The following is a 115,343-nucleotide window of genomic DNA, read 5'->3' as shown; positions in this document are numbered from 1 at the left end:
TATACATCAGGATGAGGAACAGGAGCTTTTTCATAACGGTGGTTTGGGTGAAGGGTTAAAAACGAATTGCATCAAAATAGAAAAGTTTACCCTGGTAACTCGGGCGCCTTTTATAGGCGGAAGCCTATTTACAAGCCATCGAAAACGCCACCGTTTCAATAGGCTGCGGTAAGATTTGAGGCTGCTGTTTTATGGCTTCAACATTTGGTTTTGCCTGCGGCGCGTTTCTATTTTTTTACAAACGGCAAAGGCACCCATTGAGAACACGACCAACCGATGGTGCTAAGCCTCGCCTTTGTCCTGATTTGTCCGCTAGCCGCAACTATTTGCCGCCATTGGCTCCCCACCCTTTTCCCACATCTGCCCTTTTGGCGCAATTTGCACCCGAGCATGCTATTTGATACAGGCTAAACCATTAAATTGCCTTACCTATAATCAAGACGATATGAGTTTTTCCTCTGAATTTGAAAAATACGCCGTTAAAGACCGTGGCTTGTCCAGCAATACGCTCAACAGCTACAACAAATACCTGGTAACGGCCCTCACCCCAAATATCATTGAAGAGCGGCCCATGAACGTGGCTGTAATGGACGTGTACAGCCGCCTGATGATGGACCGCATCATTTTCCTGGGTTACCCCATCAACGATGAAGTGGCCAACATCATCACTGCGCAGTTGCTCTTCCTCGACTCTACCGACCGCACCCGCGACATCAATATGTACATCAACTCCCCCGGCGGATCGGTGTATGCAGGCCTGGGCATTTACGATACCATGCAGTTTGTATCGCCCGATGTAAGCACCATTTGCATTGGCATGGCGGCTTCCATGGGTTCGCTGTTGCTGTGCGCTGGCACTGCAGGCAAACGGGCAGCGCTCAAGCATGCCCGGGTAATGATGCACCAGCCCAGTGGCGCCATTGGCGGACAAGCTTCGGATATTGAGATCACTGTAGGCGAAATCAAAAAACTGAAGCGGGAGTTGTATGAAATTTACAGCCACCACTCCGGCGAAAAGGTGGAGAAAATCGAAGAAGATCTGAACCGCGATTACTGGATGACATCAACCCAGGCAAAAGAATACGGCCTGATAGATGAAGTGCTGTTGGTTAACCCAAGGAAAGAGAAAAAATAGTTGCGTGAATGGTGAGTGGTGAATGGTCAATTATTCACCACTCACCATTGACCATTTACGTTTCACGACAAAACTTAACCCCAAATGAACCTGAATAAATTATATCTGAATAAAGGCATTTTCAGCGAAGACGAACCGGAAGAAGAACCCGAACAGGACAAGGAACTGCGGGCTAAGACCGACACGGAAATGCTGTATAAAAGGCTGGAAAAATATTTCTTTAAAACCCGCTCCATTCACCTGTGGGGCGTGGTAGACGACCGCTCGGCAAAAGATGTGGTAACCAAATTGCTGCTGCTCGAAGCCGACAATCCCGGTGAAGAGATCAAGTTTTACATCAGCAGCCCCGGTGGCGCGGTTACATCCGGCATGGTCATTTACGATACCATGCAAATGATCAAATCGCCGGTGAGCACCATTTGCATGGGCCTGGCGGCCTCCATGGGTTCCATCCTGCTGAGTGGCGGCGCCAAAGGGCGGCGCTTTATTTACCCGCATGGCGAGGTAATGATTCACCAGCCTTCGCTGGGCGGCCATATCCAGGGCGTTAGTGCCGACATGGAGATCCATGCCGAGCAAATCAAGCGCACCAAGGAAATGGGCGCCCGCCTCTTGGCAGAGAACTGCGGCCAGACCTTTGAAAAAGTAATGAAAGATTTTAACCGCGATTATTGGATGGACGCCAAAGCTTCGATCGAATACGGCATCGTGGATGAAATTGTAACGAAGTTGGTGTAGGGAGTCGGAAGACCGAGGACGGAAGTCCGAAAACAGGAAAGTCGGAAAAGACTTTTTATAATGATAAAAGTCCTGCAGGTATAGAAGATATTTTCCTTACCGGCAGGACTTTCGCTTTATTTAAAACGGCAATTCCTCCGCCGACATCGGACTTCGGACTGCCGTCTTTCCTGTCTTCACCGTCTTTTCCGACTTTGCTGACTTATTTTAACCCTTTCTGCCCAACGGATTTTTTTACTTTTGTTCGTGGATGCAGCGTTAACCCCGTGAAGCAGCCTCTAAATAATACGCATCAACTGCATAGCAATGGCAAAAAACCTGTTACACTGTTCCTTTTGTGGCCGCAGCCGCGACGAAGTAAAGATCCTGATTGCCGGCCAGGAAGGGCATATCTGCGAAAACTGCGTGGATCATGCCCGGGAAATCATTGAGCAGGAGCTGATGGTGCGTGATGAAAAAGCCGCCTCTTCCTTCAAGCTCACGGTAAAAAAGCCGGTAGAGATCAAAAAGTTTCTCGACGAATATGTGATTGGCCAGGACGAGGCCAAGCGGGTAATGGCCGTGGCGGTGTACAACCACTACAAACGCCTGCAGTACAAATCCGGCGAACACGCCAACTCCGAGATCGAGATCGAAAAAAGCAACATCATCATGGTGGGCGAAACCGGCACCGGTAAAACCCTGTTGGCCAAAACCATCGCCAAGTTGCTCAATGTGCCTTTTGCCATTGTAGACGCCACGGTGTTTACCGAAGCCGGCTATGTGGGCGAAGATGTGGAAAGCATTTTAACCCGCCTGCTGCAGGTATGCAATTACGATGTAACCGCTGCAGAGCGGGGCATTGTGTACATCGATGAAATTGATAAAATTGCCCGCAAAGGCGACAATCCGTCCATCACCCGTGACGTAAGCGGTGAAGGTGTGCAACAGGGCATGCTGAAGTTGCTGGAAGGTACCGACGTGCTGGTGCCCCCACAGGGTGGCCGCAAGCACCCCGAGCAAAAGCTGATTAAAATAAACACGCAAAATATCCTCTTTATCTGCGGTGGCGCATTCGACGGCATTGACCGCATTATTGCCCGCCGGGTGCAAACCAATACCATCGGGTTCAACGTGGATAAAGGCCTGCAGGAAAGCATGAAGAAAAACCTGCTGCGTTATGTAAATGCGCAGGACCTGAAAGGCTTTGGCCTCATCCCCGAACTGTTGGGACGCCTGCCCGTGGTTACCCACCTCGATCCGTTGGATGTACCTACGCTGCGTGCCATTTTGACGGAGCCCAAAAATGCTTTATCAAAACAATACCACCGCCTGTTTGAGTTGGAAGGCATCCAGTTGCATATAGAGGACGATGTGCTGGATTTTATTGTGGAGAAAGCAATGGAATACAAGTTGGGTGCCCGTGGCCTGCGCAGCATTTGCGAGGGCATTCTTACCGATGCGATGTTTGAGCTGCCTTCTTCCAAAGAAAAGTTTTTTAACCTCGATATGGACTATGCCCGCCGTAAGTTTGATAAGAGCAAACTGAGCCTCTTGAAAGTAGCGTAAACGCGTAGGCAGTTATGGATTATTGATTATAAATTATTGGGTGTTCACAATTGTGTTTACATCATTGATCACAATTCATCATTCATAACTAATAAATCATCATTCACAATTCATCATTTAAATACGAAACCATGTTTGGAAATATGTTTGGCGGCATGAACAAGGACAATGCGCAAGGACAGGTAAACGAATTAGTAGAGCGCCTGAAAACAAGCGCTAACCTTTCGGATGAGCAGGCACAGCAGGTGCTGCACACGCTGAAGGATTTTGTGGTAGAAAAATACCCGATGCTGCAAGGTGCTGTGAGCAGCATTTTTGGCGGCGATAATAAATAGATCCGTTTTATTTATTGAGATGCGCAGTTGCTTAATGCAGGTGCGCATTTTTGTTTGTAGAAAAATCTTTCGCAATGCCCTTCCCGAAACTTTTTCTGCTCGGTTAAATGAAGCGCCTTATCGTCATTGCGAGGCGCAGCGGCGGCTTCCTTGCTACAGGCATCTTATGCGCCGAAGCAATCTCCAGTTATTGCAAAACATTTCCGAAACAATCATCTATAAGACTTCTGCCACCATGCAGGAGATTGCTTCGGCGCACTTAATAATTCATTACACACAACCCCTGCGGCGCCTCGCAATGACGGCCCGACCCGATTTTTTCCACAAAGCCGATGATATTCCACCCAACAAAAATGCCCTGCATCGCTGCAGGGCATTTGCTTATCATAACCCAGTAATTATAGCCTGTCGATTAATAATGCCTTTCTAAAAGTTGTTTCATTATGTACTTAGCTGCATCCCATGCTGTTACCGCAGTTCAAACACTTGTAGCAAGTGCCGCTACGTACCGTAATGTGACCACAGGTGTTACAGGCCGGTGCATCGCTTTGCATACTTTTAGCTGCTGCGTTTACGGCGTCCATTTTCACTTCGGCTTTGGCAGCTACCTTTTGCGCTATGGGCTTTGCAGCAGGTGCTGCGGCTGGTGCTACTACACGTACTTGCGACAGTTCCGGTGTTTTTACCGGCTCGTCCCAGGCATCGTTTCCGGTGTTCATTACCTCGGGCTTGTCCAGCACATGCACCAGGTCGGTGCGGCTCAGGTATTCGTAACCCAGCAAGCGGAAGATAAAGTCCACAATCGAAGTGGCCGATTTAATGTTCGGGTGTTCAACAAAACCAGCTGGGTCAAACTTGGTAAACACAAATTTTTCTACATATTCTTCCAGCGGCACACCGTACTGCAAGCCAAGCGAAACCGAAATGGCAAAACAGTTGAGCATGCTGCGCATGGTAGCACCTTCTTTGGCCATATCAATAAAGATCTCTCCCAGTGTGCCATCGGCATACTCACCGGTGCGTACAAACATGGCTTGTCCGTTGATCTTTGCTTTTTGTGTAAAACCACGGCGCTTGGCGGGCAGTGCACGGCGTTCAACAATGCGTGCCAACTGGCGCTTCAGCTGTGTATCGGGCGAAGCCTGCACCCGCTTTTGCACTTCATCCAACAGCTCCTCGATGGTCAGTTGACCCATGTCGATGATGTTGCTGTCGGCAGGCAAAGCATTTTCTGCAACCGCATTTTCTTCGGCTGCTTCGGTGCCTTCTTCTTTCTTTTTCTTGTCGCTTTTGTTGCTCAGCGGCTGGCTCATTTTCGAACCATCGCGGTAGAGGGCACAAGCCTTGAGGCCCAGTTGCCAGCTCAGCATGTACGAATCGGCGATTTCTTCCACCACTGCTTCATGCGGCAGGTTGATGGTTTTGGAAATAGCACCGGAAATGAACGGTTGCGCTGCAGCCATCATGCGGATGTGGCCATGAGCATGAATGTAGCGTTCGCCTTTTTTACCACATTTATTGGCGCAATCAAATACCGCCAGGTGGCTTTCTTTCAGGAAAGGCGCACCTTCCACCGTCATGGTGCCGCAAACGTAATCGTTGGCTGCATCGATCTGGCTGTCGGTAAATCCAAGCGCTTCCAGCAGGCTCCACTCGAAGTTGTAATAATCTTCGGGTTTGAAGCCCAGACGCTGGAGGCACTCTTCACCCAGATTGTATACGTTGAATACAAATCCAATTTCGAAGGCCGAGCCAACAGCTTTATCCAGCTTTTCAATTTCAGAAGCAATAAAGCCTTTTTCGCTCAGCGTTTGGTGGTTGATGTGGGGCGCTCCGGCAAATGTGCCTGCACCTACAGCGTATTTTACAATAGCATCTACCTCACGTGCACCATAACCCAGGTTGCGCAGCGCCACGGGCACCGACTGGTTGATGATTTTAAAGTAACCGCCACCGGAAAGTTTCTTGAATTTAACGAGGGCAAAATCAGGTTCTACACCGGTAGTATCGCAGTCCATTACCAGGCCGATGGTGCCGGTGGGCGCAATTACGGTTGCCTGCGCATTGCGGTAGCCGTATTGTTCGCCCAGTTCCACTGCATCGTCCCATGCCTTGCAGGCAGCAGCCAGCAGGTAATTGGGGCAATGTTCGGCCTTCAGGCCCTGTGGTTTTACGCTCAGTCCTTCGTAGCTGTCGGCATCGTAAGCCGCCAGGCGATGGTTGCGCATTACTCGGAGCATGTGCTCCTTGTTTTCTTCGTAACGGGGAAATGCACCGAGGAAAGAAGCCATTTCCGCCGAAGTTTTATAAGCCGTACCGGTCATGATAGCGGTGATAGCACCCGAGATAGCACGGGCCTTTTCACTGTCGTAAGGAATGCCGCTTACCATTAGCATGGTGCCCAGGTTGGCATAGCCCAAACCCAGTGTGCGGTACTCGTAGCTTAGTTGGGCCACTTCTTTCGAAGGGAACTGCGCCATCAGTACAGAGATTTCCAAAACGGTTGTCCATAACCGGCAGCAGTATGCAAACCCATGCACATCGAATTGTGCAGTGTCGGCATCAAAGAATTTCATCAGGTTGGCCGATGCCAGGTTACATGCGGTGTTGTCGAGGAACATGTATTCCGAGCAAGGGTTTGAAGCCCTGATGGGACCACCTTCGGGGCAGGTGTGCCACTCGTTGATGGTTGTATCGTATTGGGTGCCGGGGTCGGCGCAGCGCCATGCGGCGTAGTTGATCTGGTTCCACAGTTCGCGGGCCGGCACTTTCTTCATCGTGCGACCATCGGTGCGGGCTTTCAGTTCCCAGTCTTCGCCCCGCTCCAGCTTTTCAAAAAATGAGTTGGGGATGCGCACCGAGTTGTTCGAATTTTGGCCCGATACCGTGCGGTAAGCTTCGCCTTCGTAATCGGATGGGTAACCGGCAGCAATAAGCGCAGCTACTTTTTTCTCTTCTTCAACTTTCCAGTTTACAAACTCCACGATCTCGGGGTGATCCAAATCCAAGCACACCATTTTGGCTGCCCGGCGGGTGGTGCCGCCGCTTTTAATGGCACCGGCTGCGCGGTCGCCAATTTTCAAAAACGACATCAAACCCGAAGAAGTGCCGCCACCGGAAAGCTTTTCGCCTTCGCCGCGGATGTTGGAGTAGTTGGTACCTACACCGGAACCGTATTTGAAAATGCGGGCTTCGCGAACCCACAGGTCCATGATGCCGCCGTCGCCAACCAGGTCATCTTCCACATTCAGAATAAAGCAGGCATGTGGCTGCGGACGTTCGTAAGCCGACGTTGAATTTTTCAACTGGCCATCTTTTTGGTCTACAAAGTAGTGGCCCTGCGGCTTGCCGGTGATGCCGTAGCTTTCGTGCAGGCCGGTGTTGAACCACTGCGGGCTGTTGGGCACACACATTTGCGCCAGTATGCTGTACACCAGTTCTTCGTAAAAAACGGTGGCGTCTTTATCGGTGTTGAAATAGCCATAGCGCTCACCCCAAACCTTCCAGCAATTGGCCATGCGGTGCGCTACCTGCTTTACCGATGTTTCGCGACCCGAAGTGCCATCGGGCTGCGGCACGCCGGCTTTGCGAAAATATTTCTGGGCCAGGATGTCGGTTGCAATCTGGCTCCAGCCTTTCGGCACTTCCACATTGGTCATTTCAAAAACCACTTCCCCACTGGGGTTGCGGATCACCGAAGTGCGGTAGTCGTATTCGAACAGGTCGAACACGGGAACATCGTCGCGGGTAAACTTACGGGTAAACGTAAGGCCTTTGGCTGTTGGTTGTTGGGCGCTGGGCATATCAAAAGAGTTTATGTTGAAGAGATCCATATCCGTCCTGTTTTCCCGCCACAAAAAGTTAGGCGGGAGGACAAATCTATTTTGACTGGCGAAAAAAAGGCGCCAGAGATGTACACATCGGTGGATAACATTTGTGGACATTTTGGCTAATACAAGCCTGCGGCCCTTTACATGACTTATACACCGGAAATACACATTTTGTGGCAAACTTTTTTTGGCCCGGCGGCGCATTTTCCAAAGCCTAAAATGGGGAATAAAAAAATCGGGGAATTATTGCTGGGCTTGCATTACAAAATATTTTCACAACTGCTTCAATGCTTGCATTTTGCAAAAAACAATGCCCAAACCGGAAAATTCAAAACCGGGTGTGCCTGGCAGTTATGCACATTGTCGTGGCAATTTTTCTCCCCAAAAAAGGGCTTCAAAATAAAGGAGTAATGTATTAAAAAATACATCTACGGCTGGGCACACATGCAGCCATTTTTCCATGCAACTGGCCGCAAAATGCCGATAAAACAAACCGACTGAAATAAAAGAAGGGTGCCGGCATTTTAACCGGCACCCTTTGCACACTACAAATGAAACGGACACTTAATAATTGGCCTCGGCCAGTTGCTCCATGTCGGTGAGTTCTTCCTTCATCGTGTAAAAGCTCATGTCGCCGAGGGTTACATAAGTGGTGTTGCCCTGCGTGGCCAGCACCATCACCCTGAAATAACGCGAGGTGTAGTTTTTATCAAAAGGCAGCTTTTTTTCCTCGGTTACCGGCGTGGCTACCGACAGGCCCGCAGCCGATGTCCACACGCGGTTCCAGGTAATTCCATCGTCGCTGGTTTCCAAAGCAAATTGTGTGGGGCGGCCGTTTTGCGAAGCGTTGTTCCGGAAAAAATACCGGAGGGCGCCCATTGCCGTGGGTTCGGCAAAACTGATTTTAACCCAATGCGGCAGCGGCGCCACTCCGTTCGACCAGGCCGAATGCCAAAACGTATTGGGGTTGTTGTCTACCAGGTTCATCTTCGGCCCTTCCGAAACTTCCTGCGTGTAGGTTTCAATCATGGCATCGGTAACGGCCAGTTTGGTGAGTTGCTCGGGGTAATACTTGGTATCGATGGGGCGGCGCACAGGGCGTACCATGCCCGAGGTAAGCTTTGTACCGGCCACCACTTCTTTGCCATCAGCATTGAACGGCTGCACGTCAAAATTGTATTCGAGCTTGTTCAGCAGCCCCGACACCAAAACAGAGTCGGTATACTTGCTTACTTTTTGCACCACCCTCGCCCCTTTCTTTTCATAACTCAATTCGAGGTACAAAAAATTACTGTCGGCCGGCAGGGTCCACTTTACCAGCGCACCGCCTACCCGGGGCTCGGCCTGGATGTTGGAAATATCAGAAGGCTGAGGCAGGTCGGCTTCGTCTTTTTTGCAGGCAAAAAACGCCACTGCAAAAAGCAGAAAAATGTATTTGTTCATAATGCAATGCTTGGGCAATTAATAACCGGGGTTTTGAATGAGGTTTTCATTTTTGTTGATCTCCGCAATGGGAATGGGCATGAGGTAAAATGCAGGCGAACGAAAGCTGCGCGGATATACCACTTCCGAAACCCTGAAGAATTCTTCATCGGTGGCGCCCTGTATGTTCATGCCTTTTGCTTTTACATTCAAATATTCCGCTGCAGTCATCCAACGGCGCAGGTCCCAAAAGCGGTGGTTTTCGAGGTACAGCTCAATGGTGCGCTCCTGGCGTACAATGCTGCGCAGCGTAGCTTTATCGGCAGCGCCGCCAATGGGTGCCCATGCTTCGTCGATAGTGGGGATGCCCGCCCTGGTGCGTACCCGGTCGATATAGGTTTTGGCAGTGGCCAAATCATCGCCGTATTCAATGAGTGCTTCGGCATAATTGAGGTACAACTCGGCCAGCCGCACCACGGGCCAGGGGTAGTTTTGCGTAACGCTTAACTGGTCCTGCACCAACAGCGGGTGTACGCCTTTTTTGTTCAGGTAACCGGTAGGCGAATAGTTATTGCTGCGACCCTGTATGCCATGTGCATCGTTTTTCCGGAACTTCATCAGGAGCTGCTTTTGCGAGCCCCTGGTAATTTCATACATGCCATTGTGGTATCCAATCCATGCATTGAACCGGGGCTCACGGTTAAGGTTAAGCGCAAGTGTGTTGCCGTTGGCGCCTGCAGCAATTTCATAGCGGCCATTGTAGTTAAACTCCGGATCTTTTTCGATGGGCAACCCGTTTTTTGTATAAAACTGTTCCAGCATGGTCAGCGTTGGCGCTATGCCGTTCCACGATGTGCCTTGAATAAACGGCGTGCTTTTGTTTTGGAAATCATATAGGCCTTCGCGGCGTGTATCGGCAAAAATCACTTCCGGTGAATTGCGGTCGATGATGGTAAACCGCAGGTCCTTTTCAATTGGATTGGCAGGCAATTCGGAACCAACCGAAGCATTGTAGCGGTACAACTGGTAGCCATTGCTTTCTGCTAATGTAATGGCTTCCTTAGCCGCATCAGCGGCTTTTTTCCATTTCTCCCGGTCGTAGTTTACAGGTATCAGGTTCACGCCTTCTTTGGAGGTAAAGTTGGTGTAAAAGCTTGCCTCCTCGCCACCGCCGCCATTGAACAGGGGCGATGCTGCATACAACAGCACACGGGCTTTGATTGCTTTTGCAGCGATGCTCGTTGCACGGCCAAACTCGTTGGGCGAAATGGGCATCAGGGGTAATTCTGCAGCCGCTTCATCCAGTTTGTTTACAATAAACGAAATGCACTCATCGTAAGTAGACCGCGATGGATAACGGCCTGCATCCATTTCCACATCGGCAATACCATCCTGGATGATGATGGGCCCATACATGCGGGCCAGCAGAAAATGATAGTAACCGACGAGGAATTTTGCCTCGGCTTTGTACTGCACTTTGCGGGCCTGGTCAAGCCCCGGTGTGTTGTCAATATTTTGTATTAAAATATAACACTGCCGGATGCCTTTGTATAGCGTGCTCCAATAAGAGATCACCGGGTTGGATGCAGTGAATGTGCCTTTTGGAAATTGCGCAAAGGTTTCATGCTCGAATGCCGTTACCACTTCATCCGTAGTAAACAGGTCGATGGAACCCGTGCCCGCCCTGGGATTGGGCAGCGGCGCATAACAGGAATACAGGAAATTTTCAGCCGCATAAATGTCTTTGAATGCGTCTTTTTCGGTAGGCCGTTCGTCCGGTACAATGTCCAGGTACTTTTGACAACCCGATGCTGCAATGCCCACCAACAGCAACAGCATGATTATATTTTTTACATTCATTGTTTGTTTGTCTTTTGTGTTTACGTTCTTGTTGCTACAACAGGCAACATCACATTATAGCCCCAGTTGCACACCTACGTTTACAATGCGCTTTGTAGGATAGCCCAGGCCATTGCCACCACCCTGCTCCGGATCCCACAGCTTGAACTTGGAGAACGTGAGCAGATTGAAGCCGCTTAAATAAATGCGGGCAAACTTGTAGTTGTAGCCCACTTCAGCATTCCGGAGTTTGAGGAACGAGCCATCACGCAGCCAGTACGAAGAGTTGGCTGTGTTGTTTGGATTATCGAGTTTGCTCAGGCGCGGATATTGTGCAAAAATGTTTGGATTGCCGGGGCTCCAGCGGTTGTCGTCAATAAACTGCAGCACATTGCGCTGATCGCTGGTGCCAAATGGATGAAAGCCATTGATAAAAAATGAAGTGTTGGTTACACCCTGGAAAAAGAAAGAGAGGTCCAGCTTTTTATACCGGAACGAAGGCCCGAAACCATAAACAATTTCCGGGATGGTGGGATAGCCCATGTACACACGGTCGTCGCTGTTCACCATGTTCAGGCCATCAATGCCGTTCGTAATATCGCGGTATTTGATGTCGCCGGCCGTTACAAAGCCACCCAGTTGTTGCAACGGGCTTTTCACCACTTCGGCATCGTCAATAAACAGGCGTTCGGCCTGGTAGCCCAGCAGCGAGTTAATGGGATGCCCAACCAGCGACAGGTTTTTGTATTTGGTAAATGGCGGCTCATCGTTTTCCACCACTGTGTTGTGTGCATAGGTAAATGTGCCTTTCAGCGTTACCTGCAGATCGCGGGAAACGGCCTTTGTATAATCCAATGAAACATCAATGCCCTGGTTGCGCACCGCACCCAGGTTGCCATAAACCGTGGTGCCCAGCGTACCAAAAGATTCGGGGATTACCTGCCGCTGCAGGAAGATGCCTTTGCGGTTTTCCTTAAATATATCCACCACCAGGTTGATGCCGTTGGCCAGTGAAAGGTCCATGCCCACGTTGATTTTTTCTGCCACTTCCCAGGTAATGTTGGGGTTGGCAAAACGCAGGTAGCTGGGGCCATTGCGGGTATAATCCTGGTTTACGCCGCTGGTGTAGCCTTGCCCGCCCAGGTTGATATCGGAGAGGTAAACAAAGCGTGCCCCACCGATCTGGTCGTTGCCCACCAAACCCCAGGAGCCGCGCAGCTTTAATGTTTTAATGGAACGTTCAAGCGGCTCCCAAAACTTTTCGTTGCTCACCACATAGCCGCCCGCAACCGACGGGAAAAATCCAAAGCGCTTTCCTTCGGCAAAATTTTCCGAACCATTGTAGCCGAAGTTGGCTTCCAGCATATAGCGGTTGTCAAAGGCATAGGTTACCCTGCCTGCAAACCCCTGCGATCTTCTGGGCAGCGATGCAATCAAGCCATCGGGGTTGTTTACATTATACTCCTGCTGGTTGTATAGCAACAGGCCCGACACGTTGTGCACGCCGGCAAAAGTTCGGTTATAATCCAACGATGTTTGAAAATAAATGGTGCGGTCGCCACTATGCGCAGTGCTGGTGCCCAGTGTTTCATTCTGCACCGTGCCCACTCGTGTCAGGTCGTAGGATACTGTTCCGTCGGGATTTTTCACGATGTTGTCTACCAAAAACTGATTGTATCCCCTCGAGCGGTTGGTGTTGGTGTTACTCCAATTTTTAAACGAACCCAAAGCTTTAAATGCAAGGCCGGGCGTAATAAAATTCAGTTGCTGTTCGCCATCAACTGTGGCTACAATGGTGCTTTGAAAATTATCGGTATAGCCTCTTACCATTTCGGCAAATGGGTTGATGTACCCATCATTTACACGGCCACCGCTTTTACCACCATAACGAATATCGTTGCTGCCCGGCGCCGATGGAAACATCACGGGAAAATCAACACCGTTGGCATTCATCACATCGCCAAAAATGGCGTTGGCATCTTTAGCCGGTCCATGATAATCGCGGATCTGTGTGTTCAACCGCAATGCAAACTTGGTCGACGGGCTGAGTTGTGCATTCAGGTTGTTTTGAAACGAGTAGCGTTTCACCGAAATGTTATTGTCGTAGGTATGCAGGTTCGATTTTTTGAGAATGCCGTTGTCGTGGTTAAATGTGGCGCTCATAAAGTAGTCCACCTTTTGCCCGCCGCCCATTACGTTTACGTTGGCGCTCTGGTTCATTGCGGTCGACTTAAACAGTTCGTCGTACCAATTTACACTCGGGTACAGGTATGGATCCAGCCCCTGTCGTGTGCCTTCGATCTTGTCTGCGGAATATGGAATTTCGCCGGTGCTGCGGCCAATTACCGCTTCGTTGTACAACTCCATAAACCGCACACCATCTACAAATTTCGGAACGGAAGTAGGCGCAGCAACGGAGTTTTCAATGCGAATGTTGATGCGTGGCTTGTCCAGGTTTTTACCGCGTTTAGTTGTTACAATCATCACACCGTTTGCACCCCTCGACCCATATATTGCCGTAGCGGTAGCGTCTTTTAGAATGGAAAAGCTTTCGATCACTTCCGGCGCCAGTGCGTTAAGGTCGCCGGCTGATACAGCAACACCATCAAGAATGATCAGCGGGTTGGTAGCGCCACTGAAAGTAGAGATGCCGCGAATAAAAAAAGATGCACCATCTGCACCGGGTTGCCCCGAACGCTGCACGGCAATAACGCCAGCCAATTTACCTGCAAAAGAGTTGGAAAGGTTGCTGGTAGGTATGCGCAATTCTTCGGGCTTTACACTTTGAATGGCGCCCACAACACTGGCCCGTTTTTGTTTACCAAAACCCACCACCACTACTTCATCGCTGGCGCTGACCTGTTGCGCCAGTCGTATGTTTTGATGACCTGCATTTGTTACCGACACTTCAAAGGTTTGGTAGCCGATAAAGGAAACCTGCAGCGTGCCGCCTGCATCCGGCGCCTGTATGGTAAAAAAGCCCTCCGCGTTGGTGGATGTTTTGGCGCCATTTTCCTTGATGGTTACCGTTGCATTGGCAAGCCGCTGACCGGTACTATCGGTAACGGTGCCGGTTATGCGCATATCAAACAGGTGCCATGCAGTTCGTTCATCATACCGCGCAGCACCCGCAACGCCTGCAGGAGCTGCATGTACATCATTGCTAATTTGTATCAACAATAAGGTGAGTAAAACGCCAATATTACGCCAGCTTACCTGCCGGCCCCACTTTGGCTTTGTACAATTTTGTAACCAGCTAGCTTTGTTTTCGACCATGATTTTACGAGGGGTTTAAATAAATCAGACGATAGGTTTTCGTATCATTTAGTTGTGACAGAAGCAAACATTCCATGCTGGATTTCGAGCATACAAACAGCCGGTTATCAACAGCACACAGCTCCGCCCCATGCTGCAAAAAGCCTCATTCGGGGTAAGCGCTACCCGCGCAAAAAATCAAATGGTTACAGCAAATTGCAAAGGCACACTCCGGCCCAGCGGCGCATCAAGATCATCGCCGCTTTGTTCAGCATATTCTTCTAGAAAAATCCTTTTCTCATTTAGCAAAAACACAACTGCATTGCGGCAATTAGTCCAAACATTTCAATGGCGTCATCAGGTTTATCGTTCTGCAACAATCGTTAGTAACAGGATGCTTGAAGTCAACCGCTCTTTTAATCCCACACATAAGCATTCGGATAGTTGCAAGAGATTATGACTTTGTTAAATCCTATGCGATAATAAAATTTATTTTTCCGCTATTGAGTCGTGCTCAAGTTGTGTTGCTTGCGCAAACGTTTGCAATGGCAGCACAAACGTTTGCACAAATTTTCATTTACGCAGCACCGAAATGCATTAAAAAAATAGACAGCCGAATGGGAAAAGCGAAACCCTGTGGCTCCGCAAAAAACAGGAACAGAACAGGCCCCATTTGTATGCTTTGGCACTCCGCTTCAGCCTTTCGGCGTTCATTACCAAAACTTTTCGCATTTTTGCCGCACAACAACTCACGGGAAGCTGATGGCCGTTTATCCGAAACTTTTGGAACAAAAAACATGGGGCAGAAAGGCGCTGGCTGTACTCATTGACCCCGACAAAGCGGCACCAGCACATTTGGACAAACTTGTACAACTGTCGTTGGATGCTGCTGTTGACTATTTTTTTATCGGTGGCAGCCTGATGGTTTCCGATCAACTCGATGCCTGCATCCGGGGCGTTAAAGATCGTTGCTCCATTCCCGTTATCCTGTTTCCTGGCTCTCCTGCGCAGATCAGCCCTTCGGCCGATGCGCTGCTTTATCTTTCCCTTATTTCGGGGCGCAACCCCGAGTTGCTCATTGGCCAGCATGTGCTGTCGGCACCGGCCGTTAAACGCAGCGGCCTCGAGGTGTTGCCCACCGGCTATATGGTCATTGATGGCGGGGCGCCCACAACTGTTTCCTATATCAGCAATGCAGCCCCCATCCCCGCCGACAAAAGCGATATTGCGCTGTGCACCGCACTGGCCGGCGAAATGCTGGGACTGAAACTGATTTATCTGGATGCAGGCAGCGGCGCCAAAAAGCCGGTGTCGGAAGAAATGATTAGAGCAGTGGCCGAACAAATTTCGGTGCCCCTGATTGTGGGCGGCGGCATCCGCAGTGCAGAAAAAGCTTACCTCAATTGCAAGGCCGGCGCCGATGTAGTAGTGGTGGGCAATTCGCTGGAAAAAGACCCACTGCTGATTGGCGAGATGGCGGCTGCGGTGCACCAGGTTTCCAGGATTGTTGGTTAATCAACCGCGACAACTTTATTTGCTCGATCTTATCTGTTTAAAACGGTTTACAACGTTTCATATTTCGCATATACATCCCCGGTAAAGAACATTACCGCGGCACCGAGTACACCTTTGGCCGTTCGGTGCCATCAACCAACGTACGGGTGGCCTGAATAATCCCGTTGGTTACATTTAGCAGGTGTTCCTTGTTGATGGTGCGTACTTCATCGCAGGGGCGATGGTAACAGCCTTCGGTGTCATCGCTGCTCATAAAAGTATGGGCGGGAATGCCCAGTTGGGCAAAAGGATAATTATCGGAGCGGAGGAAAAGATCGCCGCCGCTGCTGTATTGTTCCCTCGCCAATTTTACTGATGAACCATTTAAATTGGCCCGTACAATTTCGGCAAGGCTGGAATAGTTGGAACCGGTGATGAAGAAACTGTTTTTGCCGGCAGCGGCAGTGCGCCCCAGCATTTCGAGGTTGATAACGGCCACTACTTTTTTTGCATCAATGGTTTGTACAAAATATTTGGAACCTAACAAACCGAGTTCCTCGCCGGCAAATGCACAAAAAATAATGGTGCGGCTGTTGCCTTTTTTTTGGGCAAAATAATGGGCCAGTGCAAGCATGGCCGCTGTGCCCGATGCATTGTCGTTGGCGCCGTTGTAAATCGAATCGCGGCCGCGGCGTTCGGCAACCAAATGATCGTAGTGCGCCGAAAAAATAATAAACTCCTCGGGCTTGTCGGTGCCGGGCAACATAGCTACCACGTTGGCCAGCCACCTTTTGGGATCATAATTTTCCAGGTTCAGTGCCTGCACCTGCCCACCCGAAAAAGCACCGTCTTTAAAAAACTGCAGCATGTCGCTGTCATCAAAATAAGACAGCAGCCCTGCAGCCTTGAACCTATTTACAATAAACGTTGCGGCTTTTTTCAATTCCGCCGTGTAGTTGCCCCGCCCTTTAAGCGAGTCGGATGCCAGCACTTCCAGTGCATGTTCGAGTTGGCCCGCAGCAACGCCGCTGGTATCGGGCTGGCCCTGCACGTTAGCATGCAGGCAAATCATCAGCAAAAGGGAAAAAAGCCGCAACATTATTTGCCCTTTATCTCAGCGACTTGGTATCTACCCTCGATGGTGTGTCTTTTCCCTCCACAATGCTGCGGCTGCTTTGGGCAATGGCGCGGATAATGGCGGCCATGTTTTCGAGGTCCAGGGTTTCAATTTCGTCGTCAACGGTGTGGTAATGTTTTTCGCTGTCCATTTTTGATGTGGAAATGGTATGCGCCGGCACACCCAGGCGGGCCAGTGTGGCATTATCGGAGCGGTAAAAAAGCTGTTGGTCGGGGTACGGATCGGGGTGAAACGTAAACCCAGTGCCCTGCAGGTTTTTTTGCAAAATTGCGCCCATGTCGGTTTTTTCAAAACCCGTGATGTACGCCGAGTTCTTGCCCCATTTGCTTTCGGTGCCGATCATTTCAATGTTGAACATCGCCGCAACTTTAGCCGGGTCAAATTGCTTGGAAAAATACTGTGCGCCAAAACCGCCCACTTCCTCAGCGGTAAATGCTGCAAACACCAGCGTACGCTGGTTGCCGCCCTGCTTTTTAAAATGATTGGCCAGCATGATCACCGCGGTAATGCCCGCAGCATCATCGTTAGCGCCATTGTAAATTGAGTCGCCATTCACCGGCTTGCCAATACCCAGGTGATCGTAATGGCCCGAAAAAATCACCTGCTCCGAAGCTTTGCTTTTGCCGGGCAAAATACCTACTACGTTGGCCATCGCCGTTTCATCGAATGTGTGCTGCACCGACACCTCGTAAGATTGTGGTTGCACCGCGGTCATAATGAATACGACATTGGACCCGCCGGCAAACAACTGGCGCTTGAATGCGGACAGGCGGGGAAATATGTTGGCGAACGAAGTATCGACAAATACCACGGTATTTTGATCCGCCTGCGCGGCGGCTGTTGCTTTTTCGGCAATGCTCTCGCCGGCTGCAATGGTTACGGTGTTGTAGCCCGATGTGTTGCTTACTTTCAGGTCGGGTTGGGTGGTAATGACCAGTAAATTTTTGGCCTCCAGCGCAGCGCCATTGAGTGTGGCCGTCAGCGCTGTTTGCTTGGGCCGCAATACTTTAAAGCTTTGCAGGTAGCTACCATTGGGCAGTGGCTGCAAACCCGCCTTTTTAAATTCTGAGGCAATAAAGGCAGCGGCCTTGTCACTGCCCGGTGTGCCGGCACGGCGGCCCTGCATACTGTCGTGCGACAGCACGGTTTCGATGCGGCGCACTTCGGCAATGTCGGCGTTACTTGGCTTGGTGTTTTGGGCACAGGCGGTGGTGGCGCAGGCCACCAGCAGGGGAACAAATATTCTTTTCATGTGTGGTAAAAAAAGCGGCCAACTGTTGGCTGGCCGCATGCAATATATTAATGATTATTAACCCAATAGGTACGAAGTAGCCTAAAGGAAAGTCAAAAGGCAAAATTAAAAAAGCAAAAAATGTCGCACTAAATTCATACTTGTCTTTTCCGTCTTTTCTGTCTTTCCGGGCTTTTCCGACTTCCGACCTCGTACTTCCCTACAACGACATCATCTCCTTAAACTTCACCGTTTGCCTACGGCTTACTTCCACCTTTTCGCCACCTTTCAGTTCCAGCAGCAGGCCTCCGTTGAAGTAAGGCTCAATCTTTTCAATCATGCGCAGGTTGACAATATGCTTGCGGTTGGCGCGGAAAAACACTTTTTCATCCAGCCGCTCTTCCAGCGCATTCAGCGATTTCAGGATCAGTGGCTTATTGTTGCCAAAAAATACCTTGGCGTAGTTGCCCACGCTTTCAAACAGGCGGATGTCGGCCAGCTTTACAAACCAGCAGCGTTCGCCGTCTTTTACAAACACTTGGTCGTGCTCGGTCAGCAGGCTGCGGTTTTCGGCAATGTTTTCGGCGGTGCCGTTGGTGGCGCTGCCGTTGCCGTTTTCGCCGGCGGTCAGTTTGTTCAGTGCATCGGCCAGGCGCTTGGGCTCAATGGGCTTCAGCAGGTAGTCCAGCGCATTTACCTCAAAAGCTTTCAGGGCATATTCGTCGTAGGCGGTGGTAAAAATTACCTGCGGGGCACGGTCCAGTTCCGACAGCAGGTCGAATCCGGTTTTGCCCGGCATTTGTATATCCAGGAAAATAAGATCGGGGTTGTGCGATTCGATGCGGGCCAGGCCTTCCTGTGCGTTGGCGGCTTCGTCCACCACCTCCACTTCCGGAAATTCCTGCAGCAGTTTGCGCAGTTCGGTGCGGGCCAGCCGTTCGTCGTCGATAATGATAGCTTTGATACTCATGTGCGGTTATTGGTTTGATAAGGGAATAAGCACTTTTGCTTCCACCAGTGTGGGCGATGCCTGTTTGATCTCGAACCGGGCCCGGTCGCCGTACAGCAGGCTCAGGCGGTCCTGCGTGCTGCTGAGGCCAAAGCCGCCGCTGGTGGCGCCGCCATTGAGGTGGCCGGTGTTTTGGATCACCAGTTCGTGGTAGGAGCCGCGGTTGCCCGAATGAATTTTGACCATGCCGCCCTGCATTTGCTTGCTGATGCCGTGTTTGATGGCATTTTCCACCAGCGTTTGCAGCATCATGGGCGGTACAGGCTGCGTTAGTGTTGCATCGTCCACTTCGTAGTCTACCTGCAGGCGGTCTTCAAAACGCATGTGTTCCAAAGCAAGATAATCTTTTACAATCTTTAATTCTTCCTGGAAACTTACGGTTTCGCCTTTTTCTGCCTGCAGCGAACTGCGCAGGATGTTGCTCAGTTCGGTCACCGCTTTGCGGGCCCGGCTCGGGTTTTCATCAATCAGCGCCCTGATGGAGTTGAGGGCGTTGAATATAAAATGCGGGTTGATGTGTGCCTTGATGGTTTTCAGTTCCAGCTCTTTTACCAGCGCCTCCAGCTTAATGGTATCCATTTGCTGCTTGCGGCTTTTTTCCACGTAGTGGTACATAAAGTAAATGAGGTTCCAGATAAAGAGCAGCGGCATGGAGGAGGTGAAATTGGTCAGGAACCGCCAATGTAAAGGTTCCTGCATTTTTTCTTTCGACAGCAGGCCGCAAATAAGCTCAAACGGTGTTTGCACGGCCACAAGGAACAGGTCGAACACCACGGCCAGGATAATGAATATAAAGATCTGCTGCTGCAGGCTTTTCATTACCAGCCCCATTTTGTGGATGGCTTCCCGCATCAGGTGGGTGAAGATGATTCCGATCTCGATGTAAAAGATCAGGCGGTACAAAAACCGTTCGCTAAACATGTTGAACAAAAAAGCGAAGAAAATATTGATGAGGGCAAAGGTGCCCCAGCCAATAATTTGGAAAGCCCAGTAGCGCTTCACGGAACGGTTCATAAGTCAAATCTAAACGTTAGTTGGCGCAAAGCACCGCCTTAAAGGTACCAGTGGGGCGTAGCTTATCCAAATGGAAAAAGGGCTGCCGTTCAAATGTATTTTGACAGCATACCTCCCATTTACCCGCCCGATTAAAAGTTATTCCCCTATCATTGGGTCAAATTTCAACCAAGCGGGGCCGCGGGTTGTTTTGCCAACGGGCAGGGAATAATTATTGATGCATTGCCATAGCTGCGTACGGACCGGATTTGTGATGCCCTCAGTAAGGCTTTGTAAATACTGCATTGAATACATTAGTCAACCAAACCCTTGTGTGCCCAAACAAGCACATCGCCTATAAATCGGAAACTGCTACTTTTACACCATCAAATTGTGCACATGCAAATTGAATCCGGAAACCTGCTTCGTACTATTGACAGCCCTGAAGACCTGAAAAAAGTGCCCAAGGAGAAACTTTTCCAGGTGTGTGATGAATTACGCCAGTACATTATTGATGTGGTAAGCGTGCATGGTGGCCATTTTGCGGCCTCCCTGGGCGTGGTGGAGCTTTCCGTAGCCCTCCATTATGTGTACAATACGCCGTACGACCAGTTGGTATGGGATGTAGGCCACCAGGCTTACGGCCACAAAATACTCACCGGCCGCCGCGACAATTTCAGCACCAACCGCAAATATGGCGGCCTTTCCGGTTTTCCCAAACGCAGCGAAAGCGAGTACGACACTTTTGGCGTAGGCCATTCGTCCACGTCTATTTCGGCGGCGCTGGGTATGGCCATTGCTTCAAAATACAAAGGCGAGGCCGACCGCAAATCGGTGGCGGTAATTGGCGATGGTTCCATGACGGCCGGTATGGCGTTCGAAGCCATGAACCACGCCGGCGTGGCCGATGCCGATGTGCTCATTATCCTCAACGACAACTGCATGAGCATCGACCCCAACGTGGGGGCGCTCAAAGAATACCTTACCGACATTGCCACCTCGCAGACGTACAACAAGCTGCGCGACGATGTTTGGAAAATGCTGGGCAAACTCCCTGTGGGCAAGCGTTTTACCCGCGATATGGCCTCTAAGCTGGAGCACAGTGTAAAAGGTATGGTATCGAAAAGCAGCAACCTGTTTGAAGCGCTGAACCTGCGCTATTTTGGTCCCATCGACGGGCACAACATTACCAAGTTGGTAGATACCCTTCAGGACTTGCGCAATATTCCCGGCCCCAAGATCCTGCACATTGTAACGGTAAAAGGTAAAGGCTACGCCCTGGCCGAAAAAGACCAAACCAAATGGCATGCGCCAGGCCTTTTTGATAAAATCACCGGGGAGATCTACAAAAAAACCTTCGACCTGCCGCAGCCGCCCAAATACCAGGATGTATTTGGCCATACCATGATAGAACTGGCTGAACAGAACAAAGCTATTTTCGGCGTTACGCCGGCCATGCCCAGTGGCTGTTCGCTCAAGTTTATGATGGATAAAATGCCAGACCGCGCCATCGACGTGGGCATTTGCGAACAACACGCCGTTACCGTTAGTGCTGGCATGGCCACACAAGGCCTGCGGGTATTTTGCAATATTTATTCGTCGTTCATGCAGCGGGCTTTTGACCAGGCCGTGCATGATGTGGCCATCCAAAAACTGCCGGTAGTGTTCTGCCTCGACCGGGCCGGACTGGTGGGCGAAGACGGACCTACACACCACGGCGCTTATGATATACCCTACTTCCGTTGCATCCCGAATATGATCATTTCGGCGCCGATGAATGAGCAGGAATTGCGCAACCTGATGTACACTTCGCAACTGGAAAGCAACAAAATGCCTTTTGTGATCCGCTATCCACGCGGCGAAGGCGTGATGGCCGACTGGCGTAAACCCTTCGAGGAAATAAAGATCGGTACGGGCCGCAAACTCCGCGACGGTAAGGACATTGCCATTCTTTCGTTTGGACACCCCGGCAATTTTGCCGCAGCCGCCATCCGCGACCTGCGGGTTGATGGCATTACACCGGCGCATTACGACATGCGTTTTGCAAAGCCCCTCGATGAAGCGCTGATGCACGAAGCACTTTCGCGTTACAGCCGCATTGTAACCGTTGAAGACGGGACTGTTGTAGGCGGCTTTGGCACCGCGGTGCTGGAGTTTATGCAGCAGCATGGTTATAAGGCCGATGTGCGGATTTTGGGCATCCCCGACCGCATTGTGGAGCACGGCACGCTGAAGGAGCTGCACCGCGAATGCGGCTACGACGCACAATCCATTGCCGATGCTATTCGGGAAACGGTAAAGGAACCCACACCGGCCACTGTGCCCGCATTTTAAAAAAACACATTCCCTTCAATAGAAAAAGCCGCTCCCCGAGCGGCTTTTTTTGATACATTTATCGAAACCAAACTCACTGCAATCCCACCCCAATGAAACGTGTCTTGCTTGTTGTAGCCCTTTTAATTTCTGTAGCAGCCCTATACTTTTATGTGCTCCGGTATGAGGGCAGTCCTTTTTCGGGCGGCGCTAAAAAAACAACCACCAACGCTGAGGCCGCATTGCTGGCCGGTTTGAAGATGCGGGCAAATGCCGCCACTTCGTTTATCCAGCAAAAAAAGCTGTCCAACAAATATTGTTTCCTCATTGACATGAGCATCCCCAGCGGACGCAACCGCTTTTTTGTGTACAATTTGCAAACGAACGAAATTGTAAAACGCGGGCTGGTGGCGCATGGCAGCTGCCACGAACTTTTAGGATTTAAAGAAGCGTCTTTTTCAAACGTGGTAAACTCGGGCTGCAGCTCCCTAGGGCGGTATAAAATAGGCTACAGCTACCGCGGCAATTTTGGCAAAGCCTATAAACTGCATGGGCTGGATGCCACCAACTCAAAAGCGTTCGAACGGTTTGTGGTGCTGCACTCTTACGGTTGTGTGCCCGATAGCGAAACGTACCCGATGCCTATTTGCACCAGCTTGGGCTGCCCGATGGTGTCGCCCGATTTTTTAGACAGCCTCAAACCGCTGATCGATGGCTCGCAAAAGCCCATCTTGTTGTGGATCTACAACTGATCATTACAATAGGTGCATGCGTTCTTCGTCGGTCTGGCCTTCTTCGGTTTCGTTGTATTCCAAAATAAAATTGTTGCGGCCCTCGCCTACCATCAGGCGCAGAAACTTTTGCTGCACCAACTCCAGCATCGATAAAAAAGTAAAAATGGCGTGCACCCTGTTTTCCACGCCTTCAAATATCTTTTCGAAAGAAAGGGTACGGTCGCGCTGCGCAATGGAGATCATGGTGGATTTGGTGGTTTCCATGCTGTAGTTGTACTGCACCACGGTGTGCACCGGCTTATTGAACCGTTCGTGATAGCGCAGCATGGCCCGCTCAAAGGCCTTCATTAACTTAAACATAGTGATGGCCTGTATCTCGGTGCCTTCGCCAGCCTCCTCGCCTACCTGCGACAGCTCTTTGTGAATGTTGCCCCGTTTTACCAGCAACATGCGCTCCGCTTCCATCAGGGCCATTTCGGCAGCGGCTTCTTTGTACTTTTTATACTCCAGAATTTTGTCCACCAGTTCCTGCCGCGGGTCAATTTCGTTGCCCTGCGCATCGAGCTCCTTGCGGGGCAGCAGCATTTTTGCTTTGATGCGCATGAGGGTGGAAATAAACAGGATGAACTCGCTGGAAAGCTCGATGTTCAATACCTCCTGCTGGTGGATGTAGGTCAGAAAATCGTTGATGATGCGGGTGATGGGTATGTTGTAAATATCCAGTTCATCCCGCTCAATAAAAAACAACAGCAGGTCGAACGGGCCTTCAAACTGGGGCAGTGATATCTGGTAGGTGGTGTTGCTCACAGGGCAAATTTAGTTAGGAAAGACCGGAATGACGGGAAAGACAGTAGAGACGGGAAAGAAAGTAGTGTTGAGCGCCGCGTTTTATTTACACACAAAAAAGTCCTTCAAGTAATGGACAACAGCGCCGCATACCCGAAGGACTTAAACTATTTACAAAATACAGAATGTATATTTCTTCTTTCCTGTCTTTTCCGTCTTTCCCGACTTTCCTGTCTCCGCTACACCCTCGTACTCTTCAGGTTGTCGCGGATTTCGGTGAGGAGTTTTTCAGAAAGCGTAAGCTCGGGCACAGGCGGGGCGGCCACTTCTGCGGCCTTTTTGCGGTGCAGCCTGTTAATGGCGCGAATGATCATGAACAACACAAAGGCAATGATCAGAAAGTTGAGCACTGCAGCCAGAAATTTACCATACTTGACAGCGCCCCAGGTAAGCGCCTCAAGGTCCTTAACCCGTGCGGCCTCCAGCGCTGGTGCCAGCACCAATGGGGTTACCACGTCTTCAACCAGCGAAGAAACAATGGACCCAAAAGCAGCACCCAAAATAACGGCAACCGCCAGGTCAATAACGTTGCCTTTGGCAATAAACTCCCTGAATTCTTTGATCATTCCCATATGAAATCTATTTAATGCACAAAAGATACGGGATGCAACTTTATTTTCAAAGGCGATGTGTGGGCAGCAGGGGATATTCCATCTTCAGACCGGTAAGCGTTTCGTGCAGTTTGGCGGCAATCAGGTGTTCTTTATACCAGTTTTGGTCCGAGGGTACAATGGTCCAGGGTATTTTATTGCAATGCTCAAAAATGTCTTCGTAGGCCTTGCGGTAATCATCCCAGCGTTCGGCTTCCTTAAAATCAGCATCGTTGTATTTCCACATTTTGCGCGGAATGTGCATGCGTTCTTCCAGGCGTTCGCGCTGTTCTTCCGGCGAAATGTGCAAGTAAAATTTCAGGATCTGCGTGTTGTTTTCCTCCCGTAACATTTGTTCAAAATGATTGATGGTTTTGAAGCGCCGATGCGCTGTTGCATCATCAATAAGGCCATGCACCCGGGTAATCAGCACATCCTCATAATGCGACCGGTTGAACACCTGGATCATGCCGCGCTGCGGTGCATGCTGGTGAATGCGCCATAAAAAATCATGCGCCAGCTCTTCTTCGGTGGGCTTTTTAAACGATTGCACCCGCACCCCCTGCGGGTTGATGCGGCCAAATACTTTGCGGATGGCGCCGTCCTTGCCGCCTGCATCGGGGGCCTGCAACACCACCAAAATGGAATGTTTGGCCTCGGCGTACAACAGGTTTTGCAGTTCATCCAGTTCGTCGAGCAATTTGGCAGTGGCTTCTTTTACATCATCTTTTTCCAGGTCCTTGGGTGCCCGGGTCGATATTTCGGAAAGTTGGTACATGGCAATGGGTTTAAAGCTGAGATTAAAATAATCGGTCCAAGCCGGTGTTGCAAAAATGTGCCACGCTAAGGCAAAGGTCATTTTTGTAAAAATGACAAAGGCGTGTGCTAAAATGCCCGCAATTTTGCACCACAATGATGCACAACCAAAGGCTGGTCAACTGGGTGCTGTTTATACTGTTATCACTGATCTGGGGCAGCTCTTTTATTTTAATGAAATGGAGCCGGCAAGGCCTGGACGGCATCCAGATCGGTGCCCTGCGTATTTTCTTCGCCGGCCTGATTTTCTTTCCCTTTGCCATTGCGCATATTGGTAAAATGCAGCGCCGCAAAATTCCGCTGGTGTTGCTATCGGGTTTGCTGGGCAACCTGTTGCCGGCCTTTTTATTTGCCATTGCGATTGATAATAAAATTGATTCGGCGCTGGCGGGCATCCTCAATTCGCTGACGCCGCTGCTGACCGTAATACTCGGTGCGCTATTTTTTAAAACAGGGCTGCAACAGCAAAAGCTGATTGGCGTGACCATTGGCTTTGCCGGTCTGCTGCTGCTCACGCTTGCCAAAGGCGGCATTTCGCTGCAAAATGGCGGTTATGCTTCCCTGATACTGCTCGCCACGCTGATGTACGCCATCAATGTGCACCTGGCTGCCCGTTACCTTAAAGACCTGAATCCATTGCGCATGGCTACTGTGTCCCTGGCGGGCATGGCCATCCCTGCAGCCATTGTAGCACTGCAGCAAAATGCGTTTGCGCCGCTGTGGCAAAGCGGCATCGGCCGCCAGTCCATTGGTGCTGTTGCGTTGCTGGGCATCATGGGCAGTGCGGTGGCTACGGTGCTGTTTTATGCCCTGATCAAAAGGGCCGGTGCCTTGTTTGCTTCGCTGGTTACGTATGGCATCCCGGTGGTGGCTCTTGGCTGGGGCGTGCTGGATAACGAACCTGTTTCGGGGATGCAGGTAGCCTGCCTGGTGCTAATCCTCACTGGGGTATGGGTGGCGAATAGGAAGAAAGGGGAAAAGTCGGAAGTCCGAGGTCCGAAGTCGGAAGAAAGGGCAGCGGGCTAAAAAGAAAAGTCCTACAGGCATGATGCATTTGGCTTCATACCTGTAGGACAATATTCTATTTGAGAAAACTCTTTCCGGTCTTTACTGTCTCTCCTGTCTGTCTTCGGACTTCCGTCTTCCAAATTCCCTACACCGCCATAATTTCTTTCTCTTTCTTCTCCAGGTGTTTATCCACCAGAGCAATGTATTTATTGGTTACCTCTTGGATGTCGGCTTCGGCGTCTTTGGCAGCGTCTTCGCTCAGGCCATTTTTCTGCATCTTTTTAATGCTTTCAATGGCATCGCGGCGCACATTGCGGATCGACACTTTGGAGTGTTCGCCTTCGCCCTGGCAACGCTTTACCAGTTCGCGGCGGCGCTCTTCGGTAAGCGGTGGCAAAAACAGGCGGATATAGTTACCGTCGTTCTGGGGGTTGATGCCAATATTGGAATTGATGATGGCCCGTTCGATGGGCTGCAGCATATTGCGTTCCCAAGGCTGAATAGTCAGCGTACGGGCGTCCATCACACTGATATTGCCCACCTGGGCCAGCGGCGTGGCCGAACCATAATAATCTACCATGATTCCATCAAGCATCTGCGGGTTGGCTTTACCGGCACGGATCTTAGCCAGTTCCACTTCCAGGTGATTGATGGCTTTTTGCATCGAATCTTCTGCCATCTCAAGAGTTAACGACACTTCTTCTGACATACTTGCGTTTTTTATATGGCCACAAATCTAATGAACAAGGCACAAATACCACCCCTAAACCTCCCCTTTTCAAACACAACGGCTTTGTACAATAAAAAAAGCCGTTGCCAGCAGCAACAGCTTTTTTAAAATATATTGATCCATTTATTCGGCTACCGACACAGCGCTGGCCTTTTCCGAATTGATGGCAACCACTTTCGAAGCAACAGGCGTAGTATGAGCCTGCGTACCAATGCTGGAACGATGAGCAGGCAGCGGCACAGTGCGGCTAATAAATGGCTTTTTGTAATAAATAAGCACACCCAGAAACCCGAATGCTACCGTTATCAGCGTGCAGGTAAGCACCGTTGGGCCAAGGCCGCGGCCAAAATAAGCCAGGGAAATAAAGAACGTGTTGAGCAGCAAGCAGGCCAGCGCCACATGCTTGTGGCTCAGCCCTTTGTCGAGCAACAGGTGGTGAATATGGTTACGGTCGGGCGAAAAAGGCGACCGGCCGCTGAAGATGCGGATACTGAATACCCGGATGGTATCGAGCAGCGGAATCATGAGTATGGAAATACCAACCGGCACTACCGACTCAACTGGCACCGGAACCGCAGGGGTTTCGGCCACCGAAATAAATTTCAACACCAGGATGGCATTAAAGAGACCCACCATCAACGAGCCGCTGTCGCCCATAAAAATCTTGGCGGGGTGGTGGTTAAAAATTAAAAAGGCCAGCAGGCTGCCGCCCAGCGAAAATGCCAGCAGCGAATACGCCTCCATTCCGGCGATATAAAAATAGATACCAAACACCGACATGGTGAGCAGGCCCAGCATACCGGCCAGCCCGTCCACACCGTCAATCAGGTTGTAGGCATTGATAATAAGGATAATAGTAAGGTAGCTTAAGGCCAAACTAAATGACTGCGGCAGTTGGTGCACGCCAAACAAGCCGTGCATGCTGTCGATTTGAAGTCCGCCCAAATGAATGATAATAGCCGCCGCTGATATCTGGCCCACAAACTTTTTAGTGGCCGTAATGATCAGTATATCATCTTTTAGTCCAAGGAAAAAGATGACGATGGCTGCAGCAAAGAAATATTGAAACTCGGGGTATTGATGGCTGGAGATAAACAAGAGATCGGCCAGGAAAAAGCCGGTAAAAATGCCTACACCGCCCAGTGAGGCGATGGGTTTTTTATGAATTTTCCGGGCATCAGGAATGTCGAAAAGCCTTTTTGCTTCTGCAATTTTGATGATTGCCGGGATGGCAAAGAACGTAATAATAAAAGCAATTGATCCGGTCAAAAGCAAGTTCAACATAGCGCAGGCTTTGATGCAAAAATAAACGCAAAGGTGCAACCCTTTTTAGAATGACATTACTTTTTTTTGAAATCTCACCCGGAAAAGGGAAAAATGGCTTGGAAATCTGCGATTAAAAATTATAATCGCTTACCGTTTGATCCGGGATTTGGCTCCACCAAAAAGCAGGTGCAACAGCATAAATATTATGCCATACAGGGCGCAAGGTCGGGCTTTATTTGCAGGATAGTCGAAAACACTTGCCCCAGCCCGCATTTGCCCCTAACTTATTTTTCCACAAAAAAATTAATTAGCCACAATTTGTTGCGCATAAATGGGATACCCAACCGAAAATGGGGTAGAAAAGTCCTGAAACAAATTCATTACTCTTCACGCAACACCCCTTGCTGCCGCGCTGCCCGGGCTGCAGGCACCCATGAAGCCAACAACGCAATCAATAAAACGGTGGCACCCACCAGCAGAAAATCATAAATGGACAATTGCACCGGGAAATAATCGATCAGGAAACTGCTGCCCTCTAAGGGAATCAGCTTTAGGTTTACCTGCATCAGGGCCAGCAAAAGCGCCAGCAGCATGCCGGTGCCTCCGCCAATAATGCCCAACAGCAGCCCTTCGGTTAAAAAAATGCGGCGAATAAGGCGCTGGCTGGCACCCAGGGCATGGAGCACATTGATGTCCTGCTTTTTTTCGAGCACCAGCATGGTAAGGGCGCCAATCATATTAAAGGCTGCAACCACCAATATCAGTGAAAGAATGGCGTAAATGGCCCATTTTTCCACCCGCATCACCGAGTAAAGGCTTTGGTTCTGCTGGTAGCGGGTTTCTACCCGGTAGGCCCCGCCCACCTGAGCCTGTACTGCCCGTTGCACCTTTTCTTCATCTGCGCCGGGCACCAGGCTTATTTCCACCGCTCCGTACTGCTCCGGCCCCAACTGCATCATGGTTTTGATAAAATCCAGATTGGTGAGTGCATATTTGGAATCAAATTCCTGTTGGATCAAAAAAGCGCCGGCCGTATTGATGGTATCCGACGACACCGCATCGAGCGGGTTGGACACGTTGATCTCCGTTTTGCGCGGCAGGTACACCACCAGCGGCGCCAGGTTGCGGTCGCTTTGCACGCCCACAGCATTTTCTACCACACCGCCTAATACCAGCAATGGATCCTCAGCAGTACCTGTTTGAAAAGACCCTTTTATTACATGCCCTGCAATGCCGGTCACCTGTGTGTATTCCTTATCCACCCCTTTGAGGTAAATCATCGATTGGTAATCACCGTTTTGCAACAGCGCTTTTTCTTCGGCCACCAATGATAGGTGCAGCACGCCGGGTACCGCCCGCAGCCGCTGTACCTGCTCGGGTGTAAGCGTCAGCACTTTTCCCGCGGCGGGGCCAATGCGAATGTCGGGGTAAAATGAAGAATACAGCGACTTCACCAACCCCTCGAACCCATTGAACACGCTCAACACCAATATCAGCGCCGCCGTGCCAATGGTAATGGCCACAATGGAAATCCACGAAATAACATTGATGGCATTGGTGGATTTTTTAGCCTTGAAATAGCGCCAGGCGAAGAGGAAGTTCAATGAATAGGTGTTAAAGATTTAGAACTGGAGGGAGCATATCGAACAGATGAACAGACGAACAAGGAACAGATGAAGTCTTTTAAGAATATCGAACAAGGAACAAGGAATGTTGAATGACGAATTGGAACAGCCAACGGATTGGGAATTATAAATGATGAATTATGAGCTATGAATTTGGAACGACCCCAATAATTAATAATTCATAATCAATAATTCATCATTCTCCTTCTTCATTCATCTGTTCCTTGTTCGTTATTCTTTTCCTTCCGCTCCCGGTTGTTCGTCGGTTTTAATTTGTTTGAACAGTTCTTCCATCCGGAACACATGATCGAGGGTATCGTCGAGGAAAAATTTCAGTTCGGGTATGCGCCGCAGCTGTTGTTTTACCTGGGCAGCCAGTTCTTTTTTCACTTCCCACTTGCGTTCCTCTATTTTTTTCAGCAGCGCCTTAGGGTCGGCTGCATTGAAAATGCTCAGGTAAGCCCGTGCCTCCAGGAGGTCGGGGGTTATTTTTACCGACGAAATGGAAACCATCGCGCCGTCAATGATATTGATGCCCAGCCGCTGGAAAATGCCGCTCAACTCTTCCTGCAACAGGCTTCCCACCTGCTTTTGCCTTTTACCTTCCTGCATAGTTTAACCATTTTATTGGGTGTAAAAATAGCTACTTTTGCGCCGTTCCCACCCGCAACAGCGGGAGTTCACTGGTTCACAAGTTTTTAAAAGTTCACGAGTTGGCTGTTATTTCGCAACCATCCCTCCCATTTGTGCCCTGGCGAACCCCTGAATTGGCGAACCGTTTACCATGAAGCAATACGCCCGGATCTTAAAATACCTCGGCCATTATAAAGGACAGATCTTTTTGTATTTTCTGTTCACCGTGCTGTCCATCCTCTTTTCCATTGTGTCGCTGGGCATGTTGATGCCGTTTCTGGAACTTATTTTTTACGGCGAAAAAGGCGGCTCCACCACAGCGCTGGTAGAAAACAGCGACAACGCCGTGGTAGATGCCATCCGCAACTTTTTGCTCCAGGCCATGCAATCGGCAGGCGGTGGGCTCGAAGGCAAAATGGTTACCCTCGGTTGGATTTGCCTGCTCATCATCGGGTCCATTTTTTTCAAAAACCTGTTCCTTTACCTGTCGCTGTATATTTTAAATCCACTCAAAAACCGGGTGGTAAACAGCCTGCGTGCCGACCTGTATAATAAAATACTGCAACTGCCCATTGCCTATTTTACCGAAAAGAAAAAAGGCGACCTCATCAGCCGCATTACCAACGACATCGGCGAAGTGGAAGCTTCTGTGGTGGGCACCCTCGAAGGCTGGATCCGCGACCCGCTCACCATCATCATCAACTTCGCGGTGCTGTTTTACATCAGCCCGCGGCTTACGGTTTTCCTGCTCTTAGTCATTCCGTTTGTGGGCCTCATACTGGGCCGCGTTTCTCGGTCGCTGCGCACCAACTCCACCGAGGCGGCCGAAAAATATGCAGAGTCGGTATCGGTGCTCGATGAAACCCTTTCTGGCTTGCGGGTGATCAAAGCGTTTAATGTAGAAAACCTGCTGCGCGGCCGTTTTTTCCGCATCAACAACGAGCTGCTGGCGGCCAAAAACCGCATCATCACCCGCCGCGACATGGCCTCTCCCACTTCCGAATTTTTGGGCGTAGTGGTTTTTTGCGGCATCCTGTATTTTGGCGGCCGCCTGGTGCTGAGCAGCGGCATCGACCTCGAGGCTTCTTCTTTCATTGGCTACCTGGTGCTGGTGTATAATATTATTAACCCTGCAAAAACGCTGTCCACTTCGTTCAGCAACATGCAAAAAGGCAGTGCCGCCATTGCCCGCATTGAAGAAGTGCTGAATGCGCCCAACATTATCGACGATAATGCCGGCGGCAAAATGTTGCCGCAGTTCAACCGGTCCATCGAGCTGCGCAATGTTTCGTTTTCGTACGAAGGCGTGCCCATTTTGCAAAACATCAACCTCACAATTGAAAAAGGAAAAACCGTTGCACTGGTGGGTGCATCCGGTGCCGGCAAAAGCACCCTGGCCGACCTGGTGCCCCGTTTTCATGATGTAACCGATGGCGAGCTGCTGATTGATGGCACCAACATCAGGGAATATTCGTTGCAGTCGGTTCGCGACCAGATTTCCATTGTTACGCAAGAGCCCATTTTGTTCAACGATACCATTGCCGCCAACCTGCAGATTGGCAAGCAAACCGCCAGCCGCGACGAACTGGAGGCCGCCGCCAAAGTGGCCAATGCGCATAATTTTATCATTAAAAAAGAGCTGGGCTACGAAACCAATGTGGGCGACCGCGGCACTAAGCTAAGCGGCGGCGAACGCCAGCGCCTCACCATTGCGCGGGCCCTGGTAAAAAACCCGCCGATTCTTATCCTCGACGAGGCCACTTCATCGCTGGATACCGAAAGCGAACGGCTGGTGCAGGATGCCATCAACAACATGATGCAAAACCGCACCTCCATTATTATTGCGCACCGCCTCAGCACCATTCGCCACGCCGATGAAATAGTGGTGCTGCAACGCGGCCGCATTGTGGAACGCGGCACCCACGACGAGCTCCTGAAAAAAGGCGGGTATTATTATAAGCTGGTGCACATGCAAACGGCCAACATGGCTGGCGGCGATGGCGCACTTCCCCATCGCGTGGAAGACGAAGCTGCGTTTTTGTAAAGCTTCTTGATGGTTTGTAAACAGCGGGACTTACTTAAGTGAACTTCTAGATACACAGCTACCTTTCACAGGGTAGCATTTTTTATGTACCCAGCTTTCATTATAGTATTCAGCACCTGTTGCGTCGCACACTGCATCGTTCGGTAATTCTGTTGGGCAAATTTTACCATTGAACAAATACCAAAGCCAACACTTTCATTACTTTTTCATTTCGTTGCCCGCTCTGGCCTTTGTCATCCTGAGCGCAGCGAAGGATCTGAGTGGGCACCAGAATGACTCTCAGGCATCATGAAGTTTGCCTTTTATTTCATCGTCCCTCCTTTGCAACACCCAGATGCTTCGCTGCGCTCAGCATGACAAGCAAAAAACATTGTCGCATTAAGCGGCTAAATCATCATTAATCAACCATATTAATTTTATTGTGTCTATCTTTCTTCGGCTATACGCTGGCAAAGAACGATTGATGAAAAATTGATCGTGGTAAATCCCATTCACAGCGGCAACAAAATAACACCAAACCAAAACACATCGCTTCGTTAGCACCTATTGAGTTCGTCTTCATTCTCGTTGTTCTTTTATTACCCTTAGTCGCATTGGCGGACATTGTCCGGAGACGATTTCAGGACAGCATCAACAAGGTTGTTTGGGTGTTGATTGTAATTCTGGTGCCAGCGTTGGGAACGTTGTTGTACTTTGTTTTGGGCACCAGGCAAAAGGTGAAAGCGTAACGGGAGATAGGTTTTAGCATTAGTGTTCAGAAGCTTTCTTTTGTTTTAGGTGCTCATTTTGCCTACCTTTTTCAACCCGTTAAATAAAAGCATGTGCTAAGCGGCAGCCTTTGCCTGTCATGCTGAGCGTAGCGAAGCATCCGGGTCAGGCAAAGCGTACAGTTGGTGCGGACTCAGATCCTTCGCTGCGCTCAGGATGACAAGCAAAATCATGCTCGGGAGACAAAGAGCAGTATATCAGCGGTGGAGTAGGTCGCTGGGTGTCATTAGTGTTTGTCATGCCGAACTTGTTTCGGCATCCCCTTGTGCTTTTGTAAACTCCGCGAGATGCAGGAGATGCCGAAACAAGTTCGGCATGACAGCTAATGAACGGCAAGAGGTAACTACAAATGCAAATAAAGAATTCAATAGATTTACAGAACGTACAAGAGTGCGACGCAACAGGCGCCCCATAGTAATACCACAGCCGGCCACATAAAAAAAGCTTCCATCGCTTTGAGAGATGGAAGCTTTAGAAGTTTGCTCAGGCTTATAATAAAGTGCAAAAGAGATCAAACAAAAAACTACTTCAGGATTTCCCTTGAAATAACCACTTTCTGGATTTCGCTGGTGCCTTCGCCGATGGTGCAGAGCTTAGCATCGCGGTAAAATTTTTCTACCGGGAAATCTTTGGTGTAGCCATAACCGCCAAAGATTTGCACCGCATCATTAGCCACCCGCACCGACACTTCCGATGCATAATATTTAGCCATGGCTGCTTCTTTGGTCATGGGCTCGCCGCGCATTTTCAGGTCGCAGGCCTGCAGGGTAAGCAAGTCGGCAGCTTCAATTTCAGTAGCCATATCGGCCAGCTTAAATGAAATGCCCTGGAACGAAGCGATGGGCTTATCGAACTGGTGGCGCTCCTGTGCATATTTGAGCGCCGCTTGGTAAGCGCCTTTGGCAATGCCCAGCGCTAGTGATGCAATGGAAATGCGGCCACCATCCAGCACTTTAAGCGATTGCTTAAAACCATCACCTACTTCGCCGAGGCGGGCAGCATCGGGCACCACGCAGTTTTCAAACACCATTTCAGCGGTTTCGGAAGCCCGCATGCCCAACTTGTTTTCCTTTTTACCACCACTAAAACCGGGGTTGCTGCGGTCCACAATAAACGCAGTGGCGTTGTTCTTGGCGCGGGGCTCGCCGGTGCGGCAAATCACTACGGCCACATCGCCGCTTTTGCCATGTGTAATCCAGTTTTTGGTGCCATTGATGACCCAGTTGTTGCCGTCGCGGGTGGCGGTGCACTGCATGTTGCCCGCATCCGATCCCGTGTTGGCTTCTGTAAGTCCCCAGGCGCCAATCCATTCGGCAGTGGCCAGTTTAGGTAAATACTGCTGCTTTTGTGCTTCGTTGCCAAACAGCAAAATATGACCTACGCACAGCGAGTTGTGTGCCGCCACACTCAGGCCGATGGAGCCATCCACTTTTGCAATTTCTTCGATCACGGCTTTGTACTCGTAATAAGAAAGTCCGGCGCCGCCATACTGTTCGGGCACCAGCACGCCCATCATACCCAGGCGACCGAGTTCTTTAAAAATTTGCGTGGGAAATTCCTGGCTTTCGTCCCACTCCATTACGTGGGGCTTGATGTGTTGCTGTGCAAATTCACGGGCAGCATGCGCTACCTGCATACTGACTTCTGATGTTTCAAAATTCATATTGTGCAATCGTTAAAAGGGTAACCGCGGATTAAGGGATTAAAAAAGCATTGAGCCGTTCAGGCGATGCGTTTGGTTCTTATTCCGTGGGACATAATAAGCAGGATAAAAATAAGGATGTTTTGGCTTGTGCCGCCCTGTGCCTCTTTTCGGCCAAGTTACATATGGGTTCTGCTCACTTGTGCATCAAAGCGCAGCACCAGCCCGTCGTATGCAAGTTCCATACCCTGCGGCAGGTCGGCATTTACGGCGGCTTGCAGCCCCAACTGGTGCGAGATATGGGTAAAATAGGCATGCGGCACTTCCAGTTCCCGCACTACCGTCATGGCTTCTTGGAGTGTAAAGTGTGAAATATGCGGCTCGTTGCGCAGCGCATTGAGCACCATGGTATGGCTGCCCCTGATCTTTTCCCGCTCCGCCGCATCAATGCGGTTGGCATCGGTAATGTAGGTAAATGACCCAAACCGAAACCCGTACACAGGCATGCGCAAGTGCCAAACGGTGATGGGCTGCACCGGTATATCGCCAATAAAAAAAGGCGCATCGGTAATGCTGTTCAATTCAATTTGCGGCACGCCGGGATAACGTTTATCGGCAAACGCATAGGCAAATTCCCGCATCAATCCATCGATGGTCATTTGGCTTGCATACACCGGCATGGTGCGCTGCTGCAGGTAGTTGTAGGCCCGCACGTCATCAAGGCCCGCAATATGATCTTTGTGGGGGTGGGTAAATAAAACAGCATCAAGGTTTTTAACACCGGCCCGCAACATTTGGTACCGGAAATCCGGGGTGGTATCTACCACAAACGTAGTAGTAGGCGATTGCACCAAGATGGAAGAACGCAGGCGGTTGTCTTTTTTATCGGCCGACGTGCATACTTCGCAGGTACAGCCAATCATGGGTACGCCACTGCTGGTTCCGGTCCCTAAAAATGTAATGGTAAGGGGTGGGCATTTCACTGCGGCAAGTTAAGACAATGGCGGAAAGGGAAAATTTGAAAATTAGGGGAATTTGAAGATTTGAAAATGTGGGTGACGGAAATTATTGATTACTGATGATTGATTATTGGGGTGGCTTATTGTTTAAGAAAATGCGTTGCACTGGATGGTGATGACCTGTCGAAATGGGCAAATTAGTTTATACAAAATGCAACTAAATGCCTTTAATATCCCTCCATTTTCAAATCTCCAAATCGCCCCATTTTCAAATTACTCCTTCACCCTCGTCATAATATCATCAAAGGTTTTGCGGCTTTCGGGGCCGAGGGCCTCGGCATCAAAACCCAGTTGCGGAATCAGGTCGATGAGGGTATTGATGCGGCCTTCAAGTGTGAGGAACTTGTTGAGCACAATTACTTTTTTCTGCTCCAAAATGCAATAGCCGCTATTGAAGGTGCCCCGTTCGTAGCGCACAATATAGCCCGACTCGGACACGACCTTTTCTATTTTATTGAGTGTGTTTTGTGTGTATTTCATAACCACTGCCGCCGATTGCAACAATTTCGATCAGCCCCGCTGACCTATAATGCTGCCGTTCCGGAATGTTGCAAAGTTAATCCCTTTTTAACCGCTTGCTTACCTCGCCGTTTTCATCGGCTGGTTGTATATTGAAGCATGGAGCCTACCGAAAAGCGCAAAACTACATATCCCCTGTTTTTTCCATCGATGGTCATTCTTGTGCTGTCGCTCATGCTATTCTTCCTTTTAGATAAAGGCATTTCGTGGGTGCCTTTTATAGCTTTGATGATTTTATCCCTACGCGTTTGGTGGGTGTACAAGCAACATCGAAGGGGCAAATCCGAACCGATGCAAAGAATAATTTTAGCGTCGAAAATATTGCTCATTACACTACCCCTGCTGGCGCTGCTAACCTATGCACTGAAACATTTGCACATTATATAAAAGGCTGCTCCACCAACGCCAGAAAGCATGAAGCAAATCATCAATATGATTTTGTTTGTAAATTAGATGATGGCAACTAACAACCCTTCATCGCAAATGCCGGCAGTTTCAAAAGTGCTGATTTGGGCCGGACTGGTGCTGCTTGTCTTTAGTATATTTTTTCGCGAATTACTTTTTCTGCTGCCCAAGATCGGAATCGCTTCATTGTGGGCCGGATTGATCCTGCAGTATTACCATTTTTGGAAAACCGGACAAAAAGAAAAACTAAAGGAGGTTGGCTTTCGCTTTTTGGTCATTTTTGCAATGGTCGGCTTGTTGTTCGTGCTTTCCGTTTTGCTTAAATAATAAAATAAGAGATGGAATCTCTCCGCCGCTACTTGCTCACCATCTGCACCACGGGCACAATCATTTCCTCCAAACTAATGCCCCCGTGCTGAAAGGTATTTCGGTAATAATTTACGTAGTGGTTATAATTATTGGGGTAACATAAATACGTGTCTTCACCCGCAAAAATATACGACGAGTTAATGGCCGGCGAAGGAAGCCCCGCATCTTTCGGATCGCGGAAGGCCAGCACGTCGCGGCTGTCGTAATTGAGGTTGCGGCCATGTTTGTACCGCAGGTTGGTGGTGGTTTGCTTATCGCCAATAACCTTGGCCGGCGTTTTTACCCGTACCGATCCGTGGTCGGTGGCCAGCAAAATTTTTATGTTTTTATCAGCAATTTTTTTCAGCGCCTGGTGCAGCGGCGAATGCTCAAACCACGAAGCCGTAAGGCTTCGGTAGCTTACCTCGTCGCCGGCCAGCTCTTTCAACACTTCCATCTCCGTACGGGCATGGCTCAGCATGTCTACAAAATTGTACACAATCACGTTCAGGTCGTTGTGCAGCAGGTTGTGCATGTTGGCCACCAGGTCGAGGCCGGCCTGGTTGTGCAGCACTTTGGTGTACGATACCTTCATGCTGCCTTCGCCAATGCTGCGCAGGTATGACCGCAAAAACTCTTCTTCGTGCAGGTTTTTGCCGCCTTCCTCGTCATCGTTTTTCCACTGCTGGTGGTATTTTTTTTCTATTTCAACCGGCAGCATGCCAGAAAAAATGGCGTTGCGGGCATAATGCGTGGCGGTGGGCAAAATGGCATAAAAAGTATCTTCTTCCACCAGCCGGAAGCTTTCTGCAAAAATGGGCTGTATGGTGCGCCATTGGTCAAACCGCAGGTTGTCGATGAGCACAAAAAAAGTAGGCGTGCCTTTTTCAATTTGCGGCAGCACCTTTTCGCGCAGCAAGGTGTGCGACATTACCGGCTTGCTGCCTTTGCCCTTTATCCAGTCTTCGTAATTGCGGGAAATAAATTTGAAAAACTCCGTGTTGGCCTCGGCTTTCTGGGTTTGAAAAACTTCCACCATTTCCGGCGAATCGGACCGCTGCAGGCTTAGCTCCCAATACACCAGTTGTTTGTAAATGCCCATCCACTCGTTGTGGTCGGGGTTGGAGTTGAGCGCCATAAACAGGTTGCGAAACTGCTGCTGGTAGGCGGTGGTTGTTTTTTCAGCCACCAGGCGCCGGTTGTCGATGATCTTTTTCAGCGACAGCCACACCTGGTTGGGGTTTACGGGTTTGATGAGGTAATCCGATATCTGACTGCCAATGGCATCATCCATCAGGTTCTCGGTTTCGTTTTTGGTAATGAGCACCACCGGAATGCTGCTGTTTACCTCTTTTATTTTGGCCAGTGTTTCCAGCCCGGTAATGCCCGGCATGCTTTCGTCGATGAGCACCACGTCCACAAAATTTTCCTTGATATAGTCAATGGCGTCAAAACCATTAGTAAGGGTGTGCACCGCATACCCCTTGTTTTCGAGGAACATTTTCTGCGACCGTAGGCTTTCTATTTCATCATCTACCCAAAGTATGTTGGCTAACGACATGGAGTTGTTTTATGTTTTTATTTTTCAAACCACTAAGGCACCGAGAAACAAAGCAGCACCAAGTTTTAAACAAATCGACCGCAGTGTGCAGTCTTTCGCATTTCCACAAAAATCCTTTGTGCTCCCTTTGTGCCTTCGTGTCTTTGTGGTTCAAAAAAAGACCTCAAGGTGTTCAAATTTACGCTTTCCCCCTTGGCCCGTACTTTTGTTTGTTCAATACTTCAAAAATCCGAATGGCGCAGGTACGCAAGATCATCAACGACCCCGTGTATGGCTTTATCACCATCGATCACCCGCTGATCATGGAAATTATTTCGCATCCATACTATCAACGATTGCGCCGCATTCACCAAATGGCGTTTGCATCGCTGGTGTACCCCGGCGCCGTGCACACCCGCCTGCACCATTCGCTGGGTGCTTACCACCTCATGGGACTGGCCATTACCGAGCTGCGCAACAAAGGCGTGGACATTACACCAGATGAAGAACTGGGCGCCAAAATAGCCATCCTGCTCCACGATATTGGCCACGGGCCTTTTTCACATGCCCTGGAGCGTCGCCTTATTCGAGGCGTGCACCACGAGGAAATTTCGATCCTTATTTTGCAATTGCTCAACGAAAACCTCGACGGCAGGCTTTCGCTGGCCATGCAGATTTTTAAAGACGAATACCCGAAAAAATTCCTGCACCAGCTGGTGTCGGGCCAACTGGATGTGGACCGAATGGATTACCTCAGCCGCGACTCATTTTACACCGGTGTATCGGAAGGCGTCATCGGCTACGACCGCATCCTGAAAATGCTGGTGGTGCATGAAGGCGAACTGATGGTGGAGGAAAAAGCCATTTACTCGGTGGAAAAATTTTTGGTGGCGCGCCGGCTGATGTACTGGCAGGTGTACCTCCACAAAACCGTGGTGGCTGCGGAAAAAATGCTGGTACGCACCATCGAACGGGCACAGGAGCTGGTTGCAGCGGGCATCGACCTGCCCACGGCCTCGCCGGTGCTCAACTTTTTTTTAAAAGAACACAAACCCGATGGCGATTTTTTAAAACACCTGGAGCGTTTTTGCCAGCTCGATGATACCGATATTTTGTGCACCCTCAAATCGTGGTGCGGCTTCTTCGATCCGGTGCTCAGCCGCCTCAGCCGCGGCCTTATCGACCGGCGCCTGCTGAAGATCGAGTTTCGCAACACGCCGTTTACAGAGGCAGAGGTGGCCCAAAAACGGGCATCGGTAATGGAGCGGCTGCGCCTCAATGAGCATGAGGCGGCTTACCTGGCTTTTGCCGGCGAGGCTATGAACACCACCTACAACCCTGCCAACGAGCATATTCGAATCCTTTTTAAAAGCGGCCGGGTGGCCGATATATCGGAGGTGGACAATGCCCTCATTCTGCAACACATGGCGGCCCCTGTCAAAAAATACTACCTTTGCCACCTTCGGTAAAATTCCGCCAGCCGGTTTTTTCCGACCAGTTATATAAAAAACGCTTATTTGGCGTTTAAACTAACGAGCTTTGGTCATGTGTTTTTGATTATTGAATTAGCACCAAACAAAATATGCAGTTTACAGCCGCCCAGATTTCTTTTATCATTCAAGGAACAGTTGAAGGGAATGCAGATGCCGTGGTAGATTCCTTTGGAAAAATAGAGGAGGCGCAATACAACCAACTTACTTTTCTGGCCAACCCCAAATACGAAGATTATCTCTACTCCACCCAGGCTTCAATCGTTATTTTAAACGAAGCTTACGAACTAAAGGAGCCGGTAAAGCCCACGCTGATCCGTGTACCTGATGCTTATTCGGCCTTTGCCCTGCTGCTGAGCAAGTACCAGGAAATGGCCACCCAGCAAATGAAAGGCATCCAGCAGCCTTCCTTTATTCCCCAATCGGTGCAAGTGGGCGAAGGCGTATTTATTGGCGCTTTTGCGTATTTCGGTGAAAATGTCAAGATCGGCAACAACACCAAAATTTACCCCAACGCATTCATTGGCGATAATGTACAGATTGGCGACAACTGCGTGATCCATCCCGGCGTACGCATTTACTACGGCTGCATTCTGCGCGATAATGTAACCATCCACGCCGGCACCGTCATCGGTTCGGATGGCTTTGGTTTTGCGCCGCAGTCGGACGGCTCGTTTAAAAAAGTGCCCCAGATTGGCAACGTGGTGATTGAAGACGGCGTGGAAATTGGCGCCAACACCACCATCGACCGCGCAACAATTGGCTCTACCGTGATCAAGGCCGGCGCCAAGCTCGACAACCTGATCCAGATAGCCCACAACGTAGAAGTGGGCAACAATACCGCCATTGCAGCGCAGGCAGGCGTTTCGGGTTCCACCAAAATTGGTGATAATGTAATGATCGGCGGACAGGCCGGCCTGGTGGGTCATATCCAGATTGCCGACGGCAGCCGCATCAATGCGCAAAGCGGGGTGAGCAAATCACTGAAAATTCCGGGAGCTACCGTAACCGGTTCTCCTGCATACGATTATACCAGCGCCCTGCGCAGCCAGGCCGTGTTTCGCAACCTGCCCGAGTTGGAAAAACGCATCTCCGAGCTGGAAGACCTGGTGCGCCAACTGATGGCTGAGCGGGTAAATAGCCTCTGAAGTTTGTAAAATTTTTGAACCACGAAGACACGAAGCAACAAAGAAGCACAAAGAATTTGCTTAGTGCACCTTCGTTCCTTCGTGTCTTTGTGGTTCAAATCCGTTTTTGCATCAGCGCCCAGCCCACGCCCAATAGGATAACGGAAAAACCCAGGAACCCAAAGTTCCAGGCTTCGGGGCTGCTGCTCACCTCCCGCACATTGTGCAGTTTCAGCACCTGGTGGTCTAAAATGCCCTCCACGATATTGAACACACCCCAGCCGCCCAGCAGTCCGCCGGCCAGCAAGTAGCCCGACCGGTCTGCATCCGGCCGCTTACCCACCCGCCACAGCATCACCATCCCGGTAAGCACCACCAGCAGGCAAAAGGCATGGAAAATGCCATCCCAAAACATATTAACCGATTTATTCACCAGCGTATCGGGCGGAATCTTTGCCGACAACATTTCGTGCCATTGTAAAATCTGGTGCAGCACAATGCCATCGGCAAAGCCGCCGAGCCCGATGCCCAGAACGAAAGCTGCGGTAGCCAGCGGCACCCCATTTGCCAAAACCTGCCTGCCGGCCAGCCCCTGCCGCCGGGCATGGCCTTTTTTAAAATAAACTGCAAGCCCGGCCACAATCAGCGCCAGCACAAAAAAGGGCGACAGCATCAGGGCCAGGTTGGGGTAAAATGCACTGTCGAAAATGGCTTGCTGCACCTGCCGGTTGCAGGTAATGCAGGCTTTGGTGCCAGTGGTAGCCAGCAATGCAGGCAGGCAGATCGATGGTTTTAGCATCAGCTTTTTCATACCGGCTCATTTGCCCTCAATTCAGCAAACAGCAGGCCGGGGCAAACCCTTATCCGTGGCCCGTTTTTGGGGATAAAATAAAGCCCCTTTTTAACGTCTGACACATGGTCAGGCGGCGCTTTTTTGGTACATTTGCCCACTTAATCGCTGCCTTTACCGCGGCAGTAAAATGGAAAAAGAAATCATGAGCGAAATCATCGAAACAATGCCCATTCCGGAGCTGCCTGCCACCACTGCGCCATCCTACGGTGCCGATAGCATTCAGGTTTTGGAAGGACTGGAAGCAGTGCGTAAGCGCCCTGCCATGTATATTGGCGATATTGGCGTAAAAGGCCTGCACCACCTGGTGTACGAAGTGGTAGACAACTCCATTGACGAAGCACTGGCCGGATGGTGTAAAAACATTACTGTTACCATACACGAAGACAACTCCATTTCCGTGGAAGACGATGGCCGGGGCATCCCCACCGCCATGCACACCAAGGAAAAACGCTCTGCGCTGGAGGTGGTAATGACGGTGCTCCACGCCGGTGGCAAATTCGATAAAGGCTCTTACAAGGTTTCGGGTGGTTTGCACGGTGTGGGTGTGAGTTGCGTAAACGCATTGTCTACCAAGCTGCATGTAACCGTTCGCCGCGAAGGCAAAATATTTGAGCAGGAATACGGTATTGGCGCTCCCAAATACCCGGTTCGCGAAATCGGCGTGTCAGAAACCACTGGCACCAAGGTGCATTTTTGGCCCGACCTCACCATTTTTACCGAAAGGGTCTACAACCGCGATATCCTGGAAGGTCGTATGCGGGAACTTGCTTACCTCAACCGCGGCATTTCCATTACGCTGAACGATGTGCGGGAACGCGACGAAGAAAGCGGGCTTACTTATACCAAAACCTTCTTTAGCGAAGGCGGTATTTCTGAGTTTGTGGAAATGCTGGACAAAAACGCAGGCCGCAGCCCGCTCATTCCAAACGTTGTGTTTGTAGAAGGCCGCGACGAAAAAACAAATGTGGCCGTAGAAGTGGCTACCATTTATAACGACAGCTACACCGAGCATATTTACTCGTATGTAAACAATATCAACACCATTGAAGGGGGCACCCACGTAGCGGGTTTTCGCAGGGCGCTTACCCGGGTGTTCAAATCGTACGGCGATAAAAACGGATTGTTTGAAAAAGCCAAAGTAACCATTGAAGGCGATGACTTCCGCGAAGGCCTCAGCGCCATTATTTCGGTAAAAGTGCCCGAGCCGCAGTTTGAAGGCCAAACCAAAACAAAGCTGGGCAACAGCGAAGTTTCAGGCGTGGTGGACAGCACTGTATCCCGTGCACTGGAAGCATTTCTGGAAGAAAATCCACGCGAGGCCAAGAACATCATTCAAAAAGTGATTCTAGCTGCTCAGGCCCGTGCGGCTGCCAAAAAGGCCCGCGAGATGGTGCAGCGCAAATCGGTACTGAGCGGTGGCGGTTTGCCCGGCAAATTGGCCGACTGCTCCGAAAGGGACCCTGAGCGTTGCGAGCTGTACCTGGTGGAAGGTGACTCGGCGGGCGGTACGGCCAAGCAGGGCCGCGACCGCAGCTACCAGGCTATTTTGCCGCTGCGCGGTAAAATCCTGAACGTGGAAAAGGCCATGGAGCACAAGATTTACGAAAACGAAGAGATCCGCAACATGTACACCGCGCTGGGCGTAACGGTGGGCACCCCTGAAGACCCCAAGGCATTGAATATTACCAAGCTGCGCTACCACAAGCTGATCATCATGACCGATGCCGACGTGGATGGTTCGCACATCGCCACGCTGATCCTTACGTTTATTTATCGCTACATGAAAGAGATGGTGGAGCAGGGCTACGTGTACATTGCACAGCCGCCCCTTTACCTTGTAAAACGCGGTAAAGAACAGGTGTATGCTTACAACGAAGAGCAACGCAAGGCACTGGTGGAAAAGCTGGGCGCCGGCAAAGAAGACTCGGTAACCATTCAGCGATACAAAGGTTTGGGAGAAATGAACTCCGACCAGTTGTGGGACACTACCATGAACCCCGACACCCGCACCCTGAAGCAGGTAACTATTGAAAGCGCCGCCGAAGCCGACCGCATCTTCAGCATGCTGATGGGTGATGAAGTGGCCCCGCGCCGCGAGTTCATTGAAAGCCATGCCAAGTATGCACGAATCGATGCGTAAGATTTACCTACACTCAAAATAACATTCAAACAAAAGTTGCTCATAAAGGGCAACTTTTTTGTTAGTTTTAAACAGCAGGAACCACATGCAATACACCTACAAAATATTATTACAAAAAGAACCTGAAGGTGGCTTTACCGTAACGGTGCCATCGCTGCCCGGCTGTATTACTTACGGCGAAGATGTGGATGAGGCGATCGCAATGGCGAAAGAAGCCATCGCATTATACTTGGAAGAAATGCAGGAAAGAGGCGAAGAAATCAGGGACAACAGTGAAACATTGGAGTACTCGCTTCAGTTGCAAATTGCATGAATTTATCTGCCAGATACCTGATTAAATTGCTGGAGCAAAACGGCTTTGTGTTTAAACGGGCCAAAGGATCGCACCAGCTTTTTCACAACCCCATTTCCAACAAAACTGTGGTAGTACCGATGCACGGAGGAAAGGATTTAAAGAAGGGAACATTCCTCGCTATTTTAAAACAGGCAGGTATTGAGTTGAACGGGTAATAGATTTTTTCAGCCTTTCAGAAAGGCGTGTCCATCTTTTTCAAATACTTTACCGAATCAACCGGATACAAAAAGGGTAACGATACATCTTGTTTTCGGCAGCTTTAACCGTTGCCACAATCACCAGCACCAGGTGCACCACGCCAATCACCATCAGCATCAAAATCCCAATCAGTACAATCATCAGGATAAACGACACGATATAAGCAATGGCCAGCGTGATCTGAAAGTTGAGCGACTCTTTAGCGTGTTCCCGCACAAAAGGCGATTCATCTTTTTTGATCAGATAAATAATGAGCGGCGCTACAAACGAAAAGAACAGCGTGAGTACATGCGACAGCACAGCCAGCAGCCGGTCGCTTTCCGTTACCTGACCCAAAGGTTGTTCCGAACTACCCAGATAAGATGATTCCATGCGTTGCGTTTTGGGTAAAAGGTAACTATTTGTGCCGCCTTTTGCAAATGATCCATTTTAAGTGTGGGTAAATAATAAACGCTCATCGCAGCCAAATCAGCCTCCTTCCCAAGCCCATCCCCTATTTTTATACACCCAAAAAAGAGCTCATGGCTTATACAGCAAATGATCAGCGTTATGCGCAAATGGAATACCGCCGCTGCGGCAACAGCGGGTTGAAACTGCCACCCATTTCCCTGGGCCTGTGGCACAACTTCGGCGAGCTGGACAACCTGTCCAACTGCCGCAACATGATCCACACAGCATTCGATAACGGCATCACGCATTTCGACCTTGCCAATAATTACGGCCCGCCACCCGGTGCTGCAGAGGAAACATTCGGCCGCATTTTGGCTAAAGACCTGCGCCCCTACCGCGATGAATTGATCATTTCGTCCAAAGCCGGTTGGGGCATGTGGCCCGGCCCCTACGGCGACCTGGGTTCCAAAAAATACCTGATGGCATCGCTGGACCAAAGCCTGAAGCGCATGGACCTGGAGTATGTTGATATTTTTTACCACCATCGCCCCGACCCCGAAACGCCGCTGTACGAATCAATGTCGGCGCTGGACTTAATAGTGCGGCAGGGAAAAGCCCTCTATGTGGGCATCAGCAGCTACCCACCCAAAGAAGCAGCGGAAGCCATTAAAATTCTACGATCGCTGGGTACGCCCTGCCTGATACACCAGCCTAAATATTCAATGCTCGACCGCTGGGTGGAAGATGGCCTGCTGGATGTGCTGGAAGCGGAAGGAGTGGGCTGTATTGCATTTTCGTCGCTGGCGCAGGGCCTGCTCACCAACAAATACCTCAATGGCATTCCGGAAGATTCCCGTGCAGCACGGCACCTGGGCAATGGCGCCATTGAGCCCGATGCTCTGACCGAAGCTAATTTGCAGAAAGTGCGGCAGCTGAATGAGCTGGCCACCGGCCGCGGACAAACGCTGGCGCAAATGGCATTGGCCTGGGTGCTGAAAGATCCGCGCATTACATCGGTCATTATTGGTGCTTCCAAACCGGCACAAATAACCGATGCATTACAATGCCTCAAAAACGGCAAGTTCAGCACAACTGAACTGGAACAAATCGATAATATATTGAAGTGATTTACGATTTCGGATTGACGATTGACGATTTTAGGAGGGAACCCGTTATTTAAAACAAATCGTAAATCCAAAATCGTCAATCGTAAATCCCTTAACCCGGGTACATTTTTTATAGCATACAAAACCATGGCACAACAAAACAATTTCAACCCATCGGTGGTGGCCACCGCCTTTCGCGAAGCTTATGGCACAGAACCCCTGCTGGTGCGGTCGCCGGGCCGCGTAAATATTATTGGCGAGCACACCGATTACAATGATGGCTTTGTGCTGCCTGCAGCCATCGACAAAGCTATTTATGTAGCCATTGGTAAACGCGACGACGATACCATCAAACTGTTTTCCCGTGAGTTTGGTCAAAGCCATACCACAACGCTTACCGATGTGCATCCCACACGGGGCTGGGCCAATTATATATTGGGTGTGGTAGACCAGATCAAAAAGCGTGGACATAAACTTGGTGGATTCAACCTGGTGTTTGATGGCGATGTGCCCATTGGTGCAGGTCTTTCTTCATCGGCTGCCGTGGAGTGCGCCACTGCATTTGCACTCAATGAACTTTTCAGCCTAAATATTAGCCGTAAAGAAATTACAGACATTGCCCAAAAAGCAGAACATACATACGCAGGTGTTCGGGTAGGCATCATGGATATGTTTGCATCGGTGTTTGGCAAAAAAGGCCATGTTATTAAACTCGATTGCCGCTCACTGGAGTACGAGTATGTACCCCTGAATATGGAAGGCGTAAAAGTGGTGCTGCTCAATACCAATGTAAAACATTCGCTGGCATCATCGGAGTACAATACACGCCGGCAGGAATGCGAACAGGGTGTGGCGTGGATCAAGGAACACCACCCCGAAGTAACCAGCCTGCGCGATGCTACGCTGGAAATGCTGGACAAATATGTAGCACCAAAAGATGCAGTGGTAGACAAGCGCTGCCGCTACGTGGTAGAAGAGGTCCAACGTCTGTTGCAAGGCTGCGAAGACCTGAAAAACGGGCACCTCGATGACCTGGGTAAAAAAATGTTTGCTACCCATGATGGCCTGAGCAAGCAATACGAAGTAAGCTGCAAAGAGCTGGATTTCCTCGTTGACTTTGTACGCAACAACAATGCAGTGTTGGGTGCCCGCATGATGGGCGGCGGCTTTGGCGGCTGCACCATCAACCTGGTGCGGGAAGAAGCTATCGACGACCTGGTAGCCAAAGCAACAAAAGCTTACAAAGACGCTATGGGACTGGACTTGACGGCATACATCGCACAGGTGGAAGACGGCACTTCGGTGATCAGTTTATAAAGGCATTTGCACGCAAAGGCGCGAAGTTTTGATACAAAGGCGCAAAAGAAAAATTTCTTTTGTGCCTTTTGTTTGTGAGGTCCAAAACAAGTTTATTGCGAACACTTAAAAAGACCTGTCAAAGAAACATTCACTTATTAAAAAATTAGAACCCACACAATTATTTCTTTGTGCCTTTGCCTCAAAGCTTAGCGCCTCTGCGTGAAAACTAACTAAACCTATAAACCGTCTCTGATCTAAAAGTATCACCCGGATCTAGTCTTGTCGTCGGGAACTCCGGCCTGTTTGGTGAATCAGGAAAATGCTGCGTTTCCAAACAAAAACCACAATTCTTTACATCCATCGCACCGCTGCGCAACCGCACATCTCCTTTCAAAAAATTGGCTGTGTACAATTGCATGCCCGGCTCTGTTGTGTATACTTCCATGCTGATGCCGCTTTCATCACCCACGGCCCTTGCAGCAAAACTCAGTTCATTGCCGGCAGATTTATTCAACACAAAGTTGTGGTCATAACCCGAGCCGAAACGGATTTGCTCATTATCGGCATCAATGCGGCTGCCAATGGTTTGCGGCGTACGAAAATCAAAAGGCGTTCCCTCCACCGGCATCAATCTACCAGTAGGAATTGATGTGGCATCAGCTTCAGTAATGGCAGCTGCATTGATCTCCAACTGGTGTTGCAGCACGGTGCCACTGCCCTGCCCGTTTAAATTAAAATATGCATGGTTCGTAAGATTGATCACTGTAGGTTTATCAGTGGTTGCGGAGTAGGTTATTTTTAATTCATCCCTATCCGTCAACTGGTATGTGGCCGTTACCTGCACATTGCCCGGAAATCCTTCTTCACCATCTGGCGACGTGTATGTAAAAACAATCGTTGCCTCATCCGGCTGCGCTGCATTCCACACCTGCTCCTGGAAATTATTGAACCCGCCATGTAAATGATGCGGTGGCAGGTTTTGCGGCACGTTGTATTCAACACCGTCCAACGAAAATTTACCAAATGCAATACGGTTGGCATAGCGGCCAACGGTTGATCCCAAAAAAGAAGACCGCGCCATTTGATACGCATCCACGCTATCCAACCCCAGCACCACATCACGCAGTTGTCCGTTTTTATCCGGCACCAACAGGCTCACCAGCCGGGCACCGTAATTTGTAAAAGCGGCCTGCAGCTTGCCATTGGTCAGGTAAAAAAGCCCTGTTTCCTTGCCTCCTATCCGTTGCACAAATGCTTCCTGCTGTGGTAGTCCGTTCATGGTAAACAACTTTGATGAAACCGAAAATTAGCGCAAAAAGGACAAACAGATTTCTTCATAAAATGGTACAATATAGCGTTGACTCATAACTGCATTGTCGCAACAGCAACCACACATTACCGATTGCCTTAAACCAACAACACTTTTTACTTGTAGCCGGCATTATCTTTAGCAAACAAAACACCCAAAACATCACACCATGAAACAACTAATGCTATTGCTTGCGCTGGGCCTGTACACCGCTGCCGGTGCGCAACGCAGCCTGGAAAAACTTTGGGAAAGCGACACCACGCTGGCTGTGCCCGAGTCGGTGCTGCCCGACCCGCAAAAAAATATATTGTATGTGTCGCTCATCGACGGCGAGCCCTGGGGTGCCGATGGCAAAGGCGCCATAGCACAACTGGATAAATCGGGAAAAATATTGAATGCAGCATGGGTAACCGGGCTGCATGCGCCTAAAGGCATGGGCCTGCACGGCGGCAAACTGTACGTGGCCGATATGGGCGAAGTGGTAGTGATTGACGTGCAAAAAGGAACCATCGAAAAGCGCATACCCATCACCGGTACTACGGGTCTTAACGACATCACCATTGGCAACGCCGGCACCGTATATGTTTCCGATTCGCGCAACGGCAAAGTGCACCGCATCAGCAATGGCAACGCTACGCTGTACATGGATGGACTGAAGGGCTTGAACGGTGTGCTGGCCGTAGGCAACGAGCTGTATGTGTGTACCTCCAACGATGTATTGAAAACCACCGATGGCAAACAAACAACGGTTGTGGGCACCATGCCCATGGGCGGCGATGGCATTGAACCCATTGGCAATGGCGACCTGATCACATCTACCTGGAGCGGCGTGGTGTATTACATCACCAAAGATGGGCAGGTAAGCACCTTGCTCGATACACGGGAACAAAAAAAGAACACTGCCGACATTGGATATGATGCGCAAAAACGCATTGTTTATGTGCCTACGTTTTTCGCAAAATCGGTTGTGGCGTATCAATTAAAGTAACAGGCATTGCGCAGCCATAAATTGCAAATAGCCACTCTTTTCGGAGTGGCTGTTTTATTATTTAGGCCAGCTTTTGTATTGCTATTAAGCGCCTGTTGCGTCGCACACTTGTACGTTCTGTATTTCTTTTGTGCTTTTACCCGGCACAAATAGTAAACTGTTTCCGCTCATCAGCTGTCATGCCGAACTTGTTTCGGCATCCCCTGTTGGTTTTGAAAACTCCGCAAGTTGTAGGAGATGCCGAAACAAGTTCGGCATGACAGCCCCTAGTTGTAAAACGTGGCCTACACCAAAGCTACTATCCTGCTCTTTCCTTTACATACTTTTCCCGCCAATAATGCTATTTGCCTTGTCATCCTGAGCGCAGCGAAGGATCTGAGCCTGCACCAATACAAATTTTGAAGTAAAAGTAAGCCTGCTCCTCCACTCCATATTTTGCAACGCCAATACATAGATGGCCCGCTCAGCATGACAAGCAAACTAGAAAGCGTTGCATTACTTCAACTTCGGGCTTTCAAAGCCTAGCTTCTTCAATCCATGCTGCACTTCGGGGCAGCTCATGAACAAGTTCCACAACAGCCCGGTGCGGTAGTTTTCAATCATCACAATAATCGGCCCCTGGTCAATAGCCAGGTGCGATTTTGCATACCATCCTTCCGTTTCGTTAAACGCATCCACAAAGCCATATTCACTCCAGATTTTATCGCCCAACGTATCGTAGAAATAGCGCAGCGCTTGCATCGAGTATTCCGGCGTGTAGGGGAACGAAGAAAGTGCTGCAGTGGGCGTAATTACGCCTAAGTCTTCCGATGGCGAATGCGCTCCATATCCGCGGTGATTATCCGATGCAGTTAATCCCCAGCTTTGCGGACCAAAACCTTTCCAGCCCTTTGGATTTTCCACGCAATAAGCCCTGTTGACAAGTGTATGATTTTTGTTTTGTTCCCAGTAATCGGCATAACGGTCTTTCAGTCCGCGGGGATCGAGGCCAACAAAAGAATAGTGGGCAAAAAACAGCGGCCCGCCAAAATCAAAACCTAACGGCAAACGATAACCGTAAAACTCTTTTCCATTTTTAAAGAAATTGCTTTGCGCCCAGCCGCGGTGGTACACTTTTGCATCCACCGGATAGCGTTCGGCACCGGCCGCCAGCACATACGTAATCAGCGCTTCGTTGTAGCCGCGCAGCGGAAAGTTCATGGCCCAGCCATTGTTGGGGCTCCAGTGCCAGTACAGCACTTCCTCGCCGCCGCGGGTGTACCAGTCCCACTCCATTTCGCTCCATATCCAGTTGATCTTATTGCGGATGTCGGACTCCGCTTCGTTGTTCTGGTTAAAATATTGCCGCACACAAAGCAGCCCTTGCATCAGGAAGGAAGTTTCCACCAGGTCGCCGCCATCGTCCTTTCGGCTAAAGCGAATTACTTTACCAGTGCCTCCGTCCAGCCAATGCGGGTATACGCCATGAAATGCGTCGGCTTTCCATAAAAAATTCACCAGCTTGCGCAGGTGGCGGGCAGCCGTATCGCGGCTGATCCAACCCCGCTCCGCGGCAACAATCACAGCCATCACGCCGAATCCGGTGCCGCCGGTGGTCACCACTTCATCACCATAGCCAAAAGTGGCGTTGCTTCGTTCGCGGGCCATGCCCGACACCGGGTGTGCAAAATCCCAGAAGTAGCGAAATGTTTGCTTTTGCACCAACTCGAGCAGCGCCGAATCAGAAAGATTTTTGGGCCTGGCAGCCGCATTGAACGCTTGTGGCGCAGGCTTGCGGGTCTTTTGTGCATTTGTTGAAACAATCGAGCCTGCAGCCAGCAATAAAAAAAAGATTATTCGCAGCATCGTCAAACGTTTTTATACATTACAAACTTCGCATGATACTGCTTATCTGCTGCAACTATTTTACCAATTGCGCTAGTTCAAACACAACATGACCGTCAGTCTGATAACCAATACCATATACCGCCGTTCTCACCTTTGAATTTCAATTGATCTGGTCCTAGAAATTCAATGATTGCTGTGTCTATTCTATGAGGAAAAAACGTGAACAGCGTGTCGTTGTTGAGGATGTATTTAAATGAAGTGTACTTCTGTCGAAACCGTCGCTGTTTCGGATAGTAAATCGAATCTTCGTCAAATGATTTCAGCAATTCCGGACTTGTTCTGCTGGTCCATGTGCCCCCAAGTTTCTTCTTCATCCGCAGCGGCCTATAACCGAGTATCATAGGCATCTTTGGCTGCAATATTGAAAGCGTTTGATTTTGGCTTGTTGTATCAACAGCAACATCTTCAAATTGAGCAGATTTAGGTTTGCAACTAAAAAGCGTAGTGCAACAGATTAAAAAGAAGACCATCCATGTCATTGCGGAATAATAGTTTAAACCTGAAGTTGGTCTTTTCCATGCTAAGAAACGTGCTGCACGATTCAAAGCTTGGCACAAAAAACTACAATGCCTTCACCGCTGGCAGCAAATCCTTTACCATCGGCTCTTTATCAAAGGTGCGCACCAGTTTACCCGCTGCATTGAATAGGGCTACAAACGGCGTCCGCTGCATGTTGTAATGATACCGCAGGAAAAATGTATTGCCTTCGGTGCCGGTGATGATGTTGGGATATGAAGCCGTTTTATAGGTTTGTTCAAAGCTGCGCAACTCGTTGGCCGGTTTAAAAGTGGCCAGCACCAAAGTGGCTTTTTTAAACGCGGGCATTTCTTTAAATACACCTTTGAGCAGGTCGGTGCAGTGGTGGCAATCGGGGGCAAAATAAATAAGCACCACCGGCTTTTTGGCAGGCAATTCCTTAGCCGTAATTAGTTGCCCGTTGGTGCGCCACAACTTAAACATGGGGATATCGTTTCCTCCCTTTTGCGCCGCACCCATTCCGCACAATACAAACATCGCCATCACTAAAAAGGTCAGCCGCATCATTCTTTTGTTTTGATTTTACCTAAAATAAAACTCCCGATTTTAGTGCCCTGCATGTTGCCGGCTTCCACACCGCTGCGGTAATGAATGCCGCCGTAAATGCGGCTGATAGAAGCTTCCTGCGCCGCCTGGTGAAACGAATTGAACCGGCGTTTCATGCCAATATATTCGAGGTCGGAAGTGTCTTCAAAAGCAAAGTTGTCGCCAAAGCGTTCCGTTAACACCGTAGCCGCAGCAGCCGAAATGCCGCTGTGCCCGCTGGTATATTCCGGGAACGCAGGCGTTTGCAACATGGGCTGCCATTTGGCATCAATCAGGTCGTTGATCACCGTGATGGGCCTGATGACCTGGGTGCGGTATTTTTCTTCCCAGCAGGCAATAAACGCATCGTAAATAGCCACCGAAGTAAGCATATAGGTTTCCGCTGTTTCCACTGGATTTAACCCTTTCTGGCCGCTGGCAATGCCTGCAATGCCAATCCAGTGGCCCACCGGTGTGATCTTTTTGGTGGCGTACATCACGTGGCCGGCGTGCTCCATCACAAAAGGGTTATCGTCCCAATAGCGGGCAATTTCTTTTTGTTCGGCAGTAAGGTTGCTGGCGGTTTGGTACACCTCCATGGCGTATTTGAAAAATTGGCTGGCGGTATCGGTGCTGTAGGCCGGCGGCGGCGGGCACCGGAACTGTGTGGCCGAATCCAGCGCCAAGGGCAACACCCGGAACCAATGCGGCTCGGCAGCATCCATATAATCGGGGGCTGTGGGCCTCCAGTTGCCCATTTGGCCGGTGCCGATAAATTTCGACATGCCGCGGGTTTCTTTGTAATAATCTTTGGTGGTGCGCTCCAGCACTTTTTGGCCAATGGCTTCGCCAAAATCCAACGACCGCAGGTATGTTTCTTCATCCAGCAGGCCGGCAAACTGTGCATACAATCCATCCTGGTATTGAATGAGTGAATCTTTGGCAAAGGTTATTTTTTCGGCCACAGTAAAAAAAGCCTTGGTAGCGGCCAGCAGGTAATTGTATTCCTTGCCTTCTATCGGCTGCGGCATTTGTGTAATGGCATTGAGTTGGCCCGCCACAGAGCGGTAGCCGGGCTTGCTGTGGCGCATGGCCTCATAAGCAGCAATGGAAGTATATGAATAAATACGGCTGGCAACGGGCGGCGAAAAAGCGTCGTGGATAATCACCTCGGTGAGGGCTTTCATGTTGCGGTGCAGCAGGCCAGCATCGGTCAGCAGGCCAGGATCGGAATTTTGATGTTGGCGACAGCCTGCGGCAAAAAGCACCAGCATCAATACGGGTAACCACATTTTCTTCATAGCAAACAATCCAGGTTGTGCAGCAGCATTCATCTTCGTTGCTGCAGGTTCGTTAAGGCAGATGGAGTTCAATTTACATAAAATAGTAAAACACGACGTTGCCGCTTGCTGCAACTTTAGCTGGCACCGGCTTTTGTTCTACCGCTTTCCACCTGCATTGCGCAGCACCAAAAAAAGCGGCCCCCGCTCCCACTGCACCGATGCCCCCGAAGCAGCGCCGGGCTTGGCCATATTGCCCAGCACCAGGTCGGTCCAGCCATCGCCATCGAGGTCGCCGGCATCGAGGGTAATCCAACGGCCCAGAGCCGCCTGCGCAAACGTGGTGGCGCCAAAGTTCCAGCCGCCCCTATTTTGCAGGTAAACAAAACCCTGCGCCGGCTGCAGGCGGTAATCGGCAAAGAATGAAATCGCTGCAATGTCCATATCGCCGTCCTGGTCAAAATCGGCAGTTCGGGCTTTAAAAGCGCCATTGAGGTGGTAAAAAAATTGTTGCCGGAACTTGCCCTCTTCCTGCAGAAAAACATACACGCCGTGGTAGGGCTTTAAAATGGGCGAATAATCGGCATTATCGCCGCAGGTGTATACAATGTCCCCATCGCCATCGCCATCCATATCCACCAACTGAAACGAGGTGGAGCCCCATACTGCCGGAAAACGCAGCACTACTTCCTCTTTAAAACGGCCACCACCCAAATTGATAAACCTGCGGATGCTTTCATCGCCCTGCGCAAACAACACCCAAAGATCGGGCAGGCCGTCGCTGTTGTCGTCCGTTACATATATCTGTGCCGCACCAGGCAATGGTTTGATCAGGTGTTTTTGAAAGCCGCCACCCTCCAATGCTTCAAACCAGCTTAAGTGCCCGGTAAAAAAACCAAACGAGCCTACCACAAAATCGGCACGCCCATCGCCGTTGATGTCGGTACGCTGCAATGCAACCGGTCGCTGCAGCGAATCAAAAAGCGTTTGTGCATTGGCGGTAGTTTTAAAACCAATCTGCTGCACGCTGCCCAGGGGTGCATCATTTGGATTGATGTTGCCCATATTGCTGGCAAAAAGCTCGCTACCTGACTGCACTGCATCAGAAACAGCGCCTTTTATTATTGCTGAATCTTTTAATTCTAACCCTGCATCAAACCGCATCAATTGTTCGGTGCTCATATCATACACCAGCACCTGGTGGTTCACTGTATCGAATGCAGTAAACGAAGTCAATGGAAAAGCGCTTTGATAACGCGGCTGCAACACCTGGAACTGCGTTAAGGTTTGCGGCACTTCTTTGGCTGGTACGGCAAGGCTATCGGGAGCCGTGGCGGTGTAGTAATCGATGATGTGCTGCCACGCTACAAAAGAAAGCATCGGCGTGTCGGGGTAAAAGCCACGCGGCAGGTGCGGGTTGTTGGCCAATGCAGGATAGCGTTCAAAACCATAGGCAAAAATGCCAAGGCGCGGGCCCATATGTGGCAGTACGCCTTTTTCCCAGCTTGCAGCATCCAGTTGTGCGGGCTCGGGCAGCAAGTGGCACGACTGGCAGTATTGTGCAGCCAGGGCCTTTCCTTTCCGGATGCTTTCGTCCGCCACATCGGCATGCGATGCATTGCGCTGCCACTCATCGCCGCAGGCAAATAACGCAACGATGATTGTACAAACAAAAACAACAAGAAAAGATTTGCGCATAAGGATCAACGTGAAAAAGGGTAACGGCAAAAAAGAAAAATCGCATTTAATTGAAACATTGCTCTAACAACTCAAACCACGTTTCATTATTTGCTCAACGGCAATGTACGTTTCCCGCCTTTCGCATCGATCACTTCAACGCTTTGTATACTTTTATTTACACTTAAAAAACGCCCCGACTGCGACAGGAAACCTGCTCCAAAATTCAGTTCCCTGCGCTCTGTTTTACCAGAAGCCAGTTTTACCAGCGCCACTGCATCGGTTGGTTGCAGAGGCACTGATGCTGCGCCGGTTTTGGCCCCAAATATTTTCAATGGACCTTTATTTTGGCTGGCTGCAACCAGCGTGCTGCCGTTGGCACCGCGCAGTTTCACCAATGCCTTTCCATTGCCCGGGATATACAGTCCACTTGCCGCCACCGGCACCGGTAAAAACCCACCTTCGCCGGTGCCTTTCAGCAACAATCCATGGAGCGCATCGTAGCGGCCAACAGCCACCTCGGTGCTAAAGTCGTTGCCGCTGATCAGGAGGTCCAAGTTTCCGTCTTCATCCACATCTTCCGCAATCATTCCCTGCAGCGGGGATACCTGTGCGGCCATAGGTAGGGGCACCATGGTAAACTTGCCCGCACCATCGTTGTGCAGCAGCACCGATTGCAACTGCACTGCCTCCAGCCGCAGCGCACTGTTCATTTGTTCCGGCGTCAGCATTTCGGGCAGCGTAGTGCGTGCATACGATTGATAGGTTTGGTACTTGCTGCGCATCGAGATCATTTGCTTCGACAAATCATCACGCAGCTGGCCCGGAAATTCCTTGAGTGTGGGATCGGCGGCTGATGCCGGGATAAACAATGAAGGAATGGCATCGTAGCTGCCGTTTTTATCAAAATCGCCGGCCGTAATGCACACCGGTTTGCCATCGCGGTTGCGGTAATACGAATTGCGGCCCAGGTTGCCTACCGCGTAATCCATATCGCCGTCGTTGTCAAAATCGGCGGGTACAATGGACGTCCACCAACCTGATGATTGTGGCACTTGTTGCACCGCACCTGCTGCATTAAATTTTCCGTTCTCATTTTTGATAAACGTCAACGGCATCCATTCACCGGCAAGTGCCAGGTCGGGCCAACCGTCGTTGTCAAAATCGGTCCAAACCGCATCGCAAACCAAACCAATGTTCTTCAGCGCAGGCGCAATTTCAGCGGTTACGTCGGTAAATTTTACCAGGCCGCCTTTCGAGTCGTTGCGGTAAATGAATGAAGACACCGGCCGCGGGTAATGCCACGGATCTACCCGGCCCGCTATGAACAGATCGAGGTCGCCATCCTTATCAAAATCAGCAGGGCGCACACAGGATTTAGAAGTAAAATTTTGCGGCAGCGCCGGCACATTCAGGGCAAAATTGCCTTTGCCATCATTTATGAAAAACCGGTCCTGATAGGCTGCCGTGTTGGGTTCCGCCTCGTAGCTGCCGCTGGCGATATAGAGGTCGAGGTCGCCATCACCATCGGCATCAAACAGTGTTAGGCCCATATCTTCCGAACGTTTTTCCAACGCCCTTTCTGCCGATCCGCCCACTGTTTTTTGTACAAATTTTCCATCGGCCTGTTGCAGCAACACCTGTGCGTTGAAGAAAAACGAACCGCCGCAAACAACATCGTCGAGCCCGTTTCCATCCACATCGCCCACAGCCAGTGCAGGGCCGTATTCCGAGAATTTATGCGGCAACAATTTTTGCACGTTGAAATCAATAAAATCAGAATCGTGGTGCTGGTAGCTGATGCCCAGGCTTTGGGTAACATCGGTAAAATATGCCGGGGTGTTTTGTGCCTTTGCTGTTTGCACCGCAGGACCTGCATTTTTGTAAGCCAGTTTCAACAATGTATTGGCAGGAACATTTTGCAATGCCTGTTGTTTACCATCGGGCCAGGTAATGGTTACCGTGTCTACCACTGCAACATTGCCCAACCCAAAATGCGCACCTTGCTGTATCGATGAAAGGTAGCCGCGGTACGGTGTTACTTCATACACCTGTTTTTTGCCGCCACCGTAATGCAGTTCGATCCACGCACCCAGTCCGTTGCGGTTTTGGCTGCTTCCTTCCAATTGCACCTGCAGGAAGTGCAGGTTTTTGCCTTTTTCCTGCGTGTTGTTTTTATACACAAAAGCCGCATCGTTGATGTTGTTCATCACTAGGTCCAGGTCGCCGTCGTTGTCCAAATCCACGTATGCAGCACCGTTAGAAAACGAAGGAGCATCGAGGCCCCAATCTTTTGTTACGTTGGTAAACGCCAATCCGCCTTTGTTCAGGTAGGCGTAGTTGGCAATTTTCACTTCGGGTATTTGATCTAAAATGTCGCGTTTGGAGGCAAGTATGTTTGCCTTCATGCGGTAGGCAATAAAATCATGGTCGGTCACATCTTTTGGAAAACCGTTGGTGATGATGATGTCGCGAAAGCCGTCGTTGTTAAAATCGGCAATCGATGGCGTCCAACTCCAATCGGTTTCGGCCATGCCGGTCATAAAGGCTACATCACTGAACAGCGGCGCACCCAGGCTATCGCCCGCTTCCGGCCGTGGACCTGCGTTTAACTGGATCACATTGCGTACATACTGGTGCTGGTAGCCGTACAATTCATTGTTTTGGTAGCGTGCATAACTGAGCGGGTTCAGCATCATTTTTTTTCGGTAATTATCCTCGGGGTTCATGTCCGCCTCGATGATGTCAACTAAACCATCGTTGTTGATGTCGGTCACATCCTGCCCCATTGCATTTTCGGAAGTGTGTTTAAAATATGTTTCTGCTTCGTTGGTAAACGTGCCATTGCGCTGGTTGATGTAGAGCAGGTTGTTGGATAGAAAATCGTTGGTTACGTAAATGTCTTTCCAGCCATCGCGGTTGATGTCGGTTATGTTCACGCCATGCCCATAACCTTCAATGGTGATGCCTGCTTCGGCGGATACATTGGTAAAGACGGGATGCCCTAAGCTATCGTTCCAATCATTGCGAAAAAGCTTGTCGGTATTAGGATGTGAACCGTCGGTGATAATGGGCCGGAACGTGTTGGGATATTGATCCTTTAATATCTCGTTTACCAAAAGGTACATATCCAAATCGCCATCGCCATCGTAATCAAAAAATGCAGCCATGGTGCTGTGCGACCGGTCGGCCAGGCCATAAGCTGCTGCTTCGTTTGCAAAGCGCGGCTTGCCATCCTGGATGCCTTTGTTGATGTACAACAGGTTTTCGCGTTTGGTACTATCCGGCGACAGCGAAGCAGACACATAGATATCCATGAGTCCATCGTTATTGATATCTACCACGCTTACGCCGCGGCTCCAATGCCCATTGCCGGTTACGCCAGCCGCTTCGGTAATATCTTCAAATTTCAGATTGCCTTTGTTGATGTATAATTTGTTGGAGACGGTGTTGCCTGCAAAATAAAGATCCTGCAATCCATCGTTGTTGAAATCGCCCACACCCACGCCGCTGCCGTTGTAGATATTCTCTACATCCAGCACGTTCAGGGTATCATTGTCTTGCAGTGTATTGGTAAAATGAATGCCGGTATGTGTTGCAGGCATTGCCTCGAAAAGGGTATCACTGGTGCAGCCCACCAGCATCGCTGCCATCAGGGCCAGGCAAGTATTCTTCATATAGCAAACTGATCATTTCTTCTTTTGGAAGATACCATGCTTTTGCGGCACGAAAAAATTAATGAAATGGGCCCCTGTCCCGGTTCTATTAATCGTGCTTCATTCTGTTGCATAGAACAAAAAAGGAGGGCCAATTGGCCCTCCTTTGGTTTCCGGAGCAAATGTGGGTTTAGTAACCCGGGTTTTGTTTCAATGTAGCTTGTCCATCCCGAACGCTTTGTGTAATGGCAAACTCGGGGATCGGGAAATATTCGTTTTTGTTTTTGGTAAAACGTGCACCATCCAAAGCACTGGCGCGGCGCTGTGCTTCTTTGGGGAAGTATTCGTTGTTCAGCACTTCTTCGGCGATGCCCCAACGCACCAGGTCGAAAAAGCGGTGTCCTTCCATGCCCAGTTCAATTTTACGTTCAAAACGAACTGCAGTTCTGGCGGCTTCCTTGCTGGCCCATGGTGCAGTGTATTCGGCCACCACGTAGTTGGCTGCAGGGTTGGCGCCATTAAGCACCGGCGATGCGGCTGCACGGCGGCGTACCCGGTTTACATAATCGCGGGCTGTTTGCAGGCTACCTACTTCCACTTCGGCTTCGGCAGCCATCAGCAGTACATCTGCAAAGCGCATGGCGGTAAAGTTCAGGGCATTGTTGGCAAAACCCCAGCCCACAGTACCGGCCAGCGTACCAATGTCAGCTTTGTAATACGTGTTCTTTTTGGGGCTGTACGGGCCACCATAAGTTACCATGCGGATCCAGTTGCGGCCTGGGTGAATACCCCAGTCGTAATAAGGAATACCGCGGCGGCCAACAGTCCAGTCGAGGCGTGGATCGAGGTTGCCGGAATATGGCGTAAACGCATCGGTTGAGGCGAGGTTTTCATCGCTGGTTACATCTACGTTGTTGTAGGTAGTAGGCATGGGCAAACCAGCCGCATCGGTGCGGAACGAGTTCACCAGGTTTTGCGATGGCTGGAAAAATCCGCAGCAGGCACCGGGCTTTTCGGTAGTGGCGCTACCACCGTGCGGGTAGTTCAGCGTGTTGTCGTAGTTACCATTGGTGTTGGCACCATCGCCGTATGAGGCCTGGATGGAAAACACGGTTTCGCTGTTGTTTTCCGAAGTTACCCGGAAGTTGTTGTGGTAATTAGCCGCCAGCGCATACGGTGTACCGCGGCTATTTTTACCATTGGCAATAATCACATCAAACAGCGCCTTGGCTTCGGCAAATTTGTTTTGAAACATATAAGCTTTGGCCAGGTAAGCAGCAGCAGCCCATTTGTTGGCACGGCCAACATGCGGACGCACTTCATCGAGGTTATCGTAGGCCCATTTAAAGTCTTCTTCGATCTTAGGCCAGATGTTGAGATAATTGCCGCTGGCATCGGTGTTGGGCACTTTGTAATCGGTTACCGTTTCATCGAGGAACGGGATGTTGCCAAAGGCCTTTTTGCCTTCAAAATGCATGAAGGCGCGGATAAACCGTGCTTCGCCTTCAATTTGCTTGGCATCGGCAGCAGAAATATCTGATGCCTGCGGCAACACTTTCAGCACCTGATTGGCACCGCCAACACCATCCCAAATGCCGGTCCACTTGTTGGTAAGCTGGCCATTACTCGGGAGTATTTCAAAACGCATTACGGGGTTGGCATCCACCATGTCGGTAGGCTCGGTGCCTTTATAGGCATCGCCGCCGGTAATGGAGCCCCAAAGCCAGTTGGAGGCACCGCCATTTTGCTGGTCTTGCCGGCCGTCAAGCGTGGCGTATGCATTGATCAACATACCGTCCACACCTTTTTTATTGGTCAGGCTTCCCAGGTCGTAAACACCCTGTGGCGACAGCTCCAAAAAGCTTTTTTTACAAGAATGCATCAGTGCCATGGCAACAAATGCAGCTGGAATTATAAATAGTTTCTTGTTCATAATCTTCTGTTTTCAGGCTGGTAGGTTAATTAAAAAGTGATGTTCAAACCGGCCAGGAATTGCTTTGGCTGGGGGAAACCACCCAGGTCAACACCCAGATAATAGTCGCCTGCACCACCCGGATCGCGGGAAATCAGGCTGATATCCGGATCGGCCCCAGTATAGTTGGTGATGGTGAACAGGTTTTGCGCCTGCACATACAACCGCACATTTTGCATGCGTGCCTTGGCCACCAGCGACCGGGGCAGCGTATAACCCAGTTGCACGGTTTTAGCCCGCAGGTAAGAACCATCTTCTACATAATACGAGTTGGAAGTACTGGTTGTAAACGAGGTATAACCATTGGCGCTACCTACACCCAGTTGGGGCAGTTTGGCGTTGGGGTTGTTTGGCGTCCAGCTATCGGTAAGTACCCGTGTGCTTACACCACCAATAAACACACGCATGTCGGTGTAATACTTGGTGTAGTTGTAGATCTCGTTGCCCTGGTTCCAAAACAGGAAGGCAGTGAAATCAAAACCCTTGTAATTAGCAGCCAGGTTCAAACCCATTTGGAAATCGGGGTGCGGGCTGCCCAGGTAAGTACGATCGGCGTCATCAATTTTTTTATCACCATTGATGTCTTTGTAGCGCCAGCTACCGATTACTGCACCTGACATAGGCAGGGCGGTAATTTCAGCAGCTGAAGTGTAAAAACCATCAATTACATAACCATGGAACGAAGAAATAGGCTGGCCGGCTTCGGTACGCAGCGCATTGCTCAAACGTTCCAGACCTTGGATGCGTGGAGCGCCTTCGTTGTTCAGTTTGGTCATGGTGTTTTTGTAGCGAGAGAAGGTTACACCAACGTCAAAGCTGAAATCGCCACCGGGTTTACCGTGGTAGTTCAGGCCCAGGTCGTAACCGGTGTTGCGCATGGTACCAATGTTTACAAAAGGCTTGGTAAGCTGTGGCTCCAAGCCGTTCAGCGCCTGGCCTACCAGCAGGTCTTTGGTATCTTTTTGATACACATCAACAGAGAAATCGAACTTGCCGTTGAGCAGGGTTCCGTCCAAACCTACGTTGGTGGTTTCGCTGGTTTCCCACTTGGTGCTCAGGTTGCCTTCGCGGTCCTGGCGGTAGCCCTGGGCCGAAGAAGTGTTGGTACCGCCGATGTCGTAGTTGGTACGGGCAGGGTTAGAGATAAAAGTAAAGAACTGGTTGGCGGGGTTGATGTTCGACTGGCTACCCATTTGGCCCCAGCCTGCACGCAGCTTGAGGTCGGTGAGCCAGGAAACACCCTGCATGAATCCTTCTTCAGAAATACGCCAAGCCGCACTTAAGGACGGGAAGTTGGCGTACCGTACTTCGGGACCAAAACGCGAACTACCGTCGCGACGGAAGGTTCCCGAAAGGAGGTATTTACCGGCATAGTCGTAATCGATTCTGCCGATATAGGAAAACAGTGAACTCCGGCCAATGTTGTAGTTGGAAATAGTGCGATCGCTCAAGCTACCGGCAACTGCGGTGTTCAGCGACACAAAATCTGGTGTTTCAAAGTCGAAGTTTTGACCAAATGCCCGAACACCACGTGAGTTTTCTTTCACAGCTTCGGTACCCAGCAGCACTTTCACGCCGTGGCTGCCAAAGGTTTTTTGGAAATTCAGGGTGTTGGTCCAGGTCCAGTTCAGGTAATACCAGCCTTCTTCGGTAAGCTGCGTGGTACCCTGGTTTTCCGAACGCTCATAGGTTTTGCGGCCAATGTTGCGTACAAACTGGGTACCCATGTCGATACCATACGAAGTACGTGCACTGAGGAAATCAGTAAAAGGCACTTCGGCATAAACGTTACCAAAAATGCGGGTAAACTTGTTGGTGTTGTCTTTGGCACGCTCCAGGTTGGCAACCGGGTTGCTACCGTTGCCCGACTCACCCACACCATTACCGCCATATCCGCCACGGATGTCGTAAACAGGAATGTAGGGTACCATGCGGAAGGCGCTGGCCCATGCGTCACCTTCGCCACGGTTGGCACCGCCCAGGCGGTCTTCGTAGCTGATCTGCAGGTTTTCACCCACACGCAAAAAGCTCACTGGCTTGAACGATGTGTTGGCGCGGATGCTGTAGCGTTTGTAAAATGTATTGACGAAAGTTCCTTCCTGGTCAAAGTAGTTGACACCCAGGGAGTAGTTGGCCTTGTCGGTGCCGCCGGTGGCAGTAAGCTGGTGGCTGGTCATTACGGCCGGGCGGGTCAGTTCTTTAAACCAGTTGGTGCCGGGGCTTGTCTTGGAAATTTGGTACAGTGGGCCATCGCCGGTGTTGTACAAATCGGGGTTGGCACGAGGGTCGCTGGCCGAAACGCCACCTTTAAAACCAGGGCTGGTGATGTAAAACTCAGGAACAGTAAAGGCACCGTTTTTACCAAACACCGGGTGGGTGTAGGTAGATGAAGTGGTACGCTGCAGGTAATCGAGGTACTGCGCCGTGTTCAGCATATCGGGCATCATCTGGTCGGTTACGCGTTGTACGCCGGTATAGGTATCGTACGACAGCGAAACTTTCCCAGCCTTGCCCTGCTTGGTGGTTACAATGATCACACCGTTGGAGGCACGGGCACCATAAATAGAAGCAGCAGAAGCGTCCTTCAACACCTGCAGCGACTCGATGTCGTTGGGGTTAAGGAACGAAGGATCGGTAGCAGGCACCCCGTCGATGATGTACAGGGGGTTGTTGTTACCGGCCGAACCAAAACCACGGATCCGCACTACGGCACCGGCACCCGGCTCACCGGCGGTGCTGATGGTAACACCCGGTGCACGGCCTTGCAACTGTACGGCCAGGTTGGACGAAGGCGTGATCTGGAGGTCTTCGGCACTAACCACGGATACCGAACCCGTGATGTCTTTTTTGCGCTGGGCGGTGTAACCCGTTACCACCACCTCGTTGAGGCTGGCGGCAGTGCTGCGCATGTTTACAATGAGGCTGGACTGGCTTCCCACGGCAATTTCCGTGTTTTCGAAGCCCACAAAGGAAACGACCAAAACCGCATCGTTGTTGGGTACGGCAATGGAGAATGTACCGTCTGTAGCAGACTGGGTACCGGTAGTTGTTCCTTTAACAGTGATGGAGGCGCCGGAAACGGGTTGGTTGTTGGCGTCGGTAACCCTTCCGGTGACAGTTCTTTGTTGCGCCAGCACAACAAATGAAAAGAAGCAGCACAGGCATACTGATAACAGTAGCCTAATCGTGGCTTGTTTCAATGGCATAACAATCATTTTTAGTTAACAGAGAGAGTGCAATCGGGGATGAATTTAACTATTTATAAACAGATGTCAGATTTTTTTCCTTTGATTTTGCAAAAAATGCTGAGTATATATTTTGTTCCGGCAAATACTGAATAAACCGCAAAAACAGGCAGCTTTTCTCCTTTTAATAAAATAAAATTCAAAAAATCGGGGATATTTTGAATTTACCTACAGAAAAGCACAGATCACAAATGTGTTAATATTCTTTTGTCCAATGCTGATGTTTTTTTGACCAATTGATTTTTGCCAAACCATTTACGGCCAATCATTTAAATACAACGCTACCTTTATTGCCCACCAACGTACACTTGCCCCATGAGCATTTCCCGGCGCACCGCATTGAAACAATTTTTGGTACTGGCTGGAGGCGCAGCCCTCATCCCGGCATGTATGCAGGCCGATGGTGGCGCGGCTTCCATCAACCTGAAGCACCTAACCATCAATGCCAGCGATGAACAGTTGCTGGCCGACATGGCCGAAACCTTTTTACCCGCCACCGATACACCAGGCGGCAAAGACCTCTACCTCCATCATTTTGCACTGACCATGCTCGACGACTGCCACAGCCCCGAAGAGCATAAGGCATTTGAAAAAGGCCTCGACGCATTTAAAGATTTTACGAAGAAGAATGGTGGTGCATTTTCAACCCTAACTGCACAACAGCGAACCGCTTTGCTGGAGCAGTTGGAAAGCAGGAAAGACGAAGACGAGCTGCAGCATTTTTATAAAAAAACAAAGAACCTGATGATCCACGGTTACCTCACCTCCAAACACTACCTCACCAAAGTGCGGGTGTACGAGCTGGTGCCGGGCCGCTACCGCGGATGCGTACCGGTGGGCGAAGGTAAAAAGGCCGCATAGGCCGCTGCAGGAAATTTATTTTACAATCTTTTTTATTGAAATAAAATGGGAACCAACGATTCCATAAAGTCCCGCACCTACGATGCCATTGTCATCGGCTCGGGCATATCGGGCGGATGGGCCGCAAAGGAACTGTGCGAAAAAGGCCTGAAAACCCTGGTGCTGGAACGCGGCCGCGATGTGCGCCATATCCAGGACTATCCTACCACCAATAAAATGCCCTGGGAGTTTCCGCACCGCGGCGAAGTGCCTTATGAAATACAAAAGGCAAACCCGGTGGTAAGCCGCTGCTATGCCTTCCGCGAAGATGCTGCGCATTTTTTTACCAAAGACACCGAGCACCCTTATGTGCAGGAGCAGCCGTTCGATTGGATCCGCGGTTACCAGGTAGGTGGCAAATCGCTGTTGTGGGCCCGCCAAACGCAGCGCTGGAGCGAGTTTGACTTTGAAGGCCCGGCCCGTGACGGCTTTGCCGTGGACTGGCCTATACGCTACAAAGACATTGCACCTTGGTACAGTTACGTGGAAAAATTTGCGGGCATTAGTGGCAACAAAGACGGCTTGGATATTTTGCCCGACGGCGAGTTTTTGCCACCGATGGAGTTGAACTGCGTGGAGAAATATTTTGTACAAAGCGTAGGTAAAAGTTATAAAGACCGCCACGTAGTATATGCCCGCTGTGCGCATCTTACCGAGCCGCAACCGGTGCACCTGCAACAAGGCCGGGGCCAGTGCCAGAAGCGCAACCTGTGCCAACGCGGATGCCCCTTTGGTGGCTATTATGCATCCAACTCCACCACCATCCCGTGGGCCCAAAAAACAGGCAACATGACGCTGCGGCCACACTCGGTGGTGCATTCTATTTTATACGACGATGCCAAAGGCAAAGCCGTGGGTGTGCGGGTGATTGATGATGTTACCAAAGACGCCATCGACTTTTATGCCCGCATTATTTTTGTAAATGCAGCGGCGCTCAACACCAATTTAATTTTGCTCAACTCTAAATCCAGCCGCTTTCCTAATGGGCTGGGCAACGACAGTGGCGTGTTGGGTAAATACGTTGCGTTTCACAACTACCGGGCATATATAAACGCAACACACGAAGGCCATCTCGACATCACCACCGATGGGCGGCGGCCCACCAGCGGGTACATTCCCCGCTTCCGCAATGTGCACCAGCAGGAAACTGATTTTTTACGTGGCTATGCCGCAGGCTTTGGCGCCGACCGTGTGAACACTACACCGCGTGATGGCGTAGGCACCACGCTGAAAGATAACCTGGCCAAATCGGAAATGGGCCCGTGGCGGGTAGGTTCGCACATGATGGGCGAAACCATTCCAAAAGAAAGCAACTACGTGGCGTTGGATGACTCGTTGAAAGATGCATGGGGCATTCCGCAATTGAAAATATCGGTAACCTACGACGACAACGATGAGAAGATGACGAAGGATTATATGGAGCAACTCACCGAGATGTTTGAAAAAGCCGGCTTTAAAGACATCAAGGCTGTAGACGGCAAACGTGCACCCGGCAACGACATCCATGAAATGGGTGGTGTCCGCATGGGCCGCGACCCGAAAACATCGGTGCTCAATGGCTGGAACCAGATGCATGCCGTGCCCAACGTGTTTGTTACCGATGGCGCCTGCATGACATCTACCGCTACGCAAAATCCATCACTCACATACATGGCGCTTACTGCACGTGCTGCGGATTATGCAGTGCAGGAAATGAAGAAAGGGAATATTTAAAATAAGAATTTTAGTAAAACAAAAGGCTGCGAACACCGCAGCCTTTTGTTTTACTAAAATTGATGGCTTACAATACGCCATTTCCCTTCAATACTTTCGAAAAGAACAACACATGATACGGCAGTGAATTGCCCCAGTAATCCCATGTATGTCCACCGGGCCGTTCGGTGTAGTCGTGCGGCGTTTTGTTATACACCAATTGCTGGTGCAACTGGCGGTTGGGCTCCAATAAAAAATCATCTACGCCGCAATCAATTACCAGGGGTAAAGCATTCTTTTTCATGGCAGCAACCATATTCACCACCGAGTTATTGAAATAAACTTCGTTAAACGGATCGTTGGCGCCGAGCAACTTGAAAAACCGCTCCTGCACATTTTTGGCAAAGTCGGTATTGATCTTCCAGTTCGACCAGTTCATATCCACTGCACCGCTCATGCTGCCCGCAGCACAAAACAATTGCGGGTTGCGTGTGGCCAGGTACAACGCACCATGCCCGCCCATGGACAGGCCGGTGATCACCCTTCCTTTATTGCTGCGCACCGTGCGGTAAGTAGCATCAATCTTTTGAATGACCTCTTTGGTAATATATGTTTCAAATTTGCTTCCTGCATCATGCGGGCTATCCATATACCAACCAAATGTTTCGCCTTCGGGCATCACGATGATGAGGCCATACTGATCGGCAAGGCGATGCACCAGGGTCTTGTCAGGTGTTTGTTGCAGCCAGTCGCGAAAGTGGCCGCCTCCGCCATGCAGCAGGTACATCACGGGAAATGGATTATTGCCTTTTGCATAGCCATCGGGCAGCACAACAGCGGCTTTATACGTTTGTTTCATCACCGCACTGGGCACATCAATCGAATCGACCCGTGCAGCAAATGCAATGCTGGTTATCAAACAAAAAAAAGGCAGCAACAAATATTTCATGGCAAGCAGGTTTAAGCAATTTTTATTTCACAACAAGAATACGTTACTGAACATGCAGCAACCGTTTTAAAAAGGATAAGTGCACCGCTATTGTTGCATCAACTTCCGTATTTCATCCGGCTCGTAACCGGGGCAAGCGCCCTGTTTTGAAGCAATCAATGCGCCGGTAGCACAGGCAAAAGCCAATGCCTGCCCGGGTGCAGCGCCGCTATCTAACTGGCTAAGCAAGCCGGCAAGAAATGCATCGCCGCTGCCTACGGTATCCGCAACATCAACACGGAAACCACTATGTTGGTAAAGCCGGTCGTGCATGCGGAGTACCGCACCTTTCCCGCCACGTGTTACCACTACGATGGGCACTTTAAAATGATTCTGCAATGCGGCCACCTGTTCTTCAAACGAACCACCGCTGTCAATCCAACCGGAAAGTATGGGCAGCTCGTGTTCGTTTAGCTTAAGCAGGTAAGCATCTTGCAATAGTTGCAGTGCTACTTCTTTGCTAAAATGCGGCATGCGAATGTTGACATCGAATACTTTTTTGTTCGCCGCTTTCAACAGTGCAAACAGCGTGTTGCGGGAAACTTCGTTGCGGGCACTGAGGCTGCCGTAAATAAAATACTGTGACTGCAGCACCAGTTTCAATGATTCATCAGAAAGCGCAATGAAATCCCACGCAACGGGCTGCACAATTTCGTACGACATTTCGTGTTCGGCCGATAAATGCGCATGTACTACACCGGTAGGTTGATCGGCATCCTGCTGGATCAAATCAATATCAAGCATCCACCCTTCCAGCAAATGCAACAATTTTTCACCCCGGCCATCTTTACCAATCCGGCTGATCATGGCCGGCTGCAAACCCAGTTTTTCAAGGTGATAAGCCACGTTCATGGGCGCACCACCCGGCTGTTCGCCGGAAGGCAAAATATCCCACAGCACTTCACCAAAACAAACAACGTCCGGCTTCATCATGTTCATTTAATAATGGGAATCGATTTGCAATTCTGCAGCCTGTTTAAATGCTACAATTTGATTGGTTACAATGAAATGACGGCTCAGGATTCAGAATCATAGATCAGCACACGATCCCACAGGTGCTGGCATTCATCCACAAAGCGCTGGTGCACTTCGCTTGTTGGCGGCTGGTAAGCATCGTGGCCTTCTTTATTGTCGAACACAGTAAGCAACGAATAAGAATAAGACCGTTCAATAATGGGCCGGTCGGTGGATGCAGGCTTACCTACATCACCAAACTTTACCGAAGGAATAGTGAGTAGTGAACGAACACCGGTTTCAAACTGCTGAATGTCGGCTTCGCTAAGATCGGGCTTCAGCCAAAAGAACACGTGATGTACAAACATGAATGAGTGGTTGTGGTTTTAATTTCTAATATGGTTGAGTAAAAGCAATTTTATTAGTGTCTGTCATGCCGAACTTGTTTCGGCATCTCCTATGTATTGAACGGTTTTGATTTAAAAAGCAGCTACCCTGAATTTATAACCAAATGTCTTTAACATGAGGGAGATGCCGAAACAAGTTCGGCATGACAAACCCGCTGTTTTATAAGCACATTCAAATAAAAAATCTTACAGGTAATACCCCCTACAAAATAATCAATAATCACTGCACACCATCAAGCGGTAAAGAAAAAGCCTGCTCATAGAGCAGGCTTTTATAAAGAAATAAACAACATCATATTACGGTGCCAGCGAACGGATCCATTCAGCAATCTTGATTGCTTCTGCCTTTGGCACTTGCGGCATGGGCGGCATGGGCGTGGCATATCCCGGCCAGTTTTCAGGCTGCGGGTTGTAGATCAGTTGCACGATCTTATCCACCGAGTATTTGCGTTTGGCCACATCCTTAAATGCAGGCCCCACCTGGCGCTTGTCGGTATTGTGACAAGCATTACAAGTGTTCTTTGCCAGCAACGGTTTTACGTCTTCAAAAGTCGGCGCTTTTGCTGCGGGCTTTTTAGCTGCGGCTGCTGCACGGGCCTTCGGGTCGTCGGGTGTGGTGGTGGCTGTTGTTGCACCAGGCTTGGCCGCGGGCTTAGTTGTTGTCTTTGCCGGTGCGGCGGCGGGCTTTGTTTCCTTAGCCGAGTTTTTGGTGCTGATGCCTGCGCCAGTAAGCTTTGCTCCTTCCGGAATGTTGTTCAGCGTGTAGTAAGCCATTGGGTGCACCAGTGAGTAGGAACCTTCTGCTGCACGAACGCCATCCAACCGGATGTGGTGGATATAAGCAGGGCGCAATCCATCTACAATAATGCGGGCCTTCATACCATCATCCGAAACCTTTACACCTTTTACTTCGCAGCTCTTGGTGTTTACCGTTGGCGATCCATACACCGAATGGTATTTGTACAGGAAACTTTCCACGTTATACGAGGCGATGTCTTCAGCCGAAGCCTTGGCCACCGGCTTGGTAAATTCAATTTCAAAGCCATCGGGCATGGCACGAATGGCACGCATTTCAAAGGGAAGGCGGTTGTTCCAAACTAGCCTTTGCAAGCCCTGGTTGGCATCACCGGCAGAGCCCCAACCGCGGTTGGTTTCGCCTACAAATAAGCTGCCATCAGGAGCCCAGGCCATGCGCAGCACACCGCTTTGGAAACCGCTGCGGAAATCAAACGCAGCGCCCTGGTATTCGCCAGCTACCTTTTCCATAAATACCCGCATGATCTTGCTTTGGCCCTGGTCGCCAACGAGCAACTGTCCGGCAAATGGACCAAAAGTATTTTCGGGAATGGTTAGGATCTCGGAGTTGGAAATACCATAAATGCCATGCGGCAGCCATACGGCCGGAGTTTGCACTTGCGGAAATGCCGTTTTCATTTCGTGCAGCATCACAAACTTTTCGTTCTGCACGTTCTCGGGTTTGATGGCACGTCCAGCCGCATCGCGTTTGCGGCGCTCATCAACCGTTGCATGAAATTTTTGCTCGGTAAGCGTAACCGGCGAGCCGGGCATACCGGCCCAACGCAGGCCCGCAGGGTGCCCCATGAATGCACCGCGTTTTACATGTGCAATGCCACCCGAACCCAACCAGTCGCCCTGGTTGTCGGCATAAAACAGTTCGCCGTCGATCATGCCCAGCCCGGCAGGTGAACGAACACCTGTGGCCCAGGGTTGCATTTGCCCGTCGGGGGAAATTTTCATGACCCAACCGCGCCAGGGTACACGGCTTTCGCCGCGCCACCACTCTTCATCGCCAAAGGCTACGTTGGCCGAAACAAAGAAAGAACCATCCGGCGCAATCTTGGGGCCAAAGCTGTATTCATGATAGTGACCAGATAACGGCCATGCATAAACGGTTTCAAACGCATCGGCCTTACCGTCTTTGTTGGTGTCGGTCATTTTTGTAAGCTCGCCGCGCTGTGCACAATACAGCGAACCATCTTTGTAGGCAAGCCCCAGCACTTCGTGCAGGCCCGATGCAAACTTGCGGAAATAAGGCCTATTGCTAGTGGGGTTTTCCACAATAAAAATATCGCCGCGGCGGGTGGCCACAGCCAGGTTGCCATTGGGCATTACGGTTAAACCGCCCACTTCAAGCACGGTGCCTTCCGGCGCCGATATGCGGGCAATGCGGAAAAAATCTTCTTCCTTCGGCGACTCCTGCGCACCCCCTGCAATGCTTGCAGTAAGGCCCAGCGCCAGTGCCGTGTTGCGGAAAATATGTTTGTAGTTCATTGGTCGTTTTCTTTTGTCTGTAATAAAAAAGCCGAACAGCGTTAACCCGAGGTTGAACGGAGCGTCGCAAGTAAAGCTTCATGCCTGTACTGCAGCCGGCCCAACACCCGTTTTGCTTAATAAAGAATGGTGTAAGACACGGTGCCTTTTAACGGCGCAACCAGTTCTTTACCACCGGCTGCATCGCGCAGCTGTACGCCATCGGCGCCATCAATGCGCAGGTAATACGCTTTACCATCAACAAGGTACATGCCTTTGCCTGCGGGTTCGATGGTAGATGCTGCAGCAAGCCGCACATACATATTGGCTGGTGCGCCTTCGGCAGTAATGGTGCGTTGCAGGCCTTGTCCATCGGCGGCTACTTTCAGCGCATCCTGGATTTTGGCGCCGGCCATGTCGTATTTAAAAGTGGGCTGGTCGTCGGCATCGAGTACATAACCGCGGGTACGGAAACTGCTGCCCGTTGTATCATCGGGCCAAGCAGCAGTGTTGTTGGTTAATACCGCAACAGAAAATGCGGGTTTGCCAAAATACTGCACCGCACCGCGAGGCCGCGAAGAACCATCACCACGGTCGTGCCACATGGGCGTTGCATCGAGGAATGCACCACGCCAGATTTGCACCATGTTGCCGCGGTCCATATCGTACGTATAATGCAGGCCTTTATTACTGCCCACGCTTACGGCATGCACCACGCGGCCGTGGCGTGGAATGTCCATAAACGAACGCAGGATGGTATTGGATGGCGCTTCCACCAAAATAGGATCCACCGTATTGCCGGAGCTCAATGCCGCATCGGACACGAGGTATTCGCGGATGCCGGGGCCAGAAACCGACAGGCCCAGCGAGGGCTGCGCCCAATCGACAAATTTGGAATAAATCAATTCAAAAGGCAGTTCGCCTGCCGGCAAATTAGCTGTGCCGCGGCCGTTCCATTCCGAAATGGGAATAACCTGCTGCTTGTTGATGCGCAGGGCGCCACCGCCACCGTTTACACCCATATTGAAGGTGTACGTGCCCGGTTCGGCAACTTTTATCGTGCCGGTGTAGCGAATGAGAAACTCATTATCCATATTGCTTACCGCCGATGAAATAACACCGGAAGGCCCTTCGGCTTCGGGCGGCAGCGAGGCGTAGTTGGCCGGCTCTGCCTGGTATTTACCTTTGTACAGCGTGTACTTCAGGTTGGTGAGTTCAGGGCGAGGTTTATCGTAATTGGTGATCTTAATGTTTCGGAATGCAACGGCGCCATGATCGCCTTGGATGCGGATGGGACCTGTTGCTACTTCATTGTTTTGCATGGCGCCACGAGTTGGCCCCGAGAGCTCTACATCTTCGTGTATTGTTACACCGTTTAATGACAGCGAAAGGATGCGTGCATTCTGGATCTTTTTGCCCGAAGCATCAAAGCGGGGTGCCTGGAAAGAAATCCGCATCTTTTGCCACAAGCCGGGTGCTTTCGACACGTTCTGGCGTGGTGCATGGCCTTCGTAACCTTTTTGCCCATCGGGTTTGCTGTCATCCCAACGCTCATAAATACCACCATTATCGCCGGCACGTGGCTGGGTTACACCCCAGGAATCAAGCAATTGAATTTCGTAGCGACCCTGCAGGTAAATGCCCGAGTTGGAGCCTTTTGCCATGAGGTATTCCAACTCAAAGTCGGCATCGCCGTGGGTGAGGTTGGTAAACAGGTCGGCGCCGTGCTCTTTATTGGTGGGCACATTTACCAAGATGCCCGTACCATTGGCTGGTTTCAGCGCATTGGCTGCTGCAAGGTCGGCCTGCACATCGCCTGCAATGCGCCAGGTTTTGGAAGAAGGTTGAAAAGAAGACAGATCGTTTAAGGGCAGCGCCTGTTGGGCCAAGGCCGGGTGGCTCAGCGCCACACCCGACGCTATTGCCAGTGCGATGCCGGCATGCCTGCCTGCTGCTTGTTGCATATTTCGTTTCATGTTTACAAATAAAATTTTATAATGAACGGTGCGCCATTGCACCCATTAATCCTTTGTTTTATCCTGCCAAATGCTGCCAAATAACATCGTACACATCGGTGGCAACAAGGCTTTCTTTTTGCGGTCTATCTGTGATCAGTACCGGGTAGTACTGCTGTCCCACGGCCAGCGATCCATGCGAGCCATTGATGAGGGTAGCATCCAGCGGAATGACATCCATCACATACCGGAAGCCCGCCTTTTTGCGGAGCAGTTTGTATGCTGCGCGGGCTTTGGAACTCATGAACATTTCCACCGGGTCGTAACCGGGTTTTTTATGAATATCTACCACACGGGCATAATCGGGGGCCACGGCATCATCAAGCCAGAAGTAGTAGGTAAACCAGCTTTGCGCATCGGCCATCAGCACCAGGTCGCCGGCACGTTCGTGATCGATGTGGTGATCTTTTTGCGCAGCACGATCCAGAACCAAAGCCACGCCGGGCAAGCCCTCCACCAGTTGCCGCACTTTTTGCGCCACCGACGGATCGTTGATATAAATATGCGCCACCTGGTGGTCGGAAACAGCAAAAGCCTTTGAAGCGCCTGCATCGAGCAGTTCCAGTCCACGCTCCACACGTACCTGCAGCAATCCATTTTGCCGCAACAAACGATTAATGTGAATAGGCCTACTCACCGGTGCAATGCCGTACTCCGATAGCAAAATTATTTTGGCACCAACACTTTCATAATGCTGCACCAGGTCTTCTACCACAGCATCAATTTCATTCAGCTCTTTGCCCATTTTTGAAAAATCAGGTCCAAACTTTTGCAGGCAATAATCGAGGTGCGGCAGGTAAATAAGTGTCAGCGTTGGGTTGTATTTTTTATCAGTATAAATGGATGCATCGGCGATCCATTTGGAAGACGTGATATCGGCACCCGGACCCCAGAATTTAAACAAGGGAAACTGTCCCAACTCCTGCTGCAACTCATCACGCAGCGAAGCCGGATGCGTGTAGCAGTCGGGCATTTTGCGGCCATCGGCCAGGTACTGCGGCCGCGGCGTTGCGGAGTAATCGGCCGACGAATACATATTGTACCACCAGAACATTTTGGAGCAGGTAAATGAGGGGTCCTGCGCTTTGGCACGTTCCCATATTTTTTCGGACAACACCAGTTTGTTCGACTGCTTCCAGAATTTTATTTCGCAATCCTCGCCATCGTACCAGCCATTGCCCACAATGCCGTGCTCCGATGGCCATTTGCCTGTAACATAAGTAGACTGCACCGATGTGGTAACGGCCGGCAGCATGGGCGCAATGGGTGCCATGTGTTTTTTAGACGTGTATTGCTGCAAAAAAGGCGTGTGCTCGCCAATCACCGAAAGGGACAAACCTACAATATCTATGACAACGGTCTTTTGCATACTCAGGGTCAAAATTCAAAAATACAGGGCGCTGCACACATCCGCCGCTTTTGGTGGCGCAGCAGGCCGGGCGGCGCATCAACTATAAGACAAGAAAAGATCGGGAATGTACCAAAGCGCCGAAAAATTGCACGAATGTACCACCCCTTGCAACGGCTTCAGGGCAATTTTTTATTTGCTATCCAGCGCTGCCAACACCCACTGCAGTTCGCGAACAATGGAATCGGCAATGGGTAATTTTAAATCATCGGGCAATACATCCCAGGTATAGGTTTCCACTTCCATATGTGCGGAAAAAGGTTGCTGTGCCTGATATTTCAGCACAGTGGCAATTTCTGGCTGGGTGGAATGCAGCGCACCATATTCGGCGGCAAACAAGGGCACATGGTAATGTGCCCGCCATTCAACGGCCGTGGTGGTTTCCGCTGTTTGCAAAGCATCGGGCAGATCGCGGTAACGGGTTAATGAACCGTCCGCCTCTTTTGCAATTACCTGGTGCAAATAAACGGGCTCGTTGAATGGTGCAAATGCGGCAATAATGGCTTTGCGTTTTTCGCTATCTGCAGGCAATTCACGGCGCAGCGCAGCACTGATCTGGATCTTACCAACGCCAATGCTTTCCTTTTTCAATTGTTGCAATACTGCCAGATGGTCTTCAAAGCCAATTGCAAAATGACAGATATCGAAACAAAGCTGCACATGTGTACGCAGTGCGGCTTCAGCGTCCGCCCTATTTAAGCCCAACTCATTTTGTAAAAAAACACCACCCAATGGCAACAGGTAGTGATTGAACCAGTGGATAAACTCGGGGCCGGTTTCCATCATGCCATCGGGCTCGGGCTCGATGTTGATGTGAATGATTTTGCCCGTGGCTTTTTTAATCCCGATCAATGCAGCTACCACACGCAACAGGTTGGTAGTGCCGGTTTTAAAAACGGCATCATAATCTGCATCGTTGTGCCAATAGCGATACGAAAGCGGGTTGGTAGAGATGCTGCCTTCTTCGCCGTCGGGCAGCAGTTGTGCTAAAATTTGCGCCAGCCGGATGGTATAATCCACTCGGTCGTCGGTGGTCCAATCCGGTGTGTGCACGTCGGCTTTTACAACCGTGTTGTGAAAACCACCGTACGGAAAACCGTTCATGGTAAACACATAACAATAATGTTGCTGCAGCCATGCTTTAAACGCATGAAGCCGTTCGGGTTTTGCTAAATCTTTTGATGCCACATTGGCCAGGCGCAGCCCAATGCCAAACGGTGCATGGGGAGATACGCTGTTTTTTATCTGCGGAACATGCTGCTGCAATTGTGCAAAATGATCATTCCAGTTTTCGCCGGGATGAATGTTGGTGCAATAACTCAGGTGGCCGTATGGAGTAAGCATGATGGGTTCGTGAATGGTGAATGGTGAATGGTAAATGGTAAAATCGAATCGATCATCTGTCATCGTGATACTGGCTGTTATGCAACAGCATCGTGGTGCTGCAACAATTCGCTTGCTTTAATGAGCAGTGCCGTATCAAGGTGGTGCACTTCTTCGCCCACGCCAATGCCGCGCAGCAGCATGATGGTGAGCTGTCCGCCCAGGTGTTCGCGAAACTCATTCAAGCCACGGATCACTGCACTTTGCTCGCTGCTGATTTCCATCAGCGGATGCGTAATGGCAAAGCCCAACACCTGCAGCACATCGATGATGCGTTTGTAAGCCGCTTCATCCAACATGCCTGAAACGGCAGAATATGCACTGTCCAGCGCTATGCCCATGCCCACCGCATCTCCGTGTCGCACGGCAAAGCCGGTTAGTTGCTCCAGTTTGTGTGCACTCCAGTGGCCAAAATCCAGCGGCCGCGATGAGCCCATTTCAAAAGGATCGCCGCCGGCAATATGTTGCAGGTGCAGTTCGGCACAGCGTTCTACCAAATACTGCATCGCCGGCATATCGCGGCGGGCCAGCATGGTTGCGTTGGCTTCAAGCCAGTTAAAAAATGGCGCGTCTTTGATCAGCGCCACTTTTATGGCTTCCGACATACCGGAACGCCAATCATCGTCCGACAGCGTGGTAAGAAAATGATAATCGTTGAACACAGCCGCGGGTGGCGCAAACGTGCCGAGGAAGTTTTTTTTACCAAACCAGTTGACGCCGTTTTTAACGCCTACACCCGAATCGTTTTGCGACAGCACCGTTGTAGGGATACGAATGTGCCGAATGCCGCGGTGCGAAACTGCAGCGGCATAGCCAGCAAGGTCAAGAATAGAACCGCCGCCAATGGCTACGAGGTATGAGTGCCGGTCGATGCCATAAGCATTGACTGCTTCCACGAGTTGATCAAAAAGTTGCGGGTTGTTTTTTGCACCTTCGCCGCCTTCCAGCACCAGCATTTCGGGTACCAACACATAACCTTCCAGCGCTTCGAGGTAGGTACGAATTTGCCCCTGCAAATCGGGATGCGTTTCAACAACGCCTTTATCAATTACAAAAAGCAGCTTGCGGGCCGTATTGCCTTTTTGTGCATTTAAAAAATCTCTGAACGCCACATTTTCGGCACTAAACAGATGTTCGGTAAAATATACCTTGTACTCGAAGCGCACTGCAAACGACTGCTGCAAATAATCCATCGCCATCTCAATTATTGGTATTCCGCATAAGGCACGGGCATACTGCACCCGGCCGGAAAAATCTGGCGAAAGTTAACGAAAATCAACACATCAGGTTACGGCAAATGCTTTTGCCAGCCCCATGGAGAGCGGCAGAAGCAACAACATACACAGTGCAGCCACCGGTGCGCCAAAAGCGGCCGCCCACGCGGCATTCATCAGGATAAGTGATAAAACACCGGCCTTTACAGCTTTGCCGATTTTGGGGCCAGAGGGTTGTGCTACGGCTTTGGCAAGGGGCGGAAAAATCATAGCAGCAAACAACAGCACGAAGGGAAGAGTAAACAAGGCTGTTTCATTAAAAAATGAAATAACTAAAATGGAAGCCACAACCAAAACATATAAGAACACCGCACCATACATTGTATTCTTTTTCCCCCCATGCACCTCTCCCCTGCTAATCATGGTGATGGCGGCAATGTACACCACGGGCACCAGCGCCAGGAACCAGTATTGCGGGATTACTTGCGGAAAAATGCTCATACCCAACAGCAGGTTCAGTCCGCGGCACAGGCCCATATTTATGGGACCGAAAATATTTTGGTGTTTGCCCCATGCATCGTACAAAACAGCAGCCACGGCAGTAGCCAAGGCTAAGAAAAAAGAAGTAGAAAAGAAAAGGGGCCAATGTACCAGCCCGGCACACACCACGCCAAATAAAAGCAGGCCCACGCCCCACGCAGCAGCCAAAGACTTTGAAATCAGCCCGCTTGGGATGGGCCGTTCCGGTCTTTCCACTGCATCGAGTTCGGCATCAAAGACATCGTTGAGCACCACGCCGCCGCCATATAAGCCCAGTGTTGCAAGCATTAATATCAGCGTGTATGTAAAAATATTGCTCCCCCATGCACCCGACACAAACGCTGTAATTCGGCTGCCGGGGTGCTGTGCCATCATCGCTTGCAACACACCAAAATATGCAATGGCAACGCCTGCACCAATGTCGGAAAAAGCAGTAACAATATTCGCAGGCCTTGCCAAACGCAGCAGGCCAATCAGCTTTTGCAAGAGGAATTTATTTAAAAGAAAAAGCCACGCAACTACAGCGATCTTGTTGCTACAATACTTGTTTGAAGCAAACAACAGCACCGGCTTTGCGTGGCCTGAAAATGATTACCTGATAAATACCGAATCTTTATCAACCCTTGGTGCCTGTCCGCCGCGCAGCACGGTGTTGCCGGCAAACTTCTGGCTTTGATCAATCGATTTTACCGAAGAAAAATCCGACTCTTCGATCTGGCCGCTTTGCGCAAATGCAGTCACGGCATTTTGATACGTTACTAACCGGATATCTTCTACCGAAATACCGCGTTCCTTCATCAATGCCGCTGTTTTGGGCACGGCCAGCGGATCGGAAATACCCCAGTCGGCAGCGGAGTTGACCATGATGCGTTCCGGGCCGTATTGTTTAACCACATCCACCATTCGTTCGTTGCCCATTTTGGTAAACGGGTAAATGGTAAACGCCGCCCAGAAACCTCGGTCCAGCACTTCTTTCACCGTTTCTTCATTATTGTGATCAACAATCACCATACGCGGATCGAGGCCGTGCTCCAGTGCAATATCCATGCTGCGGGTAGTGCCCTTTTTCTTATCGCGGTGCGGTGTATGAATCTGCACCGGCAGTCCGGCTTCTTTTGCCAGTTCCAGTTGCAGGCGATAGTATTTTTCTTCGGCAGCGGTCTGGTCGTCAAAGCCAATTTCACCAACGCCAACTACACCTTCTTTATACACAAACAAGGGCAATATTTCCATCACCTGTTCGGCAAGCGCTTCGTTGTTGGCTTCACGAGAATTGAGGCCAATGGTGCAATAATGCTTAATGCCAAATTGCGATGCACGAAAACGTTCCCAGCCAATCAGCGAACTGTAGTAATCACGAAAAGTATCGAGGCCGGTACGTGGCTGTCCCAGCCAAAACGCAGGCTCAATAAGCGCTACCACACCGGCATCGGCCATGGCCTGGTAATCGTCGGTAGTGCGGGAGGTCATGTGCACATGCGGATCAAAAAACTGCATGCCCGCAATTTGCTCTTTATACAGCGGCCACTTTTCGCCGCGCTGCAGGCTTTCTTCGTCTATAGTATGGCAACACATAAGTGTAATTATTTTTTATGTAAATAAATAGGACGCAGCAATAATTATTCGCCTGCCATCCTTGCTGCAAGTCCCTTCCAGCTCAATGCGCCGGAATGGATTTCAGTCGATAATTCGCTATTCTTTTGCAACAATGCTTTTGCTTCGGGCAGGCTGCTTTGCGATAGCGCCAGTGCCGCTGCAGCACGTTCGCTAGTTTCGGTGCTGTACAATGCACCCTCTACATCGCGCAGATTTTCGGCATTGATAAACAGTGCCACACAGCGCCACAGCATGGGCGGCACTTCGCGGGCTGCAGCGCGGCGTTCCCGTGCAAAATCGATCAATGTATTGGCCAGCGATTCATTGGCACGCCTATCCAACCCAATGATCTGGTCGATTCTTTTTTCCGTAAAAAAAGCTTTCAACACCAACTGGTTCCAGGCACCGTCGGGCAGTTGTTCCGATGGATACGGGTTGTTGCAAATAATGGCTTCGAGCACCGGCCCGATGTTGCTGCGGATGCCTTCGGCACAGCGGCCGCGCCACGCTTCGGGGTAAGCCAGCAGGGGCAACGCTGAATAGAGTGCAACCAGTTCGTTCATTTCGGCAGCGGGAAAAAGCGTTTCAATGCGGCGTACATAAACCGCTTCATCATCGGTGTTTAATTGCAACAGCAACCACACACGGCAAAGCCGGTCGATGCTCCATTGATTGATGGTGAAGTGGGGCCGGATAGCTGCAAATGCAGCAGCACTTTCTGCGCTAATATCAACAATTGCTTTGCCCACTTTGCGCGGCATGGCGGCAAATGCAACGGCCAGCGCATTGCTGCCTTGGATGTTGAGCTGCGCCGCTTTTTCCTGCAGCCACTGCCATGCATTGGGCATTAGTTGTTGCTGCATCAGTGCTTTCATTTGCTGCACCATTTCAGCCTGATCGTATGAATAAGGCGTAATAATTATGTGATCAGATGGCATGCGCTAAAAGTAAGAAAGATGGGGTAAAATAACGCTTACCAAAATCAGCATTGCTGTTTTTAAAGGGTTAAGCCAAAGCCTCCTTTTTAATTTTTTCGGTTAAATGCGCACCGCCTGTTTTCCAAACATTCTGTTAAGCATGACCTTTTTTGGCCGCAGCTTTGTAACATTCGGCCCTTAATTACATCTCACTCTGTATAAATTCACTGGTATGAAACAAATGATAATTTTATTCTTTGCTGCTTTGATTTCACTGGGTGCTTCGGCGCAACAATCCAACCAAGGTCCACGCCTCATTAATGTGCAGGCCGCCGCCGAAATGGAAATTGTGCCCGATGAAGTTTGGGTGCAGGTACAGCTGCAGGAATATGACAAAAAAGGAACGGGCAAGGTGAACATCGAAAAGATCAGCAATGCGTTTTTGGCAAAAATGAAAGGACTGGGACTGACCGAAAAAGAAGTGAGCCTGCAAAACGCCAGCGGCTACGACAACTACTGGCAGTGGTACCGCAAAAACAAGCAAAAGACTCCCGACATGAAAGCGTCGATTTCTTATATACTGAAATTGAACTCGGTGCGCCAGCTGGAGCAGGTGGTGCAGGCTCTGGACGATGAGGCTACGCAAAACTTTTACATACAAAAAGTATCGCACAGCAAAATTGAAGACTACCGCAACGAGCTGAAGATGCAAGCGCTTAAAAATGCACAGGCAAAGGCTTCGCTGCTGGCAGGTGCCGTTAATGCGAAGGTTGGAGCCGTGTGGCAAATAAACGAGCCTACCGAAAATAACTACCAGCCGCAGGTAATGATGATGCGCATGAAAAATGAGTCAATGGATGCAGGCGGCGAGCCCGCACTGAATGTTGATTTCAAGAAAATGAAACTGCGTTTTGAAGCACCGGTAAGCTTTGTGCTGGTTGATTAAAACATCAACAAATCAACACACGTTGTAACAACAAAAGGGAAACGATCATTTTTTACAAACCCATATTAAAGTAAAAGGCCGCAGTTGCGGCCTTTTACTTTAATATGTTATCACCGTTGTTATTGTCGTTTCAGTCGTTGATCAATGGCGGCACCGATTTCACGCACCACATCGTTTTCCGAACAGTCGGAGCGCCATTGCATACCCTGGCGTTTTAGTTCGAGCAGTAGTGGCGGCTGGCCCATATCGGGGAGGTTGCCATCCAGCTTTGCTTTGTAGTAATCGTTTCCTAAGTGGTATACACTATAAAAAACAAGTGCATCCTGGTAAAATAGTGCTGCTTTGAATTTCATTGGATAAAGAATCTTTTTTGAACAAGTAAACAAGCTACAAAACTTGCCCATTACCGCTCCCCCTTTTGGACAGAAAAGGAAAAAACTTAGGCAAAACGCCTTATTTGGGCGGCAGTATGTTTTTGTAGTAGCACTCGGGTGGGAGCGAATACGATTGACGATTTTAGAATGACGATTGGCGATTGGGAAATGCCAAATGCTTTGATTTAAGGATCTAAAGCGGCCAGTAAAATCGTAAATCCGAAATCGTAAATCCACAATTGTTCTCATTTCCGCATCGGCTGATGCGCCATTACTCGTTCAATCAAGGCTTGCACTGGTGCAGGCGGCGCCAGGGCTACCAGGTAAAAATGGCGGCCGTTGCCGTTGCGCCAGGTGTTGCTGCCATCGGCGGCTACCTGCATGGTGCCCTTTTGCAGGCGGTACCAGGGCGCCACACCTTTTGCAGCCACCAGCACCGCGGTTTGGTCCCAACTCATGCGCCCATCCCTATCTTCGGCAGCCTTGGGTATAGCAATGCGAAACACATCTTTCACCGGGCTGTTTGTTATCGCTTCGTTGCGCATCAGCGGCACGCCTGTTTTAATTTCGGCGCCTATTTCATAGCCACTCAGCCAAATTTCGGTGGGCCAGTTTTGGAACACCCGTTGCGAGGCAGCGGCGTCTTTTTCCACATTAAATTCTTTTCCATCCGGAAACCTCCCGGCCATGCTGACGAGCCGTTTTACTTTTTTGTGCACCAACTCCGCACCGCTAAGCGCTGAATATTGGTCGGGGCCGGACTGAAGCAGGTTGGCCAGGTTGGTAAAAAAGCCCACGGTAATGATGGTTACGCTGCTATCGGGCTGGGTGGCCAGCACCTGGCGGTACACTTCGGTGGCCTCGGGCACGGCGCCGTTGGTCTTAATGCGGTGCGGGTACCGGGCCAGCAGGCTGTCGGACCAATGCTGCCAGTCGCGCATATCCAGCCCAGCCTTATGCGGCACGCCAATGGGCAGGTTTGGCCGGCCAAAATAAGTATTGAGCACGCTGAACACCGGCGCCACACCGGCATAACGGGTGCTGGCCACGGTCGCGAGGATTTTAAAATAGCCACTATCGGCATAGGCATGCAGCATGGCCATAGCGCCCACATCATCGTAATCGGGTCCCATGTCCGAATCGAAGATCACCGAGGCGGGTTTGGGTTTTTGCTGTGCAAATGAAGGAGCAGCCGCCAGAAGCAGGCACAGCAACAGGCTGAGTTTTATTGATATGCGCAAAAAACATAGCATGCGCTTAAGGTACAAAGCAGGGCTTGAAAAATGTGCTGCGCCCCGCAATGAATTAAGCAAACCAGTTGGGACAACAAAAAGGCCCGCCGTATAAACGGCAGGCCGAACTAAAAAATGGTTATCTGCTATTGAGAACCTCCTTAAAGGTCGGAAAGCAAACGAGTAATTACAAATGTTTCGCATGTTTTTTTTCAGGCATACGTATTTCCTTTAGAAAAGCCTATTTCAATCCACTTCAAAAGGTTACCAAGCGCCTTGCACCGCCATCTGCACGGTGTACACCGCTTCCGATGCGGTGATGAATAGTAGGTCGCGGTTGGCACCGGCAAAACACACATTGGCCGTCCAGTTTTCCGAAATGGGTATATGCCCAATTTGCTTGCCTTCGCTATTGAAAATAAAAACACCCTTACCGGTTAGGTACACATTTCCCTGCCGGTCCAGCGTCATGCCGTCGGAGCCTTTTTCGGTAAATAATGTCCGGTTGGACAGCTGGCCAGCGCCGGTTATTTCGTAACGGTAGGTTTTGTCCGCCCTGATGTCGGCCACGTACAGGTACTTGCCATCCGGCGTGCCCACAATGCCGTTGGGTTTTACCAGGTTGCTGTCCACAATGGTTGGTTGCGCGGCACCTTTAGGCAGGTAGTACAGGTGCTCGCCTTTTATTTCCGGTGCTTTTCGCTGCCAGTAGTCGCGCTGGTAATAAGGATCGGTAAAATAAATGCCGCCTTGTGCATCTTCCCACAGGTCGTTGGGACCGTTCAGTTTTTTACCATCCACATCGGCCAGCAACACGGTTACTTTCTTATCCGGTGCAATAGACCAAACCTGGTTTTGTTCATCAGCGCAGGAAAGCAGGTGGCCATTGCGGCCAAAAAACATCCCGTTGGAGCGGCCGGCCGGCTCCAGGAAAATGGACAAGCTGCCGGACGGCTCCCATTTCCAGATGCGGTTATTGGGCTGATCGGTGAAAAACACATTACCAACTTTATCGGCTGCGGGCCCTTCGGTAAATGAAAACTGCCGCGAAACCAAAACCGGTTCGGCTCCGGGTTTTACCGGCGATTGTTGTGCTACTTCCATGGTGCTGGTATTTTGGACGGGTGAATTTTTTGCCTGCCGTACCGGGCTGCAAAAGGCAAGCCCAAGGCAAAGCAATAAAGGAACAAAAGCGGTTACAGGGTTTTGAAACAACACTCAGTTTTTTGATGACCTCAAAAATAACGATTAATGCCAGTACGGTTTAGGTGCCTTCCTATGTTGCACTAGTAGTGAATCGGCAGCGATTGAAAGCGATATTGCTTTTTTGAAAGCAGCGCAATCCCAAGCAAAACAGCACCGCCGCAACAATTCATATTACTATTTTTTCGCTGACATCATCCTTTTTGCCATTCATAACTTATGGCCCAAACAACAGGTGCTTCCGTGCTTTCTTTGAAGCCACAACCACTAGTTGGTTGGCTCTCTGCAACGTAATCATATGGCAAGCAATCGTTAGTCGCCCGCTGTTTCCACAGTGGGCTTTTTGCTGCACCACAGTGTAAAAAGCAAATGTTACTGGCGCAAACCCAGCACCACACCGGCATAAAGCCCGCCCGAGTTTACCTCGGGGCCGCCGCTCAGGTCGGCATGGTTGGCTTTCCATTTGCCGTGGCTCAGCGGAATGTAATAACCTGCCCGCACCGCCAGATCCAGTTTTTGCCCAAACCCGCTTTTGCCCACCGGCGAAGCACCCAAGTGTATGCCTACATTGCCCAGCCACTGGTTTTGCGACACGTAAAACTGGTTGCCACTGCCCGCTAAATAAGACGTGAAACCGGAACTGGCGTCGGCATTGGTGAAGCGTAGTCCCAGCATGGAATACGCCACACCGGCATACGGAATGGCCTGCAGGCGGGTACGGCGCCGCAGGTCGATGCCCCACGACGTACCGATTTGTGTGCCCCGGGCCCAGGAGCGTTTAATGCCCGACTCCTTGCTGCCCGAATAAGTGGCAAACTGGAAAAACTGCACCACGCGGCTATTGTTGTAAAACAGGTAAAACCCCCCGCCCCGCGAAAAGAACACCTCGGGTAGCTCCACCTGGTTGGCACTGTTCAGGGTGGCGTTCAGGTCATCAAAGCCGGGACTGGCCAAGCCCAGCCACGAGTGGATGTAAAAAGCTTTTTTCTGCGAAATCACCTCCTGTGCATGTACTGCCGACAGGGTTACAAACATCAAGGCCAGACAAATAGTAAATCTGCGCATATATCTCGTTTGGCTTTTTTACTAAAAAAAAGGGGCCACCGTTTGGCAGCCCATTTTTCGGGAAATGAATCGTTTGTATTTGACTGAATGTTTTTTTGTAAAAAACAACCTCACTACAGGCATGTTCACTTGACCAGCAGCTGCTACAAACAGGAAGCTTTTTGAAAAGCATTGCCGTCGAAAGTTAGCGCACCGCGGTCCGAAAAGCTGCGGATGCCGTTGCGTTCCACTGCGGGGCCTTTGCCTTCAATCCACCCATCGCCGCGGCGCAAAAAAGCCACTTGCCGCACTTTGCGTTTTCCTTTTTGCATGTAGCTGTGGTTGGCAATCAGCGTATCGCCTTCCATCTGGCCAAAAAAAGAACCGCTGAAATTTTCCTTCACGCCGGCCCGGTCCATTATATCACCATTGATCTCGCCATCCTCGCCTTTGCTGCGCAAGCGCAGAAAAAGCGTGTCGCCGGCGGCCACGTAAAGGTAACAGGCGGGCAGCGCCGGCAGTGGCGCAGCTGCGGCATAATTGCCGGTTGATACCATTGCTGTATCGGTATGATTGGCGGTGGCGGTTGTGTCGGTACTGCTGCAGGCCCATGCCAGCAGGGGCAGCAATAGAAGGAAAAAATAGGGCTTCATGGTGGTTAGCTTTACCCGGTAGTTAAAGAAAAAAACGTACCGAGTTTTCACCAACCTGCTGCCGTTATTTTTTTATACTCACCGGCGCACCTGCCCCGTCGGGCAAGGCTTGCGCCAACTGCAGGTAAGGGCCATGAAAGTGGTGCTCAAATGCATTTTTAGAAGTGTTGGGATGCACCTTCAGGTAAGCACTATCAGCCAGCAACACCACATACTGCCCGGTGCGTACATAATGGCTGGAATTGAAGCGGGGCGGCAGCTCCAGCCCTTCCAACACTTTTTCCACCCGGCCGCCAGCCACTTCACCCAAAAATTTCACATAGGTTCTCCGGGCTTTGCGGGTGCTATTGTTGAGGCGGTTGTACACATGCTTCATCACCAGCCGCATCGGGAACTTTTGTTTGCCCAACGATGCTTTGGCGCCGGTAAACGGGTTGACCACGTTGAAATCTTCCAGGGTTTGGATCGACACCGGTGTTTCGGGCACCCAATCCACGCTGTTCACCACGTTGTACGCCCAGCCGGCCGCAGTAGCGGCTTCATAGGCGTAGGCAAAATGCAGGTTGCCGGGTTTGGGTGCGGCGCTGCAATAAGTTTTGATGCGCCACTCAGGGGCAAACTGGCCGTCGGCCTGGCGCTGGCGCAGCAGGGCGGTGAGCAGGTAAGCAATGGCGCCACCTTGGCTGTGCCCCATAATGAGCAGGTTGCGCGAACCGGCTGCGTAAGCCGAATCGAGACGGGGCAGCATATCGCGGCCCATGAACGCCATACCCAGCAGCCAGCCGGCATGCACGGCGGCGTTGGGGTAATTGGTGAGGTTGTAGGTAAATGTTTGTCCGTCGGGAAACTGGAGCTCACCACGGGCCGGCGTCATGGCGGCATAAAAATTTTCGAGCCAGCTAACCTGGTTGCGGGTAGTGCCGCGTATGGAAACAACGGTGGTGCCCTGCCCGTCGGTCCACAGGTCGTAGCGGTTGTCGAGGCCCAGCACTGGTGAGCGGTAGTGCAGCTTGAACCGCTCCGGCGGCGGGTTGCGGCGCGAATAGCTGGTGTCGGAAGTGGCCTGCGCCGACACTTTGAGCAGTTCGATGTATTCAGCTTTGCTGAAGCCCGGCTGCAGGGGCTGGGCACCGGCTTGTATGGAAAATGCAAAGATTAAAATTGCGGGTAAAAAACGCATGGTTGATGCTTTGTGGTGATATAGGTCAATGGGTGCCTGGCTCAATAGGGTTGGATTCTTGGGTGCAACAAATTATAGCATTTTAAGTTGTGGCAAACTGGGGCGTTAACAAGGTTATGGTTTTATTAAGCCGGGCACTCTGTTTATAAAAAACGTATTAAGCTTAATTGAAAACCCTTGGCGTTCATTCAGTGTGTTGTGCAAAAAATTTTGCAAAATTCGCTATTCTGGCCTAGTGCGTTCTGTTGCTTTTACTTTTTTGTTTGCCCAAAAAAGTAACAAAAAAAGGCCCCCGCAACCAATGACAGCCTGGTTGCGGGCCCGTTCCCTGATGTGGCTTTAGTGGTACTGTAGTGAAGTGCTGCAGATCGCTGTTCGGCAGGAAACAGCCGTTCATTGCATCTTCACCCTTATTTTTTAAATGAACATTTTGGGAATTGCCCATTAGCACCCCGAACGCTGAAGTGAGTGACACAACAGGCGCCGAGGAGTGCAGTGCTGCTGGCTAAAAAATGCAGTTACAACACCTGGTAAAAACGCCCTTTTTCGGTTGGGAACTGCACCAGCTTGCTTTCGGCTGAAGCAGGCACCAGCACCGAGCCGGTGGCTGATAAAACCCGCTTGCCGGCGGGCAGCAGCAGCTTGCAGCTACGGCCCTGCTCCGAAAAAATGGCAGCGGTTTGCACCGCTCCATTACGCCACGAAATATCCACCGCAAAAGCACCGCGGGCCCGCAGTCCTTTTACCGAACCCTGCGCCCAATCGGCCCCGGTGGGCAGCGCGGGCAACAGGCGGATGGCTTCGTCGGCACCATGGCTTTGCAGCAACATTTCGGCAATGCCGGCGGTGCCGCCAAAATTCCCATCGATCTGAAAAGGCGGGTGCGATGAAAACAGGTTGGGGTAAGAGCCGCCTTTGCGTTGCGCGGCCGGCGAGCCAAAGCCGGGCTGCAACAGGCGCCGCAGCAAGGTGGCCGCATGGTCGCCATCGCCGAGGCGTGCCCAGAAGTTGATCTTCCAGCCCATGCTCCAGCCGGTGCTTTCATCGCCACGGGTTTCCAATGTTTTGCGGGCAGCGGCAGCCAGCTCGGGCGTAGCCCATGGCGTTATTTCATCAAACGGGTGCAGGCCATACAGGTGCGACACATGGCGGTGGAGCGGTTCGGCATCTTCCCAATCATGCAGCCACTCGTTGAGGTCGCCGGCCTGGCCCACCCGGTTGGGTGCCAGCCGCGGCACCAAGGATTGGAGTTCGCTTCGCCAGGCTTCATCCACACCCAAAATGCGAGACGCTTCAATGCTGGCGCCCATCAGCTCGCGGCAAATCTGCATGTCCATAGCGGGGCCCATGGCAATCTGGCCCCTGTAGCCGTTGGGCATGATGTAGGTATTTTCCGGCGAGTTGGACGGCGCCGTTACCAGCCAGCCGTTGCCCCTTTCCTGTATTAAAATGGATTGCAGGAATTGAGCAGCGCCTTTTATTACAGGATAATAACGCCGCAAAAAGGCGGTGTCACGGGTAAAGCGGTAATGCTCCCAAATATGTTCGCACAGCCAGGCGCCGCCGGTAAGCGTGGATCCCCATTCGGCGCCTTCGCCCGGTGATGTATAACGCCAGGGATTGGACACCACATGGGCCACCCAGCCCGGGGCGTTGTAATAAGCTTTGGCGGTTTTTTGCCCATTGGTAACCAGGCCCGCAGTAAAGCGGTGCAGCGGCTCGGCCAGGTGGCCCAGGCCGGTCAGTTCCGAAGGCCAGTAGTTCATTTGCAGGTTGATGTTGATGTGGTAGTCGCCGTTCCAGGGCGTTTGGTACTCCACAGCCCACAGCCCCTGCAGGTTGGCGGGCAGCAGCCCCGGCCGCGAAGAAGAAATAAGCAGGTAGCGGCCAAAATTGAAATACAGCGCCGGCAGTTGCGCATCGGCGGCACCGGTGGCATAGCGCACCAGCCGCTGCGGTGTGGTTAGGTTGGCCACTTCGGCATTGGGGGGCAACTGCAGGCGGCATTTATTAAAGTCTTTTTGAAAAGCTGCTGTGCTGCCTTTTTGTGCCGCATCAAACGGAAGAGCGGCGGTTTTAGCAATGTCGGCACGTAAAGCGGCTGTTGCATTTGCTTCAGGCAGCAACCCGCCCGATTGGAAACCATAGTTGGTGCGGGCTGCAATGCGGATCCAGCATTCCGTAGCGCCGGAAATTTGCACGGCGTTGCCGGTGGTGGTAATGCGACCATCTTTAACCGATGGCACAGCAGTGGCGGTAAAGAACATGCCCTTGTCGCTACCCGATGGCAGGTTGCCTCGCATTATCAACGCATTACCTGCAGCCGTGATGGTAGCATTTTCGGCACGATACAGCGAAAGCGCCGCATTGATGCCGCCCTTTTGGGCACTGTGCAGGCGCACCCAAATAACATCGTTTACAAAATCAGTAAAAAGAGTTTCGGTAAAAGTATTTCCGCCACGGGTATAACGGGTAGTAGCAACCGCTTTTTCAACATCCAGCGTACGGCTATAGTTGGTAACAGCCGCGTTGCTGTCGGCCCAAGCAATATAGAGGTCGCCGAGGGTTTGATAAGCGCCGTATTTTTCTTTAGCGCCGCTGCCGTAGCCTGTGCCCACGCCTTTAGATACAAACTGTTGTTGCAGCAGTTTTTGCGCAGCCTCGTTGTTGCCGGCCAACAGGTACTCCTGAATGGGTTTGAGGTATTTCCAGGCACTGTCGCGGTCGGCAGCCTGCGGCCCACCCGACCAAAGTGAAAGCTCGTTGAGAGCAATGCGGCTCCTACTGGTGCCGCCAAACATCATGGCCCCGAGGCGGCCATTGCCTACCGGCAGGCTCTCGGTAAAATGCTTTGCTGCAGTATCGAAGGTAATGGTGACGTCGGCCTGTGCATGTAGCCATACAGGGCACAGGAATGCAAGCAGGAAATATAGGTTCAAACGCATGGTATAAAGGTAACGGAGTGAAGTGTTGCAGTTGCGGAGATTGGAGTGGAATATTTACTTTGCAGTAAGGTGCTCTTTGCTTGTGAAAGCAACAGGTATTGTTAGCTTATACTTTTACTTTTTTGTAGCTAAAACTGTTTCGGCTTCTTTCCTTGTGCTGCTAGTTCTGCAATTTCATTGATGCGCTTTTGCCTCGTTTCGGGTCGTTTGGCAAGCACCAGCCATTGCAGCATCATTTTTCGAATGCTCTTGCTTAAGCTTAAATAATAATCTTGTGCACCTGGATGCATGTCAAATGCCGTTTCCAAATCTGCAGGAATAGTCAATGCTTCCACTTCATCCAAAACGGTCCACGAGCCGTTTTGCTGGGCAATGGCAATGCTTTCAAAACCAGCAGGCGCCATCAGCCCACGGTCAATAAGTTGCACTACTTTATCCTTATTGATTTTCGACCAGGTGCTGCGCTGCTTTCGCTTGCTGAAAAACTGGTGAGAAGTTTCGTTATCGATCTTTATTTTCTTGCTATCGATCCAGCCAAAGCAAAGCGCTACATCCACCGCTTCGCTCCAGGTAATAGTGGGCCTGCCCGATGCCTTGGCATAAAAGACAACCCAAACCGATTGCCTGGCAAGATGGTTGGCTTCCAGCCACTCCCGCCACGCTGCCACATTTGCCGGGTAAAAGATTTCAATTTCGTTCATGGTTAGGTGTCAACTACAGTTTGATATTGCAAATTAGTGCAGCGACCTTTGCTCATACTTTGTTTTGCTGCACTTCCTGAATTTTCATTCTATCCTTACTGCTCAAATATTGTTGCGCAATCCTATTCTCAGGCTTCGTATCAAAAGCGTACAGCACCAGCAAAAAGAACCACTCCAAAGGCTTCATCACCACATAAACAACATCTGCCACCAGCTTATTGTTGAACACACCATAATAGCGGTGTACCAGCGATCCCACTTTGTTGTATTCCTTCCTGATGCATTGATGCACACGTGGCGTGTGTTGTTGCAGCAGGTCTTCAAATGCATTGGCTATAAGCAACTGCCGGTTACAAATAATTTTGTGCCCGTTTCTTTCGCCATACCGCTCCGGCTGCACAATTGCCTTATGCCCATTAGCCGCCACCGAACATAAAAAATGCCCGCCGCACTGCACATTTTCGCACATGTAATCAAGTTGCGAAAAACCATGTTTGTAGGTTTCGGTAAATGCGCGGATCAACGTATCGGGTTTTTGCCCAAATAAAAAAAGAACCAGCGATAAAAGAAGTAATAACGGCAATGCAAGCAGCGCCAAAACCGGGAACCTTATCCATGCATTGCACCGCAATATTTTCAGGCTTATTGCAGACACCGCATTATGGGCCGCTACCCTATCTTGCTCCAGCCCGTTTTGCAGCAATTGCTTGTTCTTTTGCATTACCATGATGAACAGCATGATGATGGGCACGTTTCCAAGCGACCAAAAAAATCCGCCAAACTCCTGTGGGTGTATGTGCATAACAAGCAACACATTTAAACACAAGCCGGTAATAAGTACCGCATTCAGCAGCAACTCTACAAGAGGCGTAGAGAGCCGTTCACGAAGAGATGCATAAAAATAAGCAGCGGTACACAGTACAATAACCACGTAAATGCCGGCACTGTTGCCGGGAGCAAATAATGCGCTATCAGAACAGCAATCATTTTTTTGCCCAATATCAAACTTGTCCAGGAAAAGTGCTGGTGCAATCAATACCGTCCAAACTTCGGCAGCAATGAACACATCGCGGCGACTATAAATGTGGTTGTTGCTTAAATAACTGAAAAAATTAATCCCGACAATTACAGCAAAAATTATAAGGGGAACAATTAAAAACATCATAAAGCGGAGCAGTTAGTAATATGGCTGACAACATCTTTACACTACGGTATCGTGAAGCAAAAAATACTGATACCTGTTTAGATTAAAATGCCCATCTAGTTTGGGATGGAGATAGCCCTATTTTGTTTTGGTTGCAAAAAAAAATTGTTTCGACAAGGTGCTTTGTCAGCAAATTTTACAAAGCAAAGATCCGATCCATCAACACCCATTTTTCACCGGGTGCAGCGCTGGGTATTGCTTGTTGATATCGCCACATCAAAGCCTCCCACTCCTGCACTTTGGGGTTGGCGGCATCAGCTGCAGCCTTTGCCTCAAAACTAAATGCCTCGGAAACTTCCATGATCATGAATAGACGGTTGCCCGCCCGGTAGATTTCCATACTTACAATGCCTGCTTCCTTAATGCTTTGCAGTATTTCGGGCCACACTTGTTGGTGGTGCTGTTCGTAAGCCGCAATCAGTTCGGGATCGGCCACCAAATCAAGGGCCAGGCAGTAACGCTTCATGCAAGTGGTGTTGGTTCAAAGAGGAGCAAAACTATTTTACTGCTTCCAGCCATGCGTTGGCCATCAGCCTGGCACCGGCAATGGTTGGATGCACACCATCATAGGTCCAGTACACGCCGGGTGCCGTTTTCTGCGCATCATCAAATACTTTTTGATACGGCACAAACACCGCATCAAACTCCTGCGCCATGCTGCGGGCACCTGCACGAAATGCGTCAAACTCGGGGTACCATTTATCATCCACCGCTTTAATGCCTTTCACGCCAAACGGCTCGCCAATTATCAATTGTACATTGGGCAAAGCCTGTCGCGTGTCTTGCAATAATTTGCGGTAATCGTTGATGTATGTTTCAATGGTGCCGTTATAAGCCCCATTGAGTTTGTGCCAATGGTCGTTCACGCCAATCATGATGCTGAGCACATCGGGTTTCAGCGCAATACAGTCGTCCTGCCAGCGTGCAGCCAACTGGTGCACTTTATTGCCGCTGATGCCGCGGTTATAAAACGTAAGCGATTTGTCTGCAGCTTTTGCCAGCAAATCGGACGCAGCCATAAACGCATAACCCGAGCCCAATGCACCGGTGTTGTTGGCGTCTTTGCTGTTGCGGTTGCGGCCGGCATCAGTGATCGAGTCGCCCTGGAACAGCACCACCGAACCCTTCTTCAATTGGATGCGCTTTTTAGGGACAGCCGCCGCTGCATGCAACAGCTGCGCTGGTGCCGCTACCGAAACTGCTGCACCCAGTATCGAAGTTTTTAAAAACGACCGCCGGTTGTTGTGGCTGTTATTTTGCTGCATGATTGATTTTTTTACAAATTAAATTCGGGTAACAGTAAGGTATAAACGCTATTTAGTTTAAACACCAGCTCTGTCTTTTCTACTGATCCGCAATGGGGCTGTATTTTGGCACCAGCCATTTCATGATGCGCCAGCCAATAAGGTAAGCTACGGCACAAATGGAAAAGATGATGAAATAACCCGCTTCTTTTCCTTCGAAACCGGCAAACTGCATATTGGTGCGGCCCGCATGCTCAAACAACACACCCGATCCTTTGTTGATGAGGAACGAACCAACACCACCGGCCATGCCGCCAATACCGGTAATGGTGGCGATGGCTCTTTTGGGAAACATATCGCCGATGGTAGAAAATATATTGGCCGACCATGCCTGGTGCGCTGCACCGGCAATGCCAATGATGATGACGGGCAGCCAATAAGTGATGGTGCCCAAGGGTTGCGCCAGCAGCGCCAGCAGCGGGAAGAATGCAAAAATGAGCATGGCCCGCATGCGACCTTCGTAGGGGTTCATGCCTTTCCTTTCTACAAAAAAAGTGGGCAGCCAGCCCCCGATGATGGACAGCAGCGTAATGACATACAACACAAACAGCGGCAACGCACTTTGCGTGGAGTCCATCCCATAAATGTCTTTGAGGTAAGCAGGCGTCCAAAAAAGATAGAACCACCACACGCCATCGGTCATGAATTTGCCGAGGGCAAAAGCCCATGTTTGGCGGTATTTAAAACAGCTTGCAAATGATATTTTTTTGGGTGCGGCAATGGTGGGCTCGGTTACCGGGTCGTGCTGCACCAGGTCCTGCTGAATGTACTCCAGTTCGCCCCTGGTTACCCGCGGGTGCACTTCTGGTTTTTTGTACATATAAATCCAAAAACCCATCCACACAAAACCCAACAAACCAATGACGATAAACGCCATTTCCCAGCCCCATGCATGCGCAATGAACGGGATGGTAAGCGGCGCCAGCAATGCACCCACCGTAGCACCGGAGTTGAAAATACTGGTGGATAATGCACGGTCTTTTTTAGGAAAATATTCCGCGGTGGCTTTGATGGCCGCGGGGAAGTTGCCGGCTTCTCCCAAGGCTAATACAAATCGGGCAAAAATAAACAGCGTAACAGAGGTAGAAGTAACCAGCGCTACATTGCTCACTGTTTCCAGCGATTCTTTTGCGCCTTCAAAACCCACAAACCAATCGCCGTTGATGATGCCGGCCGTGGCAATGCCGCACCATGCGTGCAACACAGCCCCCGCCGACCAGATAGCAATGGCCCAGAGAAAGCCTTTTTTGGTATCCATCCAATCAACAAAGCGGCCGGCAAACAACATCGAGATGGCATAGAAAATAGAGAACAGCGCCGTAATGGTACCATAGTCGCTATCGGTCCAGTGAAACTCAGGCACCAAAAAATCTTTCCACGTAAGGGACAGCACCTGGCGGTCGAGGTAATTAATGGTGGTGGCAAAAAACAGGAGGCTGCAAATGGTCCAGCGGTACTTACTGATGTGCTGTTGGCCGCGGCTTTCGGTGCCCGAACCTGCGGTATGTTTGGAAGGAGTTGCCAGCATGCAAATAGTTAAATGGTGAAGCAATCGCTTTTATTTTTTTCTGTCAGCAACGCACTTTGCAATGCGTTGCTGCTGTTGCTTTATGACGCAACTTTTGCGCTGCCTGATGTCTGTGCTATTAGTTGCAGCACGCTGCGGGCAGCAGCTTCAATAGCTGTATAATCACGGTCGCGCAGCATGGCTGCAGTAATGAGTTTACTGCCCATACCCACGGCCGCTACACCGCTGCCAAACCAGGCCTGCAGGTTGGTTGCTTCCGGCTCGGTACCGCCGGTGGGCATCAGGCGCAGATCGGGAAACAATTCTTTTACCGCACTGATATAACCAGGGCCTAAAATATTGCCCGGAAAAACTTTCACCAGCGTGGCGCCCGCTTCTTCGGCTGCTGCAATTTCAGTTGGCGTCATACAACCGGGCACCCATAGCATGCCGTTGGCATGCACCACTTTTGCCACTTCGGCATTGATGGTAGGGCAAACAATAAAATCGGCACCTGCATCCATAAACGCGTTGGCAGCAGCAACATTTTTAATGGTGCCAATGCCCAGCATCAGGTCGGGCATTTGTTGCGCCGCCTGCTCTTTCATCAACCGGAAGTTGGTGAGTGCATTGGCACCGCGATTGGTGAATTCAAATAACCGCACCCCGCCGTTGTATAGTGCCTGCATCACGTTGCAGCAAACGTCGGCATCATCGTGATAAAAAAGCGGCAGCAGTTTTTGCTGCAGCAACGCATCCAGTGCAGTGGCTTTATTTACGGGCATGTTGTGCTAATGTTTTTTGGATGTCGGCCACAGTAGCTGTGGTCGCATCGCCGGTGATGAACAATTTGCTGAATGCAGCAGCGGCTGCAAAATCGATGGTTTGCTGCGGTGCAGACGCGTTGTAATTTCCATAGATGAGGCCTGCCATAAAACAATCGCCGCTGCCTACTTTATCTACAACGCGATCGGCATTGAATTCTTCCGAAACATGCAATGCGCCGCCTGTGTACAAGGTAGCATAATAGTTGATGGCGCCGTTGTGATCGAAGCGGAACGTATTGGCCACCTGGCTGCACGCAGGGTAGCGTTGCATTATTTCTTTGGAAACAATTTCAGACTGTGCCAGCAGCGCCCCTTTTTCGTGCACCAGGTCTTTGGGCACCGCAATGCCCAGCATGCTTTCGGCTGCCCAGATATTGCCCATCACCACATTGCAATAGGGCAGTAATTGGGTCATGATTTCTACCGGTGTTTTTCCATATTGCCACAGCCTTGCCCGGTAGTTTAAATCAACGGAAACCGTGATGCCTTTTTGTGCAGCGGCAACTAATGCTTCTTTACAAACAGCAGCAATGTTTTCATTCAATGCCGGTGCAATGGCACTGAAATGAAACCAGGAAACACCTTCGAGCAACGCATCCCAATCAAGCTCGCCGGGTTGTAATTGCCAGAACGATGAATGGGCCCTATCGTATACAACGCCGGCACCTTTAAGGTCGGTGCCTTGCGGCAAATAATAAGTACCGATTCGTTCGCCGCGTATCAGCATGCGATCTGTAGCAATTCCTTTTGCATTCAGTGCTGTGCAAATTTCATGGGTGAGGTAATTATCCGGCGCAGCACTCAGGTACGTTACCGGCACGCCCCACAAGGCCAGCGCCGAAGCCATATTGAGTTCGGCGCCACCAATATACACCGGCATGGAAGCCTGGCGTATCCATTCGCCGCCCAGTTGCGGCGACATCCTTAGCAACAATTCTCCAAAAGATAAAACGGGCTTCAAATTCGCTTTTATTTTCAATGGTGTACAAATTGACGCCGCAACATTTGTTTACCTAAAATAAACTGCAGTTGCGCACAACTCTATTTATGAAGCAGCGGCAGCCGGCACTGTTGTTCCTGCCTCCTGCCAGTTAAAATAATTGGCGGCGTTGTTGTAACAAATATCCTGCACCATGCTGCCCACCAGCTCGAGGTCATTGGGCAATTCGCCGCTTTCCATTTCGCTGCCTAAAATATTACACAACACGCGGCGGAAATATTCGTGGCGCGGAAACGAAAGAAAGCTTCTGCTGTCGGTAAGCATGCCTACAAAGCGGCTCAGCAAACCCATATTGGACAAGGCATTGATCTGTTTGGTCATGCCGTCTTTTTGATCGAGGAACCACCAGCCAGAGCCAAACTGCATTTTACCCGGAACTGAACCATCATTGAAATTACCAATCATTGCCGCAAACAATTCGTTATCGGCGGGGTTGAGGTTATACAAGATCGTTTTCGTAAGTTGGTCCTTATTATCCAATTTATCCAGGAAACGCGACAGCGCTTTGCCTTGAGGAAAATCGCCAATGGAATCAAGGCCGGTATCGGGGCCCAACTGGCGCAGCAGGCGGGTATTGTTGTTGCGTAGTGCACCCAAGTGGTATTGCTGCACCCAGCCCCGCTCCCAATCCCACACGGCAAACTGGTGCAGCATGGCCGATTTGAACTGGCAGTTTTCGGCATGCGTCAGCACCATGCCACAGCGGGCTTTGTTGAAAATGGTTTTGATCTCCGCTTCGGTATAATCATCTGCATATAGTTGCTCCAGGCCATGGTCGGAAACAGAGCAGCCATTTGCTGCAAAATAATCGTGGCGCTGTTTCAATGCATACAGGTAATCATCAAACTTATGAATGGAAATATCGGTTACACTTTCTAGTTGGCCCAGGTATTGGTTGAACGCAGATACATCATCTACGTTCATCGCTTTATCCGGACGAAACGCCGGCAAAATCTTTACATCAAAATCATCACCTGCCAGCTTTTTATGATGCTCTAATGAATCGATAGGATCGTCGGTGGTGCACACCACGCGAACATTCATTTTGCGCAGCAAACTACGCACTGAATATTGTGGCGTTTGCATTTGCGCCGAAGCGGCTTCATACACATCGGCAGCCGTGTTTTTATTGAGCAACTCGGTGATGCCGAAATATCGCTGCAGCTCTAGGTGGGTCCAATGATAGAGCGGGTTGCGCAGCGTGTACGGCACTGTTTCTGCCCATTTTTCAAACTTCTCGCGGTCGGTTCGGTTGCCGGTAATGTAGCTTTCGTTCACACCGTTGGTGCGCATGGCTCGCCACTTGTAGTGGTCGCCATACAGCCACGCCTGCGTTATGTTTTCGAACTGGTGATCATTGGCAATCTGGTCGGGTGGCAGGTGGCAATGATAGTCGATGATGGGCATGCCTTTGGCATACTCGTGGTACAGCCGCTGGGCCGTTTTGCTGTACAATAAAAAGTCCTCGTCTAAAAACTTATTCATCACAATTATGGTTGTCCCGGTTTTACCCGGAAGGTTGCTGATTCTTTTTTGAACCACAAAGACGCTAAGCACACCAAGCAACATATAGAAACATCTTAGTGAACCTTTGTTACTTTGTGCCTTCGTGGTTCAAAACCTTATAACGACACACCGCGTTTCCACGGAATAAAATCATCCTGCCCTTTCCGAACGGCACATACTTCCTGCTCTCCACTGGCTACGCGGATCACGTATTCCAAAATGCGTTCGCCGGCCTGTTCAATGGTTTCCTCGCCATCGATAATGGTGCCTGTATCTATGTCGATGATGTCGTGCATTTTTTGTGCAAGTGCCGTGTTGCTCGAGATCTTTACCACTGGCGCAACCGGGTTGCCTGTCGGCGTGCCAAGGCCGGTGGTAAACAACACAACGTTTGCACCCGAAGCTACTTCGGCGGTGGTGCTTTCCACATCGTTGCCCGGTGTGCACAGGAGGTTCAATCCCGGTTTGGTTACCAGTTCGGGATAATCGAGCACGGCCACCACCGGCGAGGTACCGCCTTTTTTGGCTGCGCCAGCCGATTTAATGGCATCGGTAATAAGGCCATCTTTGATGTTGCCCGGCGATGGGTTCATATCAAAGCCCGAACCTGCTTCCACCGCCCGCTGGTTGTATACCTGCATCAGGTGGGCAAAACGTTGTGCCGTTTCGGTATCCACACATCGGTCGCTAATGTTTTGCTCGGCGCCGCATAGCTCCGGAAACTCGGAAAGGATAACAGAGCCACCCAATGCTACCAACAAATCGGATGTATAACCAATAGCAGGATTGGCTGAAATACCGGAAAAACCATCAGAGCCACCGCACTCCAGCCCAATGCACAATTTGCTCAGCGGCGCAGGTTTGCGTTCCAGGCTATTGGCATACACCAGCCCGGCAAAAGTTTGCTTGATGGCTTCGGAAATAAGGTTGGCTTCGGTGCCCACTGCCTGTTGTTCCAATACATACACCGGTTTGCTGAGCGAAGGATCGCGTTTGGCAAGCTCCTCAAGCAGCATTTGGGCCTGTGCATTTTGACAGCCCAGGCTTAACACCGTGGCGCCTGCCACGTTGGGATGCGCAATATAACCTGCCAGCAGGCCGCACAATGCCTGTGCATCCTGTCGGGTGCCACCGCAGCCGCCATCGTGGGTTAGAAATTTAATGCCGTCGACGTTGGGAAAAAGTGCTGCCCGCTTTTGGGCCGTTTCCGCCACTTGCAGGTCGGCGTTTAAGATGGCATCAACCGATGCGCCACTTTTATACAGATCTACCAGTTGGGCCACCGCTACGCGGTTTTGCCGGTTACGGCCAAAACCCAATTCTTCTACCAATGATTCGCGCAGCACATCGAGGTTGCGGTTTTCGCAAAATACCATGGGGATCACCACCCAATAGTTGGCAGTGCCCACTTTGCCATCCCGCCGGTGGTAACCACTAAATGTGCGGTTGGCAAATTTCGAAACATCGGGTTTGGGCCAATCCAGTTTGCGGTCGCCAATGGTAAACGGGCTGGCCGCATGTTTGAGGTTGGAGGTGGTAATAACACCGCCGCGTACAATGGCCGTATGGGCCTTACCCACCAGCACACCATACATATAAACAGGATCGCCGGGTTGCAGATCGGTGGTTACAAATTTATGTTTTGCAGGCACCCGTCCCGGCAGCGTGTACGCATCACCGCTATAATGGAGCGTTTCGCCTGCTTCCAGGTTGGCCAGTGCCACCAGCACGTTATCGTCGGGATGAATTTTTGTAATGCGGTGCTTCATTTCAGGTGTCGGCTGTGCATGGTCAGCGTCCAGTTGGAGCGCCTGTGGCAAGCCACCAGCCAAAATTATCATCAAATGCTCCAGCACCGTTTCGGAAAACAGGGGCAACTGAGTAAGGTCGGTGCCCCACAACGTTGTATCGGATAAAACAGCTTGCACTACAGCAGCGGCCTCCCCTTTTTGCCAATGCGCAAACAGCGTTGCGGCCTGATCGTCCTGAATGGGATACGATTGACCATTCCATTCGCCAAAGTACTGGCCATCCTGCTGGCGCACTGCTTTGGAAAATGCTAAGTAACCGGCAAAGCCCAGCGCCATAAGCTGCGGCGCGGTTGCATTTTTACTATAATGCTCAAGCAACAGCGGCACACAACGGGCTTTGATTTTGGCCGTGTACTGCACACTAATGGACAGCCACTGGTGACGTATATGCGGGTTGCGGAACCGGTCGAGCACCTGGCGACCAAAAGCTTCGGCCACACTGGCGTCTACAGGATAAGGTATGGCTGGCGCAATTTCTTCGAGCATCAGCCCGGTTAAAAACCGCGTAAAGCCAGCATTGTTCATGGCATCTTTTACCGTTGCAAACGGCGCCAAAAATGCAACGGCGCAACTCAGTGTATGCGTGGCATTGAGCAGGCGCAATTTCAGTTCGCGGTGCAGCCTAATGTCTGGCGCAATGAGCACACTTGGATCGGCTGCTGCAAAACCCAATACCAGCCGCACATGGTCGTCGCCTTCAATGGCCCACAGCCGGTATGCTTCCGACATGGTGAGCAGCGCATCTTCGTAACCCAGTTCTTTTTCAATGGCAGCCTTTGCTGCAGTATCGGGTATGCCCGGAACTATACAATCGACCAGCGAATTACAAAAGCGGTTGTGCGCCTGCAGCCATTGGGCAAAAGCGGGCTCCAGGTTGGCCTGCTGCGCCAGCTGCTGCATCATTTGCGCCAGCTTAGTTCCGTTGTCCGGCACCAGCTCGGTAGGCACGATGACCATGCCGCTTTCGGGGCTGCCGCCAAATGCCTGGTAACGTTGGTATAAAAATGCCAGCAGCTTGCCCGGGAACGAAGCCGGCGGTGCCGCATGAATATCATCGGGCACCAATTGAAAACCGGCCTCTGTAGTGTTGGAGATAATGATCTGCAACTCGGGGTTGTGGGCACATTCCAAAATAGCACTCCACTCGCTGGCGGCATTGAGCACCCGGCTGATAGATGCATTGATCCCATTTTCCGAAACCGCTTTTCCTTCCCTCACACCGCGGATGCACAGCGTGTACAACCCATCCTGCGTTTCAAATGCATCGATGCTTCCCTGCGCCGTGCTTTTTACCACTACCACGCGGCCATTGAACAGGCCCATTTTATTGGCTTTGTCAATAAAGTAATCGGGCAGCCCGCGCAGCAATACACCGGTGCCAAATTGCAGCACCTTTTCTGGCAGTGAAAAAATTGCGTCGTTAGGGATACTCAGGCTTTTGGCTGAAATATGTTTAAGGTTTGACCGGGAAAGTTTCATGTATAAAATGCTTCCTTAATGGCATGGTGAACAAAGAAAAACATGGCAGCGCCACATATCGTATCGCAAGTGTACCGAGAAATAAACGCCTGGCAAATGATTTATAAAAAAAATTTGAACAAATACAACAGTAAACAGCAGCAACAGCCATTTTATTTAAATAAAAAACGAAAAAACGGCACAGCATTAAAAAATATCGAAATGTAGCGACGGGTATTTTGGCTCATTCGCTACCCCTGCATTTAAACCCCGATAAATTTGATTACTGTTGTAAGGTTGTTGCAAACAGCAACAATAATGTTGTAAAAAGGCAGGCAAACGGGTAGCTCCATATTCTTAATACGTAATGGTTTCAAGCACATTGGTTAAAGAACAATCAGCACTTTGCAATAAGTATTGACATTTATTTACCAAAGCTATCGAACACACCTGGCTAACTTGCAACCCGAATAAGGCAGGATATTGCTACCCCTTTGCAGTGACGTAAAAAGATGATACTTCAAAAGGTAGTTTCACCCAGCCTTCCGTATTTATAACCCATTAACCGAATATGTTGGCTAACGAACTTGCCCTGCACGCCCAACCCGCCCCACAGGCCTTTGAAGAGGCTTTTTGTTTTGTAAAGCTGGAAGGATGCTGGCGACTGGTACTAACCGGCGCCAACGGAAAGCCGCCTACCGAGGTGGTGCTCACTTCGGGCATAGACGAACTGCTGCACCTGCTGGCACGCCGCAGCAACGAGCTATGGCTGCGATTGGAGCGCACTGCTTTTGAAGGCGCTTCGGTGCTGGTGCTCGATGAGTTTTGCCCCGCGCCACAGGGCGGTGCGTACTACCGCATTTATCCACGAGAAGGCAAAGTGCTGAAACAACGGCTATGGGTATGCGAAGTAAGCCTGCTTATTTTTGGCGACCTGCCGGAGCGCATTTATTACAAGCTGCTGCGCAGAAAATAAAGTCAACTATTTTACAGATCCACCACGCGGCCTTCGCGGTTGCTGCGGTGTGCCGCTTCAATGATGCGGATGATGGCGATGCCATCTTCAGCACTAACGGGCACCGATGCACCGTTGCGTATGGCCTGCCATACACCTTCGTACAAACCGGCATAGTTGCCCTGCAGGGTTTCCACTGTTTCACGAACCACGACGCCATCCCGTTCGGTGTGCAGTAAGCCGCTTTCGCTTTGCGGCTCGGTGCCCCAGTTTTCCCCGGTGGGCAGTTGGCCTTCGGTCAGCGCAGTTTCCTGCACATCGGTCCGCGATTTTAAAAACGAACCTTTGGAACCGTGCAAAATAAACCCGGCCCCTGCTTCCCGCACCAGGTAGCTTGAATGCAGGCGCACCCTAAGCGTTGGATAATACAGCAGGACTTCAAAGTAATCGTCCACTTTAGAGATTGGCCGCACGGTGCGGATGTCGGCAAATACGCGTTGCGGCATACCAAACAGCACCAGTGCCTGGTCGATGAGGTGCGAACCAAGATCGTACAGCACGCCTGTGCCGGGTTGCGGCACTTCTTTGTGTTGCTTCGGGCTTAGTTCCACTTTGTACCGATCAAAATGAATCGACACTTCCACAACATCGCCCAACACACCTTGCTGCAACACTTGTTGCACCGTTTTGAAATCGCTGTCCCAGCGGCGGTTGTGGTACAGGGCTAACACTTTGCCTTTTTCTGCTGCCAGTGCTGCCAATGTTTGGGCCTCGCCTTCAGTGGCGGTAAATGGCTTTTCTACCAGCACATGTTTGCCCGCTTCCAATGCGATTTTGGTGTATTCAAAATGCGTGTAGTTGGGCGTGTTCACCACCACCAATTCAATGGTATCATCAGCCAGCAATTCTTCGTAAGTAGACACGCTGCGGATGTATGGATAACTGGCCGCGGCCAGTTGTTTGCTTCGCTCCCACACGGCATATAATTCAAAACCGGGAAGTACGTGCAGGAACGGCGCATGAAACACTTTTCCCGACATGCCGAACGAACAAATTGCGGTGCGAATGGGCTTCATGATGAATTGGTTTATTTTGAAACAACCCGGAACGGCTGTTTACAGTTAATAAAAATATTGGCTTACAGCTTGTAAAAACGCGCTGCATTTTCACCAAAAATAGCAGCCTGTTCTGCTGCGGAAAAAGATCTGAAATATTGCGCTACAATGTTCAGTGCGGCATCATAACCACCGGCCACATTACACACGGGCCAGTCGGACCCATACAGCAAACGGTTGGCGCCAAATGCCTCGACAACTACATCCAGGTACGGTGTAAAATCCGCCTGCTTCCAATCCTGCCAGGCGGCCTCGGTAACCATGCCCGAAACCTTGCAGCAAACATTGGGATGTTGCGCCAACTGCCGTATATCTTTTGCCCATTTGTCAATCTTTCCTTCCCGGATCTGCGGCTTGGCAATATGATCGAGCACAAAGGGCTGATCAGGGAAATATGCCACCAGTTCAGTGCAATATTGAAGTTGGTCGGTAAACACCAGGAGGTCGTAAGTAAAGCCCCATTGTTGCAATGCAGCAATGCCTCTTTTAAAATTGGGCCGCAGCATCAATGCACGGTCGCTTTCGCCCTGCAGCACATGCCGAAAGCCTTTCATGGCGGGCATTTGACGGTAATGCGCCAGCCGCTCTTCAATGTTATCAGCCTGCAAATCCACCCAACCCACAACACCTTTTATGAACGGATTTTCTGCTGCCAGCGACAATAAAAAATTGTTCTCCGCTTCCACCTGGTCGGCCTGTACTGCCACGCAGCCATCAAAGCGGTGCTGTGTTAAAATGGGCTGCAGATCGGTGGGCAAAAAATCGCGGCGGATAGCCGACATATCATCCGTTATCCATGAATGCCGCTCGGGACTGTAATGCCAGAAATGTTGGTGACTGTCGATGCGCATAGAATGAGTAAGATGGAAGTGATGGCAAATGAGTACAAAGGCAAAATTCAAAAGTCAAAAACGGAAGCAACTTTTTGTTAGCTGTTTTTACTTTTTGAACTTTGCCTTTTGAATTTAACCCGCTTTATAAGCAACTACTTTTTGTTTGCTCGTACCCAGTCCGTCGATGCCAAGTTCCACTACATCGCCGGGCTTGAGGTATACCTGTGGGTTCATGCCGAGGCCCACACCGGCGGGAGTACCTGTTGAGATCACATCGCCGGGCAGCAAAGTCATAAACTGGCTGACGTAGGAAACCAGAAACGGGATTTTAAAAATCAGGTTGGCGGTAGTTCCATCCTGCATTTTTTTTCCATTCACGGTAAGCCACAACCGAAGATTATCGACATCCGCAACTTCATCTTTTGTTACCAGCCAGGGACCAAGTGGCGCAAACGTGTCGCAGCCTTTGCCTTTATCCCAGGTGCCGTTGCGTTCCAGTTGGAAAGCCCGTTCGCTCAGGTCGTTGTGCAGGCAATAGCCGGCCACATAATTCATCGCATCGGCTTCATCTACATAAGTTGCTTTTTTGCCGATCACAACTGCCAGTTCCACTTCCCAGTCGGTTTTTTCCGAGCCGCGAGGAATCATCGTATCATCGTTTGGGCCGCACAGCGCCGTGGTCGATTTCATAAAAATGATGGGCTCCGAAGGTGTTTGTGCCCCGGTTTCTTTTGCATGATCGGCGTAGTTGAGGCCAATGCACACAATCTTCGATGGCCTTGCCAGTGGCGGCCCCAGGCGTTCGCCTTCCGGCATGCGGGGCAGGCTATCTTTTCGCGCCGTCACAAACTGCTGCAGCCGCGCCATGCCGCCTGTTGCAAAAAACTGCTCGGTATAATCGGTTTCAAAAGAAGATACGTCGAGGTATTCATCGTCCACTACCACACCCGGTTTTTCTGCACCGGGCTGGCCAAAGCGAAAAAGTTTCATATAAAGCAAAGTGGTTTAAGGTTCACAAATGTAAAGGGTCGATTTTGCGGTAGCAGTACCAAAAGCGTTTAGTTATTGAGCTTGATAAAACCGCCGTCAATAGGATAATCGCAACCGGTGATGAATGATGCCTCATCGGAACATAGATACAAGATCAAAGTTGCAATTTCATCGGGGTTGGCCATGCGGCCAATGGGCTGCGACTTGCTCAATTTATGCATCATTTCGGCTTCCCTGCCGGGATAGTTCTTTGCCAAAAACCCATCCACAAACGGCGTGTGCACCCGTGCCGGCGATATGCAGTTGCAGCGAATATTTTGGTGTAAATAATCGCGGGCCACGGAAAGCGTCATGGCATAAACGGCGCCCTTACTCATGCTGTAAGCAAAGCGATCCGGGATGCCTACGATGCCGGCAATCGACGCCAGGTTCAGGATTACACCTTTGCCTTGCGCCAACATCAGCGGCAGCACCGCATGAATGCTGTTATACACACCTTTTACGTTTACGCTAAATACCCGGTCAAAATCGGCCTCGCTGGTATTATCGGCTTTGCCAATATGCGATATGCCGGCACTGTTTACCAAAATATCTACCTGGCCAATTCCTTGCAGCACTTCCTGCACTTCCTGCTGATTCACCACATTGCACACATGCGCCGATGCTTGTCCACCGGCATCTTTAATCGCTGCAGCTGTTGCAGCAGCTTCATCGCTGTTCAGGTCCAGCACATGCACCTCCGCACCCTGGCGACCAAACAACAGCGCAGTGGCTTTGCCAATGCCGCTGCCCGCACCAGTGATCACTGCTTTTTTTTGCGTTAACTGAAGCATCCTTGTTTTGTATTTTAAACGTTTTTCTTATTTGGCAAAATGCATTTCACAGCCGCGCCAAACCTTTTGTACGATTCCATTTTAATGGGTTAAAGCCAGTGCGCCTTCCCCATCCGGCACCGAAGCTTTTTGCTGTAAAGCAAAAGCCAGCACCACTATAAAGCAAAGTAACGGTATTATATAAGCGATTTGGATGTTGCCGCCGGTGGCATCCGATATTTTCCCCATCAGCAGCGGGAACAGTGCGCCGCCAACAATAGCCATCACAATCAGCGAAGAAGCAATTTTTCCTTCCTGTCCCAAGCCATGAATGCCAATGGCAAAAATGGTAGGAAACATGATGGACATAAAAAAAGGAACTGCCATCAGCGCATACACAGCAACGGGGCCCGAAACAAATGTGGCCACTGCCAGCAGCGCCATACAAATAACAGAATAGAGCGCCAGCAGTCTTTCGGGGCGTATATATTTCATAAAGAAAGTGCCGGTAAAGCGGCCGAGCATAAAGCCCACCATCGCAATGGAGCCCCAGTAAAATGCCGCATCTTTTTCCGGCATATCCATTACATGTTTTGAAAAGCGGATAAAGAACGAACCCACGCAAACCTGTGCGCCGATGTAAAAGAATTGTGCAACAACCGACCAACGCACCTGCCGGTGGCGCAACACACGGAACGAAAAAGGAACTTTCGCTTCCCCTTCTTTGCCTTCACCTTCGGGGAGTTTGGTAACAAAAAAAAATGCAGCCAGCAGCAACACCAGTACCGCAATAACGAGGTAGGGAATTTTGATGGCCGATGCTTCGCTTTGCAGGTAAGCCTCCAGCGTGCCGGCAGTCTGCATTTGCTGCAACTGCTCTGGCGTGTGCTCAATGCCCGAAAGAATAAATTGACCGCCAATGATGGGTGCAATAAAAGCACCCACGCCATTAAATGATTGTGCAAAGTTGAGGCGTTGCGTTGCCGTTTTTTCATCGCCCAGTTTGGTGATGAATGGGTTGGCCACTGTTTCAAGAAAAGTGGCGCCGCTGGCAATAATAAACAGCGCACCCAGGAACAAGCCATAGCTACGCGTAGATGCTGCGGGTAAAAAAAGAAGTGCCCCAACGCCATACAGCAGCAGGCCTGCCATGATGCCGCGTTTAAACCCATAGCGGTACATAAACCAGCCTGCAGGCAACGCAATAAGGAAATAAGCCAGGTAAACAGAAGAATCGATCAGCGCCGATTCGGTATCGGTGAGTTGGCAGGCTTTCTTTAAATGCGGTATCAATATGGGATTGATGTTGTGCAGGAACGCCCAGAGGAAAAACAGGCTGGTTACAAGAATAAAAGGGAGCAGATACTTGTTTTGTTTGTGCATGGCGGTTTACATCGTTAAGGTTCTTGTGCAGGTTTACCCTCTGCGCATCGCGATTTTCGCTTTGCGACAGTTGCAGAAAAGCACAACGGGTAAAAAATGCAGGCGGAAGATACGGCATTCAACCTTTTGCGTTATTCACCAAATATGCCCTATTATTAATGGCATGTCGTTAAGGTTCATTTATATTAAGGTGGCCAGCTTTAGATGTAAAACAAAACGGCACACTATTATTAAGAAAATTTAACCTGCGGTTGCTGCAGGCCGTTTTTATAAATTGCTTACCTTAACGCTCTGATTTAGCTCGCCCTGCTGCCGTTTTAGGCAGCCTGTTACATTTCCCGGCCTCGATTCTATCATTAGATTAAATCGTAAGATTATGCAACCAGTAATCTGCCTCGGAAAAGTGTTCGGTTCATTTGCATTCGCTTCAGCTTATTCGTTTCATTAATGTGCACTGATTAGTATCCGGTGCCTGCCTCACTGCATCTGCCTTTTTGCAACGAATTCACTAACCTGTTGCCAGCCTTTGCCGGCAATGCAAATTGTGTGGTCATGAAGTTATCTCAATTCATTATGCTCAGCGAAGGGGAAAAAACCAAGGCGCTGATGTGTGAAGGTGTTTTGGTGGGCAAACAAAAAGAGCTGCCCATGATCCGGTTTTTGTTTCAGTTGGATGCGTTTTACGTAACCATGCATTGCGACAGCAGCTCCAAAAAAGTAAAAGAGTTCACAGCATTTACCGACACCGGTTTGCTGCAGTCGTTCCTCGATGAAATTTCGCTTAACGGTATTGTGTAAGGCTGAACACTAGACGACAGACATTAGATAACAGACAACAGACTAAAGGTTAAGGACGATATTAATAGATTGGGGCGTTCACAGTCTGCCATCTATAATCTATTATCTATATTCTATTATCTATTGTCTGTCGTCTATTTAAATTTCTGTCCCTATTGCTGTTTTATTGGCGCCCTTTTCTTTTCTTCGTTGATTATGGCTTTACTGGAACACATCCTGGTAATCAAAAACTCCACCCTGCCCGGCGCCGGCAAAGGTTTGTTTACCAAAAAATTTATCCCCAAAGGCACCCGCATCATTGAGTATAAAGGACGCGTTACTACTTGGAAAGAAGTGGAGCACGACCACGATAATGCATACCTGTTTACCGTGCACCCGGGCCGTGTAATTGATGCCAAACGCTCCTTGAAAGCATTGGCACGCTATGCCAACGATGCCCGCGGATTTACCCGTGTAAAAGGCATCACCAACAATTGCCTGTACTACCGCGATGAAAACGACCGTGTGTTTTTGGAATCAAAACAAGACATACCTGCGGGCAGCGAAATTTTTGTAAGCTATGGCAACGATTACTGGAAAGTGATGCGCGGAAACCGCCGCATTGAGCAGGAGCGCCTGAAAGAAGAAGCGGCCGAAAACAGCAACAGGCGGGCCGCCAAAAAAAGCAAGGGTGCAAAAAAGGCAGGTGCCAAAGCAAAGACCAAAACGAAAGCCACCACCGGAACAAAGGCAAAAGCAACAGGCAAAAAAGCTGCTGCTAAGTCGGCGTCAAAAGTAGCAGCTAAAGCAAAAGGCAAAACTGCAGCAAAAGCCAAAACAAAAGCAGCATTGAAAACAAAGACCAAAGCTGCCGCTAAAGCAAAATCAAAAGCAAAGCGCTAAACATACACATAGCAAAATGGCCTACCAACCGGTAGGCCATTTTTATGTTCTTTAACTCCTGCAACGCACCGGTTAGGGCTGAAAGCGTATCTCCTTGATCAGTTGTTTACCGCCATCGGCTTTCATAAACACCGTAGTACGGTAGGTGCCCGATTTGGTGTTGAGCATACCAATGCAATATTCATTGCCTTTGTTATCGCCTTTGTGTTTTACTTCAAAACCGGTGACGCCGTTGCGGGCAAAAAAATCTTTCAGGATCAGCACGGCCTGCGCCTTACTGTAGGTGTCCGTTTTGTTCGGCATCGAAATATCCAGGTTGCCATCCATATAGCGCGACAACTCGGAGGTATTACCATTGCGCAAAGCGCCAATCACGCTTTCAATGCTTTGGCCGGGGCCGAAGGCACTCAGCGTGATGATGGAAAAAGCAAGGGTTAACAGGAGTAAATATTTTTTCATGTCTGAAATTTGCCCGTAAGATCGAAAAATATGCCTAAATCACCTGTTAAAGATCAGGCAGTCAAAATAAACAAAACCTTCACGTTTTCGATAGCTTTGCAGCCATTCAACAACAAACCACTCCATGGCACAACGCAAAGTCATACTCGTTATAATGGACGGCTGGGGACTCGGCCAGGTAAAAGGGGCCGATGCTATTCAGAACGCCAATGTTCCTTTTGTACAATCGCTTTACGGCAAGTTTTCGCATACCACGCTCACCACCTGCGGCGAAGACGTAGGCCTGCCCGAAGGGCAAATGGGCAACTCCGAAGTAGGCCACCTCAACCTCGGTGCCGGCCGCGTAGTGTACCAGGAACTGCAGCGTATTAATGTGGCCATCCGCGAAGGTATTTTGGCCCGCAACCCCGAACTGATTGCCACCCTCGATTATGCCCGCAACAATGGCAAGGCACTGCACCTGATGGGACTGGTGAGTGATGGCGGTGTGCACTCACACATCAACCACCTGAAGGCGCTGCTCGACATTTGCAAGGAAGCAAGCGTAACCAATGTGTTCATTCACGCATTTACCGATGGCCGCGATACCGACCCGAAAAGCGGCTTGGGCTTTATTACCGAATTGCAGGAGCACGTCGATAAAACCGTGGGTAAAATTGCTTCGGTGAATGGCCGCTATTTTGCCATGGACCGCGATAACCGCTGGGAGCGGGTACAACTGGCTTACGATGCAATGGTTAAGTCAAAAGGCGCCACTGCAGCCAACGGCATTGAAGCCGTGGTGCAGGCCTACACCGAAGGTGTGACTGACGAATTCATCAAGCCAACCGTAATTATGGAAGGTGGTTTGCCGGTTGGTCCCATTAAGGATGGCGATGCTGTGCTGTGTTTCAACTTCCGCACCGACCGGCCCCGCGAAATCACCAAAGTGCTGACGCAGGCCGATATGCCGGAATATGGCATGAAAAAACTGAACCTGTACTACACCACCATTACAGAGTACGATTCGACCTTTGAAAACATCCATATCATTTTTAAAAACGACAACCTCGATAACACGTTGGGGCAGGTTATTGCGCAGCAGGGATTAAAACAAATCCGCATTGCCGAAACGGAAAAATATCCCCACGTTACTTTCTTTTTCAGCGGCGGCCGCGAAACCACTTTTGATGGCGAAAGCCGCATTTTAGTGCCATCGCCGAAAGTGGCCACCTACGACCTGCAGCCGGAAATGAGTGCACTTGAACTGACCGATGCCATCGTTCCGGAAATTGAAGCGGGCAATCCCGATTTTATTTGCCTCAATTATGCCAACGCCGATATGGTGGGCCATACCGGTGTGTTTTCGGCAGCCATCAAAGCGGTAGAAACGGTTGACTCTTGTGTGGAACGCGTGGTTACTGCAGCCCTGAACAGCGGCTACACGGTGTTCCTTACCGCCGATCACGGCAACGCCGATTTTATGATCAATTCCGATGGTTCGCCCAACACGGCGCATACACTCAACCTGGTGCCGCTGTTTATTATTGATAAAGAATGGCGCGGCGAAATAAAAGCCGGCAAACTGGGCGACGTGGCCCCTACCATCCTCACCATGATGGGCCTGCCCGTGCCTATCGATATGACCGGCAACATCCTGGTATAACAATGTAATGACGAGGACGGAACAGTCCGCTCCTTCTGTATTTAGGCCCGGTGCATTCCTTTGTACCGGGCTTTTTTTTATGCGGCTAATACCAGTACTTTGATAGTCTGAAATGTTGTGGCGTAGAAAAAATAAACTGCTGCTCCTGCTGGGCGTTGCCGGGATGATACTGGCACCGCTGCTGCTGCTGTTTTGCCTGCAAACAACCCAATACCTGCTTAAAGTGTCGGCTGCTGCGCGGCTGGAAGGCCGGCGGCAACAAACCATAGTGCTGCACAAAGATGCGGTGCGTTGGGAAGAACCGGGCCGTGAGCTGAAGATCGGGGGCCGCTTTTTCGACGCCAGTAAGGTTACCTACAGCGGCAATTACATCGCCGTTACCGGCCACTTTGATGACATGGAAACTGCGGTAGCGCAGTTGCTCCAAAAAGCAGTGCACCACAGCACCAATGCAGGTTTGTTCAACAGGATTTTATTGCTGTTGCAATGCGTGGTGGCCATCCCTATATTGGTCTTGTTATTATCCCCTTTGAAGGCTTGGGTTACGCATCGAATGCGGCCCGTTTGCCTATACAAAAATCCCTTCTCCAACACCAATGCGCTGCCGCCCTGGCTGCACCTTTCCTGAGAACAAAGTCTTATATAAACGAATTACAGTATGCGGTACAACTGCATAGCGAGGATTTGTATTTACAAAAATAATAGGACAGCTTTTTAGGTAAATGCTGTGCGGGTACACCTGCACAATATTGACGCCGTATATACAAGGCTACTTCTATAACACGGCATTTATTACAACAGTAACGAGCTAACGGTTCTATATAAATTTTACAACACACATGAAGAAAATATTTGGCCTGGCAGCAGTGCTGGGCCTGTGGAGTGGTGCATTTGCCCAAACCGATACATTGGCGGAACGCAACATGGAAGAAGTGATCTTATACGCCAACAAATTTGCGGAGCGCAGAAAAAATATTGTACAAAAAGTAGATGTTGTTTCAGCCGGACGCATTGCCCAATTGAACACGCCAACCATGGCCGAACTGCTGCAAACCACCGGCAATGTGTTTGTGCAAAAAAGCCAGATGGGCGGCGGCTCGCCGGTGCTGCGCGGCTTTGAAGCCAGCCGGGTGCTGCTGGTAGTGGATGGCATTCGTATGAACAACGCCATTTACCGTGCAGGGCATTTGCAAAGCGCCATTACGGTGGATCAAAACATGCTGGAACGTGTGGAGGTGCTGTACGGGCCCGCATCTACGTTGTATGGCTCCGATGCATTGGGTGGTGCGGTGCTGTTTCGCACCAAAGCGCCACAACTTTCCACCACCGGCAAAACTGCATTCAACGGCACCGCGTTTGCCCGCTATGGCAGCGCCGCCAACGAACGTACGCTGCATGCCGATGCCAGCATTGGCGGCCGACGTTGGGCCTGGCTGCAATCATACACGGTAAGCGATTTTAACGACCTGCGAATGGGCGACAATTACCCTGACAAGTATCCCAACTTTGGCCGGCGCAGCCAGTATGTGACCCGCATTAATGGCATTGATTCCATTGTGCAAAACAGCGACGACCGCATCCAGCGTTTTTCGGGTTATCGGCAAATGGACATCACGCAGAAATTGTTGTTTCAGCAAAATGCGCGGGTAAGCCACGGGCTAAACCTGCAATGGTCCAACTCGTCGGACATTCCGCGCTACGACCGCCTGCAGGATGTACGCAACGGTGCGCTTCGCTATGCAGAGTGGTATTATGGTCCGCAGCAACGCGGCCTGGCGGCGTATGAATTGAACATTACCGGCGCAGGTTTCTTCGATAACCTGCGGGCCATTGCATCGTACCAGCGATTGAAAGAAAGCAGGCACCAACGCAACTACCGCAATGCCAGCCGCGATAACCGTATTGAAGACCTGGATGTGGTGCACATATTGGTTGATGGTAAAAAATACTGGAAGCAACACGAACTGACCACCGGTATTGATGCACAGCTTAATTGGCTGCAATCAAGTGCATTCAAGCAAAACATCAACAACGGAACGGCAAGCCCGTTGGACAGCCGTTACCCCAATGGCGATAACCGCTTTCATAACGTGGGTATATATGCGCAGCATATTGCTAAATGGGCCGGTGGCAAACTGGTGCTCAACGATGGGGTGCGCCTGCAGGCGGTTTCGTTGCGCAGCATCATTGCCGACAATTCATTTTTCCGTTTTCCATTTACCGAAATAGAGCAAGATAATATTGCTGTTACCGGCAACATTGGGCTAGCTTACATGCCTACGGCAGAAAGCAGGTACACCATTGGTGCTTCGTCGGGCTTCAGGGCACCGAATGTAGATGATGCCGCACGGGTTTTTGAGACGGCTGCCAACCAATTGATCGTTCCCAACCGGGACATCAAACCCGAGTACACGTACACGTTTGACCTGGGTACGCAACAGCAATTTGGTGATGTGGTGAAAGTTGAAGCAAACGCATTTTACACCCTGTTGCGCAATGCCATTGCACTGGCTCCATTTGCACTAAATGGGCAAACAACTGTAGCCTACAATGGCGCCCAGGTGCCTGTTTTTGGCAACCAGAATGTAAACAAGGCCACGATTTACGGTGCGCAGGCTTCGGTAACGTTGAATTTTACGCAGGCGTTATCGCTGTACTCAACACTCACGTACACCAAAGGCGAACTCGACGATGCGGCAAAAGGCACCATCCCGATGGATCATATTCCGCCGGTGTATGGCAAAACCGCTGTTTCGTTTACACAAGGCCGTTTGCGTGCCGAAGCGTTTGCGTTGTACAATGGCTGGAAGAAAGCAAAAGACTACAACCCCAATGGTGAAGACAACCTGCAATATGCCACGCCTGATGGTATGCCGGCCTGGACTACGCTGAATGTCAACACCGGTTATACGTTTACCGACCGCCTTGTGCTGCAGGCCAACGTAGAGAATATCCTCGACCGCAACTACCGCGTTTTTGCCTCCGGCTTTTCGGCACCCGGCCGCAATGTGGTGGTGGCACTGCGGGTAAGGATGTAGGGAGGAGTCCGAAGACGGAAGTCGGAGGTCGGAAGAGGGGAAAGACAGTAGAAACAGAAAAGACGGATTTTTATTTTGATAGAGTCCTGCAGGTGTTGGCCGGTTGGTTCGATGCCTGTGGGGCTTTTCTGTTTTGTGGCTTTAAATCGGTGAGTAGTGTAGAATGTTGGTGTTTGTGTATGTGTAGTCTTGTCATGTCAAACTTGTTTTGGCATCTCCTCTGAACTGAGAAGGTTATCAAAAACGGAAGCAGTTTGTTCTTTTCTCTTAAAGTTGCCCAATCGCAAGGGGATGCCGAAACAAGTTCGGCATGATTGTCATGATTTATCCAAAAATTTTTTAAGCTGCAGCGGGTCGTTTTTCTTCATACTTCCGGCCCTTAGTCACTACCGAAGCTACGCGCAGC

At 50.3% G+C, this 115,343-nt stretch carries 93 protein-coding genes (1 of these 93 running past the window's edge); 29 read left to right on the top strand and 64 right to left on the bottom strand.

The features are described 5' to 3' along the window. Positions 1 to 34 carry the 5' end (the start) of a hypothetical protein gene (locus tag DRJ53_RS11850; RefSeq protein ID WP_114235846.1) on the bottom strand. The gene continues 404 nt to the left of window position 1, outside the view, so 34 of the gene's 438 nt are visible here — the first part of the coding sequence; it begins with the start codon at positions 32 to 34; the stop codon falls past the left edge of the window. A 411-nt stretch (positions 35 to 445) separates the two neighbouring features. On the opposite strand from DRJ53_RS11850, the gene DRJ53_RS11845 reads away from it, so the two are divergent. The 4 genes from DRJ53_RS11845 to DRJ53_RS11830 all read left to right on the top strand — a co-directional run bounded on the left by DRJ53_RS11845 (position 446) and on the right by DRJ53_RS11830 (position 3,756). After that, on the top strand, positions 446 to 1,135 hold the full coding sequence (locus tag DRJ53_RS11845) for a ClpP family protease (protein WP_114235845.1): 690 nt from the start codon (positions 446 to 448) through the stop codon (positions 1,133 to 1,135). Positions 1,136 to 1,219: 84 nt separating this feature from the next. Next, complete coding sequence (locus DRJ53_RS11840; protein WP_114235844.1) at positions 1,220 to 1,873, top strand: ClpP family protease; 654 nt, start codon at positions 1,220 to 1,222, stop codon at positions 1,871 to 1,873. 306 nt (positions 1,874 to 2,179) lie between these two features. After that, the gene (gene clpX / locus DRJ53_RS11835; protein ID WP_114235843.1) at positions 2,180 to 3,421 is read left to right on the top strand and encodes an ATP-dependent Clp protease ATP-binding subunit ClpX; all 1,242 of its coding nucleotides are present in this window, start codon (positions 2,180 to 2,182) and stop codon (positions 3,419 to 3,421) included. 131 nt (positions 3,422 to 3,552) lie between these two features. Then, a complete protein-coding gene (locus DRJ53_RS11830) occupies positions 3,553 to 3,756 on the top strand; it encodes a hypothetical protein (protein WP_240040766.1) in 204 nt (67 codons plus the stop codon). A 449-nt stretch (positions 3,757 to 4,205) separates the two neighbouring features. On the opposite strand, the gene DRJ53_RS11825 is transcribed toward DRJ53_RS11830, so the two are convergent. The 4 genes from DRJ53_RS11825 to DRJ53_RS11805 form a co-directional block, all read right to left on the bottom strand. Continuing rightward, entirely contained in the window at positions 4,206 to 7,589 is a 3,384-nt protein-coding gene (locus tag DRJ53_RS11825; protein WP_241558529.1) for a vitamin B12-dependent ribonucleotide reductase, read from the bottom strand. A 561-nt stretch (positions 7,590 to 8,150) separates the two neighbouring features. Next, a complete protein-coding gene (locus tag DRJ53_RS11815) occupies positions 8,151 to 9,029 on the bottom strand; it encodes a discoidin domain-containing protein (protein ID WP_114235841.1) in 879 nt (292 codons plus the stop codon). Positions 9,030 to 9,047: 18 nt separating this feature from the next. Beyond that, the gene (locus DRJ53_RS11810; protein WP_206609766.1) at positions 9,048 to 10,847 is read right to left on the bottom strand and encodes a RagB/SusD family nutrient uptake outer membrane protein; all 1,800 of its coding nucleotides are present in this window, start codon (positions 10,845 to 10,847) and stop codon (positions 9,048 to 9,050) included. 75 nt (positions 10,848 to 10,922) lie between these two features. Beyond that, entirely contained in the window at positions 10,923 to 14,027 is a 3,105-nt protein-coding gene (locus DRJ53_RS11805; RefSeq protein WP_162303861.1) for a SusC/RagA family TonB-linked outer membrane protein, read from the bottom strand. Between the two features lie 837 nt (positions 14,028 to 14,864). Here DRJ53_RS11805 and DRJ53_RS11800 point away from each other — a divergent pair. After that, on the top strand, positions 14,865 to 15,617 hold the full coding sequence (locus DRJ53_RS11800) for a phosphoglycerol geranylgeranyltransferase (protein WP_114235838.1): 753 nt from the start codon (positions 14,865 to 14,867) through the stop codon (positions 15,615 to 15,617). Positions 15,618 to 15,708: 91 nt separating this feature from the next. Here DRJ53_RS11800 and DRJ53_RS11795 read toward each other — a convergent pair whose 3' ends face one another. The 4 genes from DRJ53_RS11795 to DRJ53_RS11780 form a co-directional block, all read right to left on the bottom strand. Continuing rightward, the gene (locus DRJ53_RS11795; RefSeq protein WP_114235837.1) at positions 15,709 to 16,695 is read right to left on the bottom strand and encodes a M28 family peptidase; all 987 of its coding nucleotides are present in this window, start codon (positions 16,693 to 16,695) and stop codon (positions 15,709 to 15,711) included. Positions 16,696 to 16,705: 10 nt separating this feature from the next. After that, positions 16,706 to 17,986, bottom strand: coding sequence for a M20/M25/M40 family metallo-hydrolase (locus DRJ53_RS11790; protein WP_114235950.1), 1,281 nt, complete (start codon positions 17,984 to 17,986; stop codon positions 16,706 to 16,708). Positions 17,987 to 18,185: 199 nt separating this feature from the next. Beyond that, the gene (locus DRJ53_RS11785; RefSeq protein ID WP_114235836.1) at positions 18,186 to 18,935 is read right to left on the bottom strand and encodes a LytR/AlgR family response regulator transcription factor; all 750 of its coding nucleotides are present in this window, start codon (positions 18,933 to 18,935) and stop codon (positions 18,186 to 18,188) included. 6 nt (positions 18,936 to 18,941) lie between these two features. Then, positions 18,942 to 19,988, bottom strand: a complete 1,047-nt coding sequence (locus DRJ53_RS11780; RefSeq protein ID WP_114235835.1) for a sensor histidine kinase — start codon at positions 19,986 to 19,988, stop codon at positions 18,942 to 18,944. Between the two features lie 378 nt (positions 19,989 to 20,366). Here DRJ53_RS11780 and dxs point away from each other — a divergent pair, with 378 nt between their 5' ends. Further along, positions 20,367 to 22,301: a 1-deoxy-D-xylulose-5-phosphate synthase gene (gene dxs / locus DRJ53_RS11775; RefSeq protein WP_114235834.1), complete on the top strand. Its 1,935-nt coding sequence runs from the start codon at positions 20,367 to 20,369 to the stop codon at positions 22,299 to 22,301. A gap of 92 nt (positions 22,302 to 22,393) precedes the next feature. After that, entirely contained in the window at positions 22,394 to 23,032 is a 639-nt protein-coding gene (locus DRJ53_RS11770; RefSeq protein WP_114235833.1) for a murein L,D-transpeptidase catalytic domain-containing protein, read from the top strand. Between the two features lie 3 nt (positions 23,033 to 23,035). Here the strand turns inward: DRJ53_RS11770 and DRJ53_RS11765 are convergent, their stop codons facing one another. The 3 genes from DRJ53_RS11765 to DRJ53_RS11755 all read right to left on the bottom strand — a co-directional run bounded on the left by DRJ53_RS11765 (position 23,036) and on the right by DRJ53_RS11755 (position 25,285). After that, on the bottom strand, positions 23,036 to 23,821 hold the full coding sequence (locus DRJ53_RS11765; protein WP_114235832.1) for a segregation and condensation protein A: 786 nt from the start codon (positions 23,819 to 23,821) through the stop codon (positions 23,036 to 23,038). Between the two features lie 218 nt (positions 23,822 to 24,039). Beyond that, a complete protein-coding gene (mscL, locus tag DRJ53_RS11760) occupies positions 24,040 to 24,432 on the bottom strand; it encodes a large conductance mechanosensitive channel protein MscL (protein WP_114235831.1) in 393 nt (130 codons plus the stop codon). A gap of 46 nt (positions 24,433 to 24,478) precedes the next feature. Then, complete coding sequence (locus DRJ53_RS11755) at positions 24,479 to 25,285, bottom strand: PPK2 family polyphosphate kinase (protein ID WP_277749276.1); 807 nt, start codon at positions 25,283 to 25,285, stop codon at positions 24,479 to 24,481. Between the two features lie 77 nt (positions 25,286 to 25,362). Between DRJ53_RS11755 and DRJ53_RS11750 the strand changes: the two genes are divergently transcribed. Next, on the top strand, positions 25,363 to 26,292 hold the full coding sequence (locus DRJ53_RS11750) for a DMT family transporter (RefSeq protein ID WP_114235830.1): 930 nt from the start codon (positions 25,363 to 25,365) through the stop codon (positions 26,290 to 26,292). A gap of 127 nt (positions 26,293 to 26,419) precedes the next feature. Here the strand turns inward: DRJ53_RS11750 and frr are convergent, their stop codons facing one another. The 4 genes from frr to rbfA form a co-directional block, all read right to left on the bottom strand. Continuing rightward, a complete protein-coding gene (frr, locus tag DRJ53_RS11745; protein WP_114235829.1) occupies positions 26,420 to 26,983 on the bottom strand; it encodes a ribosome recycling factor in 564 nt (187 codons plus the stop codon). 144 nt (positions 26,984 to 27,127) lie between these two features. Then, positions 27,128 to 28,288 carry a glycosyltransferase family 4 protein gene (locus tag DRJ53_RS11740; RefSeq protein ID WP_114235828.1) on the bottom strand — a complete coding sequence of 387 codons (1,161 nt, stop codon included), beginning with the start codon at positions 28,286 to 28,288 and terminating at the stop codon, positions 27,128 to 27,130. Between the two features lie 362 nt (positions 28,289 to 28,650). Next, positions 28,651 to 29,874, bottom strand: a complete 1,224-nt coding sequence (locus DRJ53_RS11735) for an FtsX-like permease family protein (protein ID WP_114235827.1) — start codon at positions 29,872 to 29,874, stop codon at positions 28,651 to 28,653. A gap of 252 nt (positions 29,875 to 30,126) precedes the next feature. Then, positions 30,127 to 30,507 (bottom strand): 30S ribosome-binding factor RbfA, encoded by a 381-nt coding sequence (gene rbfA / locus DRJ53_RS11730; RefSeq protein WP_114235826.1) that lies wholly within the window; start codon positions 30,505 to 30,507, stop codon positions 30,127 to 30,129. Between the two features lie 172 nt (positions 30,508 to 30,679). Here rbfA and DRJ53_RS11725 point away from each other — a divergent pair, with 172 nt between their 5' ends. Together DRJ53_RS11725 and DRJ53_RS21880 are read left to right on the top strand one after the other, a co-directional pair. After that, a complete protein-coding gene (locus DRJ53_RS11725) occupies positions 30,680 to 32,572 on the top strand; it encodes an ABC transporter ATP-binding protein (RefSeq protein WP_114235825.1) in 1,893 nt (630 codons plus the stop codon). A 593-nt stretch (positions 32,573 to 33,165) separates the two neighbouring features. Beyond that, a complete protein-coding gene (locus DRJ53_RS21880) occupies positions 33,166 to 33,300 on the top strand; it encodes a PLDc N-terminal domain-containing protein (protein WP_162303860.1) in 135 nt (44 codons plus the stop codon). A 563-nt stretch (positions 33,301 to 33,863) separates the two neighbouring features. Here DRJ53_RS21880 and DRJ53_RS11715 read toward each other — a convergent pair. From DRJ53_RS11715 to DRJ53_RS11705, 3 genes are all read right to left on the bottom strand, one after another. Next, positions 33,864 to 34,976: an acyl-CoA dehydrogenase family protein gene (locus DRJ53_RS11715; protein ID WP_241558527.1), complete on the bottom strand. Its 1,113-nt coding sequence runs from the start codon at positions 34,974 to 34,976 to the stop codon at positions 33,864 to 33,866. Between the two features lie 185 nt (positions 34,977 to 35,161). Then, positions 35,162 to 35,965 (bottom strand): MBL fold metallo-hydrolase, encoded by an 804-nt coding sequence (locus DRJ53_RS11710; RefSeq protein WP_114235822.1) that lies wholly within the window; start codon positions 35,963 to 35,965, stop codon positions 35,162 to 35,164. A gap of 249 nt (positions 35,966 to 36,214) precedes the next feature. Then, on the bottom strand, positions 36,215 to 36,481 hold the full coding sequence (locus DRJ53_RS11705) for a hypothetical protein (protein ID WP_114235821.1): 267 nt from the start codon (positions 36,479 to 36,481) through the stop codon (positions 36,215 to 36,217). 245 nt (positions 36,482 to 36,726) lie between these two features. Here DRJ53_RS11705 and DRJ53_RS21125 point away from each other — a divergent pair, with 245 nt between their 5' ends. Next, entirely contained in the window at positions 36,727 to 36,987 is a 261-nt protein-coding gene (locus DRJ53_RS21125) for a hypothetical protein (protein WP_123893531.1), read from the top strand. Between the two features lie 293 nt (positions 36,988 to 37,280). On the opposite strand, the gene porX is transcribed toward DRJ53_RS21125, so the two are convergent. Then, entirely contained in the window at positions 37,281 to 38,834 is a 1,554-nt protein-coding gene (porX, locus tag DRJ53_RS11690; protein ID WP_114235818.1) for a T9SS response regulator signal transducer PorX, read from the bottom strand. Between the two features lie 233 nt (positions 38,835 to 39,067). Here porX and DRJ53_RS11685 point away from each other — a divergent pair, with 233 nt between their 5' ends. Together DRJ53_RS11685 and lpxD are read left to right on the top strand one after the other, a co-directional pair. Next, a complete protein-coding gene (locus DRJ53_RS11685; protein WP_114235817.1) occupies positions 39,068 to 40,282 on the top strand; it encodes an HD domain-containing protein in 1,215 nt (404 codons plus the stop codon). A gap of 113 nt (positions 40,283 to 40,395) precedes the next feature. Beyond that, positions 40,396 to 41,451 carry a UDP-3-O-(3-hydroxymyristoyl)glucosamine N-acyltransferase gene (gene lpxD, locus DRJ53_RS11680; protein ID WP_114235816.1) on the top strand — a complete coding sequence of 352 codons (1,056 nt, stop codon included), beginning with the start codon at positions 40,396 to 40,398 and terminating at the stop codon, positions 41,449 to 41,451. A 94-nt stretch (positions 41,452 to 41,545) separates the two neighbouring features. Here the strand turns inward: lpxD and DRJ53_RS11675 are convergent, their stop codons facing one another. Continuing rightward, positions 41,546 to 42,241, bottom strand: a complete 696-nt coding sequence (locus DRJ53_RS11675) for a DUF2243 domain-containing protein (RefSeq protein ID WP_206609765.1) — start codon at positions 42,239 to 42,241, stop codon at positions 41,546 to 41,548. Between the two features lie 184 nt (positions 42,242 to 42,425). Here DRJ53_RS11675 and gyrB point away from each other — a divergent pair, with 184 nt between their 5' ends. From gyrB to DRJ53_RS11660, 3 genes are all read left to right on the top strand, one after another. After that, positions 42,426 to 44,423: a DNA topoisomerase (ATP-hydrolyzing) subunit B gene (gene gyrB, locus DRJ53_RS11670; protein WP_277749275.1), complete on the top strand. Its 1,998-nt coding sequence runs from the start codon at positions 42,426 to 42,428 to the stop codon at positions 44,421 to 44,423. Positions 44,424 to 44,508: 85 nt separating this feature from the next. Beyond that, a complete protein-coding gene (locus DRJ53_RS11665; RefSeq protein WP_114235815.1) occupies positions 44,509 to 44,736 on the top strand; it encodes a type II toxin-antitoxin system HicB family antitoxin in 228 nt (75 codons plus the stop codon). Further along, on the top strand, positions 44,733 to 44,933 hold the full coding sequence (locus tag DRJ53_RS11660) for a type II toxin-antitoxin system HicA family toxin (RefSeq protein ID WP_114235814.1): 201 nt from the start codon (positions 44,733 to 44,735) through the stop codon (positions 44,931 to 44,933). Before DRJ53_RS11665 ends, DRJ53_RS11660 begins: the two co-directional genes overlap by 4 nt. A gap of 49 nt (positions 44,934 to 44,982) precedes the next feature. Here the strand turns inward: DRJ53_RS11660 and DRJ53_RS11655 are convergent, their stop codons facing one another. Next, positions 44,983 to 45,348 carry a DUF4870 domain-containing protein gene (locus tag DRJ53_RS11655; RefSeq protein ID WP_114235813.1) on the bottom strand — a complete coding sequence of 122 codons (366 nt, stop codon included), beginning with the start codon at positions 45,346 to 45,348 and terminating at the stop codon, positions 44,983 to 44,985. 149 nt (positions 45,349 to 45,497) lie between these two features. Here DRJ53_RS11655 and mgrA point away from each other — a divergent pair, with 149 nt between their 5' ends. Both mgrA and galK read left to right on the top strand, forming a co-directional pair. Further along, positions 45,498 to 46,493, top strand: a complete 996-nt coding sequence (gene mgrA, locus DRJ53_RS11650; RefSeq protein WP_114235812.1) for an L-glyceraldehyde 3-phosphate reductase — start codon at positions 45,498 to 45,500, stop codon at positions 46,491 to 46,493. A 126-nt stretch (positions 46,494 to 46,619) separates the two neighbouring features. After that, positions 46,620 to 47,789: a galactokinase gene (gene galK, locus DRJ53_RS11645; protein WP_114235811.1), complete on the top strand. Its 1,170-nt coding sequence runs from the start codon at positions 46,620 to 46,622 to the stop codon at positions 47,787 to 47,789. Positions 47,790 to 47,997: 208 nt separating this feature from the next. Here galK and DRJ53_RS11640 read toward each other — a convergent pair whose 3' ends face one another. Continuing rightward, positions 47,998 to 49,050, bottom strand: coding sequence for an aldose epimerase family protein (locus DRJ53_RS11640; RefSeq protein WP_114235810.1), 1,053 nt, complete (start codon positions 49,048 to 49,050; stop codon positions 47,998 to 48,000). Between the two features lie 199 nt (positions 49,051 to 49,249). Here DRJ53_RS11640 and DRJ53_RS11635 point away from each other — a divergent pair, with 199 nt between their 5' ends. Then, positions 49,250 to 50,068, top strand: a complete 819-nt coding sequence (locus DRJ53_RS11635) for an SMP-30/gluconolactonase/LRE family protein (protein WP_114235809.1) — start codon at positions 49,250 to 49,252, stop codon at positions 50,066 to 50,068. Positions 50,069 to 50,563: 495 nt separating this feature from the next. On the opposite strand, the gene DRJ53_RS11630 is transcribed toward DRJ53_RS11635, so the two are convergent. From DRJ53_RS11630 to DRJ53_RS11595, 8 genes are all read right to left on the bottom strand, one after another. After that, positions 50,564 to 51,913, bottom strand: coding sequence for a glucoamylase family protein (locus DRJ53_RS11630; protein WP_114235808.1), 1,350 nt, complete (start codon positions 51,911 to 51,913; stop codon positions 50,564 to 50,566). 95 nt (positions 51,914 to 52,008) lie between these two features. Beyond that, complete coding sequence (locus tag DRJ53_RS21120; protein WP_123893529.1) at positions 52,009 to 52,500, bottom strand: hypothetical protein; 492 nt, start codon at positions 52,498 to 52,500, stop codon at positions 52,009 to 52,011. Between the two features lie 16 nt (positions 52,501 to 52,516). Next, positions 52,517 to 52,999: a TlpA family protein disulfide reductase gene (locus DRJ53_RS11620; RefSeq protein WP_114235806.1), complete on the bottom strand. Its 483-nt coding sequence runs from the start codon at positions 52,997 to 52,999 to the stop codon at positions 52,517 to 52,519. Then, positions 52,996 to 54,318 carry a vanadium-dependent haloperoxidase gene (locus DRJ53_RS11615; RefSeq protein WP_114235946.1) on the bottom strand — a complete coding sequence of 441 codons (1,323 nt, stop codon included), beginning with the start codon at positions 54,316 to 54,318 and terminating at the stop codon, positions 52,996 to 52,998. The genes DRJ53_RS11620 and DRJ53_RS11615 overlap by 4 nt, the downstream gene beginning before the upstream one ends. Positions 54,319 to 54,456: 138 nt before the next feature. Continuing rightward, positions 54,457 to 55,995: an FG-GAP repeat domain-containing protein gene (locus DRJ53_RS11610; RefSeq protein ID WP_114235805.1), complete on the bottom strand. Its 1,539-nt coding sequence runs from the start codon at positions 55,993 to 55,995 to the stop codon at positions 54,457 to 54,459. Positions 55,996 to 56,081: 86 nt separating this feature from the next. Further along, a complete protein-coding gene (locus DRJ53_RS11605) occupies positions 56,082 to 59,651 on the bottom strand; it encodes a VCBS repeat-containing protein (RefSeq protein WP_114235804.1) in 3,570 nt (1,189 codons plus the stop codon). 169 nt (positions 59,652 to 59,820) lie between these two features. Beyond that, complete coding sequence (locus DRJ53_RS11600) at positions 59,821 to 61,563, bottom strand: RagB/SusD family nutrient uptake outer membrane protein (RefSeq protein ID WP_114235803.1); 1,743 nt, start codon at positions 61,561 to 61,563, stop codon at positions 59,821 to 59,823. 29 nt (positions 61,564 to 61,592) lie between these two features. Then, the gene (locus DRJ53_RS11595) at positions 61,593 to 64,808 is read right to left on the bottom strand and encodes a SusC/RagA family TonB-linked outer membrane protein (RefSeq protein WP_162303859.1); all 3,216 of its coding nucleotides are present in this window, start codon (positions 64,806 to 64,808) and stop codon (positions 61,593 to 61,595) included. 354 nt (positions 64,809 to 65,162) lie between these two features. Here DRJ53_RS11595 and DRJ53_RS11590 point away from each other — a divergent pair, with 354 nt between their 5' ends. Together DRJ53_RS11590 and DRJ53_RS11585 are read left to right on the top strand one after the other, a co-directional pair. Then, complete coding sequence (locus tag DRJ53_RS11590) at positions 65,163 to 65,708, top strand: gluconate 2-dehydrogenase subunit 3 family protein (RefSeq protein ID WP_114235801.1); 546 nt, start codon at positions 65,163 to 65,165, stop codon at positions 65,706 to 65,708. 45 nt (positions 65,709 to 65,753) lie between these two features. After that, positions 65,754 to 67,460 carry a GMC oxidoreductase gene (locus DRJ53_RS11585; protein WP_114235800.1) on the top strand — a complete coding sequence of 569 codons (1,707 nt, stop codon included), beginning with the start codon at positions 65,754 to 65,756 and terminating at the stop codon, positions 67,458 to 67,460. Between the two features lie 67 nt (positions 67,461 to 67,527). Here DRJ53_RS11585 and DRJ53_RS11580 read toward each other — a convergent pair whose 3' ends face one another. From DRJ53_RS11580 to DRJ53_RS11530, 11 genes are all read right to left on the bottom strand, one after another. Further along, positions 67,528 to 68,388: an alpha/beta hydrolase gene (locus DRJ53_RS11580; protein ID WP_114235799.1), complete on the bottom strand. Its 861-nt coding sequence runs from the start codon at positions 68,386 to 68,388 to the stop codon at positions 67,528 to 67,530. Positions 68,389 to 68,475: 87 nt separating this feature from the next. Further along, a complete protein-coding gene (locus tag DRJ53_RS11575; protein ID WP_114235945.1) occupies positions 68,476 to 69,360 on the bottom strand; it encodes a carbohydrate kinase family protein in 885 nt (294 codons plus the stop codon). 83 nt (positions 69,361 to 69,443) lie between these two features. Then, on the bottom strand, positions 69,444 to 69,749 hold the full coding sequence (locus tag DRJ53_RS11570; protein ID WP_114235798.1) for a Dabb family protein: 306 nt from the start codon (positions 69,747 to 69,749) through the stop codon (positions 69,444 to 69,446). 336 nt (positions 69,750 to 70,085) lie between these two features. Next, positions 70,086 to 72,080 (bottom strand): c-type cytochrome, encoded by a 1,995-nt coding sequence (locus tag DRJ53_RS11565; RefSeq protein WP_206609764.1) that lies wholly within the window; start codon positions 72,078 to 72,080, stop codon positions 70,086 to 70,088. A gap of 116 nt (positions 72,081 to 72,196) precedes the next feature. After that, complete coding sequence (locus DRJ53_RS11560) at positions 72,197 to 74,035, bottom strand: 3-keto-alpha-glucoside-1,2-lyase-like domain-containing protein (protein ID WP_114235797.1); 1,839 nt, start codon at positions 74,033 to 74,035, stop codon at positions 72,197 to 72,199. A gap of 58 nt (positions 74,036 to 74,093) precedes the next feature. Next, complete coding sequence (locus tag DRJ53_RS11555) at positions 74,094 to 75,443, bottom strand: alkaline phosphatase family protein (RefSeq protein ID WP_114235796.1); 1,350 nt, start codon at positions 75,441 to 75,443, stop codon at positions 74,094 to 74,096. 171 nt (positions 75,444 to 75,614) lie between these two features. After that, complete coding sequence (gene eboE / locus DRJ53_RS11550) at positions 75,615 to 76,889, bottom strand: metabolite traffic protein EboE (RefSeq protein WP_241558526.1); 1,275 nt, start codon at positions 76,887 to 76,889, stop codon at positions 75,615 to 75,617. A gap of 14 nt (positions 76,890 to 76,903) precedes the next feature. Then, positions 76,904 to 78,058 carry a 3-dehydroquinate synthase gene (locus tag DRJ53_RS11545; RefSeq protein WP_114235795.1) on the bottom strand — a complete coding sequence of 385 codons (1,155 nt, stop codon included), beginning with the start codon at positions 78,056 to 78,058 and terminating at the stop codon, positions 76,904 to 76,906. A 90-nt stretch (positions 78,059 to 78,148) separates the two neighbouring features. Further along, entirely contained in the window at positions 78,149 to 79,105 is a 957-nt protein-coding gene (gene eboC / locus DRJ53_RS11540) for a UbiA-like protein EboC (RefSeq protein ID WP_114235794.1), read from the bottom strand. Positions 79,106 to 79,210: 105 nt separating this feature from the next. After that, positions 79,211 to 80,194 (bottom strand): TatD family hydrolase, encoded by a 984-nt coding sequence (locus DRJ53_RS11535; RefSeq protein ID WP_114235793.1) that lies wholly within the window; start codon positions 80,192 to 80,194, stop codon positions 79,211 to 79,213. A 44-nt stretch (positions 80,195 to 80,238) separates the two neighbouring features. After that, positions 80,239 to 81,153 carry an EboA domain-containing protein gene (locus tag DRJ53_RS11530; RefSeq protein ID WP_206609763.1) on the bottom strand — a complete coding sequence of 305 codons (915 nt, stop codon included), beginning with the start codon at positions 81,151 to 81,153 and terminating at the stop codon, positions 80,239 to 80,241. 211 nt (positions 81,154 to 81,364) lie between these two features. On the opposite strand from DRJ53_RS11530, the gene DRJ53_RS11525 reads away from it, so the two are divergent. After that, the gene (locus DRJ53_RS11525; RefSeq protein ID WP_114235792.1) at positions 81,365 to 82,078 is read left to right on the top strand and encodes an SIMPL domain-containing protein; all 714 of its coding nucleotides are present in this window, start codon (positions 81,365 to 81,367) and stop codon (positions 82,076 to 82,078) included. A 119-nt stretch (positions 82,079 to 82,197) separates the two neighbouring features. Here DRJ53_RS11525 and DRJ53_RS11520 read toward each other — a convergent pair whose 3' ends face one another. From DRJ53_RS11520 to DRJ53_RS21830, 16 genes are all read right to left on the bottom strand, one after another. Beyond that, positions 82,198 to 82,431: a hypothetical protein gene (locus DRJ53_RS11520; RefSeq protein ID WP_114235791.1), complete on the bottom strand. Its 234-nt coding sequence runs from the start codon at positions 82,429 to 82,431 to the stop codon at positions 82,198 to 82,200. A gap of 266 nt (positions 82,432 to 82,697) precedes the next feature. Then, on the bottom strand, positions 82,698 to 83,666 hold the full coding sequence (locus tag DRJ53_RS11515; RefSeq protein ID WP_241558525.1) for a nucleoside hydrolase: 969 nt from the start codon (positions 83,664 to 83,666) through the stop codon (positions 82,698 to 82,700). A gap of 282 nt (positions 83,667 to 83,948) precedes the next feature. After that, positions 83,949 to 84,788, bottom strand: a complete 840-nt coding sequence (locus DRJ53_RS11510) for an SMP-30/gluconolactonase/LRE family protein (protein WP_114235941.1) — start codon at positions 84,786 to 84,788, stop codon at positions 83,949 to 83,951. 471 nt (positions 84,789 to 85,259) lie between these two features. Further along, on the bottom strand, positions 85,260 to 85,952 hold the full coding sequence (locus DRJ53_RS11505) for a hypothetical protein (protein ID WP_123893527.1): 693 nt from the start codon (positions 85,950 to 85,952) through the stop codon (positions 85,260 to 85,262). Between the two features lie 143 nt (positions 85,953 to 86,095). Further along, the gene (locus DRJ53_RS11500; protein WP_114235789.1) at positions 86,096 to 86,584 is read right to left on the bottom strand and encodes a hypothetical protein; all 489 of its coding nucleotides are present in this window, start codon (positions 86,582 to 86,584) and stop codon (positions 86,096 to 86,098) included. A 64-nt stretch (positions 86,585 to 86,648) separates the two neighbouring features. Then, positions 86,649 to 87,764 (bottom strand): lipase family protein, encoded by a 1,116-nt coding sequence (locus DRJ53_RS11495; protein WP_114235940.1) that lies wholly within the window; start codon positions 87,762 to 87,764, stop codon positions 86,649 to 86,651. Between the two features lie 518 nt (positions 87,765 to 88,282). After that, complete coding sequence (locus DRJ53_RS11485; RefSeq protein WP_114235787.1) at positions 88,283 to 90,709, bottom strand: glycoside hydrolase family 95 protein; 2,427 nt, start codon at positions 90,707 to 90,709, stop codon at positions 88,283 to 88,285. Between the two features lie 128 nt (positions 90,710 to 90,837). Further along, a complete protein-coding gene (locus DRJ53_RS11480; RefSeq protein ID WP_114235786.1) occupies positions 90,838 to 91,410 on the bottom strand; it encodes a YdeI/OmpD-associated family protein in 573 nt (190 codons plus the stop codon). A gap of 52 nt (positions 91,411 to 91,462) precedes the next feature. Continuing rightward, a complete protein-coding gene (locus DRJ53_RS11475) occupies positions 91,463 to 92,572 on the bottom strand; it encodes a DUF6688 domain-containing protein (RefSeq protein WP_421911558.1) in 1,110 nt (369 codons plus the stop codon). Positions 92,573 to 92,750: 178 nt separating this feature from the next. Then, positions 92,751 to 93,080, bottom strand: coding sequence for an L-rhamnose mutarotase (locus tag DRJ53_RS11470; protein ID WP_114235784.1), 330 nt, complete (start codon positions 93,078 to 93,080; stop codon positions 92,751 to 92,753). A gap of 31 nt (positions 93,081 to 93,111) precedes the next feature. After that, a complete protein-coding gene (locus DRJ53_RS11465; RefSeq protein WP_114235783.1) occupies positions 93,112 to 93,879 on the bottom strand; it encodes an SGNH/GDSL hydrolase family protein in 768 nt (255 codons plus the stop codon). 79 nt (positions 93,880 to 93,958) lie between these two features. Next, a complete protein-coding gene (locus DRJ53_RS11460; RefSeq protein WP_114235782.1) occupies positions 93,959 to 95,446 on the bottom strand; it encodes an MFS transporter in 1,488 nt (495 codons plus the stop codon). An 80-nt stretch (positions 95,447 to 95,526) separates the two neighbouring features. Further along, positions 95,527 to 96,210, bottom strand: coding sequence for a beta/alpha barrel domain-containing protein (locus DRJ53_RS11455; protein ID WP_114235939.1), 684 nt, complete (start codon positions 96,208 to 96,210; stop codon positions 95,527 to 95,529). After that, positions 96,197 to 97,213, bottom strand: coding sequence for a sugar kinase (locus DRJ53_RS11450; protein ID WP_114235938.1), 1,017 nt, complete (start codon positions 97,211 to 97,213; stop codon positions 96,197 to 96,199). Before DRJ53_RS11450 ends, DRJ53_RS11455 begins: the two co-directional genes overlap by 14 nt. An 84-nt stretch (positions 97,214 to 97,297) precedes the next feature. Then, the gene (gene uxaC, locus DRJ53_RS11445) at positions 97,298 to 98,737 is read right to left on the bottom strand and encodes a glucuronate isomerase (RefSeq protein WP_114235937.1); all 1,440 of its coding nucleotides are present in this window, start codon (positions 98,735 to 98,737) and stop codon (positions 97,298 to 97,300) included. A 137-nt stretch (positions 98,738 to 98,874) separates the two neighbouring features. After that, on the bottom strand, positions 98,875 to 102,048 hold the full coding sequence (locus DRJ53_RS21830) for a tagaturonate reductase (protein ID WP_114235781.1): 3,174 nt from the start codon (positions 102,046 to 102,048) through the stop codon (positions 98,875 to 98,877). Positions 102,049 to 102,090: 42 nt separating this feature from the next. Between DRJ53_RS21830 and DRJ53_RS21310 the strand changes: the two genes are divergently transcribed. Then, the gene (locus tag DRJ53_RS21310; protein ID WP_155523211.1) at positions 102,091 to 102,255 is read left to right on the top strand and encodes a hypothetical protein; all 165 of its coding nucleotides are present in this window, start codon (positions 102,091 to 102,093) and stop codon (positions 102,253 to 102,255) included. 343 nt (positions 102,256 to 102,598) lie between these two features. After that, positions 102,599 to 103,003 (top strand): DUF6717 family protein, encoded by a 405-nt coding sequence (locus DRJ53_RS11435; protein ID WP_114235780.1) that lies wholly within the window; start codon positions 102,599 to 102,601, stop codon positions 103,001 to 103,003. An 11-nt stretch (positions 103,004 to 103,014) separates the two neighbouring features. On the opposite strand, the gene DRJ53_RS11430 is transcribed toward DRJ53_RS11435, so the two are convergent. The 5 genes from DRJ53_RS11430 to fucP form a co-directional block, all read right to left on the bottom strand. Then, positions 103,015 to 104,058 carry a Gfo/Idh/MocA family oxidoreductase gene (locus tag DRJ53_RS11430; protein ID WP_114235779.1) on the bottom strand — a complete coding sequence of 348 codons (1,044 nt, stop codon included), beginning with the start codon at positions 104,056 to 104,058 and terminating at the stop codon, positions 103,015 to 103,017. A gap of 62 nt (positions 104,059 to 104,120) precedes the next feature. After that, entirely contained in the window at positions 104,121 to 104,948 is an 828-nt protein-coding gene (locus tag DRJ53_RS11425; RefSeq protein WP_114235778.1) for an amidohydrolase family protein, read from the bottom strand. A gap of 114 nt (positions 104,949 to 105,062) precedes the next feature. Further along, complete coding sequence (locus tag DRJ53_RS11420; RefSeq protein WP_114235777.1) at positions 105,063 to 105,920, bottom strand: fumarylacetoacetate hydrolase family protein; 858 nt, start codon at positions 105,918 to 105,920, stop codon at positions 105,063 to 105,065. 68 nt (positions 105,921 to 105,988) lie between these two features. Then, positions 105,989 to 106,753 (bottom strand): SDR family NAD(P)-dependent oxidoreductase, encoded by a 765-nt coding sequence (locus tag DRJ53_RS11415; RefSeq protein WP_114235776.1) that lies wholly within the window; start codon positions 106,751 to 106,753, stop codon positions 105,989 to 105,991. A gap of 81 nt (positions 106,754 to 106,834) precedes the next feature. Continuing rightward, entirely contained in the window at positions 106,835 to 108,115 is a 1,281-nt protein-coding gene (gene fucP, locus DRJ53_RS11410; RefSeq protein ID WP_114235775.1) for an L-fucose:H+ symporter permease, read from the bottom strand. A gap of 552 nt (positions 108,116 to 108,667) precedes the next feature. Here fucP and DRJ53_RS11400 point away from each other — a divergent pair. Together DRJ53_RS11400 and DRJ53_RS11395 are read left to right on the top strand one after the other, a co-directional pair. Beyond that, complete coding sequence (locus tag DRJ53_RS11400; RefSeq protein WP_114235773.1) at positions 108,668 to 108,913, top strand: hypothetical protein; 246 nt, start codon at positions 108,668 to 108,670, stop codon at positions 108,911 to 108,913. 195 nt (positions 108,914 to 109,108) lie between these two features. After that, a complete protein-coding gene (locus tag DRJ53_RS11395) occupies positions 109,109 to 109,795 on the top strand; it encodes an SET domain-containing protein (protein WP_114235772.1) in 687 nt (228 codons plus the stop codon). A gap of 72 nt (positions 109,796 to 109,867) precedes the next feature. On the opposite strand, the gene DRJ53_RS11390 is transcribed toward DRJ53_RS11395, so the two are convergent. After that, on the bottom strand, positions 109,868 to 110,254 hold the full coding sequence (locus tag DRJ53_RS11390) for a DUF4783 domain-containing protein (protein ID WP_114235771.1): 387 nt from the start codon (positions 110,252 to 110,254) through the stop codon (positions 109,868 to 109,870). Between the two features lie 124 nt (positions 110,255 to 110,378). Between DRJ53_RS11390 and gpmI the strand changes: the two genes are divergently transcribed. The 3 genes from gpmI to DRJ53_RS11375 all read left to right on the top strand — a co-directional run bounded on the left by gpmI (position 110,379) and on the right by DRJ53_RS11375 (position 114,937). Then, complete coding sequence (gene gpmI, locus DRJ53_RS11385) at positions 110,379 to 111,899, top strand: 2,3-bisphosphoglycerate-independent phosphoglycerate mutase (RefSeq protein WP_114235770.1); 1,521 nt, start codon at positions 110,379 to 110,381, stop codon at positions 111,897 to 111,899. A 112-nt stretch (positions 111,900 to 112,011) separates the two neighbouring features. Further along, on the top strand, positions 112,012 to 112,527 hold the full coding sequence (locus tag DRJ53_RS11380) for a hypothetical protein (protein WP_114235769.1): 516 nt from the start codon (positions 112,012 to 112,014) through the stop codon (positions 112,525 to 112,527). 211 nt (positions 112,528 to 112,738) lie between these two features. Then, complete coding sequence (locus DRJ53_RS11375) at positions 112,739 to 114,937, top strand: TonB-dependent receptor (protein WP_114235768.1); 2,199 nt, start codon at positions 112,739 to 112,741, stop codon at positions 114,935 to 114,937. The last annotated feature ends 406 nt before the right edge of the window (positions 114,938 to 115,343 follow it).

Origin of the sequence: Paracnuella aquatica (assembly GCF_003332885.2) — a bacterium.
GTDB lineage: Bacteria > Bacteroidota > Bacteroidia > Chitinophagales > Chitinophagaceae > Flavisolibacter > Flavisolibacter aquaticus.
The sequence above is the reverse complement of the archived record's forward strand: the minus strand, read 5'-3'. Positions and strand labels throughout refer to the sequence as shown.

Coding starts and splice junctions, on each gene's coding strand:
- DRJ53_RS11845 (WP_114235845.1), top strand. CDS start 446: ATGAGTTTTTCCTCTGAATTTGAAAAATACGCCGTTAAAGACCGTGGC.
- DRJ53_RS11840 (WP_114235844.1), top strand. CDS start 1,220: ATGAACCTGAATAAATTATATCTGAATAAAGGCATTTTCAGCGAAGAC.
- clpX (WP_114235843.1), top strand. CDS start 2,180: ATGGCAAAAAACCTGTTACACTGTTCCTTTTGTGGCCGCAGCCGCGAC.
- DRJ53_RS11830 (WP_240040766.1), top strand. CDS start 3,553: ATGTTTGGAAATATGTTTGGCGGCATGAACAAGGACAATGCGCAAGGA.
- DRJ53_RS11825 (WP_241558529.1), bottom strand. CDS start 7,589: ATGGATCTCTTCAACATAAACTCTTTTGATATGCCCAGCGCCCAACAA.
- DRJ53_RS11815 (WP_114235841.1), bottom strand. CDS start 9,029: ATGAACAAATACATTTTTCTGCTTTTTGCAGTGGCGTTTTTTGCCTGC.
- DRJ53_RS11810 (WP_206609766.1), bottom strand. CDS start 10,847: ATGCTGTTGCTGTTGGTGGGCATTGCAGCATCGGGTTGTCAAAAGTAC.
- DRJ53_RS11800 (WP_114235838.1), top strand. CDS start 14,865: ATGGCCGTTTATCCGAAACTTTTGGAACAAAAAACATGGGGCAGAAAG.
- DRJ53_RS11795 (WP_114235837.1), bottom strand. CDS start 16,695: ATGTTGCGGCTTTTTTCCCTTTTGCTGATGATTTGCCTGCATGCTAAC.
- DRJ53_RS11790 (WP_114235950.1), bottom strand. CDS start 17,986: ATGAAAAGAATATTTGTTCCCCTGCTGGTGGCCTGCGCCACCACCGCC.
- DRJ53_RS11785 (WP_114235836.1), bottom strand. CDS start 18,935: ATGAGTATCAAAGCTATCATTATCGACGACGAACGGCTGGCCCGCACC.
- DRJ53_RS11780 (WP_114235835.1), bottom strand. CDS start 19,988: ATGAACCGTTCCGTGAAGCGCTACTGGGCTTTCCAAATTATTGGCTGG.
- dxs (WP_114235834.1), top strand. CDS start 20,367: ATGCAAATTGAATCCGGAAACCTGCTTCGTACTATTGACAGCCCTGAA.
- DRJ53_RS11770 (WP_114235833.1), top strand. CDS start 22,394: ATGAAACGTGTCTTGCTTGTTGTAGCCCTTTTAATTTCTGTAGCAGCC.
- mscL (WP_114235831.1), bottom strand. CDS start 24,432: ATGGGAATGATCAAAGAATTCAGGGAGTTTATTGCCAAAGGCAACGTT.
- DRJ53_RS11750 (WP_114235830.1), top strand. CDS start 25,363: ATGATGCACAACCAAAGGCTGGTCAACTGGGTGCTGTTTATACTGTTA.
- frr (WP_114235829.1), bottom strand. CDS start 26,983: ATGTCAGAAGAAGTGTCGTTAACTCTTGAGATGGCAGAAGATTCGATG.
- DRJ53_RS11740 (WP_114235828.1), bottom strand. CDS start 28,288: ATGTTGAACTTGCTTTTGACCGGATCAATTGCTTTTATTATTACGTTC.
- rbfA (WP_114235826.1), bottom strand. CDS start 30,507: ATGCAGGAAGGTAAAAGGCAAAAGCAGGTGGGAAGCCTGTTGCAGGAA.
- DRJ53_RS11725 (WP_114235825.1), top strand. CDS start 30,680: ATGAAGCAATACGCCCGGATCTTAAAATACCTCGGCCATTATAAAGGA.
- DRJ53_RS11715 (WP_241558527.1), bottom strand. CDS start 34,976: ATGCAGGTAGCGCATGCTGCCCGTGAATTTGCACAGCAACACATCAAG.
- DRJ53_RS11705 (WP_114235821.1), bottom strand. CDS start 36,481: ATGAAATACACACAAAACACACTCAATAAAATAGAAAAGGTCGTGTCC.
- porX (WP_114235818.1), bottom strand. CDS start 38,834: ATGTCGTTAGCCAACATACTTTGGGTAGATGATGAAATAGAAAGCCTA.
- DRJ53_RS11685 (WP_114235817.1), top strand. CDS start 39,068: ATGGCGCAGGTACGCAAGATCATCAACGACCCCGTGTATGGCTTTATC.
- lpxD (WP_114235816.1), top strand. CDS start 40,396: ATGCAGTTTACAGCCGCCCAGATTTCTTTTATCATTCAAGGAACAGTT.
- DRJ53_RS11675 (WP_206609765.1), bottom strand. CDS start 42,241: ATGAAAAAGCTGATGCTAAAACCATCGATCTGCCTGCCTGCATTGCTG.
- gyrB (WP_277749275.1), top strand. CDS start 42,426: ATGAGCGAAATCATCGAAACAATGCCCATTCCGGAGCTGCCTGCCACC.
- DRJ53_RS11665 (WP_114235815.1), top strand. CDS start 44,509: ATGCAATACACCTACAAAATATTATTACAAAAAGAACCTGAAGGTGGC.
- DRJ53_RS11660 (WP_114235814.1), top strand. CDS start 44,733: ATGAATTTATCTGCCAGATACCTGATTAAATTGCTGGAGCAAAACGGC.
- DRJ53_RS11655 (WP_114235813.1), bottom strand. CDS start 45,348: ATGGAATCATCTTATCTGGGTAGTTCGGAACAACCTTTGGGTCAGGTA.
- mgrA (WP_114235812.1), top strand. CDS start 45,498: ATGGCTTATACAGCAAATGATCAGCGTTATGCGCAAATGGAATACCGC.
- galK (WP_114235811.1), top strand. CDS start 46,620: ATGGCACAACAAAACAATTTCAACCCATCGGTGGTGGCCACCGCCTTT.
- DRJ53_RS11640 (WP_114235810.1), bottom strand. CDS start 49,050: ATGAACGGACTACCACAGCAGGAAGCATTTGTGCAACGGATAGGAGGC.
- DRJ53_RS11635 (WP_114235809.1), top strand. CDS start 49,250: ATGAAACAACTAATGCTATTGCTTGCGCTGGGCCTGTACACCGCTGCC.
- DRJ53_RS11630 (WP_114235808.1), bottom strand. CDS start 51,913: ATGCTGCGAATAATCTTTTTTTTATTGCTGGCTGCAGGCTCGATTGTT.
- DRJ53_RS11620 (WP_114235806.1), bottom strand. CDS start 52,999: ATGATGCGGCTGACCTTTTTAGTGATGGCGATGTTTGTATTGTGCGGA.
- DRJ53_RS11615 (WP_114235946.1), bottom strand. CDS start 54,318: ATGAAGAAAATGTGGTTACCCGTATTGATGCTGGTGCTTTTTGCCGCA.
- DRJ53_RS11610 (WP_114235805.1), bottom strand. CDS start 55,995: ATGCGCAAATCTTTTCTTGTTGTTTTTGTTTGTACAATCATCGTTGCG.
- DRJ53_RS11605 (WP_114235804.1), bottom strand. CDS start 59,651: ATGAAGAATACTTGCCTGGCCCTGATGGCAGCGATGCTGGTGGGCTGC.
- DRJ53_RS11600 (WP_114235803.1), bottom strand. CDS start 61,563: ATGAACAAGAAACTATTTATAATTCCAGCTGCATTTGTTGCCATGGCA.
- DRJ53_RS11595 (WP_162303859.1), bottom strand. CDS start 64,808: ATGCCATTGAAACAAGCCACGATTAGGCTACTGTTATCAGTATGCCTG.
- DRJ53_RS11590 (WP_114235801.1), top strand. CDS start 65,163: ATGAGCATTTCCCGGCGCACCGCATTGAAACAATTTTTGGTACTGGCT.
- DRJ53_RS11585 (WP_114235800.1), top strand. CDS start 65,754: ATGGGAACCAACGATTCCATAAAGTCCCGCACCTACGATGCCATTGTC.
- DRJ53_RS11580 (WP_114235799.1), bottom strand. CDS start 68,388: ATGAAATATTTGTTGCTGCCTTTTTTTTGTTTGATAACCAGCATTGCA.
- DRJ53_RS11575 (WP_114235945.1), bottom strand. CDS start 69,360: ATGATGAAGCCGGACGTTGTTTGTTTTGGTGAAGTGCTGTGGGATATT.
- DRJ53_RS11570 (WP_114235798.1), bottom strand. CDS start 69,749: ATGTTTGTACATCACGTGTTCTTTTGGCTGAAGCCCGATCTTAGCGAA.
- DRJ53_RS11565 (WP_206609764.1), bottom strand. CDS start 72,080: ATGAACTACAAACATATTTTCCGCAACACGGCACTGGCGCTGGGCCTT.
- DRJ53_RS11560 (WP_114235797.1), bottom strand. CDS start 74,035: ATGAAACGAAATATGCAACAAGCAGCAGGCAGGCATGCCGGCATCGCA.
- DRJ53_RS11555 (WP_114235796.1), bottom strand. CDS start 75,443: ATGCAAAAGACCGTTGTCATAGATATTGTAGGTTTGTCCCTTTCGGTG.
- eboE (WP_241558526.1), bottom strand. CDS start 76,889: ATGACAGATGATCGATTCGATTTTACCATTTACCATTCACCATTCACC.
- DRJ53_RS11545 (WP_114235795.1), bottom strand. CDS start 78,058: ATGGATTATTTGCAGCAGTCGTTTGCAGTGCGCTTCGAGTACAAGGTA.
- DRJ53_RS11535 (WP_114235793.1), bottom strand. CDS start 80,194: ATGTGTTGCCATACTATAGACGAAGAAAGCCTGCAGCGCGGCGAAAAG.
- DRJ53_RS11530 (WP_206609763.1), bottom strand. CDS start 81,153: ATGCCATCTGATCACATAATTATTACGCCTTATTCATACGATCAGGCT.
- DRJ53_RS11525 (WP_114235792.1), top strand. CDS start 81,365: ATGAAACAAATGATAATTTTATTCTTTGCTGCTTTGATTTCACTGGGT.
- DRJ53_RS11520 (WP_114235791.1), bottom strand. CDS start 82,431: ATGAAATTCAAAGCAGCACTATTTTACCAGGATGCACTTGTTTTTTAT.
- DRJ53_RS11510 (WP_114235941.1), bottom strand. CDS start 84,788: ATGGAAGTAGCACAACAATCGCCGGTAAAACCCGGAGCCGAACCGGTT.
- DRJ53_RS11505 (WP_123893527.1), bottom strand. CDS start 85,952: ATGCGCAGATTTACTATTTGTCTGGCCTTGATGTTTGTAACCCTGTCG.
- DRJ53_RS11500 (WP_114235789.1), bottom strand. CDS start 86,584: ATGAAGCCCTATTTTTTCCTTCTATTGCTGCCCCTGCTGGCATGGGCC.
- DRJ53_RS11495 (WP_114235940.1), bottom strand. CDS start 87,764: ATGCGTTTTTTACCCGCAATTTTAATCTTTGCATTTTCCATACAAGCC.
- DRJ53_RS11485 (WP_114235787.1), bottom strand. CDS start 90,709: ATGCGTTTGAACCTATATTTCCTGCTTGCATTCCTGTGCCCTGTATGG.
- DRJ53_RS11480 (WP_114235786.1), bottom strand. CDS start 91,410: ATGAACGAAATTGAAATCTTTTACCCGGCAAATGTGGCAGCGTGGCGG.
- DRJ53_RS11475 (WP_421911558.1), bottom strand. CDS start 92,572: ATGTTTTTAATTGTTCCCCTTATAATTTTTGCTGTAATTGTCGGGATT.
- DRJ53_RS11470 (WP_114235784.1), bottom strand. CDS start 93,080: ATGAAGCGTTACTGCCTGGCCCTTGATTTGGTGGCCGATCCCGAACTG.
- DRJ53_RS11465 (WP_114235783.1), bottom strand. CDS start 93,879: ATGCAGCAAAATAACAGCCACAACAACCGGCGGTCGTTTTTAAAAACT.
- DRJ53_RS11460 (WP_114235782.1), bottom strand. CDS start 95,446: ATGCTGGCAACTCCTTCCAAACATACCGCAGGTTCGGGCACCGAAAGC.
- DRJ53_RS11455 (WP_114235939.1), bottom strand. CDS start 96,210: ATGCCCGTAAATAAAGCCACTGCACTGGATGCGTTGCTGCAGCAAAAA.
- uxaC (WP_114235937.1), bottom strand. CDS start 98,737: ATGAATAAGTTTTTAGACGAGGACTTTTTATTGTACAGCAAAACGGCC.
- DRJ53_RS21830 (WP_114235781.1), bottom strand. CDS start 102,048: ATGAAACTTTCCCGGTCAAACCTTAAACATATTTCAGCCAAAAGCCTG.
- DRJ53_RS21310 (WP_155523211.1), top strand. CDS start 102,091: ATGGCAGCGCCACATATCGTATCGCAAGTGTACCGAGAAATAAACGCC.
- DRJ53_RS11435 (WP_114235780.1), top strand. CDS start 102,599: ATGTTGGCTAACGAACTTGCCCTGCACGCCCAACCCGCCCCACAGGCC.
- DRJ53_RS11430 (WP_114235779.1), bottom strand. CDS start 104,058: ATGAAGCCCATTCGCACCGCAATTTGTTCGTTCGGCATGTCGGGAAAA.
- DRJ53_RS11425 (WP_114235778.1), bottom strand. CDS start 104,948: ATGCGCATCGACAGTCACCAACATTTCTGGCATTACAGTCCCGAGCGG.
- DRJ53_RS11420 (WP_114235777.1), bottom strand. CDS start 105,920: ATGAAACTTTTTCGCTTTGGCCAGCCCGGTGCAGAAAAACCGGGTGTG.
- DRJ53_RS11415 (WP_114235776.1), bottom strand. CDS start 106,753: ATGCTTCAGTTAACGCAAAAAAAAGCAGTGATCACTGGTGCGGGCAGC.
- fucP (WP_114235775.1), bottom strand. CDS start 108,115: ATGCACAAACAAAACAAGTATCTGCTCCCTTTTATTCTTGTAACCAGC.
- DRJ53_RS11400 (WP_114235773.1), top strand. CDS start 108,668: ATGAAGTTATCTCAATTCATTATGCTCAGCGAAGGGGAAAAAACCAAG.
- DRJ53_RS11395 (WP_114235772.1), top strand. CDS start 109,109: ATGGCTTTACTGGAACACATCCTGGTAATCAAAAACTCCACCCTGCCC.
- DRJ53_RS11390 (WP_114235771.1), bottom strand. CDS start 110,254: ATGAAAAAATATTTACTCCTGTTAACCCTTGCTTTTTCCATCATCACG.
- gpmI (WP_114235770.1), top strand. CDS start 110,379: ATGGCACAACGCAAAGTCATACTCGTTATAATGGACGGCTGGGGACTC.
- DRJ53_RS11380 (WP_114235769.1), top strand. CDS start 112,012: ATGTTGTGGCGTAGAAAAAATAAACTGCTGCTCCTGCTGGGCGTTGCC.
- DRJ53_RS11375 (WP_114235768.1), top strand. CDS start 112,739: ATGAAGAAAATATTTGGCCTGGCAGCAGTGCTGGGCCTGTGGAGTGGT.